The sequence below is a fragment of the Streptomyces sp. NPDC052301 genome (assembly GCF_044593395.1).
GTDB lineage: Bacteria > Actinomycetota > Actinomycetes > Streptomycetales > Streptomycetaceae > Streptomyces.
In genome coordinates this window covers 416,223-526,433 of the sequence record NZ_JBIUBE010000002.1, presented here as the reverse complement: position 1 = coordinate 526,433, position 110,211 = coordinate 416,223, and the positions used below count along the sequence as shown (strand labels likewise).

Annotated in this window: 106 protein-coding genes and 4 pseudogenes (2 of these 110 running past the window's edge); 54 read left to right on the top strand and 56 right to left on the bottom strand. The window is 73.4% G+C overall.

Translation table 11 applies throughout. The features are described from left to right. From ACIHEJ_RS06070 to ACIHEJ_RS06060, 3 genes are all read right to left on the bottom strand, one after another. Positions 1-1,763, bottom strand: the 5' end (the start) of a protein-coding gene (locus ACIHEJ_RS06070; RefSeq protein WP_400132425.1) for a type I polyketide synthase. The gene continues 2,191 nt to the left of window position 1, outside the view; 1,763 of the gene's 3,954 nt are visible here — the first part of the coding sequence; the start codon lies at positions 1,761-1,763; its stop codon lies beyond the left edge, outside the window. A 3-nt stretch (positions 1,764-1,766) separates the two neighbouring features. Continuing rightward, positions 1,767-7,769, bottom strand: a complete 6,003-nt coding sequence (locus ACIHEJ_RS06065) for an SDR family NAD(P)-dependent oxidoreductase (RefSeq protein WP_400132424.1) — start codon at positions 7,767-7,769, stop codon at positions 1,767-1,769. Positions 7,770-7,904: 135 nt separating this feature from the next. Then, complete coding sequence (locus ACIHEJ_RS06060; protein WP_400132423.1) at positions 7,905-8,756, bottom strand: alpha/beta fold hydrolase; 852 nt, start codon at positions 8,754-8,756, stop codon at positions 7,905-7,907. Between the two features lie 402 nt (positions 8,757-9,158). On the opposite strand from ACIHEJ_RS06060, the gene ACIHEJ_RS06055 reads away from it, so the two are divergent. From ACIHEJ_RS06055 to ACIHEJ_RS06035, 5 genes are all read left to right on the top strand, one after another. Continuing rightward, positions 9,159-9,410: an acyl carrier protein gene (locus tag ACIHEJ_RS06055; RefSeq protein ID WP_366012129.1), complete on the top strand. Its 252-nt coding sequence runs from the start codon at positions 9,159-9,161 to the stop codon at positions 9,408-9,410. Next, a complete protein-coding gene (locus ACIHEJ_RS06050; RefSeq protein WP_400132422.1) occupies positions 9,407-10,273 on the top strand; it encodes a class I SAM-dependent methyltransferase in 867 nt (288 codons plus the stop codon). The genes ACIHEJ_RS06055 and ACIHEJ_RS06050 overlap by 4 nt, the downstream gene beginning before the upstream one ends. Positions 10,274-10,312: 39 nt before the next feature. Next, a complete protein-coding gene (locus tag ACIHEJ_RS06045) occupies positions 10,313-11,638 on the top strand; it encodes an NAD(P)/FAD-dependent oxidoreductase (protein WP_400132421.1) in 1,326 nt (441 codons plus the stop codon). Next, a complete protein-coding gene (locus ACIHEJ_RS06040; RefSeq protein WP_400132420.1) occupies positions 11,635-12,663 on the top strand; it encodes an SDR family oxidoreductase in 1,029 nt (342 codons plus the stop codon). The genes ACIHEJ_RS06045 and ACIHEJ_RS06040 overlap by 4 nt, the downstream gene beginning before the upstream one ends. 67 nt (positions 12,664-12,730) lie before the next feature. Beyond that, complete coding sequence (locus ACIHEJ_RS06035; protein ID WP_400132419.1) at positions 12,731-13,645, top strand: SDR family NAD(P)-dependent oxidoreductase; 915 nt, start codon at positions 12,731-12,733, stop codon at positions 13,643-13,645. A 136-nt stretch (positions 13,646-13,781) separates the two neighbouring features. On the opposite strand, the gene ACIHEJ_RS06030 is transcribed toward ACIHEJ_RS06035, so the two are convergent. Both ACIHEJ_RS06030 and ACIHEJ_RS06025 read right to left on the bottom strand, forming a co-directional pair. Then, entirely contained in the window at positions 13,782-14,591 is an 810-nt protein-coding gene (locus ACIHEJ_RS06030; RefSeq protein WP_400132418.1) for a 4'-phosphopantetheinyl transferase family protein, read from the bottom strand. A 7-nt stretch (positions 14,592-14,598) separates the two neighbouring features. Further along, positions 14,599-14,841 (bottom strand): helix-turn-helix transcriptional regulator, encoded by a 243-nt coding sequence (locus ACIHEJ_RS06025; protein ID WP_400132417.1) that lies wholly within the window; start codon positions 14,839-14,841, stop codon positions 14,599-14,601. Between the two features lie 650 nt (positions 14,842-15,491). Between ACIHEJ_RS06025 and ACIHEJ_RS06020 the strand changes: the two genes are divergently transcribed. Further along, positions 15,492-16,430: a beta-ketoacyl-ACP synthase 3 gene (locus ACIHEJ_RS06020; protein WP_400132867.1), complete on the top strand. Its 939-nt coding sequence runs from the start codon at positions 15,492-15,494 to the stop codon at positions 16,428-16,430. Positions 16,431-16,836: 406 nt separating this feature from the next. On the opposite strand, the gene ACIHEJ_RS06015 is transcribed toward ACIHEJ_RS06020, so the two are convergent. Together ACIHEJ_RS06015 and ACIHEJ_RS06010 are read right to left on the bottom strand one after the other, a co-directional pair. Next, complete coding sequence (locus ACIHEJ_RS06015) at positions 16,837-17,130, bottom strand: hypothetical protein (protein WP_400132416.1); 294 nt, start codon at positions 17,128-17,130, stop codon at positions 16,837-16,839. 156 nt (positions 17,131-17,286) lie between these two features. Further along, positions 17,287-17,679, bottom strand: a complete 393-nt coding sequence (locus ACIHEJ_RS06010; RefSeq protein WP_400132415.1) for a DUF5997 family protein — start codon at positions 17,677-17,679, stop codon at positions 17,287-17,289. Positions 17,680-17,737: 58 nt separating this feature from the next. On the opposite strand from ACIHEJ_RS06010, the gene ACIHEJ_RS06005 reads away from it, so the two are divergent. Beyond that, positions 17,738-18,496 carry a LysR family substrate-binding domain-containing protein gene (locus ACIHEJ_RS06005; protein ID WP_400132414.1) on the top strand — a complete coding sequence of 253 codons (759 nt, stop codon included), beginning with the start codon at positions 17,738-17,740 and terminating at the stop codon, positions 18,494-18,496. Positions 18,497-18,577: 81 nt separating this feature from the next. Here the strand turns inward: ACIHEJ_RS06005 and ACIHEJ_RS06000 are convergent, their stop codons facing one another. Together ACIHEJ_RS06000 and ACIHEJ_RS05995 are read right to left on the bottom strand one after the other, a co-directional pair. Further along, positions 18,578-20,077: an MFS transporter gene (locus ACIHEJ_RS06000; protein ID WP_400132413.1), complete on the bottom strand. Its 1,500-nt coding sequence runs from the start codon at positions 20,075-20,077 to the stop codon at positions 18,578-18,580. A gap of 309 nt (positions 20,078-20,386) precedes the next feature. Continuing rightward, complete coding sequence (locus ACIHEJ_RS05995) at positions 20,387-20,863, bottom strand: Lrp/AsnC family transcriptional regulator (protein ID WP_400132412.1); 477 nt, start codon at positions 20,861-20,863, stop codon at positions 20,387-20,389. 230 nt (positions 20,864-21,093) lie between these two features. On the opposite strand from ACIHEJ_RS05995, the gene ACIHEJ_RS05990 reads away from it, so the two are divergent. Both ACIHEJ_RS05990 and ACIHEJ_RS05985 read left to right on the top strand, forming a co-directional pair. Further along, a complete protein-coding gene (locus ACIHEJ_RS05990) occupies positions 21,094-22,584 on the top strand; it encodes an FUSC family protein (RefSeq protein ID WP_400132865.1) in 1,491 nt (496 codons plus the stop codon). 169 nt (positions 22,585-22,753) lie between these two features. Continuing rightward, positions 22,754-23,785, top strand: a complete 1,032-nt coding sequence (locus tag ACIHEJ_RS05985) for a lactonase family protein (RefSeq protein ID WP_400132863.1) — start codon at positions 22,754-22,756, stop codon at positions 23,783-23,785. Positions 23,786-23,902: 117 nt separating this feature from the next. On the opposite strand, the gene ACIHEJ_RS05980 is transcribed toward ACIHEJ_RS05985, so the two are convergent. The 4 genes from ACIHEJ_RS05980 to ACIHEJ_RS05965 form a co-directional block, all read right to left on the bottom strand. After that, positions 23,903-24,829, bottom strand: a complete 927-nt coding sequence (locus ACIHEJ_RS05980) for a sirohydrochlorin chelatase (protein WP_400132411.1) — start codon at positions 24,827-24,829, stop codon at positions 23,903-23,905. A 195-nt stretch (positions 24,830-25,024) separates the two neighbouring features. Continuing rightward, the gene (locus ACIHEJ_RS05975) at positions 25,025-25,999 is read right to left on the bottom strand and encodes an N-acetylglucosamine kinase (RefSeq protein WP_400132410.1); all 975 of its coding nucleotides are present in this window, start codon (positions 25,997-25,999) and stop codon (positions 25,025-25,027) included. Beyond that, entirely contained in the window at positions 25,996-26,673 is a 678-nt protein-coding gene (locus ACIHEJ_RS05970; RefSeq protein WP_400132409.1) for a uracil-DNA glycosylase, read from the bottom strand. The genes ACIHEJ_RS05975 and ACIHEJ_RS05970 overlap by 4 nt, the downstream gene beginning before the upstream one ends. Before the next feature lie 90 nt (positions 26,674-26,763). Next, positions 26,764-27,852: a WD40/YVTN/BNR-like repeat-containing protein gene (locus ACIHEJ_RS05965; RefSeq protein ID WP_400132408.1), complete on the bottom strand. Its 1,089-nt coding sequence runs from the start codon at positions 27,850-27,852 to the stop codon at positions 26,764-26,766. A gap of 272 nt (positions 27,853-28,124) precedes the next feature. On the opposite strand from ACIHEJ_RS05965, the gene ACIHEJ_RS05960 reads away from it, so the two are divergent. Beyond that, positions 28,125-28,712 carry a hypothetical protein gene (locus ACIHEJ_RS05960; protein WP_400132407.1) on the top strand — a complete coding sequence of 196 codons (588 nt, stop codon included), beginning with the start codon at positions 28,125-28,127 and terminating at the stop codon, positions 28,710-28,712. A gap of 212 nt (positions 28,713-28,924) precedes the next feature. Here ACIHEJ_RS05960 and ACIHEJ_RS05955 read toward each other — a convergent pair whose 3' ends face one another. Together ACIHEJ_RS05955 and ACIHEJ_RS05950 are read right to left on the bottom strand one after the other, a co-directional pair. Further along, complete coding sequence (locus tag ACIHEJ_RS05955) at positions 28,925-30,907, bottom strand: HEAT repeat domain-containing protein (protein ID WP_400132406.1); 1,983 nt, start codon at positions 30,905-30,907, stop codon at positions 28,925-28,927. Positions 30,908-31,052: 145 nt separating this feature from the next. Beyond that, positions 31,053-32,708, bottom strand: coding sequence for a DNA alkylation response protein (locus tag ACIHEJ_RS05950; RefSeq protein WP_400132405.1), 1,656 nt, complete (start codon positions 32,706-32,708; stop codon positions 31,053-31,055). Positions 32,709-32,779: 71 nt separating this feature from the next. Here ACIHEJ_RS05950 and ACIHEJ_RS05945 point away from each other — a divergent pair, with 71 nt between their 5' ends. The 3 genes from ACIHEJ_RS05945 (at position 32,780) to ACIHEJ_RS05935 (ending at position 38,566) form a co-directional block, all read left to right on the top strand. Further along, complete coding sequence (locus ACIHEJ_RS05945) at positions 32,780-33,559, top strand: PaaX family transcriptional regulator C-terminal domain-containing protein (protein ID WP_400132404.1); 780 nt, start codon at positions 32,780-32,782, stop codon at positions 33,557-33,559. Positions 33,560-33,791: 232 nt separating this feature from the next. After that, on the top strand, positions 33,792-34,262 hold the full coding sequence (locus tag ACIHEJ_RS05940) for a hypothetical protein (protein WP_400132403.1): 471 nt from the start codon (positions 33,792-33,794) through the stop codon (positions 34,260-34,262). Between the two features lie 8 nt (positions 34,263-34,270). Next, positions 34,271-38,566, top strand: a complete 4,296-nt coding sequence (locus ACIHEJ_RS05935; protein ID WP_400132402.1) for an HAD-IC family P-type ATPase — start codon at positions 34,271-34,273, stop codon at positions 38,564-38,566. Between the two features lie 43 nt (positions 38,567-38,609). Here ACIHEJ_RS05935 and ACIHEJ_RS05930 read toward each other — a convergent pair whose 3' ends face one another. Beyond that, positions 38,610-39,689 (bottom strand): NADH:flavin oxidoreductase/NADH oxidase, encoded by a 1,080-nt coding sequence (locus ACIHEJ_RS05930; protein WP_400132401.1) that lies wholly within the window; start codon positions 39,687-39,689, stop codon positions 38,610-38,612. A gap of 89 nt (positions 39,690-39,778) precedes the next feature. Here ACIHEJ_RS05930 and ACIHEJ_RS05925 point away from each other — a divergent pair, with 89 nt between their 5' ends. Then, the gene (locus tag ACIHEJ_RS05925; RefSeq protein WP_400132400.1) at positions 39,779-40,177 is read left to right on the top strand and encodes an ArsR/SmtB family transcription factor; all 399 of its coding nucleotides are present in this window, start codon (positions 39,779-39,781) and stop codon (positions 40,175-40,177) included. 39 nt (positions 40,178-40,216) lie between these two features. Here the strand turns inward: ACIHEJ_RS05925 and ACIHEJ_RS05920 are convergent, their stop codons facing one another. Then, positions 40,217-41,572, bottom strand: a complete 1,356-nt coding sequence (locus tag ACIHEJ_RS05920) for an FAD-dependent oxidoreductase (RefSeq protein WP_400132399.1) — start codon at positions 41,570-41,572, stop codon at positions 40,217-40,219. Between the two features lie 200 nt (positions 41,573-41,772). Between ACIHEJ_RS05920 and ACIHEJ_RS05915 the strand changes: the two genes are divergently transcribed. Both ACIHEJ_RS05915 and ACIHEJ_RS05910 read left to right on the top strand, forming a co-directional pair. Next, positions 41,773-42,201: a DUF6214 family protein gene (locus tag ACIHEJ_RS05915; RefSeq protein ID WP_400132862.1), complete on the top strand. Its 429-nt coding sequence runs from the start codon at positions 41,773-41,775 to the stop codon at positions 42,199-42,201. Between the two features lie 27 nt (positions 42,202-42,228). Further along, positions 42,229-42,525 (top strand): annotated as a pseudogene (locus ACIHEJ_RS05910) (DUF6214 family protein); the annotation flags it as partial. A 38-nt stretch (positions 42,526-42,563) separates the two neighbouring features. On the opposite strand, the gene ACIHEJ_RS05905 reads toward ACIHEJ_RS05910, so the two are convergent. The 6 genes from ACIHEJ_RS05905 to ACIHEJ_RS05880 all read right to left on the bottom strand — a co-directional run bounded on the left by ACIHEJ_RS05905 (position 42,564) and on the right by ACIHEJ_RS05880 (position 47,595). Further along, a complete protein-coding gene (locus ACIHEJ_RS05905; protein ID WP_400132398.1) occupies positions 42,564-43,232 on the bottom strand; it encodes a TetR/AcrR family transcriptional regulator in 669 nt (222 codons plus the stop codon). Between the two features lie 147 nt (positions 43,233-43,379). Next, positions 43,380-44,432, bottom strand: a complete 1,053-nt coding sequence (locus ACIHEJ_RS05900; RefSeq protein ID WP_400132397.1) for an alpha/beta hydrolase family protein — start codon at positions 44,430-44,432, stop codon at positions 43,380-43,382. An 85-nt stretch (positions 44,433-44,517) separates the two neighbouring features. Further along, on the bottom strand, positions 44,518-45,207 hold the full coding sequence (locus ACIHEJ_RS05895) for an HAD family hydrolase (RefSeq protein ID WP_400132396.1): 690 nt from the start codon (positions 45,205-45,207) through the stop codon (positions 44,518-44,520). Between the two features lie 36 nt (positions 45,208-45,243). Then, the gene (locus tag ACIHEJ_RS05890; RefSeq protein ID WP_400132395.1) at positions 45,244-45,912 is read right to left on the bottom strand and encodes a phosphatase PAP2 family protein; all 669 of its coding nucleotides are present in this window, start codon (positions 45,910-45,912) and stop codon (positions 45,244-45,246) included. 84 nt (positions 45,913-45,996) lie between these two features. Beyond that, a complete protein-coding gene (locus ACIHEJ_RS05885) occupies positions 45,997-46,932 on the bottom strand; it encodes a M56 family metallopeptidase (RefSeq protein ID WP_400132394.1) in 936 nt (311 codons plus the stop codon). 111 nt (positions 46,933-47,043) lie between these two features. Beyond that, complete coding sequence (locus ACIHEJ_RS05880; RefSeq protein WP_400132393.1) at positions 47,044-47,595, bottom strand: DUF5134 domain-containing protein; 552 nt, start codon at positions 47,593-47,595, stop codon at positions 47,044-47,046. A gap of 207 nt (positions 47,596-47,802) precedes the next feature. Between ACIHEJ_RS05880 and ACIHEJ_RS05875 the strand changes: the two genes are divergently transcribed. Next, positions 47,803-49,467 carry an FUSC family protein gene (locus ACIHEJ_RS05875; RefSeq protein WP_400132392.1) on the top strand — a complete coding sequence of 555 codons (1,665 nt, stop codon included), beginning with the start codon at positions 47,803-47,805 and terminating at the stop codon, positions 49,465-49,467. 377 nt (positions 49,468-49,844) lie between these two features. Continuing rightward, positions 49,845-50,450 (top strand): MarR family winged helix-turn-helix transcriptional regulator, encoded by a 606-nt coding sequence (locus ACIHEJ_RS05870; RefSeq protein ID WP_400132860.1) that lies wholly within the window; start codon positions 49,845-49,847, stop codon positions 50,448-50,450. Positions 50,451-50,490: 40 nt separating this feature from the next. On the opposite strand, the gene ACIHEJ_RS05865 is transcribed toward ACIHEJ_RS05870, so the two are convergent. After that, a complete protein-coding gene (locus ACIHEJ_RS05865; RefSeq protein WP_400132391.1) occupies positions 50,491-51,255 on the bottom strand; it encodes a VOC family protein in 765 nt (254 codons plus the stop codon). Positions 51,256-51,409: 154 nt separating this feature from the next. Between ACIHEJ_RS05865 and ACIHEJ_RS05860 the strand changes: the two genes are divergently transcribed. Then, the gene (locus ACIHEJ_RS05860; RefSeq protein ID WP_400132390.1) at positions 51,410-51,613 is read left to right on the top strand and encodes a hypothetical protein; all 204 of its coding nucleotides are present in this window, start codon (positions 51,410-51,412) and stop codon (positions 51,611-51,613) included. A 38-nt stretch (positions 51,614-51,651) separates the two neighbouring features. Further along, positions 51,652-51,900, top strand: a complete 249-nt coding sequence (locus ACIHEJ_RS05855) for a class I SAM-dependent methyltransferase (RefSeq protein ID WP_400132389.1) — start codon at positions 51,652-51,654, stop codon at positions 51,898-51,900. On the opposite strand, the gene ACIHEJ_RS05850 is transcribed toward ACIHEJ_RS05855, so the two are convergent. Further along, positions 51,897-52,289: a VOC family protein gene (locus ACIHEJ_RS05850; RefSeq protein WP_400132388.1), complete on the bottom strand. Its 393-nt coding sequence runs from the start codon at positions 52,287-52,289 to the stop codon at positions 51,897-51,899. The genes ACIHEJ_RS05855 and ACIHEJ_RS05850 overlap by 4 nt on opposite strands. A 71-nt stretch (positions 52,290-52,360) precedes the next feature. On the opposite strand from ACIHEJ_RS05850, the gene ACIHEJ_RS05845 reads away from it, so the two are divergent. Further along, positions 52,361-52,900, top strand: coding sequence for a GNAT family N-acetyltransferase (locus ACIHEJ_RS05845; RefSeq protein WP_400132387.1), 540 nt, complete (start codon positions 52,361-52,363; stop codon positions 52,898-52,900). A 17-nt stretch (positions 52,901-52,917) separates the two neighbouring features. Here ACIHEJ_RS05845 and ACIHEJ_RS05840 read toward each other — a convergent pair whose 3' ends face one another. Beyond that, positions 52,918-53,601 (bottom strand): glycerophosphodiester phosphodiesterase, encoded by a 684-nt coding sequence (locus ACIHEJ_RS05840; RefSeq protein ID WP_400132386.1) that lies wholly within the window; start codon positions 53,599-53,601, stop codon positions 52,918-52,920. A 393-nt stretch (positions 53,602-53,994) separates the two neighbouring features. Here ACIHEJ_RS05840 and ACIHEJ_RS05835 point away from each other — a divergent pair, with 393 nt between their 5' ends. The 6 genes from ACIHEJ_RS05835 (at position 53,995) to ACIHEJ_RS05810 (ending at position 60,179) form a co-directional block, all read left to right on the top strand. Beyond that, positions 53,995-55,392, top strand: coding sequence for a DUF6421 family protein (locus tag ACIHEJ_RS05835; RefSeq protein ID WP_400132385.1), 1,398 nt, complete (start codon positions 53,995-53,997; stop codon positions 55,390-55,392). Positions 55,393-55,430: 38 nt separating this feature from the next. Further along, positions 55,431-56,186 carry an SDR family NAD(P)-dependent oxidoreductase gene (locus ACIHEJ_RS05830; protein ID WP_400132384.1) on the top strand — a complete coding sequence of 252 codons (756 nt, stop codon included), beginning with the start codon at positions 55,431-55,433 and terminating at the stop codon, positions 56,184-56,186. Further along, positions 56,183-57,253: a threonine aldolase family protein gene (locus ACIHEJ_RS05825; RefSeq protein WP_400132383.1), complete on the top strand. Its 1,071-nt coding sequence runs from the start codon at positions 56,183-56,185 to the stop codon at positions 57,251-57,253. The genes ACIHEJ_RS05830 and ACIHEJ_RS05825 overlap by 4 nt, the downstream gene beginning before the upstream one ends. A 101-nt stretch (positions 57,254-57,354) precedes the next feature. After that, a complete protein-coding gene (locus ACIHEJ_RS05820; protein WP_400132382.1) occupies positions 57,355-57,945 on the top strand; it encodes a transglutaminase domain-containing protein in 591 nt (196 codons plus the stop codon). Between the two features lie 10 nt (positions 57,946-57,955). After that, on the top strand, positions 57,956-58,666 hold the full coding sequence (locus tag ACIHEJ_RS05815) for a B3/4 domain-containing protein (RefSeq protein WP_400132381.1): 711 nt from the start codon (positions 57,956-57,958) through the stop codon (positions 58,664-58,666). A gap of 34 nt (positions 58,667-58,700) precedes the next feature. Next, entirely contained in the window at positions 58,701-60,179 is a 1,479-nt protein-coding gene (locus ACIHEJ_RS05810; RefSeq protein ID WP_400132380.1) for a hypothetical protein, read from the top strand. A gap of 63 nt (positions 60,180-60,242) precedes the next feature. Here ACIHEJ_RS05810 and ACIHEJ_RS05805 read toward each other — a convergent pair whose 3' ends face one another. The 3 genes from ACIHEJ_RS05805 to ACIHEJ_RS05795 form a co-directional block, all read right to left on the bottom strand. Beyond that, positions 60,243-61,223: a hypothetical protein gene (locus ACIHEJ_RS05805; RefSeq protein ID WP_400132379.1), complete on the bottom strand. Its 981-nt coding sequence runs from the start codon at positions 61,221-61,223 to the stop codon at positions 60,243-60,245. A 187-nt stretch (positions 61,224-61,410) separates the two neighbouring features. Beyond that, positions 61,411-62,139, bottom strand: coding sequence for a lysophospholipid acyltransferase family protein (locus tag ACIHEJ_RS05800; protein ID WP_400132378.1), 729 nt, complete (start codon positions 62,137-62,139; stop codon positions 61,411-61,413). Positions 62,140-62,328: 189 nt separating this feature from the next. Then, positions 62,329-62,745, bottom strand: coding sequence for a DUF4395 domain-containing protein (locus ACIHEJ_RS05795; protein WP_400132377.1), 417 nt, complete (start codon positions 62,743-62,745; stop codon positions 62,329-62,331). A gap of 75 nt (positions 62,746-62,820) precedes the next feature. Between ACIHEJ_RS05795 and ACIHEJ_RS05790 the strand changes: the two genes are divergently transcribed. From ACIHEJ_RS05790 to ACIHEJ_RS05765, 6 genes are all read left to right on the top strand, one after another. Further along, positions 62,821-63,234, top strand: coding sequence for a TlpA family protein disulfide reductase (locus ACIHEJ_RS05790; protein WP_400132859.1), 414 nt, complete (start codon positions 62,821-62,823; stop codon positions 63,232-63,234). 208 nt (positions 63,235-63,442) lie between these two features. Continuing rightward, entirely contained in the window at positions 63,443-63,952 is a 510-nt protein-coding gene (locus tag ACIHEJ_RS05785; RefSeq protein ID WP_400132376.1) for a flavin reductase family protein, read from the top strand. A gap of 230 nt (positions 63,953-64,182) precedes the next feature. After that, complete coding sequence (locus tag ACIHEJ_RS05780) at positions 64,183-64,968, top strand: electron transfer flavoprotein subunit beta/FixA family protein (protein WP_388790693.1); 786 nt, start codon at positions 64,183-64,185, stop codon at positions 64,966-64,968. A 53-nt stretch (positions 64,969-65,021) separates the two neighbouring features. Next, positions 65,022-65,984 carry an electron transfer flavoprotein subunit alpha/FixB family protein gene (locus ACIHEJ_RS05775; protein ID WP_400132375.1) on the top strand — a complete coding sequence of 321 codons (963 nt, stop codon included), beginning with the start codon at positions 65,022-65,024 and terminating at the stop codon, positions 65,982-65,984. 183 nt (positions 65,985-66,167) lie between these two features. Further along, positions 66,168-67,466: a DUF6986 family protein gene (locus ACIHEJ_RS05770; protein WP_400132374.1), complete on the top strand. Its 1,299-nt coding sequence runs from the start codon at positions 66,168-66,170 to the stop codon at positions 67,464-67,466. Between the two features lie 543 nt (positions 67,467-68,009). Beyond that, positions 68,010-68,186 (top strand): hypothetical protein, encoded by a 177-nt coding sequence (locus ACIHEJ_RS05765; RefSeq protein WP_400132373.1) that lies wholly within the window; start codon positions 68,010-68,012, stop codon positions 68,184-68,186. Between the two features lie 241 nt (positions 68,187-68,427). Here ACIHEJ_RS05765 and ACIHEJ_RS05760 read toward each other — a convergent pair whose 3' ends face one another. Beyond that, complete coding sequence (locus ACIHEJ_RS05760; RefSeq protein WP_400132372.1) at positions 68,428-69,186, bottom strand: hypothetical protein; 759 nt, start codon at positions 69,184-69,186, stop codon at positions 68,428-68,430. Between the two features lie 7 nt (positions 69,187-69,193). Next, positions 69,194-70,291 (bottom strand): LacI family DNA-binding transcriptional regulator, encoded by a 1,098-nt coding sequence (locus ACIHEJ_RS05755; protein WP_400132371.1) that lies wholly within the window; start codon positions 70,289-70,291, stop codon positions 69,194-69,196. 161 nt (positions 70,292-70,452) lie between these two features. Between ACIHEJ_RS05755 and ACIHEJ_RS05750 the strand changes: the two genes are divergently transcribed. Continuing rightward, positions 70,453-71,406 carry an ROK family protein gene (locus ACIHEJ_RS05750; protein WP_400132370.1) on the top strand — a complete coding sequence of 318 codons (954 nt, stop codon included), beginning with the start codon at positions 70,453-70,455 and terminating at the stop codon, positions 71,404-71,406. A 114-nt stretch (positions 71,407-71,520) separates the two neighbouring features. On the opposite strand, the gene ACIHEJ_RS05745 is transcribed toward ACIHEJ_RS05750, so the two are convergent. The 3 genes from ACIHEJ_RS05745 to ACIHEJ_RS05735 form a co-directional block, all read right to left on the bottom strand. After that, the gene (locus ACIHEJ_RS05745) at positions 71,521-73,539 is read right to left on the bottom strand and encodes an NPCBM/NEW2 domain-containing protein (protein WP_400132369.1); all 2,019 of its coding nucleotides are present in this window, start codon (positions 73,537-73,539) and stop codon (positions 71,521-71,523) included. 153 nt (positions 73,540-73,692) lie between these two features. Beyond that, positions 73,693-74,466, bottom strand: a complete 774-nt coding sequence (locus ACIHEJ_RS05740) for a maleylpyruvate isomerase family mycothiol-dependent enzyme (protein ID WP_400132368.1) — start codon at positions 74,464-74,466, stop codon at positions 73,693-73,695. A 50-nt stretch (positions 74,467-74,516) separates the two neighbouring features. Beyond that, positions 74,517-74,870 (bottom strand): hypothetical protein, encoded by a 354-nt coding sequence (locus tag ACIHEJ_RS05735; protein WP_400132367.1) that lies wholly within the window; start codon positions 74,868-74,870, stop codon positions 74,517-74,519. A gap of 190 nt (positions 74,871-75,060) precedes the next feature. Here ACIHEJ_RS05735 and ACIHEJ_RS05730 point away from each other — a divergent pair, with 190 nt between their 5' ends. Further along, entirely contained in the window at positions 75,061-75,261 is a 201-nt protein-coding gene (locus ACIHEJ_RS05730; protein ID WP_400132366.1) for a hypothetical protein, read from the top strand. A gap of 142 nt (positions 75,262-75,403) precedes the next feature. Beyond that, the gene (locus ACIHEJ_RS05725; protein WP_400132365.1) at positions 75,404-76,447 is read left to right on the top strand and encodes an NUDIX domain-containing protein; all 1,044 of its coding nucleotides are present in this window, start codon (positions 75,404-75,406) and stop codon (positions 76,445-76,447) included. Here the strand turns inward: ACIHEJ_RS05725 and ACIHEJ_RS05720 are convergent, their stop codons facing one another. Both ACIHEJ_RS05720 and ACIHEJ_RS05715 read right to left on the bottom strand, forming a co-directional pair. Next, entirely contained in the window at positions 76,448-77,152 is a 705-nt protein-coding gene (locus ACIHEJ_RS05720; RefSeq protein WP_400132364.1) for an MBL fold metallo-hydrolase, read from the bottom strand. 62 nt (positions 77,153-77,214) lie between these two features. Continuing rightward, complete coding sequence (locus ACIHEJ_RS05715) at positions 77,215-78,570, bottom strand: dipeptidase (RefSeq protein ID WP_400132363.1); 1,356 nt, start codon at positions 78,568-78,570, stop codon at positions 77,215-77,217. Between the two features lie 128 nt (positions 78,571-78,698). Between ACIHEJ_RS05715 and ACIHEJ_RS05710 the strand changes: the two genes are divergently transcribed. Further along, on the top strand, positions 78,699-79,940 hold the full coding sequence (locus ACIHEJ_RS05710) for a geranylgeranyl reductase family protein (RefSeq protein ID WP_400132362.1): 1,242 nt from the start codon (positions 78,699-78,701) through the stop codon (positions 79,938-79,940). Between the two features lie 318 nt (positions 79,941-80,258). Here the strand turns inward: ACIHEJ_RS05710 and ACIHEJ_RS05705 are convergent, their stop codons facing one another. Beyond that, complete coding sequence (locus ACIHEJ_RS05705) at positions 80,259-80,708, bottom strand: nitroreductase family deazaflavin-dependent oxidoreductase (RefSeq protein ID WP_400132361.1); 450 nt, start codon at positions 80,706-80,708, stop codon at positions 80,259-80,261. A gap of 126 nt (positions 80,709-80,834) precedes the next feature. On the opposite strand from ACIHEJ_RS05705, the gene ACIHEJ_RS05700 reads away from it, so the two are divergent. From ACIHEJ_RS05700 to ACIHEJ_RS05690, 3 genes are all read left to right on the top strand, one after another. Beyond that, positions 80,835-81,521, top strand: a complete 687-nt coding sequence (locus ACIHEJ_RS05700; RefSeq protein ID WP_400132360.1) for a TetR/AcrR family transcriptional regulator — start codon at positions 80,835-80,837, stop codon at positions 81,519-81,521. A gap of 222 nt (positions 81,522-81,743) precedes the next feature. Further along, positions 81,744-82,958, top strand: a complete 1,215-nt coding sequence (locus tag ACIHEJ_RS05695) for a sensor histidine kinase (RefSeq protein ID WP_400132359.1) — start codon at positions 81,744-81,746, stop codon at positions 82,956-82,958. Continuing rightward, complete coding sequence (locus tag ACIHEJ_RS05690; RefSeq protein WP_400132358.1) at positions 82,955-83,620, top strand: response regulator; 666 nt, start codon at positions 82,955-82,957, stop codon at positions 83,618-83,620. The genes ACIHEJ_RS05695 and ACIHEJ_RS05690 overlap by 4 nt, the downstream gene beginning before the upstream one ends. Here the strand turns inward: ACIHEJ_RS05690 and ACIHEJ_RS05685 are convergent. Then, the gene (locus ACIHEJ_RS05685) at positions 83,581-83,865 is read right to left on the bottom strand and encodes a DUF6332 family protein (RefSeq protein WP_400132357.1); all 285 of its coding nucleotides are present in this window, start codon (positions 83,863-83,865) and stop codon (positions 83,581-83,583) included. The genes ACIHEJ_RS05690 and ACIHEJ_RS05685 overlap by 40 nt on opposite strands. Before the next feature lie 71 nt (positions 83,866-83,936). Then, on the bottom strand, positions 83,937-85,424 hold the full coding sequence (locus ACIHEJ_RS05680) for an MFS transporter (protein ID WP_400132356.1): 1,488 nt from the start codon (positions 85,422-85,424) through the stop codon (positions 83,937-83,939). 85 nt (positions 85,425-85,509) lie between these two features. On the opposite strand from ACIHEJ_RS05680, the gene ACIHEJ_RS05675 reads away from it, so the two are divergent. Then, complete coding sequence (locus ACIHEJ_RS05675) at positions 85,510-85,908, top strand: MarR family winged helix-turn-helix transcriptional regulator (protein WP_400132355.1); 399 nt, start codon at positions 85,510-85,512, stop codon at positions 85,906-85,908. Positions 85,909-85,949: 41 nt separating this feature from the next. Here the strand turns inward: ACIHEJ_RS05675 and ACIHEJ_RS05670 are convergent, their stop codons facing one another. The 5 genes from ACIHEJ_RS05670 to ACIHEJ_RS05650 form a co-directional block, all read right to left on the bottom strand. Next, complete coding sequence (locus ACIHEJ_RS05670; protein ID WP_400132354.1) at positions 85,950-86,690, bottom strand: maleylpyruvate isomerase family mycothiol-dependent enzyme; 741 nt, start codon at positions 86,688-86,690, stop codon at positions 85,950-85,952. Between the two features lie 102 nt (positions 86,691-86,792). Continuing rightward, a complete protein-coding gene (locus ACIHEJ_RS05665; protein WP_400132353.1) occupies positions 86,793-87,965 on the bottom strand; it encodes an MFS transporter in 1,173 nt (390 codons plus the stop codon). A gap of 238 nt (positions 87,966-88,203) precedes the next feature. Beyond that, positions 88,204-89,022 (bottom strand): DUF899 domain-containing protein, encoded by an 819-nt coding sequence (locus ACIHEJ_RS05660; protein ID WP_400132352.1) that lies wholly within the window; start codon positions 89,020-89,022, stop codon positions 88,204-88,206. A gap of 19 nt (positions 89,023-89,041) precedes the next feature. Continuing rightward, positions 89,042-89,776 carry a DUF2182 domain-containing protein gene (locus tag ACIHEJ_RS05655; protein ID WP_400132351.1) on the bottom strand — a complete coding sequence of 245 codons (735 nt, stop codon included), beginning with the start codon at positions 89,774-89,776 and terminating at the stop codon, positions 89,042-89,044. Continuing rightward, positions 89,763-90,491: an SDR family NAD(P)-dependent oxidoreductase gene (locus tag ACIHEJ_RS05650; RefSeq protein ID WP_400132350.1), complete on the bottom strand. Its 729-nt coding sequence runs from the start codon at positions 90,489-90,491 to the stop codon at positions 89,763-89,765. Before ACIHEJ_RS05650 ends, ACIHEJ_RS05655 begins: the two co-directional genes overlap by 14 nt. Positions 90,492-90,872: 381 nt before the next feature. On the opposite strand from ACIHEJ_RS05650, the gene ACIHEJ_RS05645 reads away from it, so the two are divergent. Continuing rightward, positions 90,873-91,268 (top strand): luciferase family protein, encoded by a 396-nt coding sequence (locus ACIHEJ_RS05645; protein WP_400132349.1) that lies wholly within the window; start codon positions 90,873-90,875, stop codon positions 91,266-91,268. 6 nt (positions 91,269-91,274) lie between these two features. On the opposite strand, the gene ACIHEJ_RS05640 is transcribed toward ACIHEJ_RS05645, so the two are convergent. After that, entirely contained in the window at positions 91,275-92,735 is a 1,461-nt protein-coding gene (locus tag ACIHEJ_RS05640) for an amidase (protein ID WP_400132348.1), read from the bottom strand. A gap of 241 nt (positions 92,736-92,976) precedes the next feature. Between ACIHEJ_RS05640 and ACIHEJ_RS05635 the strand changes: the two genes are divergently transcribed. Next, positions 92,977-93,726, top strand: a complete 750-nt coding sequence (locus ACIHEJ_RS05635) for an MBL fold metallo-hydrolase (RefSeq protein WP_400132347.1) — start codon at positions 92,977-92,979, stop codon at positions 93,724-93,726. Between the two features lie 79 nt (positions 93,727-93,805). After that, positions 93,806-94,174: a hypothetical protein gene (locus tag ACIHEJ_RS05630; protein ID WP_400132346.1), complete on the top strand. Its 369-nt coding sequence runs from the start codon at positions 93,806-93,808 to the stop codon at positions 94,172-94,174. 88 nt (positions 94,175-94,262) lie between these two features. Here ACIHEJ_RS05630 and ACIHEJ_RS05625 read toward each other — a convergent pair whose 3' ends face one another. Then, entirely contained in the window at positions 94,263-95,042 is a 780-nt protein-coding gene (locus tag ACIHEJ_RS05625) for a DeoR/GlpR family DNA-binding transcription regulator (RefSeq protein ID WP_400132345.1), read from the bottom strand. Positions 95,043-95,167: 125 nt separating this feature from the next. Between ACIHEJ_RS05625 and ACIHEJ_RS05620 the strand changes: the two genes are divergently transcribed. Further along, positions 95,168-96,049, top strand: coding sequence for an SIS domain-containing protein (locus ACIHEJ_RS05620; RefSeq protein WP_400132344.1), 882 nt, complete (start codon positions 95,168-95,170; stop codon positions 96,047-96,049). Positions 96,050-96,084: 35 nt separating this feature from the next. Beyond that, positions 96,085-96,945, top strand: a complete 861-nt coding sequence (locus tag ACIHEJ_RS05615; protein ID WP_400132343.1) for a ketose-bisphosphate aldolase — start codon at positions 96,085-96,087, stop codon at positions 96,943-96,945. Between the two features lie 784 nt (positions 96,946-97,729). Here the strand turns inward: ACIHEJ_RS05615 and ACIHEJ_RS05610 are convergent. Further along, the gene (locus ACIHEJ_RS05610) at positions 97,730-98,863 is read right to left on the bottom strand and encodes a methyltransferase (protein WP_400132342.1); all 1,134 of its coding nucleotides are present in this window, start codon (positions 98,861-98,863) and stop codon (positions 97,730-97,732) included. A gap of 68 nt (positions 98,864-98,931) precedes the next feature. Between ACIHEJ_RS05610 and ACIHEJ_RS05605 the strand changes: the two genes are divergently transcribed. Next, the gene (locus ACIHEJ_RS05605; RefSeq protein WP_400132341.1) at positions 98,932-99,582 is read left to right on the top strand and encodes an alpha-ketoglutarate-dependent dioxygenase AlkB family protein; all 651 of its coding nucleotides are present in this window, start codon (positions 98,932-98,934) and stop codon (positions 99,580-99,582) included. 47 nt (positions 99,583-99,629) lie between these two features. Then, positions 99,630-100,868 (top strand): ROK family protein, encoded by a 1,239-nt coding sequence (locus ACIHEJ_RS05600; protein ID WP_400132340.1) that lies wholly within the window; start codon positions 99,630-99,632, stop codon positions 100,866-100,868. A 132-nt stretch (positions 100,869-101,000) separates the two neighbouring features. On the opposite strand, the gene ACIHEJ_RS05595 is transcribed toward ACIHEJ_RS05600, so the two are convergent. Continuing rightward, the gene (locus tag ACIHEJ_RS05595) at positions 101,001-101,567 is read right to left on the bottom strand and encodes a TetR family transcriptional regulator (protein WP_400132339.1); all 567 of its coding nucleotides are present in this window, start codon (positions 101,565-101,567) and stop codon (positions 101,001-101,003) included. An 83-nt stretch (positions 101,568-101,650) separates the two neighbouring features. Between ACIHEJ_RS05595 and ACIHEJ_RS05590 the strand changes: the two genes are divergently transcribed. Next, the gene (locus tag ACIHEJ_RS05590; protein WP_400132338.1) at positions 101,651-102,574 is read left to right on the top strand and encodes an SDR family oxidoreductase; all 924 of its coding nucleotides are present in this window, start codon (positions 101,651-101,653) and stop codon (positions 102,572-102,574) included. Positions 102,575-102,640: 66 nt separating this feature from the next. Here ACIHEJ_RS05590 and ACIHEJ_RS05585 read toward each other — a convergent pair whose 3' ends face one another. The 6 genes from ACIHEJ_RS05585 to ACIHEJ_RS05560 form a co-directional block, all read right to left on the bottom strand. Further along, on the bottom strand, positions 102,641-102,865 hold the full coding sequence (locus tag ACIHEJ_RS05585; protein WP_400132337.1) for a hypothetical protein: 225 nt from the start codon (positions 102,863-102,865) through the stop codon (positions 102,641-102,643). 137 nt (positions 102,866-103,002) lie between these two features. After that, on the bottom strand, positions 103,003-103,191 hold the full coding sequence (locus ACIHEJ_RS05580) for a DUF1272 domain-containing protein (protein WP_400132336.1): 189 nt from the start codon (positions 103,189-103,191) through the stop codon (positions 103,003-103,005). Between the two features lie 118 nt (positions 103,192-103,309). Then, a complete protein-coding gene (locus ACIHEJ_RS05575) occupies positions 103,310-104,218 on the bottom strand; it encodes a phosphotriesterase (protein ID WP_400132335.1) in 909 nt (302 codons plus the stop codon). Beyond that, complete coding sequence (locus ACIHEJ_RS05570; RefSeq protein WP_400132334.1) at positions 104,215-104,799, bottom strand: DUF4865 family protein; 585 nt, start codon at positions 104,797-104,799, stop codon at positions 104,215-104,217. The genes ACIHEJ_RS05575 and ACIHEJ_RS05570 overlap by 4 nt, the downstream gene beginning before the upstream one ends. Positions 104,800-104,814: 15 nt before the next feature. Then, positions 104,815-105,204, bottom strand: a complete 390-nt coding sequence (locus ACIHEJ_RS05565) for a cupin domain-containing protein (protein WP_400132333.1) — start codon at positions 105,202-105,204, stop codon at positions 104,815-104,817. Positions 105,205-105,209: 5 nt separating this feature from the next. Then, entirely contained in the window at positions 105,210-105,800 is a 591-nt protein-coding gene (locus ACIHEJ_RS05560) for a TetR/AcrR family transcriptional regulator (RefSeq protein WP_400132332.1), read from the bottom strand. 167 nt (positions 105,801-105,967) lie between these two features. On the opposite strand from ACIHEJ_RS05560, the gene ACIHEJ_RS05555 reads away from it, so the two are divergent. The 4 genes and pseudogenes from ACIHEJ_RS05555 (at position 105,968) to ACIHEJ_RS05540 (ending at position 107,455) form a co-directional block, all read left to right on the top strand. After that, complete coding sequence (locus tag ACIHEJ_RS05555; protein ID WP_400132331.1) at positions 105,968-106,258, top strand: SHOCT domain-containing protein; 291 nt, start codon at positions 105,968-105,970, stop codon at positions 106,256-106,258. Beyond that, positions 106,255-107,002, top strand: a pseudogene (locus tag ACIHEJ_RS05550) (ABC transporter ATP-binding protein). Before ACIHEJ_RS05555 ends, ACIHEJ_RS05550 begins: the two are co-directional and overlap by 4 nt. After that, positions 106,999-107,252, top strand: a pseudogene (locus ACIHEJ_RS05545) (hypothetical protein); the annotation flags it as partial. The pseudogenes ACIHEJ_RS05550 and ACIHEJ_RS05545, both read left to right, overlap by 4 nt. Positions 107,253-107,287: 35 nt before the next feature. After that, positions 107,288-107,455 carry a hypothetical protein gene (locus tag ACIHEJ_RS05540; RefSeq protein ID WP_400132330.1) on the top strand — a complete coding sequence of 56 codons (168 nt, stop codon included), beginning with the start codon at positions 107,288-107,290 and terminating at the stop codon, positions 107,453-107,455. Positions 107,456-108,180: 725 nt separating this feature from the next. On the opposite strand, the pseudogene ACIHEJ_RS05535 reads toward ACIHEJ_RS05540, so the two are convergent. After that, positions 108,181-108,726: pseudogene (locus ACIHEJ_RS05535) on the bottom strand (ATP-binding protein); the annotation flags it as partial. 230 nt (positions 108,727-108,956) lie between these two features. Next, positions 108,957-109,280 carry a hypothetical protein gene (locus tag ACIHEJ_RS05530; protein ID WP_400132329.1) on the bottom strand — a complete coding sequence of 108 codons (324 nt, stop codon included), beginning with the start codon at positions 109,278-109,280 and terminating at the stop codon, positions 108,957-108,959. A 307-nt stretch (positions 109,281-109,587) separates the two neighbouring features. Between ACIHEJ_RS05530 and ACIHEJ_RS05525 the strand changes: the two genes are divergently transcribed. After that, positions 109,588-110,211: the 5' portion of a PLP-dependent cysteine synthase family protein gene (locus ACIHEJ_RS05525; RefSeq protein WP_400132328.1), read on the top strand. The gene runs 507 nt beyond the window's last position; the window shows 624 of its 1,131 coding nt (coding positions 1-624); it begins with the start codon at positions 109,588-109,590; its stop codon lies beyond the right edge, outside the window.

The window sequence follows — 110,211 nt, the reverse complement described above, 5'->3', positions numbered from 1 at the left end:
GCGGCGGCGAGTCCGCTGCCCATGCCGGCCTGCTGGGACCCCTGCCCGGAGAAGAGGAAGGCGGTCTTGCGTGCTCGCGCCACCACCCCCAGTACGGCGTTGCCCGGCAGTTCACCCGCGCCGACCGCCGCGACCGCGTCGAGGAGTTCGGCGCGGGTGGTGCCGGTGAGGGCGGCTCGGTGGTCGAAGTGGGCGCGGGTGTGGGCGAGGGCGGCGCCGACCTGGACGGGGGTGGCGTCCGGGTGGGCGGTGGTGAGGTGGGTGTGCAGGCGGCGGGCCTGGGCGCGCAGGGCGGCCGGCGTCTTGGCGGACAGCACCCACGGCACCACCGGCAGGGCCTCCGGTTCCGGCGCCGCCCCGGCGTCGGGGGACGCGTCGAGCGGCGCCTCCTCCACCACGACGTGCGCGTTGCTGCCGCTGATGCCGAACGAGGACACCCCGGCCCGGCGCACCCGCTCGCCGCGGTGCCACGGGGTGGCCTCGGTCAGCAGGGAGATGCCGCCGCCGGACCAGTCGGCCCTGGGCGTGGGCCGGTCGACGTGCAGGGTCCTGGGCAGTACTTCGTGACGGAGCGCCTGCACCATCTTGATCAGTCCGCCGACGCCTGCCGCGGCCTGGCTGTGCCCGATGTTGGATTTCAGCGAGCCCAGCCACAGCGGGTGCGGGGCGGTCCGTTCGCGGCCGTAGACCGTGGCGAGGGCGTCGATCTCGATGGGGTCGCCGAGCGTGGTGCCGGTGCCGTGCCCCTCGACCGCGTCGATGTCGTCGGGACGCAGCCGCGCCGCGGCGAGAGCCTGCCTGATCACGCGTTGCTGGGAGCCGCCGTTCGGTGCGGTCAGGCCGTTGCTGGCGCCGTCCTGGTTGACCGCCGTGCCCGGGATGAGGGCGAGGACGCGGTGGTCGTTGCGGCGGGCCTCGCTGAGGCGCTCCAGCAGGACGACCCCGACTCCCTCGCCCCAGCCGGTGCCGTCGGCGGCCTCCGCGTACGAACGGCACCTGCCGTCCGGCGAGAGCGCCCGCTGCCTGCTGAACTCGGTGAAGACGCCCGGTGTGGACATCACCGTCACGCCGCCCGCCAGGGCCAGTGAGCACTCGCCGTTGCGCAGGGCCTGCACTGCCAGGTGGACGCTCACCAGCGACGACGAGCAGGCCGTGTCGACGGTGAGGGCCGGCCCCTCGAAGCCGAACGCGTAGGAGACCCGGCCCGACAGGACGCTGCCCGCTGAGCCGATGCCCCAGTAGCCCTCCAGCTCGGCCGGCCCCGACCGTGCCAACTGCGCGTAGTCCTGGCCCGTCGTCCCCACGAACACACCGGTCGGCGTACCGCGCAGGCCGCCCGGGTCGATGCCCGCGTCCTCCAGGGACTCCCAGACGGTCTGCAGGAGCAGCCGCTGCTGCGGGTCCATCGCCAGGGCCTCGGTGCGGCCGATGCCGAAGAACTCGGCGTCGAACTCCGTCGCCCCCTCCAGGAACCCGCCGGCCCTGGCGTACGTCGTTCCGGTGTGGTCCGGGTCGTCGTGGAAGAGCCGGGTCAGGTCCCAGCCCCGGTCCGTGGGGAAGTCCGCGACCACGTCGCGGCCGGTGGCCACCAGGTCCCACAGCTCGTCGGGCGAGGACACGCCGCCCGGATAGCGGCAGGCCATGCCCACCACCGCGACCGGCTCGTGGGCGCGCTGCTCGGCCTGCCTCAACTGCCGGCGCGTGGCCTGCAGTTCGGCCGTGACACGCTTGAGGTACAGCAGTGCCTTGTCGTCGTCCGGCATGGTTCAGCCCACCCCCAAGTCGTTGTCGATCAGGTCGTACAGCTCGTCGGCGGATGCTTCGTCGATGCGCTCCCTGTGCAGGCCGCCACCGTCCTCGCCGCCTCTGTCGTCGAGGGCCGCGAGCAGCGACCGCAGCCTCGTGCGCACCGCCGCCACGTCGGTCTCGGCGACCGACGGGAGCAGCTCGGCGAGGCGGTCCAGATCCGCGTGCACACCGGGCGCCGTCGCCTCGTGGTTCCCGGCGGCGTGCGCGTCGAGCAGGGTGCGCAGGTGCGCGGCGAGCGCCGGAACCGTCGGGTGGCCGAACACCAGGGTGGACGGCAGGCTGAGCCCGGTCACCTGGCTCAGCCGGTTGCGCAGCCGCACCGCGCCCAGCGAGTCCAGGCCCATCTCCTTGAAGGGACGCTCCGGGTCGACCGCGCCCGAGTTCTCGTACCCGAGGACCACGGCGACCTCCGCGGCGACCGCCGCCAGCACCAGCGCGTCCCGCTCCTCGGGCGGAGCGGCCGCGAGGCGCGTGGGCAGCGCCGCGCCCGACCGGCCCGTGAGCCCCTGCGCGGCCGGCACCAAGGCCCGCAGCACGCCGGGCAGTGAACCTTCCCGGGCCTGGGCACGCAGGGCGCCCAGGTCGAGCCGGGCGGGCAGCAGCAGCGCGTCCTGTGCGCCGTGCACCGCGTCGAACAGGTGCAGCGCCTCGTCGGTGGCGAGCGGCGCCAGCCCCGACCTGCCCAGCTGCGCCACCTCGGTGTCCCCGAGGTGGCGGGTCATGTCGCTCGCCTCCTCCCACAGGCCCCAGGCCAGCGAGAGCGCGGGCAGCCCCTGGGCGCGCCGCCACTGGGCGAACGCGTCGAGGAACGTGTTGGCCGCCGCGTAGTTGCCCTGCCCCGGGCCGCCGAAGGTGCCCGCGACCGAGGAGAACAGGACGAACGCGGCGAGCGGCACGGACTCGGTCAGCTCGTGCAGGTGCAGCGCCGCGTCCACCTTGGGGCGCAGCACGTGGTCCAGCCGCTCGGGCGTCAGCGTCTCCAGAAGGCCGTCGTCGAGCGTTCCCGCGGAGTGGACGACGGCGGTCAGCGGATGCGCGGCGTCGACCGACGCGAGGAGCGCCGCCGTCGCCGGCCGGTCCGTGACGTCGCAGGCCGCTACGGTGACCTGGGCGCCGAGGCCGACCAGTTCGGCCGTCAGCTCCGACACGCCCTCGGCGTCCCGGCCGCGACGGCTGGCCAGGAGCAGATGCCGCGCGCCCCGTTCGGCGGCGAGATGCCGGGCCAGCTGAGCGCCGATCCCGCTGGTGCCCCCGGTGATCAGGACCGTGCCGTCCGGGTCGAAGGGGAGCGGCCCGCCGGAGGCGCCGCGGACACGGACGACACGCGGGACGTGGAGCACGCCGTTGCGTACGGCGACCTGAGGTTCCCCGGCGGCCAGCGCGAGGGGCAGGAGGCGTGCAGGATCCTCCGAGGCGTCACCGGCCAGATCGACGAGCGTGAAGCGCCCGGGGTGCTCGGACTGCGCGGTACGCACCAGCCCCCACAGGGGCGCGAGGTCGGGGGCGACGGACGCGCCGGGAGCGGTGGCCACGGCGTTCCGGGTGACCAGCACCAAGCGCGCGTCGGCGAACCGCTCATCGGCCAGCCAGCCGCGCAGCAGTGCGAGGGTGTGGTGGGCGCGGGCCCGGGCCGCCTCCGCCGTGGGCCTGCCGTGGGCCGCAGGCACGAACGCGACGACGGTGTCCGGCACGGGTCCGCCCGCGTCGAGCGCGCCGGCGAGGTCGGAGAGGGCGGGGTAGGTGGGGAAGTGCGCGGCCGCGGAGCCGGTGGGGGCGTCCGAGCCGGCCCCGGCGTCCGAGCCGCTCACGGCACCCGGGCGCGCCACGGTCGTCCCGTCCTCGGCCAGGACCGCCCAGTGTCCGGACACGGGTCCGGGGTCCGGGGCCGGTGCCGCCTGCCAGTCCACACGGAAGAGGGAGTCGGCCGGACCGCGCCCGCCGGCCAGGCGGGAAGGGGCCACCGGGCGGGCCACGACCGAGTCGACAGTGACCACCGGGGCGCCTGCCTCGTCGAACGCGGACATCCGGACGGTGCCCTCGCCGAGTGCGGTGAGGGACACCCGCAGATGTGTGGCGCCGGCCCGGATGACGCGTACCCCGGACCAGGTGAACGGCAGCCACGCCTGCCCGGACCCTCCGCCGTCACCGGCCAGTTCGGTCAGCTGGGCGTGGAACGCGGCGTCGAGCAGGGCCGGGTGCACCTCGTACCCCTCGGTGCCCCCGCTGCCGTCGGCCGTCGCGGCGTCCACCTCGGCGAGGAGCGCACCGTCGCGCCGCCAGGCCGCGCGCAGCCCGCGGAAGACGGGTCCGTAGTCGAAGCCCCGATCGGCGAGCCGGTCGTAGAGGCCGTCGACGTCCAGCGGGTCGGCGCCCGACGGGGGCCAGGAGACGGGGCCGGGGGCGCCGCCACCGTGCGCCGGGGCGGGCGCCAGGAAGCCCGCGGCATGCCGTGTCCAGCCGTCGCCGCCCGCCGCGTCGGCCGGCCGGGAGTGGACCGCCACCGGCCGTCGTCCCCGGCCGTCCGGGGCGCCGACCGACGCCTGGAGGTCGGCGGCGCCCTCGTCGGGGAGTACCAGCGGCTCCTCCAGCGTCAGCTCCTCGACCATGTCGCAGCCGACGTGCGAGGCGGCGAGGACGGCCATGTCCACGAAGGCGGTGCCCGGCAGCAGGACCGTGCCGTAGACGGCGTGATCGTCCAGCCAGCCGTGGGTGTCCCGCGAGACACGCCCGGTGAACACCCACCCGCTGCCGTCGGCCAGTTCGGCTCCGGCGGTCAGGAGCCGGTGCCCGGTGGAATGCAGTCCGGCTGTTCCTACGTCGCCCACGGCGGCCCTGGGCGCCGCCCAGTAACGGGTCGACTCGAAGGCGTACGTGGGGAGTTCGACGTCACGCGCGGCGGCCGGGTCGAACATCGCGTCCCAGCGCACGGGCACCCCGTGGGCATGCGCGGCGGCCAGCGAGGCCGTGAACTGCGCCTGTTCCCGCTCGCGCCGGGCCGAGCCCAGGACGGCCGGGGCGGACCGGCCGGTCCCGTCCTCCCCGCCCCCTGCCCGCTCCACGGTCTGCTCCACCGCGAGGGTGAGGATCGGGTGCGGACTCACCTCGATGAACGTGGTGTGCCCTTGGTCGAGCAGCGCGCGGACGACCTCCTCGAACCGCACGGTCCGGCGCAGGTTCCGGTACCAGTAGTCGGCGTCGAGGCCGCGGGTGTCGAACGCGCCCGCGGTGACCGTGGAGTGGAAGGCCACCTCTCCGGAGCGGGGCGCGATCGGTGCCAGGACCTCGGCCAGACGCTGCTCGAGCGACTCGACCTGGGGGGAGTGCGAGGCGTAGTCGACGGGGATCCGCCGGGCCCAGATGCCCTCGGCCGAGCAGCGGGCGAGAAGCCCGTCCAGGGCGTCGGGGTCCCCCGAGACCGTCATGGACGAGGGACCGTTGACGGCGGCTACGGAGATGAGTCCGTCCCAGTCCTCCAGGAGTGGCAGCAGCCGCTCGGGCGACGCCGTCACCGACGCCATGCCGCCCCGCCCCGCCATGTCCGCGATGGCCTTGCTGCGCAGCGCCACGACGCGGGCGGCGTCCTGGAGCGAGAGGCCCCCGGCGACGTACGCGGCCGCTATCTCGCCCTGCGAGTGCCCGACCACGGCGTCCGGCTGCACGCCATGGTGGCGCCAGAGCGCCGCGAGTGCCGCCATCACCGCGAACAGCGCGGGCTGCACGACGTCCACCCGGTCCAGCGGGGGAGCGCCGGGCGCCCCGTTCAGGACCTCGTCGAGCGAGAAGTCGGTGTAGGGCGCGAGCGCGTCGGCGCAGGCACTGAGCTCGGCGGCGAACACCGGTTCGGCGGCGACGAGTTCACGGGTCATGCCGAGCCACTGGGAGCCCTGGCCGGGGAAGACGAAGACGGTCTTTCCGGTGCGGGCGCGGGCCCGGGTCACCTGATCCGCCTCCTCCCCCCGGGCGACCGCCGCGACCGCGTCGAGGAGTTCGGCGCGGGTGGTGCCGGTGAGGGCGGCTCGGTGGTCGAAGTGGGCGCGGGTGTGGGCGAGGGCGGCGCCGACCTGGACGGGGGTGGCGTCCGGGTGGGCGGTGGTGAGGTGGGTGTGCAGGCGGCGGGCCTGGGCGCGCAGGGCGGCCGGCGTCTTGGCGGACAGCACCCACGGCACCGCGGGGGGCGTCGCGCCGGGGGAGGAGGAGAGTTCGGACCTTGGCGTCCGGGCCTCGGGCGCGAGTGTCCCCGTCTGCACGGCGGGCGCCTCCTCCACGAGGACATGCGCGTTGGTCCCGCCCACGCCGAAGGCCGACACCCCGGCCCGGCGGACCCGCTCGCCGCGCGGCCACGGGGCGGCCTCGGTCAGCAGTGAGACCACGTCACCGGACCAGTCGGCCTTGGGCGTGGGCCGGTCGACGTGCAGGGTCCTGGGCAGCACTTCGTGACGGAGCGCCTGGATCATCTTGATCAGTCCGCCGACGCCTGCCGCGGCCTGGCTGTGCCCGATGTTGGACTTCAGCGAGCCCAGCCGCAGGGGCTGTCCGGCGGGGCGGTCCTGGCCGAACACGGCCGTGAGGGCGTCGATCTCGATGGGGTCGCCGAGCGTGGTGCCGGTGCCGTGCCCCTCGACCGCGTCGATGTCGCGGGGGCGCAGACCGGCGTCGGTGAGCGCCTGGGTGATGACGCGTTGCTGGGAGCCGCCGTTCGGGGCGGTCAGGCCGTTACTGGCGCCGTCCTGGTTGACCGCCGTGCCCGGGATGAGGGCGAGGACGCGGTGGTCGTTGCGGCGGGCCTCGCTGAGGCGTTCCAGGAGGAGGACGCCGATGCCCTCGGCCCAGCCGGTGCCGTCGGCGGCCTCCGCGTACGAGCGGCACCTGCCGTCCGGCGAGAGCGCCCGCTGCCTGCTGAACTCGGTGAAGACCTTCGGCGTGGCCATCACGCAGGCGCCGCCTGCAACGGCCAGCGTGCACTCGCCGTTGCGCAGGGCCTGCACTGCCAGGTGGACGCTCACCAGCGACGACGAGCAGGCCGTGTCGACGGTGAGGGCCGGGCCCTCGAAGCCGAACGCGTAGGCGACCCGGCCCGACAGGACGCTGCCCGCTGAGCCGATGCCCCAGTACCCCTCCAGCTCGCCGGAGCCGGACCGTGCCACGTTCTCGTAGTCCTGGCCGCTGCTGCCCATGTACACGCCGGTCCGCGACTTCCTCAGGCGGCCGGGGTCGATGCCCGCGTTCTCCAGGGACTCCCAGACGGTCTGCAGGAGCAGCCGCTGCTGAGGGTCCATCGCCAGGGCCTCGCGGCGCGCGATGCCGAAGAACTCCGCGTCGAAGTCGGCGACCGCGTCCAGGAATCCGCCGGTACGGGCGTAACTGGTGCCGAGCTGCTCGGGATCGGCGGAGAAGAGGCGGTCGAGGTCCCAGCCCCGGTCACGGGGGAAGTCCGAGACGACGTCGCGCCCGTCGGCCACCACGTCCCACAGGCCGGCGGGGGAGGCCACGCCGCCCGGGTAGCGGCAGGCCATGCCCACCACCGCGATGGTGTCGTCGTCAGGTCCGGGGGCCGCGCCGGCGCCCGTTGCTTCCGCCTCCGGGGCGTCGTCCTCGGGGTGCCCGAAGCCGAGCAGGCCGAGCAGGTGCTCCGCGACGGCGGCCGCCGTCGGGTGGTCGAAGAGCAGGGTGAGCGGCAGTTCGAGGCCGGTGGCCTGGCTCAGCCGACCGGTCAGCTCCACGGCCGCGAGGGACCCGTAGCCGTAGTCGCGGTAGGCCATCTCCGGGTCGATGTCGAGCGGGTCCGTGCCCGCGAGGCCCGCGGTCTCTTCGCGGACCAGGTCGAGCAGGGCCGCCGACCGGCGGTCGGCCGGCATCCCGGCCAGGTGCCTCGCCCAGCCCTCGGCCGACCCGGCCCCCCCGGCCCGTACGTCCTCGGCCGCCCCCGATCGCCGGGTCCGCCCGTCCATCGGCTCAGTCATACCGTCCTCCACGTCGTTTCCCTGCGCCCCCGCGTCCCGCCGCCGCTCCCGCGCACGGGATGCGACCACAGAGTTCCGTCGTCCACCCGGTGGGAGGCCGTCCTCTCGCCGGGAGGCGCTCCTCCGGGGAGCCTCTTACGAGGAGGTGGCCTGACCGGTCAGCAGGAAGGACCGGATGTGGGCGCTGAGCCGGCCCGGCTGGTCCTCGGGGATGAGGGTGTAGCTGTCTTCGATCTCGACGAGCTGACCCTGAGGCAGCAGCTCGGCGAGCCTGCGCCCGTGCTCGGGCGGCATCACCTTGTCCTCGGCGGCCCACACCACGAGCGCGGGCCGGTCGAAGTCGCGCAACTTCTCGGCCCATGCCAGCAGTTCACTCTTCGGCGGCACCCCGAGCACGTACTTGCGCAGGTCGCGGCGGATCTCCTTGGAACTCCAGAGCCCTTCGAACCAGGCGTTCATCACCTCGTGCGGGACCGGCCGCTTGCTCATCCAGCCCCAGGTCATGGGCAGTCGGCGCATCGGCTTCCACTTCAGCGACCTGAAGGCGAAGTTGATGCCGCCCGGCAGTTTCGCCGAGGTGAAGAGGTTGCTTCCGGGCACGCCCGGCGGGAAGTTGTCGAACGCCTCGCACGAGGTGATGACGAGGCGCCCGATCCGCTCGTCCCTGCCTTCGGAGACCAGGGCCTGTGCACCGCCCCAGTCGTTCATCACCAGCGTGACGTCGCGCAGGTCGAGCCGGTCGAGGAACTCCGCGACCAGCCGGGCGACACCCGCGATCGACAGATCCGCGTCCGGCTTCATCGGCCGGCGGTGACCACCCAGCGGCAACGTCGGTACCACGCAGCGGAATTCGGAACGCAGAGGCGCCACCACGTTCCGCCACAGGGAGCCGTCCATCGCGACTCCGTGCAGCAGGACCACGACCGGACCCTCGCCTCCGGTGTCCTGATACTCCACCGTGCCGGCCGAAAGGTCTACCTCAGCCATTTCACATCTCCTCGGAGCGGTACGGGTCGGGGAGGTCACGAAGGGGTGGTCGCACCCGACGCAACACCCGATGCCTAGGTGGGCGGCGTGACAGCCACCGAACGGACGGGCTGGGGTAAGCAAAACACCTCGGACTCATTTTCGCCAGCAACAACCAGACCAAGAACGATCATTGCCCTTAAGGGCAATAGTCGGCCGACTGCCACCTGGGTACCGTGGCAACTCCCGTGCCGGAGCCGTCCGCCGCAAGGTGAAGGACGAGTGCACGGACGAGGTACGCCGTGCGGCTTCAGCCCGCGCCCCGGACGCCATTGCTCCGGAATCACACCCTCGATTTCCTGGCGCGTCGCGGGCTCACAGAACCTCGGTCATCCCATAACCGTGCATCGGAAAGGCTGCCCCGTGATCACTGCTGAAGAAGTATGTGTCCGTATTGCCAAGAAGCTCGGCAGCAAGGCGAATTCATACACCCTGAACGAGGACACCGCTTTCGACTCCGTGGGCCTGTCGAGCCTGCAGATCGCTGACATCGTCTACAGCATCGAGGACGACCTGGAGATCGAGTTCGACGAGAGCAGGGCCGCGAGCGTGAAGACGGTCGGGGACTTGGTGAAGCTCGCCGCGGAGACCGAGCAGGGCAGCGCCGCCGCGTGACGGCCATCGGTTACCAGGGCGCCACCGCGGAGTCCATCAAGCACCATTACGACGTCTCCAACGACTTCTTCGCGCTGTGGCTGGACACGGACCTCACGTACACGTGTGCGCTGTGGGACGAGGGCGACACGCTCGAAAGCGCCCAGAAGCGCAAGCTCGACTACCTCGTCGAGGGCGCGCGGGCGGCCGGCGCGCGCCGCGTCCTCGACGTCGGCTGCGGCTGGGGAAGCCTGCTCCAGCGGCTGGTCCGCACCCACGGCGTGCAGCAGGCCGTCGGCCTCACGCTCAGCGACAGCCAGGCGGAACACCTGCGTGGGCTGGCGCTCGAGCGCACCGAGGTGCGGGTGGAGAACTGGCTCGACCACGAGCCCGCCGAGCCGTACGACGCGATCATCTCCATCGGCGCCTTCGAGCACTTCGCGCGCACCGGCCTGTCACGTGCCGAGCGGGTCGCCGCGTACCGCGAGTTCTTCGAGCGCTGCCGTGCGTGGCTGCCCAAGGGCGGCAGGATCGCGCTCCAGACGAACATCAAGGGAAACAACGTCCGGATGGACAAGCAGACCGTGCGGGACCTGCTTTTCATCATCGACATCATCTTCCCGGAGTCCGAGATCCCGGCCCTCTCCGAGGTTCTCGAATCGAGCGAGAAATGCTTCGACGTCGTCCGTCTGCGGAACGATCCGGATCACTACAGCCGCACCTGCCAGGAGTGGTTCGACCGGTTGCGGGCCAACCGTGATCAGGCCGTGAAGGTGGCCGGCGAGGAGAACGTCGCCAACTACGAGCGCTATCTGAGTTCCACGGTCGGCCACTTCAGGAACCGTCATCTGGGCTTGTCGAGGATCGTCCTCGAAGCCGTGTGACCGGCAGCTTCACCGGCGGATCCTCTTGAGGAGCACTCATTGAACGCGTACAAGCACGTCGTCTATTGGCACGACACCGAGAAGGTCGCCCTCGAGGCCCCTCTCAGGGAACGCGTCGACTGCGACGTCTGTATCGTCGGCGGCGGTTTCACGGGACTCTGGACAGCCTACTTCCTCAAAGAGGCCGAGCCCGCGCTCGATATCCGCATCGTCGAGGCGAACCACTCCGGATACGGCGCCTCGGGCCGCGCCGACGGATTCGTCACGCCCACCATCGGCAAAGACATCCAGGCTCTGGTGCAGGAGTTCGGGCTCCAGCGCGCGCTGGCGGCGTCTCAGGCGGTCGGCCGGTCGATCCTGGAGATCGGCAGGTTCGCCCGCAGGAACCGCGTCGACGCGGAGTACGAGGCGAACGACTACCTGATGGTGGCCACCGACGCCGCCCAGCTCAAGCGGCTGGAGCAGGATCGCGGTCTCGCCGAGCGGATGGGCGCCGCGCGGGTGGAGATCCTCCCGCGCGAGGAGTCCCAGGCCGTCATCGGCTCGCCCGCGGTGCTCGGCAGCATGCGCACCGGCGGTGCCCTCGTGAACCCCTTCAAACTCTCCCGCGGCATCGCCCGCGTGGTGCGCGAGAAGGGCGTGACGATCTACGACAACTCGCCCTGCCTGCGCGTGGAACCGGGGGTGCGGCCGACTGTCGTGACCGCCGGCGGGCAGGTCAAGGCCGACAAGGTCGTCCTGGCCACCAACGTCCACATGGACGCCTTCCCCCCGTTCCGCAGGAAGGTCATCCCGATCTGGACGTACGCGATGGTGAGCGAGCCGCTCACCGACGCGCAGCTGGGACGCGTGAACTGGGAGGGGCGGGAGGGCCTGGTCGAGGCCAAGTCACTGCTGACCTGTGCCCGTTTCACGCACGACAACCGCATCATGTTCGCCGGCGGGCCGGCCCCGTACTACTACGGCAGGGACAAGCGGCAGCGGAACATGAACCGGCCCGAGGTCTACCGGGAGATCCACCGGGAGTTCCTGCGGTTCTTCCCGATGTGGGGCGACGTGGAGTTCAGCTACGCGTACGGCGGGACCGCCGACGTCGTCCGTGACTTCGCCCCGCACTTCGGCCGGCTCGGCGGCGGCAACGTCCTGTACGGGTACGGCTATTGCGGCAACGGCATCGCGGCCACCCACACCGGTGGCAAGGTCCTGCGCGACCTCACGCTCGGCAAGGACACGGACTACTCCCGGCTGCTCTTCGTGGACGACGAGCGGCGCAAGCCGCCCGCCTCCTTCCCACCCGACCCGGTCCTGTTCGCCGGCGCCCGTGCGGTGGCACGGCTGATGGACTGGAAGGACTCCCGCGCATGAGCCGCATCGTGAGCGGCGCGGGCGCTCGTCCCACCGTCCTCCTGACCGGGGCGTCCGGCGTCGTCGGACGATCCCTCCTGCGGGAGCCGGACGGTCCGCGGTTCGTCGTCGCCACCCACAGCACGCCGGTGCCCGAGGCCGGGGCCGCGCGGTCGGTGCGCCTGGAGATGACCGCGGAACGCTTCGGTCTCGACGAGGACAGCTACGCCGCCCTCGCCTCCGAGGTCGACGTCGTCATCCACTCCGCGGGCCTGACCGAGTGGGGCCTGCCCGCCGAGGACTACCGTCCGATCAACATCGAGGGCACCCGGCGGGTCGCGGAGTTCGCCGAACGGGCGGATGCCACCGTCCACTTCATGAGCACGGCGTTCGTCGCCGCGCTCGCGGACACCGCGCCCGTGCCGCTCGGCGCGGACAACGTCTGCCGCAACTACATCAGCTCCAAGCGGCAGGCGGAGCACATCCTGCGCGACAGCGGGGTACGGCACACCGTCTTCCGTCCCACCAACCTCATCGGTGACTCCACCACGGGCTGGACCTCGCAGGGCCAGATCGTGCAGTTGATGTCGGACTGGCTGGGCCGCGGCAGGGCCCCCTTCGTCCCCGCGCACCCGGGCATCCGGATGGATTTCGTCCCGCAGGACCTGCTGTCCAAGGCGGTCCTTCGCGCCATCGAACTCGGCGACGAGGAGGGCGAGTTCTGGGTGACGTACGGTCCGGAGGCCATGGATGTCGAGGCCTGCCTGCGGGTGCTGGTCAAACACGCCGCCGGACGGGGGCGTTCGCTGACGCCGCCACCGGTGGTGAACCCCGACGAGCTCGCCCCGGACGCCATCGAGAACACCGCCGCGCGGACCCGCTCCTACCTGTCCGTCCTGCGTGACGTCAGCGAGGTCACCCGGTGCAGCGGCGGCGTGCTGCCCACGTCCATGCCCGAGCTGCGCGAGCGTTACGGCATTCCGCACGTCGATGACACGACGGCGTATCTGACGAGCTTGGAGTACGCAGCGGCGCACCTCGGCTAGAGCGAACGGCCGGCCCACACGGCCGGAGTGAACGGCCCGAGCGGCCGGACGAACGGAAGGACATGCTGTGAACGAGGACTGGAAATCGCCGGACCTGGGCGGCAAGGTGGCCGTGGTCACCGGCGCCAGCCGTGGTGTGGGCCGCGGCATCGCGCTCGCGCTCGGCGCCGCGGGCGCCACCGTGTACGTCACGGGCCGCAGCACTCGGGACGGCGCGCGCACCGAGGGCCTGCCCGGCACGGTGGAGGACACCGCCGAGGAGGTCACCGAGCGCGGCGGCAAGGGCATCGCCGTGCGCTTGGACCACGGAGCGGCCGCGGACAACGAGGCGCTCGCCGCCCGCGTCCAGGCCGATCACGGCAAGCTGGACCTGCTCGTCAACAACGCCTGGGGAGGCTACGAACGCTCCGCCGAGGTCCGCTTCGACGCGCCCTTCTGGGACCAGCCGATGTGGCGCTACGAGCTGTTCGAGACGTCGCTGCGCGCCCAGTACGACGTCACCCGCAGGCTCGTCCCGCTGATGCTGCCGCAGCAGAGCGGCCTGGTCGTCGGCATCAGCTTCTCCGACGGCGACATCTACCTCGGCCAGGTCGGCTACGACGTCTTCAAGTCGGCCTCCGACCGCATGTGCCGGGGCTTCGCCTCCGACCTGCGCAAGAAGGGCGTCGCGGCGCTCTCCCTGCACCCCGGCTTCGTCCGTACGGAGCGGGTGGAGGCAGCCTGGGAGGCGATGGGCGACGGTCCCGCGTCGGTGGTGCACTCCCCGGAGTACGTGGGGCGGGCGATCACGGCCCTGCTCGCGGACCCCGAGGTGATGGGGCGCACGGGCAAAGTGCTCAGCACCGGCGACCTGGCGGTCGAGTACGGCTTTGCCGACGTGGACGGACGGCAACCGCCACCGTTCCGCCTCGAGGGCCGGATGAGCCTGGCGACCCGGATGCACCGGCTGAACAAGGTGGTCAAGTCGGCGGCGGAGCAGTAGGGTGACCGGCTCGACGGCGCCCCGCCCAGGCACGCCGTTCACCCCGGCCGTCTCGGCCGGGCACCTCGACCAGATCTCCCACGCCGGCCGGTCCTCCGGGCGAGACCCGCGTGTCGCCTCCCCCCGGTCGTTCCGGTCACCCCAGCAGCAGCCGGGAGGTACGCAGGGCGGGGAGCCGTCTCCGTCCCGAGGAGGCCGGGAGACGCAGCGCGACGGCCGCCTGATAGCCGTCGGGCGCGGGCACGTCGAGGAGGGCCCAGCCGTCGGGCACGGGCGGCGCCCAGGGTGGGGCCAGTGCCGTGGCGAGGCCGACGTGGTGGGCGCCGACCCCGCCGGGCAGGCCGGTGCCGATCCCTTTGAGGAAGGCTTCCTTGCGCACCCAGCAACCGAGCAGTGCTTCCTGGCGCACCGTCGCAGGCAGGGCGTCGAGGGCGCGGCGCTCCGCGGGGTGCAGGCGCCGGGCCATCCGTTCGAGGCCGTCGACGGCCAGTTCCAGGGACTCGATGTCGGCCCCGACCGGCGCGCCGGCCAGCGCGTAGAGCGCGATGTCCCCGGCGTGCGAGAGCGAGAAGTGCACCGAGGGGTGCCCGGCGACGGCGGGACGGCCGTGCTGCTTCTCGCAGTGGGGCATCCCGCACCGCTCGCGGACGAGAGCGACGTCCCGGGGTGGGGTGCCGAGACGGGCGCCGAGCAGCACGCGCAGCCCCACGTGGGACGTGACGAAGCGGGTGCGTGCCGCCGGATCCCGGAACCCGGCGGCACGCTCGGTCTCTTCGGCGTCGAGGACCCCGGCGCGCGCGGCGGCCGCCGCGGCGTGATCCGGAATCCACAGCGTCCACAGCTCGACCGCGTCGAGGGGATCGCCCGTGTCGAGCGGCTCGTCTGTGTCGGTGGGGTGGGCTCCGGGCGGCCCGCCCGCCGCCCCCACCGGAAGGGACTCGGTCACGAGGGTGTTACGGCCTGTCGAGGTCCGTCGGACCGGGCCGGAGGTCGTCCGACCACTCCGCCGAGAGGAGGGCGGCCTCCACCCGGGACCGCAGCCCCAGCTTCCTCGTGATGCTGGTCAGATGGGCCTTGACCGTCCGCTCCGCGATGCCGAGCCGGCGGGCGAGTTCCCGGTTCCCCTCACCGTCCGGCAGCACGCTGAACACTTCGAGTTCCCGCGGCGTCAGTACCCGCAGGGCGGATCGTTCCACCGATGCCAGTCGGCCGCCGCCGACCCCTATTCGCCCATCGACTTCTCCGCGGCCCGGAAGCTTGTCCCCGTACATGCTTCTCCAACTCCTTGAGCAAATCGTCACCGCGGGAGGAATCGGATCGAGCTATTAAACACAATCACCATTCCCCCTGCGCCCCGACAGTAAGTAAGACAGCGTCAGAACTGGCCGGCCACCGTTGTGACTTGCGTCACTCGGGCTGCACCCTCACGGTGCGGCGATGGCCGCGACCGCAAGTGATTGAGCGGTCAACTGCTATTGATGTCACGGTGAGTTCACCCTATCAGCCGGTCCGGTCCGGACTCGCGGCGTTGGTCGCAGAGGGCGGGGGCGTGTCTTTCGACCTTCCGCCGGAATTCGACGCGGGCGTGGTGGAAGGCAATGCGCACCGCAATCCTGGCTTTTATTCAACCTTCTTTCGTCTCCGGTTCACGGTCGTGTGTGGAGTCGGATGCGAGTAAGGGAATATTTTCGTCAAGTGGAATTGACGACTCCGTACAAAATGCCGTCCACATTCAAGGTCCCCGTAGGGTCGAATTTTTCAGAGCCCGACGGATCATTCGCCGCCGCAGACAGCTCGAGGTGACCGTATGTCGTCCAATTCATCCGCTCTGGCCGGTATCGACGCGATGGCCGGTTCCCGGATCGCGGCCGTGGCCGGTGTCCGCCCCGAACGGGTCGTCGGCAACGAAGAGTTGAGCAGGGGCCTCGGTGTCACGGCCGAGTGGATCGAGCGGCGGGTGGGTGTCCGCGAGCGGCGGTTCGCCGGAGCGGAGGAGACCGTCGTGGGGATGGCGGCCGGCGCGGCGGCCAAAGCGCTCTCGACGGCCGGTATCGCCGCCGCCGACGTCGATCTGCTGGTCCTGGCCACCTGCTCGATGCCGTCGCCCATGCCGAGCGGCGCGGCGTCCGTCGCGGCGCTCCTCGGTGTCCCGCACATCGCGGCCTTCGACGTCAACGCCGCCTGCGCCGGCTTCTGTTACGCCCTCGGCGTCGCCGACGGCCTCATCCGCTCCCGCACCAGCCGCCGCGCCCTGGTCATCGGGGCCGAGCGGATGACCGATTGGGTGGACCAGGAAGACGTGGACACCGCCACCGTCTTCGCCGACGGAGCCGGTGCGGCGGTCGTCGTCGCCGCGGACCGGGCGGGGATCCACCCGGTGGAGTGGGGCGGCGACGGCGACAAGGCCGGACTGGTCGCCATCCCCGACCGGTACGGCAGGGTGACCATGCAAGGCCAGGCCGTCTACCGCTGGGTGACCTCGGAGTTGGCCGCGGTGGCGGCAGCGGCCTGTGCGCGCGCCGGGGTCGCCCCGGCCGACCTCAAGGGCTTCGTGGCGCACCAGGCGAACCTACGGATGATCGAGCGCTTGGCGACGAGCCTCGGCGCCACGAACGCCGCCGTGGCCCGGGACATCGTGGAGACCGGCAACACCTCGGCGGCGTCTGTGCCGTTGGCCCTGTCACGGCTCATCGACCTCGGCCGGGTTCGGCCCGGGGACCCGATTCTGCTGATGGGCTTCGGTGCGGGCCTCAGCTACGCGGCACAGGTGATCGCCTGCCCCTGACCGGGGGCGTTCCACGTGTTTCGTGACGACGTGCCACGGGGAGTGGGTGGCGGTCCCGGAGTCGATCAGTGGGGGCGGTGGGCCTGCGGTTTGCTGTACGCACGATGTGCGGTGCGAGCGTCACGGGTGATGCCTCGACGCCGGGACGACGCCCGGGACGTACGACTCCTCAGGGTGAACGGGCAGTACCCGTACGGAACATGACCGCCGCCTTCGTTGCGCCGGTCGGTCCCGGCACCGTTCCCCGCGACCCGGTCGTGCCCGCGCCTCACTCCGACCAGGCGGCGGCGCACAGCGCCCGGTCCACCTCCTCGGTGCAGCGGCCGCCGACGTCCGGCACCAGCACGCGCCGGCCGCCCGAGACCGCCTGCTGGACGCGTCGGCGCAGCAGATGGACCGGGGCCTCCTACGGGACGGGCACCGCGCGCCCCGGGGCGGCGGGCAGGTCCGCGTGCTGCAGCCGGTCGCGGCCCAGGTCGCCCCGGGCTCCGGGCAGCGTCGGATGCTCGCCGGCGAGGAGTTGGGCCCGGGGATGCGGGACGGGGGTGAGCCGGGCGGCGACCCGCAGCGAGCTGCCCCGGACGGCGGCCGGCAGACGCAGACCGTCGCGGTGGGGCAACGAGGGACGGGCACGGGCGGCGGTCAGCCGCAGTACGACACCCCCGCACTCGGCGAGCAGACAGTCGCCATCTGCTCGCAACCGCCGGCGCTGTCGGGCTCGGCGTCCGGTGGCCGCGCGCGAGGCGGCCCCGGCGGAACCGGTCACGGCGCGTCGTGCCCGAGCGGGAGGGCGCGCGGACCAGGGTGAGGGGAGCAGTGCCGGGATGTCCGCGCCGAACGCAGGGAGCCGGCGCCCTCAGGCGCCCTTCTGCTCCTTCTCCTTCTTGAGGTTCTTGATCCGCTCGGTCTCCTTGCGGACCTCGGCCTGGGTGGCGCGCTCCTTCTCCAGCCACTCGGGCCGCTCCTCCTTGAGCGCCTCGATCTGCTCGCTGGTCAGCGGCTCGGTGACGCCGCCGCGCGCGAGGCCCGCGATGGACACGCCCAGCTTCGCGGCGACCACCGGACGCGGGTGGGGGCCGTTGCGCCGCAGCTCGCGCAGCCACTCCGGCGGGTTCGCCTGCAGCTCGTTCAGCTCGGCGCGGGAGATCACGCCCTCCTGGAACGAGGCGGGGGTGGCGGGGAGGTACACACCCAGCTTCTTCGCCGCGGTCGCGGGCTTCATCGTCTGGGTGCTCTGCTGCGAACTCATGAGGTCAAGGGTATCGGCCGTGTGGGGGAGCACCGACCACGGCCGGTAACCTGGCCTGGTGACAGGCTCGGAGGAATCACCGTCGTTCCGGCTCGCGTACGTCCCCGGAGTGACGCCCGCCAAATGGGTGCGGATCTGGAACGAGCGGCTGCCGGACATCCCGCTGACCCTCGTCCAGGTACCCGCCGGCGAGGCACCGGACGTTCTCCGCGCGGGGGAGGCGGACGCGGGCTTCGTACGGCTGCCCGTGGACCGTACGTTCTTCAGCGCGATCCCCCTCTACACCGAGACCTCTGTCGTCGTCGTCCCCAAGGACCACCTGATCACGGCGGCGGACGAGGTGACCCTGGCCGACCTGGCCGACGAGGTGCTCTTCCACCCCCTCGACGACGTCTTCGACTGGGACAGCCCGCCCGGCGAGCCGGCCTTCGAGCGCCCCGCGACGACGCCGGACGCCATCGAACTGGTGGCGGCGAACGTCGGCCTGCTGATCGTCCCCCAGTCCCTCGCCCGTCTCCACCATCGCAAGGACCTGACCTACCGCCCGGTGGTGGACGCCCCCCGGTCGAGCATCGCCCTGTCCTGGCCGGAGGAGGCCACCACCGACCTGGTGGAGGACTTCATCGGCATCGTGCGCGGCCGCACGGTCAACAGCACACGGGGCCGTACGGCGGACCAGCCACCGGCGGAACACAAGCGCAAGCGCTCCGAGCAGACCGGCACCCGGCAGAAGCCGGCCCAGGCCAAGTCGGCGGGCCGCACGCCGCGGGGCCGCACGTCAGCCGCCAAGCGGGGCAAGCCGCGCCGCCGGTCGTAGCGGCGACGGGTAGAACAGGGGCAGCAGGAAGGCCGGGGGAGAGCGGGCCCGGGATCGGCGGGGCGGCGCCGGGGCGTGGCCTCAGGTGGTCGGGTCCGGCTCCTGCGGCCGCGAGTGGCCGGCCACCGCCTCCACCGCCTCCGTCGGTTGCGGCTCCGGGTTCTTCTCGCGCGCCCGCAGGTCCGCCACGGCCAAGCCCAGGGCGACGACGATGATCCCCACGGTCGTGAGCAGTCCGAGCTGCAGGGCCCTGCCCGGGCTGCCGTGGTTGGCCAGGTGGGCGAAGTAGACCGCGCCCACCGCGGCGATCCCGGCCGCCGAGCCGATGCGCTGGGCCGTCACCAGCACACCGCCGGCCGCCCCGGCCCGCCGTACGGGGACGCCGGCCAGGGTGAGGGTGGTGTTGGGGGAGACCGTCACACCCGAGCCGAACCCCGCGACGAGCAGGGGCAGCGCCGCCGCCCAGCCCACATCCCGGCCCGGCACCAGCTGCACCGCCGCGATCACCCCCAGCAGGCCCAGCGCCACCCCGCCCAGGCCGGCGATCACCAGCTTGCGGCCGTGCCGGACGACCAGCCGGCCCCCGGTGGTGGCGCCGACGGCCGAGCCGATCGCGAAGGGCAGAGAGGACAGCCCCGCCGCGAGCGCGTGGTAGCCGACACCGTTCTGCAGGAACAGCGTGTACACGAAGAACACCGCGGTGAAGCCCGCGAAGTACACGAGGTTCAGCAGCACGCCCAGCGTGAAGGACCGCAGCGAGAACAGGTCCAGATCGAGCAGGGGCGCCTGTCCGCGCCGGCCCTGCCGCCGCTCCCAGGCCCGGAACACCGCCAGCAGCAGCACGGCCACCGGCAGCAGCGCCCACTTCTCGCGGCCGGTCCACTGCTGCTCCTGCACCAGGGGCAGCATCAGTGCCAGCACGCCCGCGCCCAGGAGCGCGACGCCCGGCAGGTCGAGATGCTCGCGCCTGCCCGTCCTCACCGGGGCCCGGGGCAGCAGCCGCAGCGCCGCGACGAACGCGGCCAGGCCGATCGGCAGGTTGACGTAGAACACCCAGCGCCAGCCGTCGTCGGCGCCGAACAACTGGATCAGCAGGCCGCCCGCCGGCGGTCCGACCGCCGTGGAGAGCCCGGCGACGCCGCCCAGCATGCCGAACGCCTTGGCGCGTTCGGCGCCCTGGAACATCTGCTGGATGAGCCCGGTCGTCTGCGGTGCCACGATGCCCGACGCCGCGCCCTGGAGCAGCCGGAACAGCACCAGCCAGCCGGCACCGGGTGCCAGCCCGCACGCCACCGAGGCCGCCGTGAACAGGGCGAGCCCCACCAGGAAGGCCTCGCGCCGGCCGCGCAGGTCCCCGAGCCGGCCCGCCGGGACCAGGGCGAGCCCGAAGGTCAGGGCGTACCCCGAGACCACCCACGACACGTCGGCCGCGTCGGCTCCCAGCCCGCGCTCCATGGAGGGCAGGGCCACGTTCACGATCGAGCTGTCGAGCAGCGTCATGAAGCCCGCCGTCAGACAGACACCGAGCGCCGTCCACCGCCGCCGGTCACCGGTGGCCGTTCGGGTCTGAGACATGGTCATGGGGCCACGCTAGGCATCCACCAGGCACAACGCACGGAAGGACGATGTCGCGCGCGTCGGGGCCCCGTCGGCGGTTCCGGCCCGCCACCCACGCGTCCACGACCTCTCGCACCTGCCCGCGCAGCGCCCCCTCGTCCCCGGACGGGCGTCCCGGCCCACACCACGTCGAGGAGCGTGCCGCCGTCGGACCGGGCGGGGTCGGCGACGCCGGAGTCGAGCCCGCCGAAGGGCGCTCTCCCTGCCCGTGCCCTCGCAGCAGGTGTGCCCCGCTCGGGCGAGTCGACGCTACGGGCGGGCAAGGGGAGCGGATCAGGCGCGTGCGGCCCGGCCTACCGACTCCACCAGCGGCAGCAGCCGGTGGGGAACGCGCTCCCGCAGCGCCACTTCGGTACGGGTGCGCACCACGCCCGGCAGGCTGATCAGCTTTTGGATCACGTCCTCGAGGTGGGCGTTGTCCCGGCCCACCACCCGGGCGAGCAGGTCTCCGCCACCGGTGATCGAGAAGGCCTCCACGATCTCCGGTACCGCGGCCAGCGCGTCCCCGACATCGTCCAGATGCCCCTGGGTGACCTCGATGTGGACGAACGCCAGCACCGGATGGCCCAGCGCGGCGGGGGACAGGGAGGGGCCCGTGCCGGTGATCACGCCGTCCCGCTCCATGCGGTCCAGTCGGGCCTGGAGCGTGCCACGGGCGACGCCGAGGATGCGGGCGTACTCGCGCACGCTGGTGCGCGGCTGCTCCAGGAGCAGCCGCAGGATGCGGGTGTCGAGTGCGTCCACGGCCATGATCTACGACTGTACCAATGGCTCAGGGGTCGACAACCCCGGTGGACCGCCCGACCTGGTCCGATGGCATTCCTGTGGACGTGCGTACGGCATCCTGTCTGGGCCGATGGTTCAGTGATTCGGGCGACACTTGAGCCAGTGACGTCCAGGATGCTCTCATGGACACGTCGATGGCGCTGCGGATCCCGCGGCGCCTTTTCCGTGCCGACGGTTCCCAGGGGAGGACAGCAGTGCTGAAGAGGATGTTCGTGGCTCCGGACCCGGGGCGGGCGCGGATGCGTTTCGCCGCCCGGGCCGTCCTCGGCATCGGACTGGCGGTCGTCGTCTGCTTCCTCGCCGGACACTCCCTCGTCGGTGCGGTCACCGGCGGCCTCGCCGCGCTGCTCGCCCTGTTCACCGTCACCGACGCCACCGTGCGCGGGCAGGCGGTCACCACCGCGCTGCTGCCCGCGGTGGGTGTGCCTGTGCTCGCCGCCGCGGCCGAGCTGCACGACTTCCCCGTGGCCCGGGACCTCGCCTTCCTCGCCGTCGTCGGCACCGGTGTGTACGCGCGCCGCTGGGGTCCGCGCGGACACAGCCTGGGGGTCTTCGCGTTCATGACCTTCTTCGTGGCCCAGTTCCTGCACGCCACCCCGGACCGGCTGCCCGAGCTGTACGCCGCGGTCCTGCTGTCCGTGCTGAGCGCGGCCGCCGTGCGCTTCGGCGTGTGGTGCTACGAGCGCCGGCTGCCCGCGCCGGTGGTCCCCGCTCCACCCGCCGGGTCCGGGCTCGCCCGGGTCACCACGCGGCAGGCCGTCCAGGCGACCGCGGGCGCCGGCTTCGCGCTCGTCGTGGGCCAGCTGGTGTCCGGACAGCGCTGGTACTGGGCCGTCGGTGCCACCTGGTGGGTCTTCGTCAACACCAGTTCGCGCGGTGAGACGCTGGTGCGCGGCTTCCGCCGGGTCCTCGGCACGCTGATCGGCATCGGGCTGGGCTTCCTGGTCGCCGTCCCCGTGCACGGCGCGCCCGTCCCGACAGCCGTCCTCCTCGCCGTCGCCGTCTTCGGCATCTTCTACACGGCCGCCGTCTCCTACACCTGGATGATGCTCTGGGTGACCGTCCTCGCCGAACTCCTCTACGGCCTCCTCGGCGTCCTCCACCCCGCCCTGCTCGCGCTGCGCCTCGCCGAGACCGGCGTGGGCGCGCTCGGCGCCGCGCTCGCCGTGCTGTTCGTGCTGCCGGTCACCACCCACGCCGTCACGGACGCCTGGATCCAGCGCGCCCTGCGCTGCGTCCACGCCTGCACGGCCGAGGCCGCGGCCCGGCTCGCCGGCTCCGCCACGGCCGACCCGGCGCCCCGCGTGGCCGAGCTGGAGCAGCTGCTCGGCCGGGTCAGGCTCTCCGTGGCCCCTCTGGTGCACCCGCTCAACCCGATGCCGGCCCGCAAGCGGCGTGCCCGCCGGGTGCTCGCGCTGCTCGACGACTGCGCCCGGGAGATCCGGGGGCTGGTCGCGGTCGCAGCCGACCCCGAGGCCTCCCACGACGCCCGCCTGGCCGCGGCCTGCTGGCGGGTGGAGGCCGCCGTCGAGGCCCTGACCGCCGGCCGCCAGGACCCCGTCCACAGCCCTGCCGAGCAGCCGGCCGAGCCCGCCCTGGCTCACCTCCACGGCCTGGAACGCGCCCTCGCCGACCTGGCGGAACCCCTGCGCACGCCGTCGGGCTCGAGGCTCGTGGGCGCCTGAGGGGCTGATGGGGCGGCGCGTGCGAGGCTGCGCCTGCTGAGCACCGGTGCTCGTCGGGGTGGTGGTGGGCGGAGACACCTCCCACGTCACCCACTTGGTCCAGACCGCAGGCGGCCGACTGCTACCGTCGGCCCCGGACTGGCTCGACCGAGAGGGGACAGCGGTGGCAGTGAACGGCAGGCCGGGCAGGCCGCGGGCGTTCATCGGCTCGTTCACGGCGGCGGGCGGGCCCGGACTGGTGACCGCCGAGGTCGCCCCGCTCGGCGGCGCCCTCACCCTCCGTGCCGCCGTGAGAGACGTACCCGACCCCTCCTACCTGGCTCTCTCCCCGGACGGCGGCACCCTCTACTCGGTCAGCGAGACCGCCGAGGGGGCCGTCGCCGCCTACCGCGTCGACGGCGACCGTCCGGAACTCACCGGCCCGCCCGTCCCGGTGGACGGCCGTGGCCCCACCCACCTCAGCCTGCACGCGGGCCACGTGCTGACCGCCAACTACGGCTGCGGCAGCGTCACCGCCGTACCGGTCCACCCGGACGGCAGCCTCGCCGGCACCCCTTCCGGACGGCTCCAGCACACCGGCTCCGGCCCGCACGATCGGCGTCAGCGCGGCCCGCACGCCCACCAGGTGCAACCCGACCCGAGCGGCCGCTGGGCGGTCAGCGTGGACCTCGGCACGGACTCGGTCCGGTTGTGCACCCTCGCGGACGGCACCCCCGTCCTGCATCGGGAGATCGCCCTGCGCCCCGGCTCCGGCCCCCGCCACCTGGCCTTCCACCCGGACGGCGTGCACGCCTACGTCGTCAACGAACTCACCCCGACCGTGACGGTGTGCCGCTGGGACACCGAGGGCGGCTCCCTGAAGCCGCTGGCCGAGGTGCCGGTGCTGCAGGGAGCCCCGGCCGGTGACGCCTACCCGTCGGGCATCGTCGTCTCGCCCGACGGCCGCTTCGTGTGGACCGCGACCCGCGGCGAGGACGTCCTGTCGGCCTTCGCCGTCGAGGCGGACGGCCTCCGGCTCGTCGGCACCGTGCCCTGCGGCGGGCGCTGGCCGCGCGCACTCGCCCACCACGACGGCCACCTCTACGCCGCCAACGAGCGCTCCGGCGACGTGACCTGGTTCGCCGTGGACGAGACGACGGGACTGCCCCGCTACGACGGTTTCGTCCAGGTTCCCGCGGCCTCCTGCGTCGTCTTCGGCTGAGCCCGTCCGGTCGGGTCGGTCCGCTCGAGTCCGCCCCGCGACGGCCGCCTCCGGAAAGGCGAAGGGCCCGCTCCCGGGGTGCGGAGCGGACCCTGTGTCGTACGGATGCCTGGGGTGTCAGCGGACGGGCGCGCCCTGCGGCTGCTGCGGGGAGATGCCCAGCGCCGTCGTGTACTTGGCGAGCGCGAGCTTGCCGATCGCCGGGTAGGCGCCCAGCGCCTCGGCGGTGGAGCAGCCCACCTCTTCGGCGGCCGCGGCCAGCAGCGCCGGGTCGATCTCCGGGCCGACCAGGTACGGCGCCAGGGCCAGCTGCTGCGAGCCGGAGGAACGCAGCTGCTCGGCCACGGAGGAGATGGAGCCCTCCTGGTCCAGGGCCGCCGCCATCACCGGCACGGCGAGGCGCGCGGCGAGCAGCATGCCGGTGATGCCGGCCGCCTGCACGGCCTCCTCGCCGCCGACGGAGGCCAGGATGATGCCGTCCGCCGCGGTGGCCACGGTGAACAGCCGGGCGCGGTCGGCGCGGGCCAGGCCCGCCTCGGACAGTCGTACGTGCAGCGCCTCGGCCAGCAGCGGGTGCGGACCGAGCACATCGGTCAGGTCGGCGGCGACCCGGCTGTCCATCACCGACTGGCGGATCTGGCGGAGCAGGGCGCTGTCCGGACCGGCCAGCAGCGGAACGACGACGGCGACCGGCCCGTCGGGCTCCTTGATTCCCTCGACCCCGGCGGCCACGGCCTGCTCGTAACGGGCCGTGCGCTCCTCGGCGGCGCGCGCCAGCACGGACCGCAGCGTGGGGAATTCGGAATCGTCCCCGTCCAGGTACCCGATCCGGGCGTCCAGGCCGGGGAGCTCGGAGCGGGCGATGCTCACGACTTCCTCGGCGAGGCCGCGCGTGGCGGCGCTGGGCACACCGGGCACCGCGAGGACGAGCGCGGGCGCGCCCTCGGGAGCCACCAGCGGTTCCGGTCGGCGGTGCCGTCCGGGCTGGCGGGGTCGCGGCATTCGTACGGGCAGGCCGGACGCGGGTCCAGTGGGGGAGCTCATGGCGCCGCATGTTATCGGCTTACCGGACTCGCCTGTTCGGGGAGGGTGCAGGTGAGCGGTATCCGTCCGTTTTTGTCTGATGAGTTACGTACGGCTGGCACATGTTCCCGGCACGTGCCGAACCGATGAGTCGACATGGAGACAAGTCCGCTCACCCCGGAGCAGTGCCGGGCCTCTGCGGCACGCTCTGTCGCCTCAGTCTCCCTCCGTGGCGACCACGTGCAGCATCGTCGTGTGACCCGGCAGGGTGAGCCGCCCGGCCGCGAGGTCGGTGGCGATCCGCACCGAGCCGTGCAGCGGATCGCCCTCGGCCGGCACCCGCCGGGCGTGCGGCAGCGTGCGCGCCAGCTCCTCGTCCAGCGGTACGAGGAGCGGGACGCCCATCTTGAACAGGCCACCGGTGAGCGCCACTTCGGGTGCCCCGCCCGCGGGGCACACGGCGGCGGCGGATTCGGCCATGTGCCGGGCCGCCGCCCGCAGAATGTCCCCGGCGACCGGGTCGTGGGCGGCGCATCCGGCCACCTCGGGTGCGAAGGACGCCAGTACGGCGGGCCGGTCGGAGCGCGGGTAGAGCATGCCGGGCAGCCCGGGCATCGGGCCGAACCGCTCCTCGGCGCGGGCCAGCAGCGGCGCCGAGCCGCCGTCCCGGCCGTCGTACGCGCGCAGGGCCGCCTCCAGTCCGGCCCGCCCGATCCAGGCACCGCTGCCGCAGTCGCCCAGCAGATGGCCCCAGCCGTCGGCACGCCGCCAGCCGCGCAGGTCGGTGCCGACCGCGATCAGCCCGGTGCCCGCGGCGAGCACCGCGCCCGGTCGCGGCCCGAGCGCGCCGACGTAGGCGGTGACGGCGTCGGCGGCGAGTGCCACCCTGCGCACGCCCAGCTCCCGCGCGAGGGCGCCGGGCAGCTCGGCCCGCATTGCATCGCCCAGCGTGGCGAAGCCGGCGGCGCCGACGACCGCCGTACCCAGGTGGTCCACCCCGGCCTCGGCGGCCGAGGCACGGGCCAACGGGACGAGTTGCCGCATGAGGTGGGCGGGGTCGATGCCCCGCGCACCCGTGCGGACCGGTTCCCGGGTCTCCCGCGGGGCCGAGGGAGCCCGGCCCGGCCCGCCGACGACGACCCGGAGACCGGAGCCTCCGGAGTCCACTGCGAGATACCCGGCAGCGGTCACGGCAGGCGCCAGTCCACGGGCTGTCCGCCCTGCTGGATCAACAGCTCGTTGGCCCGGCTGAACGGGCGCGAGCCGAAGAACCCGCGGTCGGCCGACATCGGTGAGGGATGCGGGGACTCCACCGCGGGCAGCCTGCCCAGCAGCGGACGCAGGTTGCGGGCGTCCCGGCCCCACAGGATGGACACCAGTGGCTTGCCGCGCGCCGCCAGGGCTCGGATCGCCTGCTCGGTGACCGCTTCCCAGCCCTTGTCGCGATGGGCGCCAGGACGGCGCGGTGCCGTCGTGAGCGCCCTGTTGAGCAGCAGCACGCCCTGCTGCGTCCACGGGGTGAGGTCGCCGTTGGACGGCTGGGGCAGCCCCAGGTCACCGTTCAGTTCACGGAAGATGTTGATCAGACTGGGCGGCAGCGGGCGCACCTCGGGCGCGACGGAGAACGACAGGCCCACCGCGTGTCCCGGGGTCGGGTACGGGTCCTGACCGACGATCAGGACCCGGACCTCGTCGAAGGGCTGCTGGAAGGCCCGGAGGACGTTCGGTCCGGCCGGGAGGTAGGTGCGTCCCGCGGCGATCTCGGTGCGCAGGAAGTCGCCCATGGCGGCGATCTGTCCGGCGACGGGTTCCAGGGCCTGCGCCCAGCCCGGTTCGACGATTTCATGCAAGGGTCGTGGTGCCACGGGCGTCACCCTACTGCCGTACGCCGGTCGCCGGTTCACCGACGGCCGGAGCACGGCCGCAGGGCCCCGCCCGCCCGCGGCCCCGGCGTCTCAGCCGATCACCGCCGCCCGCACGCACAGCACGTCCGGCAGATGCCCGGCCAGCTGCTGCCAGCTGTCGCCGTCGTCGGCCGAGGCGAACACCTCGCCGTTGCGGTTGCCGAAGTACACGCCCGCCGGGTCGGTGTCGTCGGTGCACAGCGCGTCCCGCAGCACCGTGCCGTAGTGGTCCTCGTCCGGCAGCCCCTTGGCCAGCGGCTCCCAGGTGCGCCCCGCGTCCGCCGTGCGGAAGACCCGGCAGCGGTGCTCGGCCGGCACCCGGTCCGCGTCGGCGTTGATAGGGAAGACGTACGCCGTCTCGCCCCGGTGCGGATGGGCGGCCACCGCGAAGCCGAACGTCGACGGCAGGCCCTCGCCGATGTCGGTCCAGTGCGCGCCCGCGTCGTCGCTGCGGTACACGCCCCAGTGGTTCTGCAGGTACAGCCGGTCCGGGTCGTCGGCGTCCCTGGCGACCTTGTGCACGCACTGGCCGAACTCGGGGTCCGGATCCGGCAGGAACACCGCGGACACACCGGAGTTGGACGGCGCCCAGCTCGCGCCGCCGTCGGTGGTGCGGAACACCCCGGCCGTCGACACCGCCACGGTCACCGACTTGGGGTCGCGCGCGTCGGTGAGCACGGTGTGCAGGCCCTCACCGCCGCCGCCCGGCACCCACCGCGACCGGGTCGGGTGCTCCCACAGCGGCCGGACCAGCTCGAAGCTCTCGCCGCGGTCCTCCGAGCGGTACAGCGCGGCCGGCTCCGTGCCCGCGTAGACCACGTCCGGCTCGGCGGCGGCCGGGTGCAGCTGCCAAACGCGCTCCAGCGAAGCGCCGGTGTCCTTCGGGAACTTGACGGCGGGCCGGGCCGGCTCGGTCCACGACCGGCCCAGGTCGTCGGAGTGGAACACGGAGGGCCCCCAGTGCGCGCTGTCGCCGCCCGCCAGCAGCCGCGGCCGGTCGCCCCGGGTGTCGATCGCGACCGAGTACACCGCCTGCGCGTTGAAATACGGGCTCGCGTCGAACTCCCAGCTGCCTCCGCCTCGCCGCCGCCCGATGAACAGGCCTTTGCGGGTGCCCACCGCGAGCAGTACGTCGGCCATGCCGATCACCTCCGGGACGCCTTTGTCCACGTAGTCGTCAGATATCGGCCAGTCTGCACCCGAGCACTGACAATCGGCCCCGGAGCGGACTTTCCCGCAGGTCATGGCTGTGTCGTGGGAGTGTGACGAAGATCGGCCGGTTCCGTTCCTGCATGTGCCTGCGCGAACGGGGTGTCTCGTGCGACCGTCGGAGAGACGGCTCGTCGTGAGCATCGGAGCGGTCTCCCGCGTATGGGAGGGCGGTCCGGCCGGTCGGTGCGCTCGTGAGGAGGATGCCTTTGAAGGCGTTCCGTGGTCCGAAGGTGTGGCTGTGGCGCTGGCGGCGCAACCCGCTCAGACGCAGGGCCGACGTGGTGGAGGCCTGGGTGGTGCTCGGCGCCTGGCTGTTGACCGTCCTGGTCGGAGTGGCGACCGGCCTGGTGGCGGCCCGGTCGGTGGAGGACGGACTGGCCCGTGAGCGCGCCACCTGGCGCCCCGCCGTGGCGCACGTCGTGCAGCGGGCACCGGGCAGGTCCTCCGCGAGTCACGCCTCCGGTGGCGAGCGGGTATGGACGAAGGTGCGCTGGACGGTGACCGACGGCTCGGCCCACACCGGGCGGGTCCGGGTGGAGCCCGGCAGCAGGGCGGGCACCCCGGTGACCGTCTGGACCGACCCGCAAGGTCATCTCGTCAGCCGCCCCACCTCCGCCACCGAGGCCGCCTTCCGGGGCGATCTGATCGGCATCCTGGTGGGCGTGAGCGCCGCGGCCGTCCCTCTCGTCGGCGGGCTGGCCCTGCGCGGCCGACTGGAGCGCCGCCGCATGGCGGCCTGGGACACGGAGTGGGCCCGGCTCGGACCACAGTGGGGGCGGATGGTCTGACCTGCGCCACCCGCCTCCTGTCCGTGTGACCTCCCGGGCGCCATCCCACCCGGGTGCGTGACCTTCGCCGGGGCCTGTTCGGCTACCCGGTCCGCGCGCCCGGCGCGTCCCCGCCCGGTCCGCCCGCGGCCGTCCGCAGCCGTCCGCGGGTCTACCGGCCCCGCCCGGCGGTGCCCGTCCGGGCGGGACCGGCGGTGACGCGACGGCGCCCTCTACAACCCCGCCAGCACCTCCCCGCACGCCCTCGACAGCGCCTCGTCCTCCGGGATGTCACGGCTGCCGTACCCGCCTTCGCGGGCCGTGTGGCGGCGGACGGCGGACCGTTCCCCCGCGACCAGGTCCCGCAGCGGGGCGGCGGCGGAACCCATCGTGGTGAGGCAGCGGGCGACCGGGCCCCGGGTGCGCGGGTCCTCGGTCCAGGCGGCGCGGAACACGGGAAGGACCGGCTCCGGGTCGGCGCCGACGCGCCACAGCGCGCACGCGGCCGACGCCCGCTCGAGCGCCGGTCCCGAGCGTGCCGCCTCGCCCAGTTCCGGCAGGGCGGGGACCGCGGCCGGGCCCAGCCTGCCCAGCTGCCGGCCGGCGAGGCGGCGGCCCGCCGGGTCACCGTGTCTCAACTCCCGCAGCAGCACCGGGAGTACGGCGGCGGTGTCCCCGTCCACCGACCACAGTGCGCCCGCCGCGGCGGCTGCGTGCCGGGTCCGCAGCAGCGCGCGCAGCGGCCGTACCGCGTGCCCGGCCGCGCCACACGCCTCCAGTGTGTCGATCGCCAGGCCCACGATCGCGTCCCGTGCCCCGAGACCGTCGGGGGCGCCGGACAGCAGCCGCAGCACCTCCGGTGCGGCCTCCCGGTCCCCGACGGCTCCGAGCGCCGACAGCAGCGGGGCGGCCTGCCGGGCGGCCGTGGGGGAGTCCAACGGGATCCGGCCGAGCCGGTGTCGTAGCGCGGGGGCGAGCGGGGCCGCGGCCGGGCCCAGGTGCGCGATGTCGAACCCCAGGCCGTCGGGCGCCGCCGGGCCGGCCAGGAGCCGGGCCATGGCCGGAACCGCGCGCGGATCGCCGGTCCTGGCCAGCGCCCTGAGCGGGCCGCCGAGGGTGGGGGAGCCGTGCTCCCAGCGGTGCGTCCACAGGTCGGGGCGGGCGGCCACCAGCGCGTGCAGGTCGTCGGCGGCGGGCGCGGCCAGGGCGAACAGCTCCGACAGGACCGAGAGCGCCGCCTCCCGTAACCAGTCCTGTTCCGCGTGCAGTTGGCGGCCGAGCAGGCCGACCGGGCCGGTGAAGTCGCCGCGCCAGCCGCGGAACAGACCGGCCGACATCCACACCGCGTTGCACCGGTCGACCGGGTCGGGGCTGCTCAACTGCCCGGTGAGCAGGGCGATCCGGTCCTGCACGCGGTCGCCGAGCGCGGTGTGCAGGGTGCGCAGCAGCTGGGAGCCCTCCTCGTCGGAGGGGCGCAGGCGTCGTATCCGCTGCACCAGCGTGTCCGCGCCGGACGGCTCGGGGACGCGCGCCCGGTGCGCGGACCGCTCCCGGAGCAGCCGGACCGCCGTCGGCACGAGGTCGGCTGGGGGCCGGGCGGGCGCGCCGAGCGCGAGCTGCCCCAGCGCGGCGAGCCGCAGCCCGGGCGCGGCCGGCGGCACGCTGTGCTCGGCCAGGAGGGCCACCGCTGCCTCGGCGTGCCCGGGACACCGGCGGGCGAACAGGCCGAGCGCCTCCGTGAGGGCGCGCAGGACGCGGTCGTCCCGTTCGGCCCGCAACCACCGGCGCAGCAGGTCCAGCACTCGCGGCGGCTCGTCCAGGAACCGCACCACGGCTGCGGCCGCCGCCCGCCGCACCGCCGGGTCCGGGTCCCCGGCGAGGGCGACGAAGACCTCGCCACCCGCGCTCACCGCTTCCCAGGCACGCGGGTCCCCGTCCGTGCTCTCCGCTCCGATGCTGACCAGCAGCTCCACGATGCAGGCCCGGTCCGGCACCTGTTCGCGGGCCGCGAGCGACAACAGGAAGGGGACGCAGGCCAGCGTCGCGTCGTACACCCTGCCCTGGTGGTGCACGGCGCCGTACATCCCGTCGAGCGCGGTCGCCCGCTCGGCGGTGTCCGCGGACGCCAGTGCCCGCAGCCATCCCGGCACGTCCTCCGCGGTGCCGTACGCGTGCCGCATCGAGGCCCAGTCGACCTCGTCGATCCCCGTGAACACGTTGTCCTCCCCGGGCGAGTGCCACCTGATCGCGAGTGTGCACCACGGCACTGACAACGGTCCGGAGCCGGGCGCTGACTGTGTGCGATCCGTCGGCTGTCACCGGCCACCGGCGGGCGGCACGCGCACGCGTGCGGGAAGGGGATCAGTTCAGGCCGGGCAGCGACCGCTCCAGGATCGTCTCGAGGTCGGTCCCGGCGGGCAGCGTGCCGAAGGCGTGCCCCCAGTCGCCGCCCAGCCGGGTCGCGCAGAAGGCGTCCGCGACCGGGTGCGGGGCGTGCCGGACCAGCAGCGCGGCCTGGAGGGCGAGCGCCATCCGCTCGACCAGGCGGCGGGCGCCCATCTGATCGGTTCCGGCCAACTGCTCCTTCAGCGCGGACACGGTCGCGTCCAGCCGGGCGTCGGCCCCGCGCGCGAGGGCTAGTTCGGCGAACAGGGCCTCGGCGCTGTCCGGTTCGCGGCCCAGGGCACGCAGCACGTCGAGCGCGTTGACGTTCCCCGACCCCTCCCAGATCGACAGCAGCGGAGCCTCCCGGTAGTGCCGGGGCATGCCGGACTCCTCGACGTAGCCGTTGCCGCCCAGGCACTCCAGGGCCTCCGCGGTGAACGCCGGGCCCCGCTTGGTGACCCAGTACTTGCCGACCGCGGTGGCGATCCGGCGGAACGCCCGCTCCCCGGCATCCCCGCGCACCGCCCGGTCCGCCGCGCCGGCCAGCCGCAGCGTCAGTGTCGTCGCCGCCTCCGACTCCAGCGCGAGATCGGCCAGGACGTTGCGCATCAGCGGCTGGTCGATCAGCCGGGCGCCGAACGCGCTGCGGTGGCGCGCGTGGTGTCCCGCCTCGACGAGTGTCTTGCGCATCAGGGTCGCCGAGGACATCACGCAGTCCAGCCGGGTGCAGTTGACCATCTCGATGATGGTCTTCACACCCCGCCCCTCCGGCCCCACGAGCCAGGCCACGGTTTGGTCGAACTCCGGCTCGGAGGAGGCGTTGGAACGGTTGCCGAGCTTGTCCTTGAGCCGCTGGATGCGGAAGGTGTTGCGGCTGCCGTCGGGCAGGATCCGCGGCACCAGGAAGCACGACAGCCCGCCCGGAGCCTGCGCGAGCACCAGGAAGACGTCGCACATCGGCGCCGACGTGAACCACTTGTGCCCGCGCAGCGTGTACACGCCGGGCTCGCCGGTGGGCGTGGCCGTGGTGGTGTTCGTCCGGACGTCCGAGCCGCCCTGCTTCTCGGTCATGCCCATACCGGCGAGCAGCCCCGGCTTCTCGGTCGGCACGCGCAGGCGTGGGTCGTACTCCCGGCTGGTGAGCAACGGTTCGTAGACCTTGGCGAGGTCCGGCTGGGCGCGCAGCGCGGGAACGGCGGCGTACGTCATCGACGTCGGGCAGCCGTGCCCCGCCTCCGTGTGCCCCCACACCAACCCGCCCGCGGTGCGGGCCACATGGGCGCCCGGCCGCTCGTCCGCCCACGGGGCTCCGGCCAGACCCTCGGCGACCGCGGTGCGCATCAGGTGGTGCCAGCTGGGGTGGAACTCCACCTCGTCGATCCGGTGGCCGTAGCGGTCGTGGGTGCGCAGTTCCGGCTCGTGCCGGTTCGCCTGCTCACCCCACTCCTGTGCCTCCGCGCTGCCGGCCCGCACCCCCAGCCGCCGGATGTCGTCCTCGGCCCAGTCGGCGCCCTCCCGGCGCAGCCCCTCGAGCAGGGCCTGGTCGTCGGAGGCGTCGTAGGGGGCCGGAGGCGGGGGCTGGTTGGTGACGTCGTGAGTGGTGAGCTGCGGCAGTTCCGGTGTCGAGGCCATGCCGTCATGTTGCACTCTTCCTACGACCGTAGCAATACTGCAACACGAGCTTCGACGTACAGTACGTGCCCATGCGGACGAAGGTGACGGTCGAGGCGGGCGAGGCGGGCCTGCGGCCGTTGTCCGCGCGCTCGGTGGTCCTGAGCCTGCTCCTCGGCGCGCATCCGCCCGAGCTGCCGGTGAGGGACCTGGTCGTACTGGTGGAGCCCTTCGGGATCGGCGGCTCCACGCTGCGGGCCGCGCTCAGCCGGATGGTGGCCGCAGGTGACCTCAGGCGCACGGACGCCGTGTACGGCCTCAGTGACCGGCTGCTCGCCCGCCGGCGCCGGCAGGACGAGGCGCTGCACCCGCGCACGCGCGCGTGGGACGGCGACTGGGAGATGGTGGTGATCACGGCGACCGGTCGCGGTCCCGCCGAACGCGCCGACCTGCGCGGCCGGTTGACCGCCCTGCGCCTGGCCGAACTGCGCGAGGGTGTGTGGCTGCGCCCGGCCAACCTCGACCGCACCCTGCCCCACGGTCTCCGTGAGGTGGCCGTCACCTGCGTCGCCCGTCCGGACGAGCCGGCGCACGACCTGGTCGCCCGGCTCTGGCCGCTCGACGCCTGGGCGGCCGGCGCCCGGTCCTTGCTCACCCGTGCGAGTGGGGCACACCACCCGGCCGACCGTCTCACCGTCTACGCGGCCGCCGTACGCCACCTTCTCGCCGACCCCGTCCTGCCCCCGGCCCTCCTGCCCCCCGGCTGGCCCGGGGACACCCTGCGCCGGGCGTACGCCGAGTACCGCCAGGAACTGGCCGCGTCGTCGGGCCTGGATGACGGCCGGGACGGGGGACGGCCGAGCGGGCCGTGAAGCCCTCCGGGGGTAAGCGCTTTCTTGTCAACGCCTCGCGTACGGCTGTTTTCGGACAGGGTGCGCTGGTGTGTGCGGGGCCCGCGTGGTGCGGGTGCGTGGTGCGGGTGGCGCGGACGCGGTCTCCGGCGTTCCCTGGGAAGAGGTGGCATCCCTGGGAAAACGGGGGGATGACCAGCGGGATCGCGGGCACTCGGGGGCCACGGAAGGCGGAACTCACCCGAGGAGAGTCATGGCTGAGCGGAAGTCGTCGTCGGCCCTCACGGCGCCCGTGCGCGGCGCGGCCTCGGTCCTGCGCAAGGTGCCCGGTGCCGGAATGGTGGGCAGGGCCGCGGAGGAAACACTGGACAAGGTCGGCGCGGTGTCGCCGCGCGGCCGGCGCATGGCGGTGTACGCCGGTGCCGGGCTGCTCGGCGCCGCGGGCGTCGTGGAGTGGCCGGTGGCCGTCACCGGCGCGGCCGTGGCCTGGCTCACCCAGCCCAAGCCCGGCCGGAAAGGACACGTCGCGGGGCAGGAGCCCGCGCCCGACCTGGGCACCGCCGCGCTGAGGTCCGGCAGTGGTGAGGCGCCCGGCGTCAGGGGCGCCCACGGTGCCGGGAAGTCGGCGCATGCCGAGGCCGCCGAAGGAGCCGGGGCGGCACCGCCCAGGACGGCCGGCGGGCCGCTCGGCCCCACCGCGCGGCCCGACCGCACGACGCTCTGAGGAGGGCCATGGTGCTCGGTCTGCTGACGGCGCCCGCGGCCACCGCCGCACGCCTGCTGCCCGCGGTCCCGCGGTTGCTCGCCCGGGCGGCGGCACCGGCGGTCGGGGCGGCCGCCGGTGCCGCCGCGGGGACGGCGCGCGCCGGGGTGCGCAGCGCGGACGCCGCCGGACGGGTGGCCCGGGTCGCACGCAACGCGCTGCCCGGCACCGGTGGCCACTGGCGTTCCGGCGCCCGCGTGCACCTGGCCCTGCGCCCGGTGGAGCACGAGCTGGTGCAGCGTGCGGGAGGCACCGCTCATCTGGGGCGACGGGTGGCCGAGGCGCTGGCCGAGCGGCCCGACGTACTGTTCGCGTACTGGGACGAGGGACTCGCGCGTCTGGTGGTGACCGCCACCGAGGAGGAGGCCACCGACCAGGTCGTGGAGCACGCCGCAGACCTGGCCGAGCGGCACGGGCTGGCCCTCTCCGGCGCCGACGTGGAGGAGATCACCCACCCGGCCGACCCGGCCGGGGTGCGGGCCGCGGCGGCCACGCTCGCGGTCGACGTGGTGGGCATCGGCGCCGGGCTCGCCGCGTACACCCTGCGGCTGCCGCCCTCGCCCCGCGTGGTGACCGCGGCGGCGACCCTTCTGCGGGAGAACCCGCGCTTTCGCGCCTGGCTGCGCGAGCGGCTGGGCCGCACCCGGATGGATCTGCTGCTCGCCTCCGCCAACGCCGCCGTCCACGCCGCCGGCCAGACCCCCACCTCCCTCATACTCGACGGCACCCTGCGGGCCTGCCAGGTGTACGAGACCGTGGCCCGCGCCACCGCCTTCGACCGGGTGCACGACCAGCTGTGCGCACCGGGCCGGCTCAGCCTTGCCGGGGAAGGCGCCCCGCGTCCACCGCTGCGGGTCTCCCCGGCGCAGGAGTACGCCGCCCACGCCTCCACCGGCAGTGTGCTGGGCGCGGCGGCCACCCTGCTCGTCAAGCACGACGGTGCCGAGGCGGCGGAGGCGGTGCTCGCCGGCTCGCCCAAGGCCGCCCGCTACGGCCCCGCTGCCTTCCACGCCCTCCTCAGCGGCGCCCTGGCCCGCACCGGCGTGCTGGTGCGCGACCCCGAGCGGCTGCGCGAGCTGGAGATGGCCGGCACGGTCGTCCTGCACCCCAGCGCGCTGCGCACCGACGACGGCGAGGCGGACCCCTGGGCCGAGCCGGTCCTGGACGCCGCCCGCCGGGCCGGGCTGCGCGTGGTCGTCGTGGACGACCCGGCCCTGGAGGACTTCACCGGTCTCGCCGACCAGGTCGTGGACGCCCGCCGGCCGCTGGACGACGTGGTGTGCGAGGCAGGTGGCGACGCGGGTGCGGTGCTCACGGTCGCCCGGGTGTGCGCGGCCGACGAACACGACGTACTGGCCGCGCTGCGCGCCACCGACATCGCCGTCGCCCTCACGGATCGGGACGGCGCGGTCGTCTGGGGCGCGGACATCCTGGCCGTACACGGCCTGCCCGACGTGTGGCGGGTGCTGACCGCCATCCGGGCCGCTCGCGGGGTCGGGCGGCGCGCCCAGACCCTGGCCCGTTCCGGTGCCGCGCTGTCCGGGCTGCTGGTGGCCGTCGGCGAGTCGAAGGGCGGACGCGGGCGGCTCGCCGTGCTGCCGGGTTTCCGGCACGCACCCGTCGACGCCGCCGCCGCCTCCGCCCTGATCTCCGGGGCGCGGGCCGCGTTCCGTGTGGCGACGGCCCGGGCCCCGCACCCGCATCCGCGCGTGCACTGGCACGAGCTGGATCCCGACGAGGCCCGGGACCGGCTGGAGCACCGGCCGGCCGCCGAGCACACCCGGTTCGAGGAGCTGACCGCCCGCGTGCGCGAAGCGGCCAGGGGCGTCACCAAGCACCCGGCCGTCGCCCCGGCGCGCTGGTCCTACCGGCTCGGCCGGGCCGTCCGCGGAGAACTCCACGACCCGCTCACCCCCGTCCTCGTGGTGGGATCGGCGGCCTCGGCCATCCTCGGCTCCGTCGTGGACGCCCTGCTGGTCGTCGGCGCCCTCGATCTCAACGCCCTGGTGGGCGGCATCCAGCGGCTGCGCGCCGAACGGGCGCTGTCCGGGCTGGTCGCGGAGCAGAAGCAGAAGGCGCGGGTCGTGCCACCGCGGGACGAGGCCCCGGCCGGCGGCACCTGCACCGTGGAAGCGGGCAAGCTGGAGCCCGGGGACGTGATCCAGCTGAAGGCCGACGACGTCGTGCCCGCCGACGGCCGCCTGTTGTGGCAGGACGGTCTCGAGGTGGACGAGTCGGCGCTGACCGGTGAGTCGCTGCCCGTGGAGAAGCAGACGGACCCCACCCCGCACGCCGCGGTCGCCGACCGGAGCTGCATGGTCTTCGAGGGCACGACCGTGGTGGCGGGCGAGGCGCGGGCCATCGTGGTGGACACCGGCGAGCACACGGAGGCCGCCCGCGCCGTCCATCTCGCCGCCCGCACGCCCCCGGCCGGCGGGGTTCAGGCCCGGCTGCAGGAACTCACCCGCAAGGCACTGCCGTTGACACTGGCGGGCGGTGCCGCGGTGACCGGTCTCGCGCTGGTGCGCGGCACCCCGATCCGGGAGGCGGTCGGCGGCGGTGTGGCGGTGGCCGTGGCGGCCGTACCCGAGGGCCTGCCGCTGGTGGCGACGGTCGCCCAGCTGGCGGCGGCCCGGCGGCTGAGCCGTGACGGCGTCCTCGTGCGCACCCCGCGCACGCTCGAGGCGCTGGGCCGCATGGACACCATCTGCTTCGACAAGACCGGCACCCTCACCGAGAACCGGCTGCGGCTGGTGCGCACCTCGGACGCCGGGGGAACGGTCCGCGCGGTGGACGACGCCGGGTCCGCCGACACCATCCGGGCCGCCGCGCGCGCCTGCCCGCGGCTGAACGGCGACTCCGACCGGCCGGTGCACGCCACCGACGAGGCCGTGCTGGCCGCGGCGGGCCCCGACCCGGAGTGGACGGAGGTCGCGGACCTGCCCTTCGAAGCCGCACGCGGGTACGCCGCCGCCGTCGGCCGCAGCGGCGACGGACCGGTGGTCCTGGTGGTCAAAGGTGCCCCGGAGACCGTGCTGCCCGCCTGCACCGATCTCCCCGAGCACGCCGCCGAGGCGGCGCACTCGCTCGCCGGGGACGGTCTGCGGGTCCTGGCGGTTGCCGAACGGCGGCTAGGCGCGGGCGAGAAGGAGTCCGACGTGCTCGAACAGCCGCTGGAGGGGCTGGAGTTCACCGGTCTGCTGGCACTGTCCGACGTACCGCGCGAGACCTCCACGGCACTGGTGAACGGCCTGAACCAGGCCGGTGTGCGGCCGGTCATGCTCACCGGCGACCACCCGCAGACCGCGCGGGCCATCGCCGCCGACCTCGGCTGGCCCGAGGACACCGTGGTGGTCACCGGGGACGAGCTGGCGGCGGCCGACCGGGCGGCCCGGGCCCGGATGCTGCGCGACGCGGGCGTGGTGGCCCGTGTGGCGCCCGAGCAGAAACTGCAGGTCGTGGAGGCGCTGCGGGACGCGGGCCGGGTGGTCGGCATGGTCGGCGACGGCGCCAACGACGCCGCGGCCATCCGCGCCGCCGACATCGGCGTCGGCATCAACGCGCGGGGCTCGGCCGCCGCGCGCAACGCCGCCGACATCGTCCTCACCGACGACGACCTGACGGTCCTGATCGACGCGGTCGGCGAGGGCCGCGCGCTGTGGCACAGCGTCGCCGACGCCATCGCCATCCTGATCGGCGGCAACGCCGGCGAGGTCGGCTTCGGCATCCTGGGCACGCTGCTGTCCGGACGGGCGCCGCTGTCCACCCGGCAGATGCTGATGGTGAACCTGTTCACCGACCTGTTCCCGTCGATGGCGGTGGCGGTGACCGAGAAGGAGGGCGAGGCGGACCTCACCAACGTGGAGGAGGCCGCCGGGGTGCTGGGCGAGCCCCTGCTGCGGCAGATCCGGCACCGGGCCCTCACCACCTGCCTCGGCGCGGTGACGGCCTGGCTGATCGGCCGGTTCACGCCGGGCACCGCCCGCCGCTCCAGCACGATGGCCCTGTGCGGCGTGGTCGGGACCCAGCTGGTGCAGACCTTCCTCGACCGGCGCGACAGCCGACTGGTGCAGCTCACCTCGCTGGGCTCCGCCGTCGCGCTGGTCGCCGTCGTCCAGACCCCCGGTGTCAGCCGAGCCTTCGGGTGCACCCCGCTCGGGCCGGTCGCCTGGGCCGGGGTCGTGGCCGCGATCGCGCTGGCGCTGGCGGGACAGCGGACGCTGCCCCGCCTGGAGGAGACGGTCCGGCGACTGCTGCCGGCCTGAGCCCCGGAACCGACCGGTGGCCGGCGGCCGTTCGGCCCGGTCCTCAGACCGACCGGTGGTACTGGTCCGGCACCCGCACCGCGCCGCCCAGTTCCCGGGCCGCCTGCCGCGCCCAGGACGGGCTGCGCAGCAGCTCCCGGCCCAGCAGCACGGCGTCGGCCTCGCCGTTGGCGATGATCTTCTGGGCCTGCTCGGCCTCGGTGATCAGGCCGACGGCGGCGACCGGCAGCGGGGTCCCCGCCTTCACCCGGGCGGCGAACGGGACCTGGTAGCCCGGCCCCGTCGGAATGGTCGCGCCCGAGGCGTTGCCGCCGGTGGAGACGTCGAGCAGGTCGACACCGTGGGCGTGCAGGTCGCCGGCGAAGCGGACGGTGTCGTCCGCGGTCCAGCCGCCGTCCTGGAGCCAGTCGGTGGCCGAGATCCGGAAGAACACCGGCTTGTCCTCGGGCCACACCGCCCGTACGGCGTCGACGACCTCGAGGGCGAACCGGGTCCGGTTCTCGTACGAGCCGCCGTAGTCGTCGGTGCGGTGGTTGGAGTGCGGGGAGAGGAACTCGTTGACCAGGTAGCCGTGGGCGCCGTGGATCTCGGCGACCTCGAAGCCGGCGGCGAGTGCGCGGCGGGCCGCGGCGGCGAACTGACCGACGATCTCGGAGATCCGCTCCACGGTCAGCTCGGTGGGCACCGGGTGACGTTCGTCGAAGGGTACGGCGCTCGGCGCGACCGGCTGCCAGCCGTGCGCCTCCGGGCCGATCGGTGCGCCACCCTTCCACGGCTGGTCGGTCGAGGCCTTGCGTCCGCCGTGCGCGAGCTGGATCCCGGGCACCGTGCCCTGGGAGGAGAGGAAACCGGTGATCCGGCGGAAGGCCTCCACCTGGGTGTCGTTCCACAGGCCGAGGTCGTAGGGGGAGATCCGCCCCTCGGGCGAGACCGCGGTGGCCTCGACGACGATCAGGCCGGTGCCTCCGGCGGCGCGCGCCGCGTAGTGCGCGAAGTGCCAGTCGGCCGGGGCGCCGGCGAGCGGGCCCTCGGGTGCGGCCGAGTACTGGCACATCGGGGCCATCCACACCCGGTTCGGGATGGTCAGTTCACGCAGTGTGATGCTCTCGAAGAGCGCGCTCACGACGGACTCCGTTCGTCAGGGACCGCAGACAGGCTCGTACGATAACCCTCGTATTACGATGGATGTCAAACTACGATGACTCTCGTACAATGCTCGCACCCGAGAGACTCCCCGACGAAGGGCCAGCCGCAGTGACCGACACCCCCACCGCCGGGCGTGCCCTGCCCCACCCGGAGCGGGAGGAGATCCGGCTGGAGGGCGTGCTGCACGCGCTCTCCGACCCGATGCGCCTGCGGATCGTCCGCGAAATGGCCGACGGGGAAGGGGAGTTGTCCTGCTCGTACTTCGACCTGCCGGTGACCAAGTCCACCACCACGCACCACTTCCGGGTGCTGCGCGAGAGCGGGGTCATCCGACAGGTCTACCGGGGCACGGCGAAGATGAACGCCCTGCGCCGGGACGATCTGGACGACCTCTTCCCGGGCCTCCTCGACAGCCTCCTCGCCGCCGTGGACCGGCAGGCCGGCCGACTCGGCGACCACATCTGACGTACGCCCCTCACGCCGACCGCGTCCGGGGTGCGGCCGTCACGCCGAGCGGGCCGCCGCGAGCAGCGCGTCCCAGTCGGCGAGCTTGACCACGCCCCTACCGAGCCTCGCCCCCAGCTCGGCCTCGGCCCGTTCGATCGCCAGCCAGCCGCCCCAGGGCACCGGCTCGATGCCGGCCGCGCGCAGGGCCGGGACCGGATCCGCCGGTACGTCCCTGGTCGTGAGCGCGGGAGCGTCCGCGAGCAGCGAGGTCACCGTCTCCTTGGCGCAGGGCCGGTTGGTGCCGATGACCCCCGTCGGACCGCGCTTGATCCATCCGGCGACGTACTCGCCGGGCGAGGGTGCACCGCCCCGGACGATCCGCCCTTCCGTGTGCGGCACCGTGCCGGCCGCCGCGTCGAACGGCAGCCCGTCCAACGGCACCCCGCGATAGCCCACCGAGCGCAGCACCAGCTGTGCGGACACCTCCTCGTACCGGCCCGTGCCCCGCACACCACCGTGTCCGTCCGGCACCGTACGTTCGAAGCGCACGGCACCCACCCGTCCGCCGCCCGTCGGCGCGGTGTCGTCACCGGCGAGCAGTTCCACCGGGCGCAGGAAGAACCGCAGGCTCACCCGCCGGTCGGCCTTCGCGGAGGGCCGGTCGGCCCAGGCGCGCAGCACCTCGACATTGCGCCGCTGCACGGCGGGCAGCGCGCCGGACTCGATGGCGTCCAGTGCGAGCTCGGCGGGGTCCACGACGACGTCGGTGCCGGGAAGTGCGCCCAGCTCGCGCAGCTCCTTGGTGGTGAAGCGGGCCTGTGCCGGGCCGCGCCGGCCCACCATGTGCACGTCGGCGATACCGCTCGCCGAGAGGGTGTCCAGCGCCGCCTGCGGGATGTCCGTCGGGCGCAGTTCGGCGGCGCCCCGGACGAGCATCCGCGTGACGTCGACCGCCACGTTGCCGACCCCGATCACCACCACCGAGCGCACCCCGCGCAGAAAGCCCGCGTCGGCCGCGTCGGGGTGCGCGCTGTACCAGGACACGAACTCGGTCGCCGACCAGCTGCCCGGCAGATCCTCTCCCGGGATGCCGAGCCGGCGATCGCCGGCGGCGCCCACGCAGTACACGACCGCGTGGTACAGCTCCCGCAGCCGCTCCACCGGCAGCCCGCCCGGCCCGCCCACCAGGATTCCGCCGAGGAACCGCACCCGCTCGTGCTCCAGCACCGTGCGGAGACTGCCCTGGAGCGACTTGATCTTCTCGTGGTCGGGGGCGACGCCGTAGCGCACCAGCCCGTACGGGCACGGCAGCCGGTCCAGGACGTCCACGCACACCCCGGGATCCCGCTGGACCAGGCTCTGCGCGGTGTAACACCCGCTGGGCCCGGATCCGACGACGGCGACACGCAACACAGCGGTACCCCTTGCCCGAGGAGGTGGCGTGCGGACCCTTCCAGCATGGCACCGCCCGGGGCGCGACGGCAGAGGCCGGAGGGGTGAGTCCGGTGCGTGTCCCTCCGTATGGAGGGTGACCGCGCGACTACGTTCCGCGTGTGCTGAAAGCATCGTTTCTCGGACTTTCCGGGCGAATTGCGGAGGACGGCGCGGTGTCCGTGCGGCCCGCGTGGCAGGTGCGGGAGCATGCCGGCGTCACGTCCTGGTACCAGGTGCGGCTGGCCTTCCCCGACGGCGCCCGGGTCGACGCCCTGGCCGTGGTGAGCGGGGGAGGCGTGTCCATCGAGGACGTCCAGGCCCAGCCCGCCCTGTCCCTCGCGGACCTGGCGGCGCTGGCGGACTGGATCCAGGGGCCGCTGTCCGAGGCGTGCGGGGTGCGGACCGAGGGCGCGGGCGAAAGGTGCCCCGGGGGCGGGCGCGAGGGACGCCCCGAGGGCGCGGACGAGAGGTGCTCCGAGGCGAGCGGGCCGGCTCCGGAGGTGGTCGGCGAGGAAGGTCCGTACGCCGGCGCGCGGCCGTGCGGGGCGCGCGCCCCGCCCCCCCGGCCCCGCGGCCCCGCGGGGCGGCCCCCCCGCGCGCCGGCCTAACCGGCCGCCCCCGCGGGGGGCGCCGCCCCCCGGCGCGCGGCGGCGTGGGGCGCGGCGGGGCGGGGGCGGGCGCGGGTGGGGGGGGGCGGGGGGGGGGCGCCCGGGGGGGGGGGGGCGCCGGCCCCCCCCCCCCGGCCCGCCTGGCCGCGCGGCACGGAGGGCCGTCGCCGCGTCGCGCAGGAGTACCGTGCCGCCCAGGAGGGCGGCGCCGACCCGGTGCTCGCCGTGATGCGCGCGACCGGTCACAGCCGCCGCCGCTCTCTCAGGCTGATCGCCCGGGCCCGGGACGCGGGCTACCTGACTCCCCGTCACGCCCGCCGCTGATCGGGGCACTTGACGACCAGGAGTCCGCGGCCGGGACCTCAGGGACTGCTCGGCCGCTCCTCCGTGGCGAAGAACCGGGACAGGTCCTGCTCGCGCGCCCCCGCGCCGGTGCCGCTCTCCGGCGGTACGCCCAGCTCCCAGTCGAGCCCGTACCGCTGGAACAGTTCCGCCCGCAGCGCCGGAACGGGCATCGGCACCCCCGGCACCAGCGCCGAGTACACCGCGCCCATCAGCAACGCCCGCAGCATCGGATAGTCGGCCGAGACGTCGTGGGAGCCGTGCCGGGCGACGGTGTCGCCGAGCAGCTCCGACAGCCGCCGCTGCTCCGGGCACTGCACGAACCCCTCGGCCTGCAGCAGCCCGGCCATGTGCTGACGCATCAGCACGGGCCGGTCGCGCGCCAGTCCCAGGATCGCGTCGATGGCCCGCGCGAGGCGCTCCCGCCCGTCCTCGGTCCGCGGCTCGCTCTCCAGCGCCTCCTCCAGCGTGCGGTGCATCAGCCGGTGCACCGCCGACTGCACCAACTGGCGCTTGCCCGGGAAGTAGTACGACACCAGCCCGCGCGCCGAGCCGGCGCGGTCCGCGATGTCGCCGAGTGTCGTCGCCTCGAAACCGCGCTCGTCGACAAGTTCCACGGCGGCCTGCAGCAGCCGCTCCCGGGAACGCCGCCGCAACTCTTCGTTGACCGAGGCGCTGCGCGGGGACATCCTGAAACTCCTGCGTTGACTGGCTGCCAGCCAACTATACTCAACGCATCAGGCACCGCTGTGCGCGGGCCAGTTCAGGGCTGCCGTCCGTCTGGGGCGACGCGGGGGATCGTCTCAGACGGACGGTGCGGGGAAGCGAACGGCCGGTCAGAGCATCGAGGGGCGCCGCCACTGCCGTCCGAGGACATGGTGGTCGAGGAAGTTCAGGACCGTCTCGTACAGGAGCCGGATGTTGTTCGGCGCCTCGACGGTGTGGCCCTCGTCGGGGAAGTGCAGGAATTTCACCGGCACTCCGCACCGCCGCAGATCGCTGTGCAGGCTCAACGCCTGGCCCACGGCCACCCGGTGGTCCCTGCCGCCGTGCACGATCAGCATCGGCGTCTTCACCTGCTCGGCGTCGAGGTGCGGTGAGTCGGCCTCGTAGCGCTCCCGTTGCGTGCGCGGGTCGCCGAAGATCTTCCGGAAGTACGCGTGCATGTCCGAGGAGGTCTGCAGCGCCTCCAGGTTCCACGTCCCGGCCGCCGAGACGAGCGCCTGGAAGCGGTCGGTGCGGGTCGCCGCCCGGTTGACGAGGTAACCCCCGTAGGACCAGCCGGCGAGGGCCGTGCGGGACGTGTCGAGGTCGTCGCGTGCCAGTGCGGCGTCCGTCAGCGCGATGACGTCACGGTAGGGCTGACCGCCGTACTGCCCCCGGCCGCGCTCCTGCATCCGCTGTCCGTAACCGGTGGACAGGGCCGGGTCCGGGAGCAGCACTCCGTAGCCGCGCGCCACGAACGGCCAGGGGTTCCACGACCCCGTCCAGGCGCTCCAGGATCCCTGAGGGCCGCCGTGCGGAACCACGAGCAAGGGTGCAGGGCGCTCGGGCGAGGCACCCCCGGGCAGAGCGAGCCGGCCGTGCAGCGGGAAGCCGTCGTCCGCCTGGGCGTGCACCTCGGTCAGGCTGCCGGGAAGCGGTTCGAGTCCGCCGGGGGCCTCGAGGAAGGTGGGCTCTTGGTCGGGCGTGGCGGCCTCCAGCCGGACCACGCGGGGCGGGCTGTCGATCGCGCTGACCCGCGCAACGCGCCCGGTTCCCTTCTCGTCGACGGACTGCAAGGCCACGACCAGGCGCGTCCCGTCGGGAGCGAGCGCCAGGGCGGTCGGACGGGGGTGTGCGGCCAACAGGTCATGAAATACGGCGGCACCGTCGGGGTCCTGGCTCACGCCGGTCATCCTGCCTGGCCCGTCCGGTCCACGGGGGGGCCTCACCAGAACTCGATGCACCTGACCGCCGACGGAGTTCGGGCGGTCAGCCCATCAACTCCAGTACCGGCAGCAGTGCGTCGGTGCGCTGGGCCACCGGCAGGTGGTCCACGAAGTGCACCCGGCAGCCGAGCGCGGCGGCGCCGCCGTCCGCCGGTCTGCTGTCGCCGACCATCAGCGCCTGCCGGGGATCGACGTCCAGCGCCTCGCAGGCGGCCGAGAACAGCCTCGGGTCCGGCTTCTGCACACCGTGCTCGTACGACAGCACGTAGGCGTCCACATAGGTGTCGAGCCCGTGCTCGCGGAACACCGGCCGCAGATCCCAGCCGATGTTGCTGACCACACCGACGCCGATCCCGCGCTCGCGCAGCGTGCGCAGCACCTCGGCGGCGTCCGGGTACGGGGACCAGGCGGCCGGTGACTTGTGCCGCTCGTACAGTGCGTCGTGCAGCTCCGGGTCGGGCAGCGGCACCTGTCGCGACAGGCCTGTGTAGGCCGCCCGGTGCAGATCCGCGCTCTCGTCGCGCACCGCCCAGACGGCGGCGAGGTCTTCCGGCACCTGCACCGGCGACGCGCCGCCCGGCAGCGCACCGGCCGCCTCCAACGCCCGCGCCGCCTCCTTGAGTTCGGGCTCGGGCAGGTCCCGTCCGGTCGCCTCCAGCGTGGCACGCAGCCAGGACTCGGTGCTCTCGATGCGGAACAGCGTCCCGGAGAAGTCGAACAACACGGCAGCCATGCGCGCGACTCTACCCGGGCCGGAGCGAGGGACGCTCTACCCGCGGTCCGGGCGCAGCCCCTCGTGCACCACCACGGCAGACGCCACCAGCAGCGCCCCGAACAGCCAGCCGCCCAGCACGTCCGAGGGCCAGTGGACGCCCAGCCACACCCGGGTCACGCCCACGCCCAGCACCGAGACCACCGCCGCCGTCACGGCCGTACGCCACAGGACGCGGCCCGCGCCGAACCGGTGCAGCAGCCACAGCAGCAGGCCGCAGACCACCGTGGCCGTGACGGCGTGACCGGACGGGAAGGCTGCGTAGCGGGCCGAGTCCACCGGGTCGGGCCAGACCGGGCGAGGGCGGCCGACCGCCGCCTTCAGCGACTGCTGCACGGCCCAGGCCACGGCACAGGTGACCGCCAGCCACACCGCCGTCCACCAGGCCGAGTGCCGCCACACCAGCCACACGGCCGTGACCAGGCCCACCAGGCGCATGGTCAGCGGGTCCCACACCCAGTCCGTCAGCACCCGGAAGACATGCGTCAGCTCCGGGTCGCGGAGCGCCCAGCGGTGGGCCGTGCGGGCGATGCCGCCGTCCAGGGCGAGCAGGGGGTGCCAGCGGATCACGACGAGGATCAGCAGCAGCGCGCAACACGCGCCGAGAACGACGGCCATGAGGGCTGCGGTGCGGAGTGCCGGTGGTGCCGTGGGACTACGGTGCATGCCGTGATCCTCGTCGACGGAAGGGCTCTCGGCCACCGTCCGGCCGCCGAGGCCGGATCGGCCGGCCTGTCCCGGCGCAGCGGGTCAGCCCAGCGCGCGCAGCCCGGGGACCAGTGCCACCAGCACCGGGAGCACCGGCACCAGTGCTGCGGCCGCCGTCAGACGCAGCCGGCGCAGTGCGGGGAGCCGGTCCGGGGGAGTGAGCAGCCGGTGCACGCGCTGCGGCACAGCCGCCTGCGGGGTCGGACAGGGGCCGAACACCCCGCGGTCCTCGTTGAGTTCGACCAGGGCCAGCGCGGTCGTCAGACGGCCGAACCGCCGGGAGGCCGTGTCGTCCGCGGCCAGCTCGACCAGCCGGTGCATCTCGTCGCGGAACGCGGCGAACACCGGGATCTGCGGAAAGCCGCCCGCCAGCGCGGCCGAGCAGTGCAGCAGCCAGTCGTGCCGGGCCTGCGCGTGCCCCTGCTCATGGGCGAGCAATGCGTCCAGCTGACGGCCTTTCAGGCGCCGCAGCGCGGCCGTGGTGACGACCAGCCGGGGCACGGCACCGGGCAGCCACCAGGCGTCGGGGCGGTCGTCCTCCAGCACCACCCGCCGCCCGCTCGCCGGCTCCTCGCCCGGCAGCAGCGGGGCGCGCACGAGGAGTTCGGCCCGCCGGGCGCGCCGTCGCGCCCGGGCCCGTACGATCTCGCGCACCAGCATCGCGAGGCTCCACAGCCCGCCGAGGGCGAGCACCACGGCGGTGGGTGCGGCCCACGGACCGGCCGCGCCGAGCGCGTACGCGTCCACGACCGCGCGCGGAGCCGAGGCGAACACATGCCCGCGCACCGCCTGCCAGGCCGCCGCCGCGCTGAGCGTCATCGACAGCGCGCAGCACAGCAGCACGGCCGCCACGACGCACTGCCACGCCCAGAGGGCGACGACCGGTTCACGGTCCGGCCAGTCGGCCCGGGCGAGCAGCCGCGGAGCGACGACGGCGGTCAGGGCGCCGAGCAGCAGCAGGGTCACGGGGACCATCATGGTCAGCACCCTATGAGCGCAGGGCCGCCCACGGGTACGGTCCGCGGCAGCGAAGTGACGCAGACAACGCGTGCGGGCCACGGCCACGTGCGCGATCGGCGGCCCCCGGGCTCACATCGTCAGCAGCATGGCCACCATGCCGATGCCCATGGACAGCCGGCACGCCCGCGCCAGCTCCGGACGGTCGCCCCAGCGCGCGGGCCCGGCCCCGGCCCCCGCGACGGCGGCGGGCACCAGGCGGGCGCCCGACAGGAGCACGTACGCCGTGAAGTACAGCAGCAGGGCGCCGGTCACCAGGGGAACCCCGGAGCCGCCGTGCACGTGGTGCGCGGCGGGCGGCGTGGCGGCCATCGCCACCGACATGTAGACCATTGCGCCCGTGCCCACCAGATGGTGCAGATGGTGCGGGCCGCTGCGCGCCGCCCACAGCGCGCGCAGCGCCGCCGCGGCGAACACGGCCGCGTACACCGGCCACGCCCAGCTCGGCGGCGTGAACACCGCCGCCGGTACGGCCATCACGGCCATGCCGAAGCCCATCAGCGCCTCGCCGCCCGCGGCCCGGCGCTGTTCCTCGACGCCGCTGCGCAGGCGCAGCAGGCAGTAGGCCCCGGTCGCCGCGCACAGCGTGACCAGCAACCAGGCTGCCGACACCGGTCCGTGCACGCGCACCTCCCCGTTCGACGGTCGGTCGAGGAAAGCGATGCCCGCGGCAGACGGAGCGCACGCGAGCGCAAGGGTGTACACGGGGAGCATGCGGCGGAGCACAGTTGGTGCAGCGCACCCGACCGGCGCTCCGGAGGTTCTCCCCGGCGACGCACCGGTTGGCCTTGCAGATATTTCACTGGTAAAACACATGTTAAATTTGGAGGTATGAGCAGTGCGACCCCCCACCGACTTCCCCTCGCCGGAGTGCTCCGCCTCGGCCGGCCCTCCGACATCTGGTTCAAGCCCGCCCTGAGCGTCGTCGCCTCGGTCGCCCCGCCCAACCTGATCCTGGTGGGGCTCGGCCGCCTCGACCTGGCCATGTACACGATGGCGGGCTCCCTGTGCGCGCTCTACGGCCACAACCGGCCCTACGCCGCCCGAGCCCGCGTCCTGGCCCGGGTGGTCCTCGGCATGGTCGGCGGCCTCGCCGTCTCCCTGTTCGCGGCGGCGCTCACCACCGACGCCGTCGTGCTGGTCACCGTCGGTGCCGTCATGGCGGCCGTGCAGAAGGCGGTGTGCGACGCCACCCGGCTGGGGCCGCCCGGCAACGTCGTCCTCACCTTCATCAGCTCCGCCTCGCTGTTCGCACCCCAGACGCTCGGCCAGGTGCCGGCGCACATCGGGCTGGCCCTGGCGGCGGGTGCCTGGGCCTGGCTGGTCGGCATGGCGCCCGGACTGCTCCGCCCGTACGGCCCCGAGCGCCGCGCCACCGCCCAGGCGCTGAACGCCGCCGCCGCGTACGCCGACACCCGCGGCACCGCCGACGGCCACGCGCGGGCCCGCGGCGCGAGCGCCGCCGCCCTCCACGCCGCCTGGCAGTCACTGCTCGCCCCCGGCCTCCGGCCCGACCCCACCCGGCGCGCCCTGGAACAGCTCCTCGTCCGTGCCGAGGTCGCCCTCGCCGCACCGGCCGACACCGACCCGGCACGGCTGCGTGCCTGGGCCCGGGAACTGCGCGGCACCGGCCGGATACCGCGCGTGGAGCCGTCGCGCGAGTCGGCCGACGAACTCCTCGGCGTGGACGCCGAACTCGCGGTCGCGCGGCGGCCGCTCAGGCACCGGCTCGCCCCGCTCGTGCCGCTGGCCGCGCGCACCGCGACGGGCTGCGCCCTCGCCGGTTACGCCGCGCTCGCGCTGGGCGTCGGCCGCCCCTACTGGGCGCTGGTCACCGCCGCCTCCCTCTACCAGGCCAACGTCACCCTCACCTGGAACCGGGGCGTCCAGCGCGTCGTCGGCAACCTCGTCGGGGTGCTGTTCTTCGCCGCCCTCGCCCCGCTCGCCCATCTGCACCCCGTCGCGCTGGTGCTGTGCGCGGTCGCCCTCAACTTCGGCGCGGAGGCCCTGATCGGCCGCAACTACTGGCTGGGCACCGTCTGCGTCACGCCCATGGCCCTGCTCGTCACCGAGTTCGCCCGCAGCCAGGACCCCGGGCAGCTGATCACCGAGCGGGTCGCGGACACCCTCGTCGGCGCGCTGGTCGGCTTCGTCGCCGCGGTCGCCGTCACCAACCGGCGCGCGGGGGACCGCCTCGAGCAGGCCCTGAACACGGCGGAACGCGCCCGCGAGAGCGCCGCCCGGCTGCTGGCCGAGCCGCACCCGGCCCCCGGCGCTCTGGAGTCCGCCCGGCGCACCCTCGCCGCGGCCCTCGTCGACCTGCGCGCCACGGCCGACGCCGCCGCGGGCGAGTGGTGGCAGCGCGCCCTGCCCCAGGAGCGGGTCGTGCTCGCCGAACAGGCAGGACACCGTACGCTCGCGGCGGCGGTACGACGCCAGGGCCTCGTACCGCGGCACCAGGACCCGGGCAGGACGACGGAGGACATACGGCCATGACGCCGACGAACGGCACACCGGCGCCGACGGGCGGGGCGGACGACGCGCGCCGGGGGAGCGGAAGCGGCCGGACGGGCGCGCGGGCCGAGGCCCATGACAACGGGACCGACGCGCACCTGCGGGACGAGGGATCAGGGCGTGGGGCGTCCGCGCCGGGCCCGCGGTCGACGGACGCCGCGGACGGTCCCGACGCCCGCCTGCCGGGCGGTGAACCCGGGGACGGAGTGTCCGGGGCAGTCCTGGGCCCGGGACACGGAACCGACGAACCCGGCGCCCGCCCGAAGGCCGGTTACGGGGTGCCCGACGCCGGCCGCGTCCCGGAAGACGGTGCCGACGAGTCCGGCGCGGTTCCGCAGGGCGGCGGCCCCGTCGGTGGAGTGCCCGAGGCGGGTCCGGAGCGGGGAAACAGCGCCGACGGGCCCGGCTCGCGACGGCGTCACCCCCTCCCGGCGGACCCCGCCGAGGCCGACCGGGGCGACACCGTCGCCGCGGTCGTCCGTCAGTGGCAGGCCGTGCATCCGGAACTGGACACCGGGCCCATGGAGGTCATCGGGCGGATCAACCGCTGCGCCGCCCTGCTCCAGCAGGCCGAGGACGCCCCCCTGCGGCGCGCCGGACTCAGCCGCGCCGAGTTCGACCTGCTCGGCGCGCTGCGCCGCACCGGCCACCCGCTGACCCCGGGGGAACTGGTCCGGGAGACCTTCTCCTCCGGAGCCGCCGTCACCAAGCGGCTCAAGCAGCTGACCGAACGCGGTCTGGTCGAGCGGCGCGGCGACACCCGCGACCGCAGGGTCGCCCACGTCCACCTCACCGACTCGGGCCGTGACCTGGTCGACGGCATCCTCCCCGAGCAGCTCTCCTACGAGACCGCCGTGCTGTCGGTCCTCGCCCCCGAAGGACAGGGCGACCTCGCCGGGCTCCTCGCCGAGCTGCTGAGCCGCCTGGAGGGGCGCATGGGGGCGCTGCGGAACCAGGGGCGCTAGCGCACCGCGCTCACCGAGGTGGGCGCGCCACCAGACGTCCTCAGCCCTCCTCGCCGGCCCGGTGCACCCCGAAGGCCGCTCCCTGCGGATCCCGCAGCAGCGCGATGCGCGGGCCGTCCGGTACCGACACGGGAGCCAGGACGACGGCGCCGCCCGCCCGCGCCGCGGCCTCCGCCGTCGCGTCCACGTCGTCCACCGCGAAGTACGGCAGCCAGTGCGGCGGCACCTCGGGCGGGAACCGTTCGCCCATGTCGGCCATGCCGCCGAAGTCCGCCCCGTCGATGCCCCACTGCGTGTACGACTCCGAGGCGCTGACGCTCCAGCCGAACACCGTGGTGTAGAAGTCCAGGGCGCGCTCGGTGTCCCGGGTGGCCAGCTCCACCCAGCCCAGCGTGCCGGGTGCGTTGAGCAGCCCGGCGCCCGCGAAGGACCGCGCCTGCCACAGCTGGAACACCGCACCCGTCGGGTCCATGGCCACCGCGAACCGGCCCATGTCGAACACGTCCATCGGACCGAGGATCACCGTGCCGCCGGCCTCCTCCACCTGCCGTGCCGCCGCGTCCGCGTCCGGCACCGCGAAGGACACGTTCCACGCGACCGGCTGCGACTCCTGGTACAGCGGGGTGAGCGCGGCCACCGCCGCGTCCCCCAGGTGGGCCACCGTGTATCCGCCCGCTTCCTGCCGCGGATCGGTCTGCGGCAGCCATCCGAACAGCTCGGTGTAGAACCGCTTGGCGGCGTCCAGGTCGTTGGTTCCCAGCTCGGTCCAGCAGGGTCCGCCGGTCACCGGCTCGTCGAACTTCATGGCGGTTCCTTCCGGCCGGGCGGGCAGGCCTGTCGCACGAGGCGTGATCTCCTCACCGCACGCTAGCCGCCGCCCCGGAGCGCGGCCATCGGAGCGGCCCGGCCGCGTGGAAAACGCTTGCTGTCCCGCCGCGGGCTCCGCCAGGGTCTGCGGCGTGGACACCGAGGACGCCACGGCACCCGTGCTCGCCGAGGAGATCGCCGCGTACGACGGCCGGGACGAGGAGGACGGCCGGCTGCGCCCGGGCGCCGGGCGGCTGGAGTTCCGGCGCACCCGGGACGTGCTGCGCAGACTCCTGCCGCCGGCACCGGCGAGGATCCTCGACGTGGGCGGCGGCAGCGGCGTCCACGCGCAGTGACTCGCCGCCGACGGCGACCGGGTGAACTGCTCGACCCGGTGCCCCTGTACGTCGACCGGGCGGCCCGGCCGCCCGGCGTGACCGCACGCCACGGCGACGCCCGCGCGCTCGACGTGCCGGACATGTCCGTGGACGTCGTCCTGCTTTCCGGCCCGCTGTACCACCTGCTCGAGCGCCCGGACCGGGGTGCGCCGCCCTCGCCGAGGCACGCCGAGCGGTGCCCCCGGAGGTCTCCTCTTGATCAACTACCGACGCGAGTCACCAACCTTCAGGCCGAGTACACCTAGATTCCCGGCCGGTGGCGCAGGGGATGGTCCGCCGGGATCTCCACCAGCACGATCGGGACGCCGTCGGGGTCGGCGATCCACATCTCGATCAGGCCCCAGGGCTCCCGCAGAGGCGGCCGGACGATCTCGACGCCCTTCGCCCGCAGCTCCTCGCACGCGGCCGTCGCGTCCGCGACCTGCAGCCACAGTCGCATCGCGTCCGAGGGCGGGGTGTCGGACCGTCCGGAGACCTCGAGGAAACCGCCGCCGAGGAAGTAGACCGTCCCGCGCTCGGGGCCCGTACCGAACTCCCGGTAGACGGACAGGCCCAGTTGCTCGCCGTAGAAGGCGCGGGAGCGTTCGGGGTCGGTGGGCCGCAGGAGTGTCCGGCCGCTGAGTACGTGCACCATGCAGGCGCAGCCTAGTGGCAGGGTTACCCTCGTCCCTGGCTCAGCCACGCCCGAGATCGAAAGGCCACCTCATGGACACCGCCGCCACCGGACTCTCCTTCCGTGACGCCACCGACGCCGACGTCGACGCCCTGGTCGCCCTGGTCGAGTCGGCGTACCGCGGGGACGCCAGCCGGGCCGGGTGGACCACCGAGGCGGACATCCTGGAGGGACAGCGGACCGACCCCGAGGGCGTGCTCCAGGTGATCAAGTCGCCCGACAGCCGGCTGCTGACGGTCGAGCAGGGCGGCCGGATCGTCGCCTGCTGCCAGCTGGAACACCGCGGTGACCACGCCTACTTCGGCATGTTCGCGGTCAGCCCCACCCTGCAGGGCGCCGGCCTCGGCAGGACCGTCATCGCGGAGGCGGAGCGCCGGGCCCTGGAGGCCTGGGGCGTCAGCGAGATGCACATGACGGTGATCTCCGTGCGCAACGACCTGATCGCCTGGTACGAGCGCCGCGGCTACCGCCGTACGGGACGGATGACGCCGTTCCCGTACGGCGACGAGCGCTTCGGCATCCCGCAGCGCGACGACCTTCAGTTCGAGCTGCTGGTCAAGAAGCTCGCCTGAGCGGTCCGGCCCGACCGTTACGCCGTGAACCGGCCCGTGCGCTTGATCTCCGGGAAGTCGGTGGTCGCGCCGTCCAGCCCGAGCGCGCGGACCAGCCGCAGATGGTCCTGGGTGTTGACCACCCAGCCGATGATCCGCAGGTCCTTCCCGCGCGCGTGCTCGACGACCTCCAGCGTGAGCCGGCGGATGTTGAGACAGAGGGTCGCGGCGCCCACGGCGACGGCACGCTCGACGACGTCGGTGCCGTAGCGGCTCGCGATCAGCGCCGTCCGCACGCCCGGCACCAGCCGGGCGATCTCGGAGATCGCCTCGTCGTGGAACGAGGACACCTCCACGCGAGCGACCAGGTCCCGCGCGTGCATCACCTCGGCCAGCGCCCGCGCCGCCGCCACATCCTTGATCTCGGCCTGCAGGGGCGCGTCCACCGCGTCCAGGACCTCCTCGAAGACCGGTACGCGCTCCCCGCGGCCCGCGTCGAGGGCGCGCAGCTCGGAGAGGGTCTTGTCGGCGATCGGCCCGGAGCCGTCGGTCGTGCGGTCCACCTCGGCGTCGTGCATGACGACCAGGGCGCCGTCCTTGCTCAGGTGCAGATCGAGTTCGATCAGATCGAGGCCGGCCTGCTGTGCGGCGGCGAAGGAACGAAGGGTGTTCTCGGGCTCGACACCCATGACCCCGCGGTGACCGATGGTAAGGAAGTTCAAGGTTCGACTCGCTTCCGTCGACGGCGGCTCGGCGCACGCGGAACGGACGGACGCCGTCGTCCACGCGGGCAGGGTGGCAGCCTAATCGCCGGGCGGCGCGAAGGAGCCGTACGTGCGCGTGCGATCGGGGCACATCAGGGGGCGCGAGCTGGCCGGAAACCGCCCCGGCCGTCACCCGGCCGTGGGCGAGTCCCGCGATCTTTGACCGGCCGGACACCACCGCCGCCCTTTCCTCGGCCTCTCGACGGAAAGTGAGCGCCGTCACGGTTTGGCGCAGGAAAAATGTCGGTGACCAAGGTTGCGAGCAGAAAAATTTCCCGAGCTGCCTCTTGATGGCTGAACCGGGTATGCATACGGTGTCCTTACGCGAGCTTCTCCCGTGGAGGATGGGACATGACGGAAATTCTTGTGCAGGCGGGTGCGGAGGAGCAGGTTCCTTCGCAGACCAGGGTCGTGGAGCATCAGGCCTGGCCCGTGCTCAAGGATGCCGTGGAGCAGATCCGGCCATGGCAGTCGAAGGACGGGTCGATCGACTTCGACGCCGAGGGCGCGCCCCGGCGGGCCGATGCCCAGGCGGCCGTACGCCGTGTCGTCGAGGCGGTCGAGCAGCTCTCCCCGCTGCTCCCGCACGACGCCGCCTACCACGAGGCCCTCGTGAAGGACCTGCGCCGCTGGGCCGAGGGGGGCTTCGAGGTGCCGGACTTCCTGGACTCCCTGCTGGCCTTCCAGCCCGCCGCGAACCGTGAGGACGGCCTGCAGCACCTGGTCGTCTTCCCGATGTACACGCAGAACGGCAACCTGGACCGCAACCTGGAGGCGGTCGTGCTGCGCATGGTCTGGCCGGAGTGGCTGGCCGAGCTGGAGCGCACCCGCTACGACAACCCGCTGTTCTGCGGCATCACCTTCGAGGACTTCACCTCGGGTTACGACACCAACTCCGCGGTGCTCTTTCCCGAGACGATCGCCGTCCGTGAGGCGCCGGAACGTTTCTCTTGGGGTGGCATCTTCTGCGACCGCGAGGCTGCCCGCTTCCGCCGGGTCACCGACGCGGCCGTCGACATCCTCGGCCTTCAGCTGCCCGAGGACATCGCCGCGATGGTCCACGACCAGAAGCGCTGCGAGGAGGCCTTCGTGCTGTGGGACATGGTCCACGACCGCACCCACAGCCACGGCGACCTGCCGTTCGACCCGTTCATGATCAAGCAGCGCCAGCCGTTCTGGATGTACGGCCTGGAGGAGCTGCGCTGCGACCTCACCGCCTTCAAGGAGGCCGTGAAGCTCGAGGTGGACGGCGTCCCGCAGGCCCGTGACGTGCAGTACGCCGTGCTCTTCGACCGCATGTTCCGCTTCCCGGTCACCGGCGACCGCAACCGCAACTACGACGGCCTCGGCGGCCAGCTGCTCTTCGCCTACCTGCACAAGCACGACGTCGTCCGCTGGACCGACAACCAGCTCTCCATCGACTGGGAGCGCGCCCCGCAGGTCACCAACCAGCTGTGCGCCGAGATCGAGAAGCTGTACAAGGACGGCATCGACCGCCCGAAGCTGGTGCACTGGTTCGCCGGTTACGAGCTGGTCTCCACCTACCTCGCCCCGCACCCCGGCTCCAAGTGGGCCAAGGGTCCCGACGCCCTGGACCTGACCCAGCCGCCGCGCAAGCTCGTCGACGACGTGCTTCCGGACGAGTTTCCGCTGAGCATGTTCTACGAGGCGCTGTCCAAGAAGCTGAAGAATGTGATCGCCTCCACCAAGGGCATCACGGCGGACAGCGCCGAGCGGGTCGCCGCGTGAGCGACCGCGTCCAGGACACTGCTTCAGAGGGGAAGAACATGGGGAACGGGGCGAACGGGCCTCTCAGCGGTGCGGTGATCGCGGTGGCCGGCGCGGGTGGACCCGCCGGCCGCGCGGCCCTGCTGCGCCTGGCCGAGGCCGGGGCGACCGTCGTAGGGGCGGACAACGACCCGCAGCGGCTTTCCGAGGCCGTGGACGCGGCCCGGTACGCGTCCGGTGGCGCCACCGTCACCGGCGACACGGTGGACCTGCTGGACCTGCAGTCCACCCGGGACTGGGCCGCGCACATCGAGGAGGACTTCGGCCGGGTCGACGGCCTGGTCCACCTGGTCGGCGGCTGGCGGGGCAGCGAGACCTTCACCAAGACCAGTCTCGACGACTGGGACTTCCTGGAGCTGCTGCTGGTCAAGACCGTGCAGCACACCTCCCTGGCGTTCCACGAGGCGCTGCAGCGCAGTGACCGGGGCCGGTACGTCCTGATCAGCGCGGCCGGCGCCTCGAAGCCGACCGCCGGCAACGCGGCGTACTCCGCGGCCAAGGCCGCTGCCGAGGCGTGGACGCTCGCCATGGCCGACTTCTTCCGCAAGGCCGGGGGTGCCGAGGGGCCGACGTCCGCGGCTACGATCCTGGTGGTGAAGGCGCTGGTGCACGACGCGATGCGCGCCGAGCGCCCCAACGCGAAGTTCGCGGGCTTCACCGACGTCTCGGACCTGGCCGAGGCCATCGAGGGCGTCTGGAGCAAGTCCGCCGCCGAAGTGAACGGAAACCGTCTGTGGCTGACCGAGAAGCCGTGAACCCTCCCAAGACCGACGCGCGTCGCCACCATGACCCGGAGGTCCGCGGTTTCGCCAGTGACAACTACGCCGGGGCGCATCCGGAGGTGATGGCCGCCCTGGCCCTGGCCAACGGCGGCCATCAGGTGGCCTACGGCGGGGACGACTACACCGAGAACCTCCAGCGGATCATCCGCAGCCACTTCGGGTCCACCGCGGAGGCCTTCCCGGTCTTCAACGGCACCGGCGCGAACGTCGTCGCGCTCCAGGCGGTCACCGATCGCTGGGGCGCGGTGATCTGTGCCGAGAGCGCGCACATCAACGTCGACGAGGGCGGCGCCCCCGAGCGCATGGGCGGTCTGAAGCTGCTCACCGTGCCCACACCGGACGGCAAGCTCACGCCCGAGCTGATCGACCGGCAGGCCTGGGGCTGGGAGGACGAGCACCGCGCCATGCCGCAGGTCGTGTCGATCACCCAGAGCACCGAGCTGGGCACTCTGTACACGCCCGAGGAGATCCGCGCGATCTGCGAGCACGCCCATGCGCACGGCATGCGGGTGCACCTGGACGGCTCCCGGATGGCCAACGCCGCCGCCTCCCTGAACATGCCCATGCGGGCGTTCACCAACGCGGTCGGCGTCGACATCCTCTCGCTCGGCGGGACGAAGAACGGCGCCCTGTTCGGCGAGGCCGTGGTGGTCCTCAACCAGGACGCGGTGCGGCGGATGAAGCACCTGCGGAAGCTGTCGATGCAGCTCGCCTCCAAGATGCGCTTCGTGTCGGTGCAGCTGGAGGCGCTGCTGGCGAAGGACCTGTGGCTGCGCAACGCCCGGCACGCCAACGAGATGGCCCAGCGGCTCGCCGAGGGTGTCCGTGCGGTGCACGGCGTGGAGATCCTCTACCCGGTGCAGGCGAACGGCGTCTTCGCCAGGCTTCCGCACGACGTGAGCGAGCGGCTGCAGAAGCGGTTCCGGTTCTACTTCTGGGACGAGGCCGCCGGGGTGGTGCGCTGGATGTGCTCCTTCGACACCACCGAGGACGACGTCGACGCCTTCGTCGCGGCCCTCAAGGAGGAGATGGCGCGCTAGCGCACCGGCTCCGGAGCGTATCGACCCTCAAAGTGCATAGATATGCGGTCACCTGAAAAGTCATTGACTGTCGGGTGATCGCATTCCTATGCTCTGCGCTCATGGAGCTGATCCAGAACACTGCCGACCTGTCCGCCTACCTGGCCGCAGACGAGGTCATCGACCATCACCGTCCCGTGGTCCGGGAGGTGGCCGCGCGGTTGGCCGAGAGGGCGGGCGACTCGTATGAATATGCGCGGGCCGCCTATGAATTCGTGCGGGACACCATCCGGCACTCCCGGGACTCCGGCGACCTTCGCGTCACCTGGCGCGCCTCGGACGTGCTGCGTCTGGGCACCGGCATCTGCTACGCCAAGGCTCATGCCCTCGCCGCGCTGCTGCGCGCGGAGGACATCCCGACCGCCCTCTGCTACCAGCGCCTGACCGACGACGCGGGCGGTCACGCCGTCCACGGCCTGATCGCCGTACGGTTCAACGGCGCCTGGCACCGGCAGGACCCGCGCGGCAACAAGCCGGGCGTCGACGCGCAGTTCTCCCTCGACGGTGAACGGCTGGCCTGGATCCCCGACCCGGCGTCCAATGAGATGGACTATCCAGTCCTGTACGCTGAACCCCATCCGGTCGTCCTGCGTGCCCTGAAGTCGGCCCCGGACCGGCCGTACCTGTGCAAGGCGCTCCCCGACGCACTCTGAGGCGAGACTGATGACCTTCACGCTCACCGTGTCCGACGAGGTCCGTGCGCTCGCGCCCGGCTTCACACACGTCGCGATCGAGGCGTACGACCTCGTCAACGGGCCGAGCACCGAGGCGAGTTCGGCCCTGCTGGACGACGCCACCCGCCGCCTCGCCACGCGCCTGGCCGGCCGGGCGCCGCACGAGGACCCGCACATGGCGGCCTGGCGGGAGACGTACACCGCGTTCGGCGCCAAGCCGTCGCGCACCCGCAACTCGGCCGAGGCGCTGGCCAAGCGGGCCCTGTCCGACGCCGGGCTGCCCCGGATCAACCTGCTCGTGGACCTCTACAACGCCGTCAGCGTCGCCCACCTGGTGCCGGTCGGCGGCGAGGACCTCGACCGGATCCAGGGCGGGATGCGGCTGGTGCGCGCCACGGGCGAGGAGGACTTCGTCACCGTCGCGGGTGGCGCGGAGGTCGTCGAACACCCCGAGGCGGGCGAGGTGGTGTGGTGCGACGACGCCGGTGTGACCTGCCGCCGCTGGAACTGGCGCCAGGGCCCGCGCACCCGCCTCACCGAGGAGACGGTCTCCGGTGTCTTCCTGCTGGAGACCCTCGCGCCGATGCCGGTCGCCGAGGCGGAGACCGCGGGCGCCGAACTCGCTGAACTGGTGCAGAAGTTCAGCCCCGGAGCACGCATCGAGGTCTGTTCGCCGGTCTCCGCCCGCACCCCCGCCTGACACCGGTCCCGTCGCACTCGCTAATCTCCCGGCCATGAGCAACGGGGGAGCAGCGGAAGAAGACACGACGACCGGGACCGGGCAGGACGCGGCCCGGGCGCGCAGGGAGGACGCCGCTCACCGGAACCGCGCCGCCGGAGAGCCCACCGGCCAGGAACAGCAGGAGGGTGCCGGTGACCGGGAGGACGGAGCTGCCGGGGAGCAGGAGGCGTCCTCCGGTCCTGTACCGGAAGGGTCCCTTGAGGCGCAGGGTGGGAATTCCGCCGGGCGGGCACGGCTGGAAGTCGCCGGTGACCGGGAAGGCGGGACCGGCGCGGAGCAGGAGGCGTCCTCCGGTGCCGTACCGGGAGAGTCCCTCACGGCGCAGGGCGGGGCGGCCGGTGGGCGGTTCGCTCGGGTGCGGCGGCGCCCGGTGCTCGCCTGCACCGTCGCGGTGGCCCTCGTGGCGGGTGCCGTCGCCGTGCCGCTCGCGCTCGGCGCGGGGGACGGCTCCTGCACGGAACTCCCCGCCGCCACCCGCGCGTCGGCCGGGCGCCCGGCAGCGGCGACCCGCGCCCTCGACCCCCGGGACGACATGTCGCGCTTCGACGCCGTACGCGCGCTCCTGCCGTCCGGCGCCCTGTGCGGCGACGGCGCCCGGGTGCTCGGCCGGGTGGTGGACGCCGCCACCGGTGTCACCGAACCCGGCGCACCGCACACCCTGGCCCAGGCGCGCGTGGTCTATGCCGTCACCGCGGCCTACCACGAGGCCGACGTGCCGCCCGGTGCGGCGCCGGGCCTGGCCCGCATGCTCGCCGGCTACGTCCCCGACGCCACCCTCCTCACCATGGACTCCCCCGATGCCGCCACCCCGGCGGCCTCCGGCTCGGACGCCGCCCCCGACCAGGCGGGCTGGTCCCGCTTCGGCCCCTTTCTCGCCCCCGGCGAGGCGCACCCCGACTTCGCCTTCGACTACACGGGCACGGTGACGGCCGACACCGGAGCGCTCTTCCGTGAACTGGCGACCGACCCGGAGGCGTTCGCGATCCTCTACGACGCCGAACGGGCCTATCTCGCCCACTACCTGGAGCGGCTCACCCGTCTCGGCACCGACCCGGACTACCACCCCGAGAAGGAACCGGGGGAGAAGGACTCGCCGCCCACCCTCGGCGTGGACAACGACCTCGAGGACATCGCCCGCCGCATCGGCACCCTCATGTACGCCCGGACGCAGGGAGCCCGCGCCGGTGACATCGCCGACCTCGACTCCTTCGACACGACCGTGCGCCGCCACACCCGGGGCGCCTACCGCGCCGCGCCCCGGCAGCAGGCCGGTCGGCCGCCGACGGGCAGTATCGCCGGCAGGCCGGTGAGCGGGCCCGTGCAGGGCGAACTCACGGACGGCCGCCGACAGATGGCCCTGACGCTGGACGCCTGGTCCGAGGCCCGGAACGTGCCGACCGGGCGGGCGTCGGCCATCCGGCAGATCCTCGACGACGCGTACCTGCAGGCGTTCCGGTACGGGCCGCTCTGACGGTCCGCACGGTCCGGTGCGGCCGCCGTACCGGACCCGCGGCGCCCCACCGCGGTCAGCCCGTCAGGCGCGCAACCCCGAGCAGCCGCGCCGTTCCACCTGGTCCTCGGCGAAGGCCTTCAGCAGCCTGCGCTGCTCCGCCGTGCCGACACCCGGGATCCCCTTCGACGCGCTCACCGCGAAGTTGGCGGCCTCGCCGTCACAGCGGGCGCTCGCCGTCAGTGCACGGCGCCCGCCGCTGTCGGAGGAGAAGACCAAGCGGTTGCTCCAGTCGCCGTACCAGGCGGCGAACCGCATGCTCCGTCCCGCCCGTCCCCCCGTGGCCAGGTCACAACGCCCGGCCGGCGCCGCGTCGTTCATCAGCGGCTCCACCTGCCACGTGGCCGCCTCGGGAATCCGCGCGCGAGCCACCCAGCCGCACGCGGTGCGGCCCGCCTCGGTGACCGGGAACGCCCGCTCGCCCTTGCCGGGTTCCGTAGGCGCGGCGCCACCCTTCGGCACCGTCAGTGGCTTCGCACCGCATCCCAGGTGCCGCGAGGCGGAGTTGACCAGCGGGACGACCGTCTCGTAGACGGCGTGGCCGGTGCGGGCCGTTGCCATACCGGGGGTGGCGGTCACCAGCATCCGGCGTGGCCGGCCCTCGGCGTCCTTGCCCAGGTCGGGGCAGCGCAGCAGGAACCGGAGGTCGCCCGTCTCGTCGACGAACCCGGGCAGGCCTCGCGGCAACGGACGCAGGTAGGGGAAGCCTTCTTGGGGAAAGACGTACAGGAAGTCGGCGTCCTGATCGTCCCGCTGGGTGTAGGCGGTCATCCGCACCACCAGCGTGCTGTCGCCCTGGCCCTCGAAGCGCAGAGTGCATCCGTAGTCCCCCAGCCGGGGGTGCGCCGATGTGTCGGCCTCCGTGAAGTGGCCGCCACCGGAGGCGAGTTCACGCACCGGGCCGGACGGCAGTGCGCCGTCACAGGCGGTGTGCAGCAGCCACCGGTCCTTCACATAGGGCGCGCAGATCCACCCGGCCAGAGCCAGCACGGCCGCGGCCGCCAACGTAACTTTCCACCAGCGCCGCAAAGTCGAGCCCCCGTACAGCGTTCGGCACACGAGAGCCGCGCGGCTCTCCGTCACGACCGCGAACCCTATCGGCCGGGTCGACGCGTCACGATCCCGGGTGGAGGGCTTCCGGCGCATCGCGGCCGGAGCGCGGGACGCCGGTCGGCCGCCCTGCGGGGCTGCCTCAGTGCACTTCGGCCGTGCGCAGTTGCTCCACCGTCGGTGCCGTACCACCGAGGTGCGCGGGGAGCCACCAGGAGTCCTCCGCGCCCTTGGGGCGGCCCGGGTAGGCGCGCTGGGCGGCGTCGAGGACTTCCTGGACGCGCTCGCGCAGCCGTCGGGTGATGGCGCCGGCGTACTGGTCGCGGGGTGCCTCCACCGGCTCGCCGACCCGGATCGTGACCGGCAGGTGGCTGCGCTTGAAGTTACGGGGGTGGCCCTTGGTCCACAGCCGCTGGGTGCCCCACACCGCCATCGGGACCAGCGGGACGCCGGCCTCCTGGGCGAGGCGCGCCGCGCCCGACTTGAAGCTCTTCAGGGTGAACGACTGGGAGATCGTGGCCTCCGGGAACACCCCGATGACCTCGCCGGAGCGCAGCGAGTCCAGCGCGTGCGCGTAGGCCGCCTCGCCCTGCGTGCGGTCCACCGGGATGTGCTTCATGCCGCGCATCAGCGGCCCGGAGACCCGGTGCCGGAAGACGGACTCCTTCGCCATGAAGCGCACCAGGCGCTTCTGCGGCAGGGCCGCCAGGCCGTTGAAGATGAAGTCCAGGTAACTGATGTGGTTGCTCACCAGCACGGCGCCGCCCGAGCGCGGGATGTTCTCCGACCCCTGGCAGTCGATCTTCAGATCCCAGACCTTGAACAACGTCTTGGCGAAACCGATGACGGGACGGTAGACCAGCTCTGCCATGGGCGGGGTGGACCCTTTCTGCTCTGCTCGGGAAAGGGGGGGCTCCCGGCGGGAAAGTTACGCAGCCGTAGGTTTACGGCGTCTCGCAGATCGTGCCCGAAGAACGGACGGGTAGCCAGTCCTGGTGCCCCGCGGCGGCGAGATCCTCGTCACTTCTGCCGGCACCCGCCTCGCCTCGTCGATCCCTCTTCACTCCGCCCGTACCGTGGCCCTCTTCAGGAGCAGGAACGTCTCGCATCCGAGGCAGTACCCGAACGCCGCGTTCAGGAAGGCGGCGGCGAGCGCGGCGCCGGTCGCGGCCAGGCCCAGCCACTGGGGTCCCACCGTGAACCCGACCAGACCCAGTCCCGCGAAGAGCAGCCCCACCGCCTGCGCGAACCGTGGCGGCTCCGGCGGTTCGAACTCCTTCGGCGGCACGAGCCGCGGCCGTACCGCCGTGCGGAACGCCCAGCCGTACGGCGAACGCTGCACGCCCGCGGCGGCGCCGAGCGCGAACGCCAGCGTCTGCCACCCCAGTAGCCAGGCGTTCTGCGTGATCAAGGACACGGCCAGGACGGCCGTCGTCATGGCCGCCGCGAAGCGCGGCCCTCGTGCATCGATGTCCATGAATCAAGCATTCCGCAAGGGAAACTCTTCCGGGAGCGGGGAATCTTTGCAGTCTCGTGAATGCTTGTGCGGATGATGGCCGGACTGATGGTGTGCGTGGCGGTGCTCGCGGCGGCGAGCATCCACGGTGTGCTGCACAAGCGGCGGAACGGGAGAGTGCGGGTGCGCGGGCGCGACGACGGCAAGCGGCTCGGAGCGGCCGAACTGGGCGGTGAACTCGGCGAGCGGGCCACCCTCGTGCAGTTCTCCAGCGCGTTCTGCGCGCCCTGCCGGGCCACCCGGCGCGTCCTCGGCGAGGTCGCCGGCATGGTCCCCGGCGTGACCCACGTCGAGATCGACGCCGAGGCCCACCTGGACCTCGTACGCGAGTTGCAGATCCTCAAGACACCCACCGTGCTGGTCCTGGACGGTGACGGCCGGGTGGTGCGGCGCGCCACCGGACAGCCCCGCAAGGCCGACGTCATCGCGGCTCTGGGGGAAGCGGTGTGAGGGGGTTTCAGGACGTCGTGGGAGGCCTCCCGAATCCCGGATCGTACTTGACTGTGCGCACCACCTATCGTCAGCCTGACCGTATGCCGACCGAGATCCTTCTCCACGGGCGGGTGCACATCGACCTCGCCCGCACCGCGAGCGCCCGCTGTCCGGGCCGTTGAGCAGCCACGGACCCGCTCGCCCCCTCCCACAGAAGGACACCTCGATGACGGCCACGCCCGACCTCGGCACCTACCAGCTCGCCTCTCCCGATCTGCTGCGCTCCACCTTCCGCCGGCACGCCGCCGGTGTCGCGGTGATCACAGCGCGCGGGGCCGCCGGCCCGGTCGGCTTCACCGCCACCTCCCTCACCTCCGTCTCCGCCGAGCCCCCGCTCGTCTCCTTCGGCATCGGCATCGGCGCCTCCAGCTGGCCGGCGATAGCCGAGACGGACCATGTCGGCATCCACGTCCTCGGCGAGCACCAGGGTGAGCTGGCCGCGACCTTCGCCCGCAGCGGCGCCGACCGCTTCGGCGCGCCCACCGCCTGGCGGGAGGGTCCGGAGGGGGTGCCCGTGCTCGACGACGTGCTCGCCTGGCTCGTGTGCCGCGTCGTCGGGCGCGTCCCGGCCGGCGATCACCGGATCGTGCTCGCCGAAGTCGTCCTCGGCGACCCCTCCGGCTCCGGCCGGCCGCTCCTCTACCACCAGGGCCGCTTCAACGGCCTGCGGGATTGATCACGCGCCCGCTCTCCTGCGAAGCCGTCGAGTTCCGGTTACGCTGCGTTGCGAAGGTCACAGTTCAAAGCGCTTGCTTAGCGGGCATGAACTCGGTGTACTGACGAGTAATATTTCGGTCGGAGCGCGCGGATGAGCGCGCGGACGCCCCGACCGGGATCGGCCGCTTGAGGCGCCTATGCTGCCTCCAAGAGGCAGCCAGGAAATGACGATGCAGTAGGAGAGCCGGCGTGAGCTTGAGGATCGTTGTCACTGTGAAGTACGTGCCCGACGCCACTGGCGACCGGCACTTCGCCGATGACCTGACCGTCGACCGCGACGACGTGGACGGTCTGCTCTCCGAGCTGGACGAGTATGCGGTCGAGCAGGCGCTTCAGATCGCGGAGGACGCGGACGACGCCGAGGTCACCGTCCTGACGATCGGCCCGGAGGACGCCAAGGACGCGCTGCGCAAGGCGCTGTCCATGGGTGCCGACAAGGCCATCCACGTCGAGGACGACGACCTGCACGGCACGGATGCCATCGGCACTTCGCTGGTGCTGGCCAAGGCCATCGAGAAGGCCGGTTACGACCTGGTGATCTCCGGCATGGCCTCCACCGACGGCACCATGGGCGTCGTGCCCGCGCTGGTCGCCGAGCGTCTGGGTGTCCCGCAGGTCACCCTGCTCTCCGAGGTCTCCGTCGAGGACGGCACGGTGAAGGGCCGCCGTGACGGCGACGCCGCCTCCGAGCAGCTCGAGGCGCAGCTCCCGGCGGTCGTGTCGGTCACCGACCAGTCGGGTGAGGCCCGCTACCCGTCGTTCAAGGGCATCATGGCGGCCAAGAAGAAGCCGGTGGAGTCCTGGGACCTGTCGGACCTCGACATCGAGGCCGAGGAGGTCGGTCTGGACGGCGCCTTCACCAAGGTCGAGGCCGCGAACGAGCGTCCGGCCCGCACGGCCGGCACCATCGTCAAGGACGAGGGCGAGGGCGGCAAGCAGCTCGCTGAGTTCCTCGCGGGCCAGAAGTTCATCTAAGGCCCCGCAGTCGCTGACCGCCCCTCAACTTCTTTTCGCAGGAGAGCAATCCCATGGCTGAAGTCCTCGTCTACGTCGACCACGTGGACGGTGCCGTCCGCAAGCCCACTCTGGAGCTGCTGACCCTGGCCCGCCGCATCGGCGAGCCCGTCGCCGTCGCCCTGGGCAACGGTGCCGCCGACACCGCCGCCACCCTCGCCGAGCACGGCGCGGTGAAGGTCCTCACCCACGACGCGTCCGAGTACGCCGAATACCTGGTCGTGCCGAAGGTGGACGCCCTCCAGGCCGCCCACGAGGCCGTCTCCCCGGCTGCCGTGCTGGTGCCGTCCTCCGCCGAGGGCAAGGAGATCGCCGCCCGTCTGGCGCTGCGCATCGGTTCCGGCATCATCACCGACGCCGTCGACCTGGAGGCCGGCGACGAGGGTCCGGTGGCCACCCAGTCGGTGTTCGCCGCGTCCTTCACCACCAAGTCCCGGGTCATCAAGGGCACCCCGGTCATCACCGTCAAGCCGAACAGCGCGGCCGTCGAGGCCGCCCCGGCCGCCGGTGCGGTCGAGGCCCTGTCCGTGTCCTTCTCGGACAAGGCGACCGGCACCAAGGTCACCGGCCGTACGCCGCGTGAGTCGACGGGCCGTCCGGAGCTGACCGAGGCCGCGATCGTGGTCTCCGGCGGCCGTGGTGTCAACGGCGCGGAGAACTTCTCGATCATCGAGGCGCTCGCCGACTCCCTCGGTGCGGCCGTCGGCGCCTCGCGTGCCGCCGTCGACGCCGGCTGGTACCCGCACACCAACCAGGTCGGCCAGACCGGCAAGTCCGTCTCGCCGCAGCTGTACATCGCCAACGGCATCTCCGGTGCGATCCAGCACCGCGCCGGCATGCAGACCTCCAAGACGATCGTGGCCGTCAACAAGGACGCCGAGGCCCCGATCTTCGAGCTGGTCGACTACGGCGTGGTCGGCGACCTCTTCGACGTCGTCCCGCAGCTGACCGAGGAGATCAAGGCCCGCAAGGGCTGACCTTCCTCCTGGCATCCCGAGGCCCCTGTGACCGGCGCGGTCACAGGGGCCTCGGTGCATCCTGGTGACGACCGGCGAGCGGAGGACCACGGTCCGGACGGGGTGTTGACCAGGGGGAACCACGCGGATAACTTCGTTCTACGGATTGTTGATTCCGTAAAGCGGAAAACAGGAGGGTGTGGGATGGGTCAGCAGGAGAAGGTGGCGACGAGCCTCGCGGGCGCGGTCAGCGAGGAGATCAGCGCCTCCCTCGCACCGGTCGACGCGGAGCTGGAGCGCCGCTACCCCGGGGACCCCGGCACCCGGCAGCCCGTCCACACGGTCTACGTCCCCGGTGACGCCTTCGCCGCCGACACCCTGCGCACCTGGGGCGACCAGGCCCTCGCCCTCCTCGACGAGCACGCCCCGGACGCCGCCTCCTTCGCGGCCGTCCTGGGCCTGGCCGACGAGCTCGCCGAGCCGGTCCACTCCCGGGTCCGCGCCAAGCTGGAGCGCGAGCCCGTCGAAGACCTGCGCGTCGACTTCGAGGACGGCTACGGCCCCCGTCCCGACGCCGAGGAGGACGTGGCGGCGGCCCGCGCGGCCCGCCTGATCGCCGAGGCCTACGAGAACGGCACGGCGGCGCCGTACATGGGCATCCGTATGAAGTGCATGGAGGCGGCCGTCCGCGACCGGGGCATCCGCACCCTCGACGTCTTCCTCACCGGCCTCATGGAGGCCGGCGGCCTGCCCGATGGCCTGGTGCTGACCCTCCCGAAGGTCACGTACCCCGAGCAGGTGAGCGCGTTCGTCCGTCTCCTGGAGGCCTTTGAGAAGGCGCACGGCCTCGACGCCGGCCGGCTCGGCTTCGAGATCCAGATCGAGACCAGCCAGTCCATCCTGGCCACCGACGGCACCGCGACCGTCGCCCGCATGATCCAGGCCGCCGAGGGCCGCGCCACCGGTCTGCACTACGGCACCTTCGACTACAGCGCCTGCCTCGGCGTGTCCGCCGCCTACCAGGCCAGCGACCATCCGGCCGCCGACCACGCCAAGGCGATCATGCAGGTCGCCGCCGCGGGCACCGGCGTACGCGTCTCGGACGGTTCCACCAACGTCCTCCCGGTCGGCCCGACCGCCAAGGTCCACGACGCCTGGCGCCTGCACTACGGCCTCACCCGCCGCGCCCTCTCCCGCGCCTACTACCAGGGCTGGGACATGCACCCCGGGCACATCCCCACCCGTTACGCCGCCGTCTTCGCCTTCTACCGGGAGGGCTTCGAGCAGGCGGCCGGCCGCCTCGCCCGCTACGCCAACCGCGCCGGCGGCGACGTGATGGACGAGCCCGCCACCGCCAAGGCCCTCAGCGGCTACCTGCTGCGCGGCCTGGACTGCGGCGCCCTCGACATCGCCGAGGTCGCCCGGCTGACCGGCCTCACCCGCGCCGACCTGGAGGGCTTCGCCGCACCCCGGCGTGGCGACCTGACCGCCTCGGCGAAGTAGCACGCCGTTCCCCCGGCCCCGGCCGGCCGTGCGCCTCGCCCCCGCCGCCCTCCTCGCACGGGCAGCGGGGGCGAGGCGCGTCCCGACGCGGTCCTGGCCCGCGCCGTTGGCGGCTGACCGGATGTACCTCAGGGCGACTTCGCCCCGGCGCGACCGTGTGCGCAGGCACGACGCGCCCGACGCTGATCATGGGACCGATTTCCCCACGGAAAGGATGACGTCCCCGATGCGTCGTTCCCTGCTCGTCGCCGGCACCGTGGCGACCGCTCTCCTCGCCCCCTGCCACTGGCCATGGCCACGCCCGCCGCACACGCCGGGACGGACTCCAAAGAACCCTGGGTGCTGCGCACCGCCGTGCTGCGCACCAACCCCCAAGCAGTACGCCGACCTGTGCAACAAGCAGAAGGACGGGGTGCCGGAGATCCGCACGTTCCCCCTCTTCCGCGGCCGGCGAGGCATCACCGCCGTGCGGGACCACTACCGCAGGGACACGGACGGCACCGTCACTGGGAGGTCCACGACCCGAAGCGGCCCGAGGACGCGGTGTCCCTGTCCATCATCGGGCTCTGCAGGAAGGGGGCGGTCACCCTCGACGGCGTCATCGAGGCCGGCACCAAGGACTACCTGTTCTCGCCCCTGCCCAAGCGGCCCGGCGAGTACCGCCTGCAGGAGATCGACACCACGAAGCTGCCCCCGGCGGGCACCCGGGCGACACCGTGACGCTCCCGCGATCCCAGCGTTCCGAGTCCGGACAGAAGGCGCCGAAGGCCGACCCCTCCCACCGAACGCGTACGAGATCACCGTCAAGCGGAACCCCAGCATCGTCGCGATCTTCCACCCGTCGGTGTGACCGAGGAGCCGTCCCGCCCCTGACGGACGGGCAGCACCGAAACGGCAGTCGGCCGCACCGAACGCGGCCGACAGCCGCCTCCAGGCCGGCGGCGGCGCCCCGCAGCCGGGACTACCGGTCCGCCGACCCGACGGCGTAGGGCTCCAGCCCCGATGCCGTCACCCACTTCTGCTCGGCGAACAGCCGCGTGCCCCGCGCGCACAGTGCGGGGTTCCCACGGGCCCGGGCGCAGAACTCCTCCGGTGTGACACCGAACAGCTCCCGCAACGGGGCGGAGGAAGCGAGGAGTTCGGTCAGCAGGACCTGCTGGCTGCCGGGATGCAGACGCGGCGCGGCGGTGCCGTTGCGCAGCACCCCGTGCCGGTTGACGTACACGTACGCCCCGTCGAGCAGGCAGCCGTCGGGCAGTTCGACCCGCACGTCGGGGGCGGGCAGCCAGGCCCGCCGGAAGTTCCCGCCGGGCAGCGGGACGCCCTCGCTGGCGTCGATCGCGGCCAGTTGCCGCGGGTCCAGCCAGATCACGAACAACTCGCGCACGGAACGCGGCGACCTGACGGGCGAGGCGGAGACATACCCCATGCGGCTGACGTGCGCGGAGACACCGACGTCGAGGCCGGACACCCGGGTGCGCACCATGGGGATCGGGGTGTCGATCCCGCACTCCGTCATCTTGTGCCGCAGCTGGCCGGGGCTGGCGTTGGAACCGACGGCCAGCACCGGCACCCGGTCCGCGTACACCAGACGCTCCAGCGGGAGCATCCGGTCGCGGTCCAGCAGCCCGGAGTCGGCGGGCCAGGCGCCGGGATAGGTCAGCGGGTGGTCGCGGGCCGCCGCGGCGAGCCCGAGTTCCTCCAGCGTGCGTCCGGTCATCCGCGGCTCAGTCCGCCGGCGGCAGCTCGCCGGAGCCGCGCGCGATCAGGCGCGTGGGCAACTCGATGCGCTCAGGTGCGACCAGGGTGCCGTCCAACTGGCGGAAGAGGCGTTCGGCCGCGGTACGGCCGAGGGCAGCCGAGTCCTGGGCGACGACCGTGAGGCCCGGTTGCAGCAGATCGGCGAGCTCGATGTCGTCGAAGCCGACGAGGGCGACCCGCCGGGACTGCTCGGCGAGGACCCGGATCACGGTGACCGTCACCCGGTTGTTGCCCGTGAACACCGCGGTCACGGGGTCAGGTCCGGACAGCATGTCCGCCGCCGCCCGGCGCACCCGCTCCGGGTTCGTCGCCCCGAGGGACATCCAGCGGTCCTCGACCGGTATCCCCGCGTCCTCCATGGCCGCCCGGTAGCCGCGCAGCCGCTCGGCGGCGGTGTGGATGCGGGGCATGTCGCCGATGAAGCCGATCCGGCGGTGGCCGTGCGCGATCAGATGGGCGACGCCGTCCCGCGCACCGCCGAAGTTGTCGGACAGCACCACGTCGGCGTCGATCCGCCCGGCCGGCCGGTCCACGAACACCGTCGCCACGCCCGCCCTGATCTCGGGTTCGAGATAGCGGTGGTCGTCCCCGGCCGGGATCACCACCAGACCGTCCACCCGACGCGCGCACAGAGCCAGCGCCAGCTCCTGCTCGCGGTCCGGGTCCTCCGCGCTGGAGCCGTTGATCAGCAGGGCGCCGTGGGCACGGGCCACCTCCTCCACGGCACGGCTGAGCGGCCCGTAGAAGGGGTCGGCGAGATCCTCCAGCACCAGACCGATGCTGGCCGTGCGGCCCTTGCGCAACACCCGTGCGCTGTCGTTGCGGCGGAAACCGAGGGCCTCGATCGCCTCCTGCACCCGGCGCTCGGTGTCGGGTGTGACGCCCGGCTCGCCGTTGACCACCCGGGAAACGGTCTTCAGCCCGACCCCGGCCCGCGCCGCCACGTCCTTCATCGTCGGGCGGTTGCCGTAGCGGGTTCCGGTGAGGCCGTTTGCGCTGCGGGTGGTCTCGGGCACGATGCGCTGTCCTGTCCTGTCGTCCGTGTCCACGGGGGGGTGCGCCATCCGTGGGCTTGTATGAGGATGTGGCGTCGAGCATAGAGCCTGGACAACGTTGTCAGATGCGCGAGAGACTGTCCACCGCTGTCAGTCGGCCTGCGCCCCCACCGCTTGACCGGCCTGCGTGTTCGATGGTTGTCAAGCTTCGACGGGGAGATCTGACTCTGATGCACACCGACCTCGTGGCGGCCCTGGACATCGGCGGCACCAAGATCGCCGGCGCACTGGTGGACGGCGAAGGCCGGATCCTGGTGCGGGCCCAGCGCGGCACACCTGCCCAGCAGGACGGCGAAACGGTCATGCGGGCCGTGGAGGAGGTGCTCGGCGAGCTCGCCGGGTCGCCTCTGTGGGGACGCGCGGGCTCGATAGGCATCGGCAGCGCCGGCCCGGTGGACGCCTCCGCGGGCACCGTCAGCCCGGTCAACGTGCCCGGCTGGCGGGACTTCCCGCTGGTCGAGCGGGTGCGCCTGGCCGCCGGGGGCCTGCCGGTCGAGCTGATCGGGGACGGTGTCGCGATCACGGCGGCCGAGCACTGGCAGGGCGCCGCCCGGGGCCACGACAACGCGCTGTGCATGGTGGTCTCCACGGGCGTCGGCGGCGGCCTGGTCCTGAACGGCCGGCTGCATCCCGGCCCGACCGGCAACGCCGGGCACATCGGTCACATCAGCGTCGACCTCGACGGCGACCCCTGCCCGTGCGGCGCGCGCGGCTGTGTGGAGCGCATCGCCAGTGGGCCCAACATCGCGCGCCGCGCGCTGGAGCACGGCTGGCGGCCCGGGCCCGAGGGTGACACCTCGGCCGCCGCGGTGGCCGAGGCGGCCCGCGCCGGGGACCCGGTCGCCGTGGCCTCCTTCGAGCGGGCGGCGCAGGCGCTGGCCGCGGGCATCGCGGCCACCGCGACCCTGGTGGAGATCGACATCGCGGTGATCGGCGGGGGAGTCGGCAAGGCGGGTGACATCCTCTTCACCCCCCTGCGCAAGGCGCTCACCGACTACGCCACCCTGTCCTTCGTCCAGCGCCTGACGATCACCCCGGCCCAGATGGGCACCGACGCGGGCCTGGTCGGCGCCGCGGCGGCCGCCCTGAGCCGCAGGCCGGACGCGACGGCGGCGGGGGTCTGACGCGGGGCCGTGTCCGGGCCGGTGCTGCCGGCCGGGACTCCGTGGCGGGGGGCGGGGCTCCGGTGCGGCTGTCGAGCGCCGTGCCGCCGCCGGGAGCCGGCCGGTGCGCAGTGCTCAGCAGGTGAGGCGGGCGTCGGCCCAGTCCGCGTGGTCCGAGTCGATGCCGTCCGCGCCGTCCGTGACGACGAGGCGGACCACCTGGGCGCCGGTGACGTCGGCGGTGAGGGGCTGCGCCGGTATCGCGTTGGTCAGGACACCGGTCGAGGCGGCCTTCGTGCCGTCCGCCCAGATCTCGAAGGCGACCGTGCCGTGCGTGCCCTTCTCGTCGTCGAGGCCCACGTCCGCGGTGACCTTCTCGCAGGCCTTTCCGGAGTAGAAGGAGATGTCGCTCAGGGCGTGGACGCCGAGCCCCTTGGCGTACTGGGTCCCGCCGACGGTGATCGGGTGCCCGTCGCCCGCCGCGCTCTCCCCGTTGCTGCTGTCGCGCTCCACCGGCCCCCAGCCGCTGACCGCCGACAGCCACGGCAGATCACTGAGGTACGACGTCCCGGACGGCGGCGGCGTCACGACGGCCGCGGTCAGCGAGAGTGTGCTGGTCACGTGTTCCCCGGACGGCGAGCGGTAACTCGCCCGCAGCGTGAGGTCGTAGGACCCGGCCGGGGTTCCGGCGGGCGCGGTCACCCGCCACGCGGTGCGCAGGGACCGGCCCGTGGGGAGCGCGTCGGCCGCGGCCGCCGAGGCAGGGCGTACGGTCCAGCCGTCGGGGCCGGTGAGGGACGCGGACACCCGGCGTGCCGGGGTGCGGCCGAGGTCGGTGACGGTGCTGGTCAGCGTGGCCGGGCTGGCGGCCTCGAGCAGCGGGCTGCCGTCCAGGCCGAGGTCGACGGCGGGCGGGTGGGCGGCCCAGTCGGGGTCGGCCGAGACGCGGACGAGGACGGTGCCGTGGGCGGGGACGGTGGCCGCGATGGTGCCCACGGTGTTGTAGTCGCGGTGCTGCCACAGGTCCCGCAGGGTGTAGGCGGGGGCGTCGGGGAGGCCGACCGCGCCCGCGGTGGTGGCGATCCTGCGGGCGGTGCCGGACTCGTTGAAGAGGGCCACCGCGCGGCTGCCGTCCTTCATCTCCTTGGCGATCACCCAGCGCCCGCCCGCGGAGGAGACGACCGTCCCCTGTTTGCCGAGCGGGTCCTGGTCGACGGCGATGACGTCCTTGTCGGCCAGGATGTCGAAGGTCGCCGGCGAGGCCTTGCGCAGATCGGTGCCGATGAGCAGCGGCGCGGCCATGACGGACCAGAGGGAGAAGTGCGAGCGGTACTCGGTGTCGGTCATGCCGCCGTTACCGACCTCGAGCATGTCGGGGTCGTTCCAGTGGCCGGGGCCGGCGTACGGCGCGAGCGGGAGGTTCTTCTTCAGGATCGACAGCATCGAGGACCAGCTGTCGCTGATGTCACCAGTGGTCCGCCACAGGTGGCCCACGTCGGAGGCCCACTCCCAGGGCTTGTTCTCGCCCCACTCGCAGATGCTGTAGACGATGGGCCGCCCGGTGGCCCTGAGCGCGTCGCGCATGGTGGTGTACCGCTGCTCGGCGTCGACGCCCTGGTTGTTGCAGTTGTCGTACTTCAGGTAGTCCACGCCCCAGTCGGCGAACTGCCCGGCGTCGCTGGACTCGTGGCCCAGCGCGCCCGGGAAGCCCGCGCTGTTGCAGGTCTTGGTGCCGGCGCTGGTGTAGATGCCGAGCTTGAGGCCCTTGGCGTGGACGTAGTCGGCGACGGCCTTGATCCCGTGGGGGAATCGGGCCGGGTCGGGCACCAGCTTGCCGTCCGCGTCGCGGTTCGGCAGGGCCCAGCAGTCGTCCAGGTTGACGTACTGGTAGCCCGCGTCCTTCAGGCCCTTCGCCACGAAGAGGTCCGCGATCCCCTCGACCATGGCCTCGTCGAAGTCGGCGCGGCAGTGTGTGGAGTTCCAGTTGTTGAAGCCCATGGGCGGGGTGAGGGCCAGCCCGTCGGCCGACGCGGGGGAAGCGGACGCCTCGTGACCGGCGGCGGCCGCCGGAGCGGCCGCCGCCGTCGTGAGGACCAGTGCGGTGAGCGCGTGGACCACTCTTCGGCGGGTCGTGCCGGTGTGCGGGTGACGCATCGTCGACGTACCTCCGGCTCGCGAGAGGTGGATGACGGCATGCCGCATCGCGGCGACATGTACGTGTCATCGGTGCGCGTTTACGGTAGGACGTGTCGGACTCTGTTGGAAGGCACGCGGCGATGAGCGTTCGGATGTGTTGGCTTCGAGGGCTCAGGGTGTGTCGCCGACCCGTCCCCAGCCGGGCAGTGGGGGCTGGGGCCACGCGGGCGGGCGGGGCAGGAGTGGTGCCGGGTGGCCGGTCGTCAGGGCGTCGGCCGGGATCCTTCCGGTGAGCCAGCCGAGCACCAGATGTCCGGGCCCGGCGACGGAGGGCCCGCCGGGCGCCAGTGACCAGCGCCGACCGAGATCCACAGCCGTCGCCGAGGCCAGGGGAAAGCCCTGGGCGCGCAGGGTGGTGAGGGTGTCGTCCAGCGCCCAGCGGACGTAGCGGTGCGGCCACTGCTCGGTGCCGTGACCGAGGTCGAGGTCCAGGTGGTGGGTCTCCAGTTCCCGCAGGCAGCGCAGCAGGAGGTACCAGGCCGGGTGCCGCCAGCCTGCCAGCGCGGGCACCAGACGGTCCCAGGCCGGGGCGGGCAGCGCCCGGGCCTCGGCCGTGAACCGGTCGAGGCTCTCCCGCAGCCGTGCGGTGAGCCCTGCGGCGGGCAGCTCGGCGTCCTGTGCGACCGAGGCGGCCAGGACCGCCGCGTCGGCGCGCGGTCCCGGTTCGCGGCCGGAGCGTGCGAGCCGCAGCAGCCATACGTAGGCGTCGGCGCTGTGGGCGACATGCGCGAGAACATGGGCACGCGTCCACCCCTCGAGGCCGGAAGGGGCTCGCAGCGCCGCGTCGGACAGGCCGGCCGCGGCCCCCACGAGCCGCTCACCGGACCGTACGACGTCCACGACGACCTCGGCGCGGGCCGCGCCGGACTCGGGGAAACCACTCACTTGTACTCCTGGGCTGTGGGCGCGGCGGGCCGAGACGCGGTGCCCCGGGCTCACCGGAACTCGTGCACGACCTCGATCAGCCCGACGATGTGGGCGTTGAACTCGTCCAACTCCTCGGCGGGAACCCACAGTTCCAGGATCGTCTCACCACCGGCCCGCCGGACCGGATAGCGGCCGAGGAACTGCGTGTCGACCTCGAACCGGGTCACGAAACCCGCGCCGTCATGCCGGACGTTCCAGTCCCGGGCGATCCGGATCGCGTAGTCCTCGTTGAGCACCGGGTAGAAGATCGGCTGCTCCGGCAGCCGGGGCGGCCAGGCCCGCCGCCCGAGCTCGCGGACCAGCTCCAGCTCCTTGGGGCCGGTGGGGCGCCAGAGGGTCGTGGTGGGGCGGGGGCTGGTCATGGTGTCGCTTTCCTGGTCGGAGGCCGGCCGGTGGACCGGGCGGAGGGGCGGAGGCTCCGTACCCTATCGGTGTGATCATCGGGCGGGCCTGCGGATTACGGCCCTGCCCGCCCGGACGCCCACGGCGCACGCGGCCGCCGGGACATCCCGAACTGCGTGACTCCTGGCCGCCAGGGCAGTTGATCAGCGCATGAAGAAGCGCAGCATGCTCGCCATCGCCAGCCTCGCCACCGGATTCGTCGTGGCCGCCGTCACCCCGTCCCACGCCGCTACCCATGCGGACCACCACCCCTCCGGTGACCTGAACGTCTCGGACACCCTGGACTCGGCGAGCGGGCTCGTCAGCCAGGACAGCTTCGCCGTCGACGACGACGCCCTCGGCCTGCGGTAGGCCCGCCCCGCACGGCCTGAGTGCCGGTGTCCCCGCCTCCCCGGGGCGCCGGCACTGCCTGTGGGCACCCTCACCGGGGCGGGGTTTTCGTGGCAGGGTGAAGCGGGCAAGCCTCAGGGGGCCAACAGAAGAGGGGGAGTCCGTGACCGTCGTCTGGATCAACGGCGCGTTCGGTGCGGGGAAGACCACCACCGCACGGGAGCTGATCGAGCTGATCCCGAACAGCACGCTCTTCGACCCCGACGTCATCGGCGGCGCGCTCCCGCATCTGCTGCCGCCCAAGCGCCTCGCCGAGGTCGGCGACCTCCAGGACCTGCCGATCTGGCGCCGGCTCGTGGTAGACACCGCGGCCGCGATGCTCGCCGAGCTGGGCGGGACCCTCGTGGTGCCCATGACCCTGCTCCGCCAGGAGTACCGCGACGAGATCTTCGGTGGGCTGGCCGCTCGCAGGATTGCGGTGCACCATCTCCTCCTCGCCCCGGCCGAAACGATCCTGCGCGAGCGGATAGCCGGGCGGGAGATCCCGCCGGCCCTTCCCGACGGCGAGATACGGCAGCGGCGGTGGGCCTACGACCACATCGAGCCCTACCATGCGGCCCTCGCCTCCTGGCTCACCGCCGACGCCCACCTGGTCGACACCAGCGCCCTCACCCCGTACGAGACCGCCGTCCGCATCGCCGACGCCGTCGGCAGCGGTGCCGTACCCGCCTGTGACATCGTGCAGACCCCCGAGCCCACGGCCGAGACGCTCGCCGCCGGGGTGCTCCTCTTCGACGAGGCCGACCGGGTGCTGCTCGTGGACCCCACCTACAAGCCCGGCTGGGAGTTCCCCGGCGGTGTGGTGGAGCGGGGCGAGGCCCCGGCCCGTGCCGGGATGCGGGAGGTCGCCGAGGAGACCGGGATACGGCTGCGGGAGGTGCCCCGGCTGCTCGTCGTGGACTGGGAGCGGCCGACCCCGCCCGGCTTCGGCGGGCTGCGGCTGCTGTTCGACGGCGGCCGGCTGGAGTCCGACGAGGCGTCCCGGGTGCTGCTGCCGGGACCGGAGCTGCGGGCGTGGCGCTTCGCCACCGAACAGGAGGCCGCCGAGATGCTCCCGCCGGTCCGCTACGAACGTCTGCGCTGGGCCCTGCGCGCCCGCGAACGCGGCAGCGCCCTCTATCTGGAGGCCGGGGTGCCGGTCGGCTGATCAGACGGTGGCTGCCACCCCGCGCAGTGCGGCGGCGGCGCCTCCCACCACCGCGTCACCGTGACCGAAGCACGCCACCTCCGCGTCGAGCTCCGCCAAGCGGCGCACGGAGGCCAGGAGCCGGGGCCGGTCGAGGTTGAACACACCCGGCATCACCGCACCGTCGAGCGGCGAGGCGGCCACCGTGTCGCCGGTGAACAGCACGCCCTCGTCGGGCAGGAACAGCGCGATACTGCCGTCCGTGTGCCCCGGGACGTGGAGGACGCGTGCGCCACCGCCGAAGTCCAGCACATCGCCGTCGGACAGCCCGGTGACCGCGGGCGGAGGCACGGGCGTGCCCGCGGGGAGGTGCTCGGCCGCCGCCGCGTGGATCGGCAGCTCCCACTCCTCGAACCGCGGGGCGGGGCCGGGGAGCTCACCCCGGACGAAGGGTGCGTCCAGGTCGTGCGCCAGCACCTCGGCCCCGCTCAGCGCGGCGAACTCGCCCGCCCCGCCGACGTGGTCCTCATGGAAGTGGGTCAGCACGATCCGCCGTACGTCCTCCGGAGCGCACCCCAGCCTCGTCACCGCCTCGGCGATCACCCGGCCCGAGCCGATCGTGCCCGCGTCGATCAGCGTCAACTCCTCGCCGTCGGACCAGAGATAGGCCTGGCCGACGGGGAAGCGCAGGAGGTGGAGGCGCGGTCGCAGTTCGATGACGTCCATGCGCCGACCGTAGGCGGTGCCCCCGCCCGTGGGCGAGGGCACTCCGCCGTGGGCAGAAGGGTTCAGCCCGCCGCGTAGTTGCGCAGGAAGAGCGCCTCGGCGACCGACAGCCGCTCCAGCTCCTCGGGTGACACGCTCTCGTCGACGGCGTGGATCTGCGCCTCCGGCTCGCTCAGCCCGATCAGCAGGATCTCCGCCTGCGGGTACAGCGCGGCCAGCGTGTTGCACAGCGGGATCGAGCCGCCCTGGCCGGCGTACTGCATGCTCTGGCCCGGGTAGGCCACCGCCATCGCGTCGGCCATCGCCTGGTAGGCCGGACTGGAGGTGTCCGCGCTGAACGCCTGGCCCTGCCCGATCTGCTCGGTGCTGACCCGGGCGCCCCACGGGGTGTGCGCCTCGAGGTGCGCCTGGAGCAGCTTGGTCGCCTCGGCCGCGTCCACGCCCGGCGGCACGCGCAGGCTGATCAGGGCGCGGGCGCCGGCCTGCACCGACGGGGTGGCACCGATGACGGGCGGGCAGTCGATGCCGAGGACGGTGACGGCGGGACGGGTCCAGATGCGGTCGGCGACCGAGCCGTCACCGATCAGCTCGACGCCCTCCAGCACCCTGGCATCCTTGCGGAACTGCTCCTCGGTGTACTCCAGGCCGTCCCAGCCGGCCGTCCCGTCGAGCCCGTCGATCGTCGTGGTGCCGTCCTCGGCGCGCAGCGAGTCCAGGACGCGGATCAGCGCCGCCAGCGCGTCCGGGGCGGCACCGCCGAACTGACCCGAGTGCAGGTTGCCCGCGAGGGTGTCGATGCGGACGCGGACCAGGGTCATCCCGCGCAGGCTGGTGGTGACCGTCGGCAGGCCGACGCGGAAGTTGCCGGCGTCGCCGATCACGATCGTGTCCGCGGCCAGCAGCTCCGGGTGCTGCTCGGCGTACCGCTCCAGACCGCCGGTGCCCTGCTCCTCCGAGCCCTCCACGATCACCTTGACGGTCACCGGGACACCGCCGTTCGCCTTCAGGGCGCGCAGCGCGAGCAGGTGCATGATGAAGCCGCCCTTGCAGTCGGCGGCCCCGCGGCCGTACCAGCGGCCGCCACGCTCGGTCAGCTCGAACGGCGGGGTGGTCCAGCCGGCCTCGTTCAGCGGCGGCTGGACGTCGTAGTGCGCATACAGCAGAACCGTTTTTGCGCCCTCGGGGCCCGGCAGACAGCCGTAGACCGACTGGGTGCCGTCCGGGGTGTCCAGCAGGGCCACGTCGGTGAAGCCCTCCGCGCGGAGCGCCTCGGCGATCCAGTTCGCGGCGGCCTCGCTCTCGCTCCTCGGGAACTGCGTGAAGTCCGCCACCGACTTGAAGGCGACCAGCTCGGCCAGCTCCGCCTTCGCCCGCGGCAACAGCGAGGCGACGGTCTCGGCGACCGGATTCGACGACATGGGCACGCTCCTCGTGGGTGCGACGTTGAACGGGGTGAGACAGATCCTCGCACAGCGGCCTGCGACGACGGCCGCCGTAGGATGCGAGGGACACTACGGCAGCGGCTTGATCGGAGCAGTAGACCATCGTGAGCGGCGAGAACTCTTCGGCGGACGACGTGCAGCGGGTGTGGGACGTCGTCGTGGTGGGCGCGGGACCCGCGGGGGCCTCGGCGGCCTACGCGGCGGCGGTCGCGGGACGCCGCGTGCTGTTGCTGGAGAAGGCCGAGCTGCCCCGCTACAAGACGTGCGGCGGCGGCATCATCGGCCCCTCGCGCGACGCACTGCCGCCCGGCTTCGAGCTCCCCTTCCGGGACCGGGTGCACGCGGTCACCTTCTCGAACAACGGGCGCTTCACCCGCACCCGGCGCTCCAGGCAGATGCTGTTCGGGCTGATCAACCGGCCCGAGTTCGACCAGCAGCTGGTCGAGCACGCCCAGAAGGCGGGCGCCGAGCTGCGGACGGGCGTCACCGTGCAGCGGGTCGAGCAGCACGGCTCGGCGGTGCCCGACCGGCGCACGGTCGCCGTCGTCCTGCAGGGCGGGGAGACGGTGCTGGCCCGCGCGGTCGTCGGTGCCGACGGCAGCGCCAGCCGGATAGGAGCCCACGTCGGCGTGAAGCTGGACCAGGTGGACCTCGGCCTGGAGGTGGAGATCCCGGTCCCGGAGCCGGTCGCCGAGGACTGGCAGGGGCGGGTCCTCATCGACTGGGGCCCCCTGCCCGGCAGTTACGGCTGGGTGTTCCCGAAGGGCGACACGCTGACCGTCGGCGTCATCTCCGCGCGCGGGGAAGGCGCCGCCACCAAGCGCTACCTGGAGGACTTCGTCGCCCGGCTGGGCCTGTCCGGCTTCGAACCGGCCATCTCCTCGGGGCACTTGACCCGCTGCCGTGCCGACGACTCGCCGCTCTCCCGTGGCCGGGTGCTGGTCTGCGGTGACGCCGCCGGGCTGCTCGAGCCGTGGACCCGCGAGGGCATCTCCTTCGCGCTGCGCTCGGGCCGGCTCGCGGGGGAGTGGGCGGTGCGGATCGCGGAGGCGCACGACGCGGTCGACACCCGGCGCCAGGCGCTGAACTACGCGTTCGCGATCAAGGCCGGGCTCGGCGTCGAGATGAGCGTCGGCAAGCGGCTGCTGACCGTGTTCGAGAAGCGCCCGGGCCTGTTCCACGCGGCCCTCACCGGATTCCGCCCCGCGTGGCGGGCGTTCCGGGACATCACCCAGGGCTCGACGTCACTGGGCGAACTCGTCCGCTCCCGCCCGATCGCCCAGCGCGCCCTGAGCGCGATGGACCGGGGCCCGGTGACAGCGGCACAGGACCCGGCCGGCTCGTGACGGCCGGACAGGTTCCGGCGGTGGGGCCGGTTCCGACGGTACGGGCCGGGGCCGATCACTGACCGCCGGCCCGGGGCGGTTCCGGATCGCCGGACCGGCCGGTTCCTGACTGCCGGGGCCGGGGCGGGTCGGGCGCCGTCGACGCGTGTCGGTGCCGGAAGGGTCATTGCCGGGCACTTGCCGGCTCGGCTTCGTGCCGTGCCGGGAGCCGTCGGGGGTGGTCGGCGTGCGCTCGTGCCCGGACGGGGCCGGTGGGGGGCGGCGCCCGGTCCGTGAGCTCGTCGGCAGCGGGGACGGCCGCCCCGCTGCGGGAGCCGCTCAGCTCGTGACCGTGATGTGGAAGACCGGGTGGTCGGGGGCGATGCGGCGCAGCTCCTCGTCCGGGGAGTCGGGGCCGACGCCGTCGAAGAAGACCCCGACCTCGGCCTTCCAGCGCTTGAGGTAGGCCCGCAGCAGCGGCACCTTGTCGTCGTCGGCGACCTCGGTGGCGGAGAAGACGTCCACGTTCTTGCCGAGCCGCAGTTCGCCGCCACCGGCCGCGCGCATGTTGTGGGTCCACTGGACGTGCCCCCGCGGGGCGAGCAGGTACTGCTGCCCGTCGACCGTCAGCAGGTTCACCGGGGTCGTGCGCCACTGTCCGCTCTTGCGTCCGCGCACCGCCAGGACCCGGGAGCCCCAGATGCTGAGGCCGCGCCGGGTGAGCCAGGCGACCAGCCGGTTGAAGACGTTGACGGTGAACCAGCCCGGCTTCTTGACGTGTGTCGACATGGTGACCCCCACGGTTTTGGAGAGCGGTGCTCTCGCTCGACTCCAGTGTGGGGCAGCCCGGCACGCAAAAGCAAGAGCAGTGCTCTGATGTGTGTGCACCGCTCTCGCCCGTGGCACACTGCCGGTATGAGCACCGCACAGGGAGCCCGGGCACGGGCCAGGAGGGAAGTCACCGCCGCCATCAAGGAGGCGGCCCGCAGACAGCTCGCGGCGGAGGGGGCGGCCAAGCTGTCGCTGCGGGCCGTCGCCCGTGAACTGGGCATGGTCTCCTCGGCGCTGTACCGCTACTTCCCCAGCCGCGACGAACTGCTGACCGCCTTGATCATCGACGCCTACGACTCCCTCGGCGAGGCAGCCGAGCAGGCCCGGGACGCCGCTGCCGACGCTCAGCCGATCGCCCGCTGGACGGCCGTGTGCGAGGCGGTGCGCGCCTGGGCGCTCGCCCACCCGCACGAGTACGCGCTGATCTACGGCTCGCCGGTGCCCGGCTACTCCGCCCCCGACACCACCGTCCGTGCCGCGTCCCGGATCGGCCTGGTCCTCATCGGCATCGTCCGTGACGCCCATCAGGGCGCCGGCCTCGCCGACCTGGCCCTGGCCGCCGAGTTGCGCCCCGAGGCCGAGCGGATGGCCGCCGACTTCGCCCCCGAACTGCCACCCGAGGCGGCGCCCTTGCTGGTGGCGGCCTGGGCCCAGCTGTTCGGACTGGTCGGTTTCGAGCTGTTCGGCCAGTTCAACCGGGTGGTGGAGGACCGTGAGACGTTCTTCCGGCACGCGGCGACGAGGCTGGCGCACGGCGTGGGGCTGCGGTAGACACCGGCGTCAGGCGCCGGCGTGCGAGGGAGGTGTCAGAGGCCGGCGAGAGAGGGGACGTACATCCCAGGCGCGAGAGGGGCGCGTACGGCCCGGGCATGCGGCGTGCGGGTGCATGTGGAAGGAGCCGCGCGCGGCCCGTCTCGTACTTCCCCGGGAGTACGCGTGATCACCTCGCCCGGCTGACGCCCTCACCTGCCCGGGGCGTCTAGCGTGGCGGGCATGGAAGAGCAGCAGGCGTCCCGCCACGGGTGGCGATACGGCACCCCGTGGCGGCACGCCCCGGACGACGTGGAGCCGGGCCCCGCCCGGTGGCCGTGGCGGTCCACGGTGCTGCTCACCGCGTTCGTGCTGATCGGCACCCACTTCGCCGCCCAGGGCCAGCACCACCGAGTGCCCCTCGACGGCTACGCGCGCGTGCTGTTGCTCGTCACCTCGGTCCTGTTGCTGTGGCGGCAACGCCACCCGGTGTTCGTCGTGTTCGGCACGGCGACGCCGGCGCTCGGCTACCTAGCCGCCGGCTATCCCTACGGGCCGGTGTTCCTGACGGTCGCGGTCGCCTGCTTCAGTGCGGTCGTCGCCGGGCACCGGCGCGCCGCCTGGGCGGCCGTCGGACTGCTCTGGGCCGGGCACGCCCTGGTCGCGCTCTGGCTCTACCGGTGGCTTCCGCCGGCCGGGGACGGGAGCGCCGGCGTCGCCCAGGAGATGGTCATCGCCACCTGGGTCCTGGCCGTGGTCGCCGTGTCCGAACTGGCGCGGGTGCGGCGGGAGCAGTGGGCGCGGGAACGCACGGACCGTGTCCAGGCGGCACGGCGGCGCGCGGACGAGGAACGGCTCCGGATCGCCCGGGAACTGCACGACGTTCTCGCGCACAGCATCTCCGTCATCAACGTGCAGGCCGGCATGGGGCTCGCGCTCATCGACAGCGACCCCGGGCAGGCGCGGGCCGCGCTCACCACCATCAAGGCCGCCAGCAAGGAGGCGCTCGGCGAGGTCCGTCAGGTCCTCGACGCGCTGCGCGCGCCGGGCGCCGCCCCCCGGGGCCCCGCGCCCGGGCTGGACCGGCTGCCGGAACTGGTGGAGCAGGCGGCGGCGGCCGGGCTGACCGTCGACGTCGAGGGCGAGCCGCCGCCCCTGCCGCCCGGCGGCGACCTCGCGGCCTTCCGCATCGTGCAGGAGGCCCTGACCAACGTCGTACGGCACTCCGGGGCGCGGTACGCGCGCGTGGGCTTCGCCTACGACGGGGGTGCCCTGCGGCTGCAGATCGACGACGACGGGCCCGCGACGGGCGCGGACGCCGGGGGCAGCGGGAACGGGCTGGCCGGAATGCGGGAGCGGGCCGCCGCCCTCGGTGGCACCATCGAGGCGGGCCCGCGCCCCGACGGCGGCTTCCGGGTGCTCGCCGTACTGCCGTCGCCGCTCAGGGAGGACCAGTGATCCGGGTACTGCTCGCCGACGACCAGTCGCTGGTGCGGGCCGGTTTCAGGGCGCTGCTCGACGCGCAGCCCGACATCGAGGTGGCCGGTGAGGCCGCCGACGGCGAGGAGGCCACGCGCCTGGTGCGGGAACTGCGCCCGGATGTCGTCCTGATGGACATCCGCATGCCCGTGCTGGACGGCCTGGCCGCGACCCGGCGGATCACCGGGGACGCGGAGCAGGCGGAGGTGAAGGTGGTCATGCTCACCACCTTCGAACTCGACGAGTACGTCTTCGAGGCGATCCGCGCGGGCGCCTCCGGCTTCCTGGTGAAGGCCACCGAACCGGACGAACTCGTGCGCGCAGTAAGGGCGGTGGTCGCCGGTGACGCGCTGCTGTCACCGGGGGTCACCCGTCGGCTGATCGCCGAGTTCGCGGCCCGCTCCAAGGCGCCCGCGGCGGCCGACGCGCTCACCCGGCTCACCGAGCGGGAGCGGGAGGTGATGGCGCTGGTCGGCATCGGCCTGTCCAACGAGGAGATCGCCCGCCGGCTGGTGGTCAGCCCGCTCACGGCCAAGACCCATGTGAGCCGCACCATGGTGAAGCTGGGCGCCCGGGACCGCGCCCAACTCGTCGTGCTGGCCTACGAGTCGGGGTTGGTCCGGCCGGGCTGGCTGGGCTGATCCGTCTGCCGGAAGCGCATCAGCACGCTGATCACGCGGGCCGCGAACACGACCGGTGCGATCACCGTGCCGAGCCTCAGCAGGACCTTGGACGGCAGGTGCGGCAGATCGAAGAGCAGTGCGGGCCCGGCCAGGGCCCCGAACAGTACCGCCGCCGCGAAAGCGGCGCTCACCAGCGCGTAGCCGATCTCGACTGTGGCCGCGTCCCGTTGGGCCTGGCTGCGGCGTCCCCCGTATGCGTGCATACCCCTAGTTTCACGGACAGGGGCCCGGCGGGGCAATCGCCCCCGCCGGGCCCCTGCCGGGAGGCCTCCCCCTAGTCACGGACCGCCACGCGCTCCGCTCCTGCCTCCACCACGGTGGACCGGGCGACCACGAGGGACGGCTGGGTACGACGGCCGCGCAGGCCCGTGAGGGTGATGAGCAGGCCGGCCGCAGCGATGCCCGTGACGACCAGGAAGCCGGGCCGGTAGCTGTCGAGGACGGCCTCGGGGGTGGCGTGCGCGGGGGCGTGCGCGGTCACCACGGCCGTGACGACCGCGAGGAAGATCGCCCCGCCCACCTGTACCGAGGTGTTGAGCAGCCCGGACACCATGCCCTGCTCGTGGTCCTCGACGCCGTTGGTCGCCTGGATGTTGAGCGAGGGGAAGACCAGCGCGCAGGCCGCGCCGATCAGCAGCATGGACGGCAGGACGACGGCCGCGTACACCGGGTCCAGGTCGACGCGCAGGAACAGCGCGTAGCCGAGGACCATGAACGCGAAGCCGGTCGCGATCAGCCGCGGGGTGCCGAACCGGTCGACGATCGCGCCGACCTTCGTGGAGGACACCGCCACCAGGGCGCCGGCGGGCAGGAAGGCGAGGGCCGTGTGCAGCGCCGACCAGCCCAGCAGTGACTGCATGTAGAGGGTCGTCAGGAACTGGAAGCCGACGTAACTGCCGAAGAAGGCGACCGCGCCGAGCTGGGCGCGGACCTGACTGCCCGAGCGCAGCACGCCCAGCCGGATCAGCGGGCTCGGCGAGCGCCGCTCGACCAGTACGAAGGAGCTCAGCAGCACCGCGACGGCCAGGAAGGACAGCAGGGTGCGCGCCGAGGCCCAGCCGGCCTGGGGCGCCTGGACGACGGTGAAGACCAGCAGCAGCATCGAGGCGGTACCGAGGACGGCGCCGGGGATGTCGTAACCGGCGTGGTTCTCCTCGCGGGCGCTGCGCGGCAGCAGCCTCAGCCCGGCGAGCAGCGCGATCAGGGCGATCGGCGCGGGGAGCAGCATGGTCAGGCGCCAGCTGGCCTCGGTGAGCAGACCGGAGAGCACCAGGCCCATGGAGAAGCCGGTGGCGGCGCAGGTGGTGTAGATGGAGAGGGCGCGGTTGCGCAGCGGGCCCTCCGGGAACGTCGTGGTGATGATCGACAGGCCCGCGGGCGCGGTGAAGGCCGCGCTCAGGCCCTTGACGAAGCGGCTGGCGATCAGCAGCGGGCCCGAGTCCACGAGCCCGCCGAGCAGCGAGGCCAGCGCGAAGACACCGAGCGCCACGAGGAACACCCGGCGCCGGCCGAGCAGGTCCGCGGTGCGTCCGCCGAGGAGGAGCAGCCCGCCGTACCCCAGGATGTAGCCGCTGACGATCCATTGCAGCGTCGACGTGGACAGATGCAGGTCCGAGCCGATGGACGGCAGCGCGACGCCGACCATCGACACGTCCAGTGCGTCCAGGAACATCGCGGCGCACAGCACCAGCAGGGTGCCCCACAGCCGGGGAGTCCAGCGAACCGCCGACGGGGTCGCGGAAGTGGTGAGCGGAGAGGTCATGCCGACGACACTACATGCACATGCATCGAATGCAAACGCATTTAATTACGGTGCAATAATTCCGTTCCTCTGCTACGGTGCGCTCATGGCGGCGAAGAAGGCCGAGCGGGCGCTCGTGGAGGAGTGGCGGGACATCCTGGCCCTGCACGCCCGCACCCAGTGCGAGCTGGACCGGGTCCTGCACGGACACGGTCTGTGCGCCAGTGACTTCGAGGTCCTCGACGTCCTCGCCGAGGGCGGGGCGGCGGACGGCGGCTGCGGTTACCGGGTGCAGGAGATCTCCGACCGGGTCCACCTCAGCCAGAGCGCGCTGTCCCGGCTGATCGGGCGCCTGGAGAAGGACGGCCTGGTCGAGCGGGCGATCTGCCCCGAGGACCGGCGCGGGGTACGCGTGGTGCTCACGGCGAAGGGGCGCGCGCTGCACGGCGACGTACGGCCGGTGCAGCGCGCGGTGCTGGCCCGGATGCTGGACGCAACGGGCTGACAGGGCGTCAGTTCCCCCGCGTCCCGCTACCCGAGGGGGCGTCAGATGCCCGACTTCTCACGCCACAGGGCCGCGAGGGACTGATCACCGGTCGCGCTCGGCAGCGGCACCCGGTTCCACAGCGCCAGGTACAACTGGTCGGCCGCGCCCGACAGTTCGGCCTCGGCCTCCCCGGTCGCCGCTCGCACGGTCACCGGCGGTTCCGCCGTGAGCCGTACGGTCCACACCGCGTCCGCTCCTGCGTCCACCGCGCGTACCCGCAGCACGCGCGTCCCCTCGGTGCGGACCCGGCTCCTGGGCCGGGCGTGGAAGCCGCGCAGCAACTCGTCGATGCCGTCGACCGCGAAGTCCGTCGCGACCGGGGACGGCGAACCGCCCCGCGCGGCCTCGGCGTCGTGCCGGTGCACGGTCGTCTCGTGTGCCTGCCGCCGCGTCCAGAACGCGAGCGGTGACGGGCTGGGCGCCGGAAGGAAGGTCCAGCACTCCACGTCGTCCGGCGCCGCCGCCAGGGTGTCCACGAGCAGACGGTGGCTGTCCCGGTACCAGGTCACCAGTTCGGCGCCGTCGAGGTCGGGCGCCTCGCCGAGGGGGCGCGGCTCGGCGCGGCCGTCGGCGACGAAGGCGGCGGCCCAGCGGTGCACCGCGCCGGTGTGCCGCAGCAGGTCGCGCACCTGCCACTCCGGGCATGTCGGCACCTTGGCGTCGGTCCCCGCCTCGGCGGCGGCCGCCGCGAGCAGGCGCCCCTCGCGGTCGAGGGTCTGAAGGAAGTCGGCAGTCTCCATGAGGGTGAGTCTCCCGGATGAAGTGCCCTCGAAGCGCGGCCATTTCCGGCGCGGGCGCGGATGCGGCACCCGACGGCCCGCCGAGCTTCCGCCGCTGAGGTGTCAGCCGCTCATCGCGCGCCGCGTCGACACCCCGATCACGGTGGCCACGGCGGCGAGCGCGGCCACGCTCGTGAGCGCGGCCGGCAGCGAGAACCAGTCCGCCATGAACCCGATCGCGGGCGGGCCGAGGAGCATGCCGCCGTAGCCCAGCGTGGAGGCGACGGCGACGCCCGAGGGCCCGGCCAGCGCGCCCGCCCGCTCCACGGCGACCGGGAAGAGGTTGGCGAGCCCGAGTCCGGTGACGGCGAAGCCCGTCAGCGCCGCCCACACCGACGGTGCCAGCGAGCCGAGCAGCATGCCCACCGCCGCTACGGAGCCGCCCGCGATCACGGTGCGGGCGCGGCCGAGACGCTCCAGCAGACTCGTGCCGGTCGCCCGGCCCACGGTCATGGCCAGCGCGAAACACGAGTATCCGGCCGCCGCCAGGCCCGACGGGGCCGCCAGATCCTGCTGCAGGTGGAGCGCGCCCCAGTCGGCCATGGCGCCTTCGCCGTAGGCCGTGCACAACGCGACCAGCCCGAAGACGACGACCAGCCCCCGGGTGCGGCCGCCCGGCCGGCGGACCGCGTCGGACGGCTCGGTGGAAGGGCGGTCCGGCGGCACCGGAGGGCCGTGCCGGAGCAGGGTCCGCCCGGCGACGGCGGTGACCAGCAGCCCGATCAGGGCCAGACCGAGGAGATGGCGGGTGGGGGAGAGCACGCCGGCCACCAGTCCGCCGAGGCCCGCGCCGATCATTCCGCCGAGGCTGAACGCGGCGTGGAAACTGGGCATGACCGGCCTGTGCAACGCGGCCACCAGGTCGACGGCCGCGCTGTTGAAGGCGACGTTGATACCGCCGTACGCGGCGCCGAAGAGGAGGAGCACGGCGCCGAGGGCGGCCGCGGAGTGGGTGAGCGGGGGCAGCGTGACGCTGAGGGAGAGCAGGACCGCGCAGACCACGGTGACCGGATGGCTGCCGTACCGGCGGCAGAGGCGGCCGATGAGGGTCATGGTGACGACCGCTCCGGCGGAGACGCCGAGCAGGGCGAGGCCCAGGGCGCCGGCGGAGGCGCCGGTCTGTTGCTTGATGGCGGGGATGCGCACGACCCAGCCGGCGAAGACGAAGCCGTCGAGGGCGAAGAAGGCGGCGAGGGCGATACGGAGTCGGGTGAGGTCGTCACCATGGCCCGGCACGACACTGTGCGAACGGGTTTTGTTTATTAGCGGCACAAAGTCAGGCTAGGCGGGGTCCGGGTCGCCGGGCAAGCCGGTTGCCGGGGCGGGAGGGGGAGCGGGTCGCGTGCGGCGGGGGGAGGGCGGGCGGGCGGCGTCGCGTCGGCGGAGGCGTCGGACAGGTGGCCGACCCGGGCAGCCGCACACGCTCCGAGGCGCCCGAGCCCCCGTCGGTGTCACGGGGCGGCAGCCCGGGCCGTCAGGCGCTCCCGCCGCCCGTGGCCTGAGTTCCGGACGCCGCCCGCGCGGCTGCCGTGCCGTCGTACTCGTCGTGGCGGCGCCACCACAGGCCGGTCTCGTTGCGGCCGAGCGGCGCGCGGTCGAGCCACGGGTACATGCCCCACAGGGCGTCGAGCCCGCGCTCGTACGTCGAGTAGGTGTGGTGCACCACCCCGTCGTCGAGCACGAACGCGCTCATGCCCGGGCCCTCCCGCCGGTAGGTCTCCCAGTCCGTGCCCACACTGGCCGCCATCCGGGTCAGTTCCCCGCCCTCTTCGCCGGGCGGCAGCCGGAAGTCCAGACCGTCACGGTAGTTGTACGAGACGGAACCCGACCGCCACTCCTCCTCGGTGTGGGCCACTCCGAAGTCGTGGTTGAAATCGCTGCCGTACGACGACGCCCAGGGGAAGCTCCAGCCCATCCGCTCCTTGTACGCCCGCAGCTTCGCGAGCGGGGCCCGCGACACCGCGCAGAGAGTGACGTCGTGATGCGCGAGGTGGACGACGAAGCCGTCGAAGCCGTCCGCGATGGCCGAGCAGGGCGGGCACCCGGCCTGGTAGTCGGGGCCGAACATGAAGTGGTAGACGAGAAGTTGCGAGCGGCCGTCGAAGAGGCCGGCGAGGGACGCCGGGCCACGGTCGGTCTCGAAGCGGTACTCCTTGTCCACACGGACCCAGGGCAGCTCCTGCCGTCGCCGGGCCAGTTCGTCGCCCCGCCGGGTCAGGGCCTTCTCCGCCTCGAGCAGATCCAGCCTGGCCGCGAGCCACTCCTCCCGGGTTCCGGTCCTGTGATCGGTCATGGTGGTGTGCCTTTCTTGCTCACATCGACGGTGTGGGGCCCGGTACGGCCCACGGTGCGACGACGATCAGCAGCCCGAGTCCGACGATCGCCAGTGCCACCGGCACGTCGAGCGCGGCCCTCGCAGGCAGCAGCCTCTGCGCGAGGACCACGACGGTGACGAGCGACATCCAGATGGCGCTCATGACCCCGAGGGCCACCGGCACCAGCATCAGCCCGATGCCCGAGCCGACACAGGAGAGCCCGAACGCGAACCCGGAGCGGGCGGCCGCACGGCAGCGCCGGCGGCAGTGCCGCTTGAACGGCGTCACCTCGTAGAGGCCCGCCGCGATCACCACTGCACCGGCGGCGAACGTCCCGTGCGACCGGTACACCGCGTACGCGGCGCCGCCGAGCAGGGCCCATACGACGAGGTACGCCCCGACGAACAGCGGCACCGCACGCCACCGGCGACCGCCGCCGGAGCGGGCCGGCCCCAGGGCCGCCGGTGACGCTCCCGGCAGCATCATCGCCGCGGTCATCGGCACCCACAGGGCGGCGAACGCTCCGAACGGCCCGAGCCCGGTCGCGACACCCATGTCCATCGCGCCGCCCATCCGCCGGACCGTGACGACCCAGGACACAGCGGCGAGCCCGAGCGTCACGGTGAACCCGAGTACCGCCGCGCTCCCGAGCGGTACCGCCGGGAGCCCGGCGGCGCCCGGTATGCCGGCGACGTCGCCGCGGGCCGGATCCGGCAGCTCAGGCCTGGTCATCCCGGGCCACCGACAGCTCCGCATGCCGCCGCTCCAGGGACTTGCCCACCCCGCCGCGCCAGGCCTCGGCCACCGCCCCCGCCAGCGGATCGGGGAAGATGTCCTCCTCGCCCTTCTCCACCCCGTCGAAGACCGCCCGGGCGACGGATTGCGCGGAGGTCTTCGGGACGTGCAGGGCCCGGGTCATGTCGGTGTCCACGGGCCCGGCCAGGACGGCGTGCACACGCACGCCCCGTCCCGCCAGCAGGGCGCGCAGCGACTGGGTCAGGGAGAACGCCGCCGCCTTCGAGACGGAGTAGGCCGGAAGCAGGGGCAGGGCGGCGAGAGCGTTCAGCGACAGATTGTTGACGATCGTTCCCCGCGAGCGGAGCAGCGGCGGCAGGAACGCCTGGATCACGTCGTAGGTGCCGAACAGGTTGACGGCCAGGTGCCGTTCGAGTGCGGAGCGGTCGGCCAGGTCGTCGGCCACCGCGATGCCGGCGTTGTTGACCAGGAGATCGAGGTCGTCCACCTCCTCCGCCGCCCGGCGCAGCCGGTCCGCGTCGGTCACGTCCAGCAACAGCGGCACGACCCGCTCGTCCGCATGACCGAGCGGCGCGCGGGTACCGGCGTAGACCCGTTTCGCGCCCCTCTTCAGGGCCTCCTCCACCAGCGCCCGGCCGATGCCGCGATTGCCTCCGGTGACCAGGACGGCACTGTCCGCGATGTTCGCCATGGTGTCGGTCTCCTCCCTCGTTTCTCATGATTGCGCGGTTGAATTCCCGTCGCTTGTTGAACACGACCGGCGCGAGGAAGTCACCGGTGAGTTTCCGGCCCGGGCGGCATCTCGGCCGTCACCCGCTCCGGTGACAGCGGCCTGCACCCCGGGCCCGGGCCGCCAGCCAGTCCCCGGCGAGCTGCACACATGTGCCCGGATACCGCCCTGACCTGCCGGGACTTGGGGACCCGCCCGGGGCCGCCGAGGTCAACGCCGGGCGACGCCGCCCTCGTTCGGTGGGCATCGGGTGGGCGTGAACGCGTTCCCCGGGCGGATACAGGTCGGTTAATGCTTGCTCACGAGCTGGTTGCAAGCGGGTGAGCGGGCCATGATGGGCCCATGACGTTGGCCTCGCGCGCGCTCGCGCAACTGGCGACCTGGCCGGACCTGCGACAGGCCGTCCCGAGCTGCGGCCTGGGACAGGCCGTGAGTTCGGCCCAGGGCGAGATCGCCCACTTCCACTCCGACCGTGATGTCGATCTGCGGCTCACCGACCGGGCCATCCGGCGGTTCGCCAAGGACCTCAAGGGCTCGGGTGCGATCAGGATCGTGCCCGGTTCGCAGTGGGTGACCCTGCGCCTCGACGCCGCGAGCGACGTCGACCTTCTGCTGACCCTGGTGAGCGTGGCGCTCCAGGCCCAGCAGACCTGGCCCGACCCGGCCGACCGCCCGGTGGTGGGGTGCAACGACCAACGCGGTGCGGGTTTCGTCAGTGCGGACCACAGCGGAACCTGACCCGGGTCACCGGCCGTGCTCCGGTGCCTGGAAGCCGCCGATCTCCCGCTCGAGCAGTTCGGCCAGTCGCAGCGGGGTGCGGTCCTCGAACATCGGACCGATGATCTGCACACCCACCGGCAGACCCTCCGGGGACCTGCCCGCCGGTACGGCGGTGGCGGGCAGGCCGGGCATCGTGGCCAGACCGGCCCAGACGAGCTGGTCGAGATAGGGGTACCCGACGCCGTCGATGTCGATCCGGCGTTCCATCAGGTCGGGGTGGTGGTCGTGCGGGAACGCGGGCGTGGGCGTGACGGGGCACACCACGGCGTCGAACTCGGCGAACAGCTGCCGCCAGCCGTGGCGGTGGAGCTCACGACGGCTGTTCACCTCGATCCAGTCGCGGTGGCTGAGCACCGTGCCGCGCAGCCGCTCCGCGTCCAGACTCCGGTCGTCCGCGCTCAGCTCGGCGGCGCGGGCCCGCAACTGTTCGTACGCCTCGACGGGGAAGCGCGCTGCGGTGCTCGAGAACAGCAACCGCGTGTAGATCACGGCGGCTTCGGCCAGGTCGGGCAGCAGCGGGCTGTGCCGTTCGACGCGGGCACCGCCGTCGACCAGCGCCCCGGCCACCCGTGTCACGCCCGCCCGCACAGCGGCCCCGGTCGGAATGAGCGGATGCTCGTCCAGGACCAGGACCCGAAAGTCGCCGAGCCGCCCGTGGCGCGCCGGCGGCAGCGCCACGTCGTGCGCCACACCGAAGGTCAGCGGGTCCGGTCCGGCCATCACGTCGAGCAGGAGCGCGAGGTCACGGGCAGTGCGGGCCATCGGACCGACGACGGCGAGGTCGAGGTCGGCCGGCAGGGCCGGCGTGGACGGCGGGACCATACCGCGGTGCGCCGCCAGCCCGAGGGTCGGCTTGTGCGCGTAGACACCGCAGAAGTGTGCGGGGGTGCGCAACGAGCCGCCGATGTCCGAGCCGATGGACAGCGCGCCGAACCCGGACGCCAGGGCCGCCGCCGATCCACCGGAGGACCCACCCGGCGTACGACCGTGATCCCACGGGTTGTTGGTGGTGCCGTAGATCTCGTTGAAGCTCTGCACATCCTGCAGCCCCAAGGGCACGTTGGTCTTGCCGAGCACGACCGCGCCCGCGGCCTTCAGCCGCGACACCTGCACCGCGTCCTCGGCCGGCACGTAGTCCCGGTGCGGCGGCATGCCCCAGGTCGTGGGCAGCCCGGCGACGTTGAAGGACTCCTTGACCGTCACCGGAATGCCGAGCAGCGGCCGGTCCTCACCGCGGGCGCGTGCCCGGTCGGCGCCGCGCGCGGCGGCCCGCGCACGGTCGAAGTCCGGCACACAGATCGCGTTGATCGCCTTGTCGTCCCGCTCGACCCGGGCGATCGCCTCGTCGGTCAGTTCCGCCGAAGTCACTTCACCGGCACGCAGGGCAGCCGCGAGTCCCTCGGCAGTCGCACGATTCCACTCCATGGACGCGACCGTAACGACCTCTGCCGACGGCCACGAAATACCTTTTCTCACAAGGGGGTTGCAGGTCTCACGCGCGTCGTCCGGATGCGGCGCGGCGGACCACTCGGAGAAGCGTCCGGCGCGGTCGGCCCCGACGGGAGGAAGCACTTCGCCAGGGTCCCCGGCACCGACCTCTCGCTCGCGCCCCACGCCCGGATAATGCCTGCGCTCGATCACGGCATGACGGCTACTGTGCCTCGGTATGCGACTGACCGTTCTCGGCGGCTGCGGGGCGTGGCCCACCGCAGTCCAGGCATGCAGCGGCTACCTGGTCGAGCACGCGGGCTTCCGCCTCCTCGTCGACCCGGGGTACGCCACGCTGCCACGCCTGCTCGCGCACCACACCGTCGACGCCATCGACGCCGTGCTGATCAGCCACGGGCACCCCGACCACTGTGCCGACCTCAACCCCCTGCTGCGTGCTCGAGGTCTCGGTGACACGCCACCGCCGTCGCTCCCGGTCTACACGCCTCACGGCGCGGCCGATGCCGTTCTGGCACTCGACAGACCGAGCATGCTCGCCGAGGCGTTCCACCTTCACGAGTTCCAGCCCGGCGACCGGTTCGACATCGGCCCGTTCAGAACCGACACGTGGCTCCTGCCGCACTTCGTGCCCAATGCCGGCATCCGGCTGACCACGCCGGATGCCGTGCTCGCCTACACCGGCGACACGGGTCCGAGCCCCGACGTCCTGCGTCTCGCCCAAGGTGCCGACCTGCTGTTGTCGGAAGCCACGTACATCCACGAGGTGCCGGTCGCCGACGCACCGTATCTGCTGACCGCGCGACTGGCCGGCCAGTACGCGAGCCGAGCGGACGTCGGCAGACTCATGCTCACCCACCTGTGGCCGGGGACGGATCCGAGAGCCGCACACGAAGCAGCCGCGCAGGCCTTCCGGCAACCCGTCGACGTCGCCACCCCGGGGCTCGTCATCGGGGTCGCCGGTGCTTGAAGCCGACGTCCAGGGGCAAGACAGGGTGTCCGCTGTGCGATGGGGGGATCGTCCCGCCCGGATCCGGTGCACAGCCGCCGTGTACGTGGTCGGATTCCTGGAAGGGACGGCAGCGCACGCGTACTTCCTGGTGACGGGTGGTCTCAGCGCGTACGACTACGCGCCGACGTTCGTCCAACTGCTCTTCCACTCGCTTCTGTTCGTCGACCCGCTGGTCGCACTGGCGATCATCCGTGGCCGCCCTGGTGGCCCCATGTTCGCTTCCGTGGTCATGCTCGCGGACGTGGCCGGCAACTGGAGCGGCGCGTGGCGCGCGGTCATGAGGCACCCCACCGAGTTTCTCCGTCCGGCAGGGCTGTTGCCGATCACACTCTTCGGCGTCTTCGTCCTGCTCACGGCGCTTCCGCTCCATCGAGCTCTGGCGCAGAGGGAGCAGCCGGGCGGCTGACCGGCTTGCTACAGGAACTGCCCGAGGTCCGCGACGGCATCGAGGAGTGACCGCCCCGGGCGAGCCGGCCCGCGGGTGCGCCCCCGGATCACACCGCGAGGACCCGCACGCCCGCCTCCTCGAAGCGAGCAACCGTTTCCTCGTCCACCGCCGAGTCCGTCACGAGTGTGTCCACCAGTTCCGCTCCGCAGATCCGGGCGAAGGCGCGCTGGCCCAGCTTGCTGGAGTCGGCGGCGACCACCACCCGCTCGGCACGCTCGCACAGCAGCCGGTTGATCGCGGCCTCCGCCTCGTCGTGCGCCGCCGCGCCGTGCGTGACGTCGAAGGCGACCACGCCGAGCACGGCCACGTCGAGCGTGATCTGACCGAGCACCCCGTCCGCGAGCGGGCCGATGAGCTCGTACGACTGCGCACGCGCCACCCCGCCCGTCACCACTATCTTGAACTGGGGCCGCACGGCGAGCTCGTTGGCGATGTTGAGCGCGTTGGTGACGACGGTCAGCGCCGGTGAACCGGTGGACAGATCGCCGCGCACGGCCAGGGCCCGGGCCACCTCCGTGGTGGTCGTACCGCCGGTCAGCCCCACCGCCTCGCCCGGCGCGACGAGGTCGGCCACCGCCTTGGCGATGCGCTGCTTCTCGGAGGCGCGGCGGGCCGTCTTGTAGCGCAGGGGAAGCTCGTACGACACCCCGTGCACCACCGCTCCGCCCCGGGTGCGGACCAGCATCTGCTGCTCGGCGAGCTGGTCGAAGTCCCGGCGGATCGTCGCGGCCGACACAGCCAGTTCGGCCGCCGCCTCCTCGACGTCCAGCCGGCCGCGCTCCACGAGCAGTTCCAGCAGCGCCTTCCAGCGGGCGTCCCGGGACATCCGCAGCCTCCGTTCTGAAGTCCTCCCGGTGACCCTAGCGCACCTCACTGTGCGCCGAGATGCTTGATTGTGCTCGAAAGCTCGCTATATCTTGCAGGAACAATCAGCAGGGAGAGGGTGTGGGCATGACCCATGTCGAGGACGAGCTGAACAGCCAGCCCGAGTGCTGGACCCGCGCCGCCGAGCAGGCCGGACGGCACGCGGCGGCGCTGCCGGCGCCGGGGGAACGGGTCGCGATCGTGGGGTGCGGGACCTCGTACTTCATGGCCCAGGCGGTCGCCGCGCTGCGCGAGGGCGCCGGACAGGGGGAGACCGACGCGTTCGCCGCCTCCGAGTTCCCGTACGGGCGGTCGTACGACCGGGTCGTCGCCCTCACCCGCTCCGGCACCACCACCGAAGTGCTGGACCTGCTCGGGCAGGTGAAGGGACGTACGCACACCACGGCCCTCACCGCCGACCCCGCGACCCCGGTCATGTCGGCCGCCGACGACCTCGTCGTCCTGGACTTCGCCGACGAGTGCTCCGTCGTGCAGACCCGGTTCGCGACCACCGCCCTCACCCTCCTGCGTGCCCACCTCGGGCTGCACACCGACGCCGCCGTCGCCGACGCGCGGACCGCCCTCGCCACTCCCCTTCCCCAGGGGCTGGTCGCCTGCACCCAGTTCACCTTCCTGGGGCGCGGCTGGACCGTCGGACTCGCCAACGAGGCCGGCCTGAAGATGCGCGAGGCCTCCCTGTCCTGGACCGAGGCCTACCCGGCGATGGAGTACCGGCACGGCCCGATCAGTGTCACCACCGACGGCACGGCCACCTGGATGCTCGGCGAGGCGCCCGACGGGCTCGCCGAACAGGTCCGCGCCACCGGCGCGCTGTGGATCGCGGGCGGCCTCGATCCCCTCGCCGAACTCGTCCGCGTCCAGCGGCTCGCCGTCGCCGTGGCCGCCGCCCGGGGACTGGACCCGGACCGGCCGCGCCATCTCACCCGCTCGGTGATCCTCGCCTCCTGAAACCCGCCGTCCCGCGCTCCGGAAGGACACCGCACGTGCCCCTTGCGTCCACCGGCGAGCTGGTCGGACGGGCCCTCACGGCCCGCACCGCCGTCGCCGCCTTCAACATCATCACCCTGGAACACGTCGAGGCCGTCGTCGCCGGCGCGGAGTCGGCCGGTGTGCCCGTCGTCCTCCAGGTCAGCGAGAACGCCGTGAAGTTCCGCTACGGGCGGCTCCTGCCGCTGGCCCGCGCCGCCGCCGCCGTGGCCGAAAGGGCCACCGTGCCCGTCGCGTTGCACCTGGACCACGTGCAGAGCGACGACCTGCTGCGCCAGGCCCCCGGCGCCGGGTTCAGCTCGGTCATGTACGACGCGGCCCGCCTGCCGTACGCCGACAATCTCGCCGCGACCCGGGCCGCCGCCGACTGGGCACACGCCCAGGGGCTCTGGATCGAGGCGGAGCTGGGGCAGATCGGCGGGAAGGACGGCCGGCCCGCGCTGGACGCCCACGCGCCCGGCGCCCGCACCGACCCCGACCAGGCCCGGGACTTCGTCGCGGGGACCGGCGTCGACGCGCTGGCCGTCGCCATCGGCAGCGTGCACGCCATGACCACGCGCACCGCCACCCTCGACCACGGCCTGCTCAAGCGGCTGTCCGCCGCGGTGGCCGTCCCGCTCGTCCTGCACGGCTCCTCCGGCGTGCCGGACGACGGGCTGGTCGCGGCGGTCGCGGGCGGCATCGCCAAGGTCAACGTCGGCACCGCCCTCAACATCGCCATGACCGGCGCCATCCGGGACTTCCTCGCCGCCCACCCCGAGGCCGTCGACTCCCGGAAGTACCTCAGCGTGGGCCGCGAGGCGATGGCCCACGAGGTCGGCCGCATCATCACGGTTCTCACCGCCACACCCACCTGACCGGCAGCCGCCGCCCATCTCACGTCCTTCGGCAGCCGGCCGGCTGTCCACTTCGGATGTCCACTTCGCCCGGCCGCTGGAGGACCTCCTGCCCCGACGACCCGACGACCCGACGACCCGACGACCCGACGACCTGACAACCCGACGACCCGACGACCCGACGAACGGCCCTCCGCTCCGGCTCCCGGCCGACCGGCTGTCCGGTTCCGGCGAGCCGCCGGTCGGCTGTTCGCTTCGGTCCCTGGTCGGCTCGGCCTTCGTCTCGGCCGAGCGTCGAAGGGTCCACCGCGGTCGATGGGCCGCCGAGCGCCCTTTCCGCCTCGGCCGACCGCTCCCGCCCCCGCTGACGGGCGGGCCGACCGCCGGCCGGCCCTCCGCTCCCGCCCCCGCTGACGGGCGCTCCGTCCCGGCGAGCCGCCGTAGGGCTCTGCGCCTCTGACGGCCCTCGGACAGCCTTCCGCTTCATCCCCCGGCCGGCCGGCTCTCCGAGGCCCGGCCGCCGAACGCCCCTTCCGCCCCGATCAGCGGCCGGACGGCTCTCCGCCTCGGCCGGCCGCCGGACGGTCTGCCCCGGACTGCCGCCGGGTGGTCCTCCGCCCCGGACCGCTGTCGGACGGTCCTCCGCCCCGGCGAGCCGCCGGACGCACCCCGCTTCAACCCTCCGCCGGGCGGCTCAGCGCGTAGGTCAGCTGTCGAACAGCCCTTCCGCGCCGGCCCGTCAGCCGGCTCGTCGTTCCGGTGAGCCACCGGACGTGGTCGCCGGAATCGGCCTCGACCGTGCCGGTCAGCGCTTCTTGACGGCCCTCAGCACCACGAACTTCGGGTTACCGGCGACGAGTTCGCTGTTGCCGAACAGGCGCCGCAGCTTCACGTGGTAGCCCAGGTGCCGGTTCCCGATCACCCACAGCTCACCGCCCGGGCGGAGTGCGCGCTCGGCCCCGCTGAACATGCGCCACGCCGTCGCGTCCGTGGTCGCCTGGTGGGAGTGGAACGGCGGGTTGTTCAGCACCAGGTCCACGCTGCCGGGCGCCACCCCGGCCAGCCCGTCCCCGACCCGGAACTCCGCGTGCCCCGGCACCCCGTTGGCCTTGTACGTCGCCTCCGCCGAGGCCACCGCCTGGAACGACTCGTCCACGAACAGCACCTCCGCCGCCGGATCGGCCAGCGCCACCGCCGTACCGACGACGCCGTTGCCGCAGCCGAGGTCCACCACGCGGCCCGCGCCCGGTCCGGGCAGGTGGTGCAGGAAGAAGCGGGTGCCGATGTCGAGGCGGTCGGCGCAGAAGACGCCCGCGTGATTGACGACCGTGCGTCCCGACACCGCGCCGATGCCCTCAGGCAGCGCGTAGCTGTACGGCCACGGATTCGCCGGGCGCTGCAGCGCCGGGTCCGGGGTGCAGAAGATCAGGCGCGCCTTCTGCTGGGCGAGCGAGGTCCGGGTCGGTCCGAGGATCCGCTCGAACAGGTCGAGCGTGGAGGTGTGGATCTCCTTCACCATGCCGGCGCCGACGACCACCGTGCCCGCGTGCACGGCGGGCGCGAGCCGCAGCAGCTGGTCCTCCAGCAGCGCCAGACTCTTCGGCACCCGCACCAGCAGCACGTCCACCCGCTCCGGCGGCGGGTCCTGGGTGGTCAGCAGCTGCACGGCACCCGGTTCGACCCCGGCCCGCGCCAGGTTCGCCCGGGTCGCCTCCTGACTCAGGAAGGAGTCCGTGATCTGCTTCGGCCCGTGTTCCGCCAGCGCCGTGACCAGCGCGCCCCAGCGGTCGCCGACCACCACGACCGTCCCCGTGAGCGGCACCCCCTCCTCGGCCAGATGGCGCAGCAGGTACGCGTCGGACGCGTCCCAGGCACGCAGCCGGTCGCGGGGATCCTCGGGGAAGCGGGCCAGCTCGACCTCGCCCCACGGTGTCGTCATACGGTCGCTCATCGTGCGTCCAGGCTAGCGGAGCCGCAGCTCAGGGACGGTACGGCAGGATGGGGTACATGGACGCGGAGCTGTTTCCCCGGGAGCGCGCCAAGGTCGTGCCGGGCGCCGTGCACGTCCCGGACTGGCTGGACGCCGACCGCCAGCGCCGCCTGCTCACCGCCTGCCGGGAGTGGGCGCTGCCCCCGGCCGGACTGCGCACGGTCCGCACCCCGGGCGGCGGCACGATGACCGCCCGTCAGGTCTGCCTGGGCTGGCACTGGTACCCGTACGCCTACGCGTGCGTGGCCGTCGACGGCGACGGTGCGCCCGTGAAAGCGTTCCCGGACTGGCTCGGGGAGCTGGCCCGCCGCGCGGTGGCCGACGCCCTCGGCCCGGCGGCGGTACCGACCGCGTCGTACGACATCGCGCTGATCAACTTCTACGACGGCGACGCCCGCATGGGTATGCACCGCGACGGCGACGAGCACGCGGACGCACCGGTGGTCTCGCTCAGCCTCGGCGACACCTGCGTGTTCCGCTTCGGCAACACCGAGACCCGGACCAGGCCGTACACCGACGTGGAGCTGCGCAGCGGGGACCTGTTCGTCTTCGGCGGGCCGTCCCGGCTCGCCTTCCACGGCGTGCCGCGCGTGCGACCGGGCACGGCACCGGCCTGGCTGGGCCTGTCCGGACGGCTCAACATCACCCTGCGCGTGAGCGGGCTGTAGCGGCGGCGCAGGCCACGACGGTTCCGGATCATGGGAGACTCGCCCTCATGAGCGGCAAGGCGGACCCCCGGACGGCGGGGGAGAGGACCACCTCGAGGGCGCGGCTGGATCGCGGGCGTGGGGCGCTCGGACCCGCGCTGGAGCTGGTGCACACCGGACGGGCGCCGACCCGGGCCGTGCTCACCGCCGAACTCGGCGTCACCCGGGCGACGGCCGGTGCGGTGGCCGCCGAACTGGAGGCGCTGGGCCTGATCCGGGTGGACGCAAGGCCGAGCGCGCCGGCCGGTGCCCAGGGGCGGCCCTCGCACCGGCTGGAGGTCGCGCAGGACGGTCCGGTGGTCCTGGCGGCACAGGTGCACGCCGACGGCTTCCGGGCCGCGCTGGTCGGGCTCGGCGGGCGGATCGTGGCGACCGCGCCCGGCTGCGAGACCGTCGACGCCGACCCGGCGCAGGTCCTCGGCTCGGTCGTCGAGGCGGGCGCCGAACTCCTGCGCGCCACCGGCCGCCGCTGTGTCGGCGCCGGGCTCGCCGTCCCCTCCGCCGTCGCCGAACCCGACGGCCTCGCCCTCAACCCCCTGCACCTGGCCTGGCCCGTCGGCGCCCCTGTCCGGCGGATCTTCGCGGAGTGCGTGCGCGCCGCCGGTATCACCGGCCCCGCGTTCGCTGCCAACGACGTCAACCTCGCCGCGCTCGCCGAACACCGGCACGGCGCCGGGCGGGGTGCCCGGGACCTGCTGTGCGTGGCCACCGGGCACCGGGGCGTCGGCGGCGCCCTGGTCCTCGACGGCCGTCTGCACACCGGCAGTTCGGGCCTCGCCCTGGAGGTCGGCCACCTCACGGTCAACCCGGAGGGCCGCCCCTGTCACTGCGGCAGCCGGGGCTGTCTGGACGTCGAGGCGGACCCGCTGGCCCTGCTCGTCGAGGCGGGCCGCGAGCCGGGACCCGAGGTGTCCCTGCTCCAGCAGGCCAACGACCTGCTGCGCACCCAGTACGACGACCCCGCCGTCCGCATGGCTGCGCAGGCACTGATCGACCGCCTGGGCCTCGGCCTCGCCGGCCTGGTCAACATCCTCAATCCGGACCGGATCATCCTCGGCGGGCTGCACCGCACGCTGCTGGACGCCGACCCCGGCCGGCTGCGCGCGGTCGTCGCCGACCGCAGCCTGTGGGGCCAGAGCGGCGGCGTCCCGATCCTGCCCTGCACGCTGGACCACAACAGCCTCGTCGGGGCGGCCGAACTGGCCTGGCAGCCGGTGCTGGACGACCCGCTGGGGGCGCTGCGGTGACGGTTCCCCCGACCGGCACGTGACCCTGTCGGTCCAGCTGGTCCGAGACCGTCGGCGAGCCGGTCGAGGTCGTCCGGCCCGAGAGCCTCGATCAACCGGTCACCGAGACCGCCGGCTCCCCGACGGCGGCCCTCAGCGGGCCGCGGTCACCGCCCTGAGCTGCTCCAGTGACTCCCGCATCACCTGCGCCATTGAGCGCTTCTCGGAGTCCGCGATCCAGCGTTCGAAGCCGACCTTGAAGACGGCCATCCCCGCCTCCGCCGTCAGGCTCGCGGCAGGCTCCGTGACCCCGCGCCGGCGCAGGGTGCCGGCGAGCGCGGCCGACATCGAGGCGAGCTTGATCAGCTCGCGCTCCTGGAGCTCCGCGTTCGCCACGATCACCGCCTGACGGGTCCGCGCGTGCTCGCGCCGGTCGACGAAGAACTCCGAGAGCGCGTCGAGGCCCACCGCGACCGCGTCGATCGGCGCCACGGACGCCGGGGCGCCGGCGACCGCCCGCACGAACAGCTCCTCCAGCTCGCTCGCGCCCGCGAACAGCACCTCGCGCTTGTCGGTGTAGTGCCGGAAGAACGTGCGCTCCGTGAGCCCGGCCCGCTTGGCGATCTCCGCCACGGTGGTCTGCTCGAACCCGCGCTCGCTGTACAGCTCCAACGCCGCTTTCGCCAGGCGCTCGCGTGCGTTCGGCTCCCATCTACCCATGCGCCGATCTTACGTGATGACAGAAGCTGACATCAGGTGTAGCGTCGATGACAGTTACTGACATCAACGTCTGGAGTGCTCCCATGCGCATCTTCGTGACCGGCGCGTCCGGCTGGATCGGCTCCGCACTCGTGCCCGAACTGATCGACGCGGGCCACCAGGTCCTCGGGCTCGCCCGCTCGGAGGTCTCCGCCGCCGCGCTCACCGAGGTCGGGGCGGAGGTCGTCCGCGGTACCGTCGACGACCTCGACACCCTGCGGGACGCGGCCACCGCATCGGACGGCGTGGTCCACCTCGCCTTCAAGCACGACATCGCCTTCTCGGGCGACTTCCAGGGCGCCGCGGAGGCCGACCGCCGCGCCGTCGACGCCCTCGGAGAAGCGCTCGACGGCACCGGCCGGCCGTTCGTCATCGCCTCCGGCGTGGCCGGGCTCGCCCCTGGGCGAACGGCGACCGAGCGGGACATGCCCACGATCGACGGGTCTCCCGTCTCGCTGCGCTCGGCCACCGCCCAGGCGGTCCTCGCGTTCGCCTCCCGCGGCGTGCGCTCGTCCGTGGTGCGGCTCTCCCCGACCTGCCACGGTGACGGGGACAACGGTTTCATGGCGACCCTGGTGGCCACCGCCCGCACCAAGGGCGTCTCCGGCTACCTCGGTGACGGCACCAACCACTGGCCGGCCGTCCACCGCCTGGACGCCGCCCGCCTGTTCCGGCTGGCGGTCGAGAACGCCCCCGCGGGATCGGTGCTGCACGGCGTCGCGGAGGACGGCGTCCGCATCCGTGACATCGCGGAGGTGATCGGCCGGCACCTCGACGTCCCGGTGACCTCTGTCGCCCCCGAGGCCGCGGCCGGGCACTTCGGCTTCCTGGCCGGCTTCCTGGGGCTGGACGCGCGGGTGTCGAGCGACCTGACCCGTGAACTCGTCGGCTGGGAGCCGATCCACCCCGGCCTCCTCGCCGACCTGGACAAGGGCCACTACTTCCACACCCCTGCCCCCACCGCCTGACGCGCGCCGCGCACGACCACCGGTCTCAGCGATCTCCGCGCGGACCGCCGTGCACGCCCACCGGTCTCAGCGGTTCCCACCACGGGACCGGCGGGCGTCGCGCTCGGCAGCGGCATGCCACCAGCCGGGCGGGGACGGTCCGGTGACCCTCGCGGCCGGCTGGTCGGGATGGAGCCCCAGCCGGCGCAGTGCGTCGGAGTCGACCTGGACGTCGAACCATCCGTGCCAGTGGCCGTCGGCGCCGACCCCGCAGGCGAGCCCCCAGCGAACCTCGTCCGGGGCGAACGGCATCCGGTCGATGCCCCGGTCGCGCAGTCAAGCGCGCACGGCAGCCATCGGCGGGCGACAGCCCGGCAGGTTCTCGTATGCCGCGACGCAGATCCAGTCGGCCCTCGGTGTCCGCATGGGGTCATGCTGCCGGACTCCGGTCAGGCGGTCCGGGCCGCCCGGCGGGGCCGAGCGACCAGTTCCCCGCCGCAGTTGGGGCAGACCTGCCCCAGCGTCTCGCCGCACGCCTCGCAGAAGGTGCACTCGTACGAGCAGATGCGGGCGGGACCGTCGGCCGGCAAGGGGGCGGCCGTACAGCGCTCGCAGCGGTCGCGCATCTCCAGGGCCATGGCGGTGTCGTCTCCTCGGGGTGGGGCGGGTGGCCGTCGCCTTCCATCCTCCCGTCGGCCGTGGAAGCCGCCAACGACCGCAAGAGCCGGGCAACCGCAGGATCGGGCCACCGCCCGCTCACTTCCAGTCGACCGCGAACGCCTGCCCGGGATGGACCCCGAGGACGCGGTCGACCAGCTGCGCGCCCAGCGCCTGTGTCAGCCGCGGCCGCACCCGGCGCAACAGGTACGGCATCCCGGGGCCGCCGTCGACCGACCGTGCCCCGGCGACCACCGTGTCGCCGCCGAGCAGCAGCCGGTCCGCGAACCCGGCGTCCGCCAGGGCCCGTAGCGCCTCCGGCATCCGCCAGTCCGTGGCGTGATGGGCATGGGACGGCCCGTCGAAGGCCAGCCAGCAGCCGGACTCGGCGGCCTGCCGCTGCACCACCGGGTCGGGGAATCGGTTCAGGTGGCCCAGGACGACCCGGTGCCCAGGCACCCCCAACTCGCCGCACAGCAGGTCGAGTACGTCCAGCGCGCCGGTGCCCAGCTCCAGGTGGACGGCGATGGGCGCGCCGGTGGCGTGGTGGGCCTCGGCCGCCGCCGCCATGGTCCAGCGGGCGTGCGCGTCGAGCGCGTGGAAGCCGCCCGCCACCTTGATCAGACCGGCCCGGACACCGGTGGTCCCGATGCCCTCGGTCAGTTCCGACACGAACACCTCGGCCAGCCGGCCGCGCAGCCCGTCCAGCGTCTGAGCCGCGTAGTGCGCGGCCTGGTGCAGTCCCGTGGCGCAGACCAGCCGTACACCGGTGGCCCGGGACAGCGCCGGCAGGTCCGCCGCCCGCCGCCCCATGCCGTACGGGGTCCACTGCACGACGGCCGCGCCGCCCGCCGCCCGGAAGGCGGTCAGCTCGGCCTGTGCCGCGTCGATGTCGTCCAGTTCCCGGCCGGGCAACTGCGGGCTGCGCAGGAAGAGATGGTCGTGCGCGTCGCACACGCCGAGTTCCCCGGGCCGGACGTCGCCGAGGACGGTACGGACGCGGCTCACCACTGCCGACCGCGGGGGAGCCGGTCCCGGCCGGGGGCGGACAGGTGCAGCACCTGGAAGAGGTCCCCGTCGGCCTCGGGCGTGTCGTGCTCCCAGAGGGAGAAGTGCACGACCTCCCACGCGCGCGTGTCCACGGCCGCGGCCGCCAGCACCGCACCGTCCGCCGCGGCCAGTCGTGTCGTCCCGGCCGCGGCGTCCGCCATGAACGCGGCCAACTCCATGCCGTCCGGCACCACTCGGCGCCGACGCAGGGCGAACGCGGGCAGGGACCCGGCCGCGGCGCCCTCCTCGAACGCCAGGCCCGTCCACTGCCGGACCGCCGGTCGCCCGAAGTCGTCGACAGGCCCCTGGAAGGCGCCTCCCCACAGGAACCTGTTCATGCCCTCCAGGGTGTTCCAGAGGTAGAACGGCCCGTACTGGTTCACCGGGGAGCCGTGCACCCCGCGCTCGCGCAGCAGGTACGTCTTGATGCCGAGGCCCTCCCAGCCGTCCAGCAGATGCCCGACGCGGGCTACGCGCGCGCGGATGACGCCCATGTCGTAGTCCGCGGGCAGGGTGAACTCGTACTGCATGGCGTGCATGTATCGATTCCCTTCTCAGGCGGGGTAGTCGTGCACGTGCTCGTGCCACTCGGTCGTCGTGCCGTCCTCCGCCGCCTCCACGACCGCCAGGTGGCTCATGAAGGTGCGCGGTCCGGCACCGTGCCAGTGCCACTCGCCCGGTTCGATCCACACCGTGTCGCCCGCGCGGATCTCCTCGACGTCACCGCCCTCGCGCCGCACGAGCCCTTCTCCCTCCAGGACGTGCAGCACCTGCCCGTGCGGATGCCGGTGCCAGGCCGTGTGGGCGCCGGGTGCGAAGTGGACGGCGAACATGCGCAGCCGGGACGGGGCGGCGGGCGCGGCGATCTCGTCCAGCCAGACCGTGCCGGTGAAGTTCTCCGCTGGGCCCTGCTGCGTGTCGGGGCGTCGTCTGGTGATGTGCACGTGCCTCAGTTCTCCTGTCCGGAAGTCCGGGGGGCGAGCAGGGAGAGCAGGCCGCGGACCCCGGCGTCGAAGGCCGCGGGGGAGCCGGAGGCGCGGGCGAGGACGTAGCCGCCCTGGACCGTGGCGAGCACGGCCGCGCCGATCTCCTCGCCGTCCAGCTCCGGCGCGAACTGCCCTTGCCGCTTGCCCTCGTCGACGATTTCGGCGATGCGCTCCCGGATGCACGCGATCGTCTCGTCCACCGGCGCCCGAAGCTCGTCGCTGGCGATCACGTCCGGGTCCATGGTCAGCCGGCCGACCGGGCAGCCGCGCAGCACGTCACGCTCGCGCAGCAGGTACGCCTCGATCCGTTCGTACGGCGTGCCCGGCCCGCCCAGGACGCGCTCGGCGGCGGCGCGCAGCTCCTCGGCGGTCCGCCGGATCGCCGCCAGGGCGAGATCCGGCTTGCCCTTGAAGTGGTGGTACATGCTGCCCTGGCCCGCGCCCGCGCGCTCCAGGATCGCCTTGGGGCTGGTGCCCACGTACCCGCGCTCCCACAGCAGCTCACGGGTGGACTCGATCAATCGTTCCGGGGTGCTCATGAACCCACTGTACATACTAGTAGTTACAACTCGCCAGTCCTGCGAGGAGCAGCCGCACCCCGTCCCCGTACTCCCCGGGAGGTACGCGCACTGCCGCCGGCCGCACGACGACCCGTACCCCCTGCCGGAGGGAGTCTCGGGACATCGCCCGAAGACCACGGCCGACGAGGAGTTGACCCGAGATGCAGACCCTGGCGACCTGGGACGGGGGACCCGGACCCTGGATCTTCCTCCCGCTGATCTGGGCGGCCGTCGTGATCGGCGCCGTCACCTTCCTGCGCCGCACCGCATGGCGCGGGCGCGGCGGCGTCCCCTGGCGGCCGCTGGACGCGGCACGCCCGGCGGGCGACTCGCCGCTCGCCGTCCTCGGCCGCCGCTTCGCCTCCGGGGAGATCGACGAGGACGAGTACTGGCGCCGCCTGTCCGTCCTGGAGGAGCAGTTCGGCCGCACCGGCAAGGGCGGTGGGGCATGACGGCGACGGCGCTGCGGGCCGCGGCCCGCGTGGTGGACGCGGTGAAGGTGTACGGCGCCGGGGACACCGCCGTACGCGCCCTGGACGGCGTCGACGTGGCCTTTCCCGCCGGACAGTTCACCGCGATCATGGGCCCGTCGGGCTCGGGCAAGTCCACCCTCATGCACTGCGCGGCCGGGCCTCGACACGCTCACCTCGGGCGCCGTCTGGATCGGCGACACCGAGCTGGGCGCGCTGGACGACCGCCGGCTGACCCTGCTGCGCCGCGCCCGGGTCGGCTTCGTCTTCCAGGCGTTCAACCTGGTGCCGACGCTGACCGTCGCGGAGAACATCACACTGCCGCTGGACCTGGCCGGCCGGAGCGGTGACCGCGAGTGGATCCACGCGCTCGTCGATGTCGTCGGGCTGCGCGACCGGCTGCATCACCGTCCCTCGGAGCTCTCCGGCGGCCAGCAGCAACGCGTGGCCGTGGCGCGGGCGTTCGCGGGCCGGCCCGACGTCGTGTTCGCCGACGAGCCGACCGGCAACCCCGACTCGCGTTCCGGTGCGGAGGTCCTCGGCCTGCTCGGCCGGGCGGTACGGCAGATGGACCGCACGGTCGTCATGGTCACGCACGACCCGGTGGCCGCCGCGCACGCCGACGAGGTGCTCTTCTTCGCCGACGGACGCCCGGTCGACCGGATACAGGCGCCGACCGCCGACAAGGTGCTGGACCGTACGAAGGCCTTCGAGGTGCGGGCATGAACGCATCGCTCCGGCTCGGCCTCACCTCGCTGCGCGCGCACCGGCGTCGGTGCGCCGGTACCTTCGTCGACGCTTCCTGGGCGTCGCCTTCCTGACCGGCACCCTCGTCATGGGCGACACGCTCCGGGCGAGCTTCGACAGCATGTTCGGCGAGGCCACCAGCGGCACCGACGCCGTCGTACGCGGCGCCGACGCCATCACCACGCCCAGCGAGGCGCAGGGCGCCCGGCGGCCCGTGCTCATCTCCCTGGACTCGGCCTCGGCGCCTTCCTCGGCTGGGTGCTGGTGACGGCGTCCGACGGCGCGAGCGACACCGCGTTCGCCTTCGCGCTCCCGCCGACGCGGCTCGCCGTGGTGGCGCTCGTCGGCCTCACGGCCGGCGCCCTCGCGGGCCTGCGCCCGGCCCGACGGGCGGCCCGCCTGGGCGTGTTGCGGGCGATCGCGACGGAGTGAGGGGTGAGGGCGGCCACGCATGGGTCAGGGGTCGGGCCGAGGTCCGGTGGGGCGCCTGACGCACAAGGGGATCGTGTCCCGCGCCACGATCGGGGCGGGTCGCGTCACGCACGACGATCGGGGCGGGTCGTGTCTCGCGCCACGATCGGGGCGGGTCGTGTCTCGCGCCACGATCGGGGCGGGTCGCGTCACGCACGACGATCGGGTCGGTCGCGTCACGCACGACGATCGGGGCGGGTCGTGTCTCGCGCCACGATCGGGGCGGGTCGTGTCTCGCGCCACGATCGGGTCGGTCGCGTCACGCGCGACGATCGGGTCGGTCGCGTCACGCGCGACGATCGGGGCGGGTCGTGTCTCGCGCCACGATCGGGGTGGGTCGTGTCACGCACGACGATCGGGTCGGTCGCGTCACGCGCGACGATCGGGTCGGGTCGTGTCTCGCGCCACGATCGGGGCGGGTCGCGTCACGAACGACGATCGGGTCGGGTCGCGTCACGCACGACGCACGACCGCGGACCGGGCCGCCGCCTGTCGAGCCGGGCGAGGGCACCGCCCGGTCAGCCGGGAACGGCCGACCGGGCGGGAGCCTTCCGTCCCGTCGCTGCGGGGGCGCCGGTCACGGCAGAAGCGGCAGCCGCGGCCGTGACCGGAACACCCGGGGCCACGGTCGCCGGGGTCGCGGCCGGAACTCCCGCGCCCACGCTCGCCGCAGTCGTGACGGGAGTCCCGGCGGCCACGCTCGCCGCGGTCACCAGCGGTGCGCTCGCGGGCGCCACCGCCCTGACGGGGGCGGGCTCCGGAGCCGACGGCACCTCGGCCGTACGGCGCCGGGCGCGGGCCGCGTGGGCGCGCACCGCCGCCGGGGCGGGCAGCGTGAACCACACGACCTTGCCGTTCTCGCCGTCCGGCCGCGCACCCCAGCTCTCGCTCACCGCGGCCACCATCGCCAGCCCCCGCCCACAGGTGGCCAGCGGGGTGGCGTCCGGCGCGTCCGCGCCGTCGGCCAGCACCGGAAGACGCGGATCGTGGTCGCGCACCGAGACCGTGAGCCGCTCCGGCAGCAACTCCAGCTCGACGGTGCACGACTTGTCGGGCCTGGCGTGCCGGTGGACGTTGCTCAACAGCTCCGTCACACCGAGCGCGGCCCGGTCTATCAACGGGTCCATATGCCAGTAGCGCAACTGCGCAGATACGATTCTGCGGACCTGGCCGATCCGCGACGGCAGGGCTTGGAGCTCCACCGTGCAGTGCCTGCTTGGGTGACTGATCACGGCTGCGACTCCCCGGTGTAGAGGTCCGGAAGGGACCGGAAGAACACGGAGAACAACGGATCCAGCAGGATGCCCCCGTCCATGCGGCCGCCTGCTGTCGTGGCCGGCGGGCTGGTTCGCAGCGTTATCGCCGGTAAACCCAGAGTGACGTGAGACCAGCGTGACGCAGCGGATGCCCTCCCGCAACTCGCCGCGCCCGCACGAACACCGTGCGCTGACGCCGGGTCCGGTCAGCCGCCGCGCCCGGCCGCCCGCCGCACGGCCTCGATGAACCGCCGGGCCGCGGGCGGCCCCGGCTCGCCCGGAGCGGGGTCGTCCTCGCCCAGCCGCAGCAGGTACCGGTTGCCGTTCAGATCGGCCAACGCCCGGTCCTCCGGCGCGAACCAGGGCTTGGACGCACGTACCGCCTGCACCGGCGCACTGTCGATCTCGCTGCCGTAGCTGGTGAGCAACTCCAGCCTGCCGTCGTTGATCCGGACCTGCCCGGCCCGGGTGAGCGAACGCATGCGCTTGCCGATCCGCACGCCCGTGGCCGTGAACTCCGGCTCCGCCATCCTTCGCCGCCCCCTTGCGCGTGTTCCCGTGCTCCCGTGTGCGCCCCCGTACGGGACGACCGTCCCGACACGCGTGCAGTCTGCCCCGATGTGGCGTGGAGCACCAGTACGCCCGGGGCGCATGCGACGGACTCCCGGAGCACTCGCGCCAATGCGCCCCCGGCACGCCTCGCACGCCTGTGCCCCAGGGTGTCTTTGGGTGGCTGAAAGATGCGTTTATGCAGGTGGGGAGCGGTGTGAAAGGCGCCTATGCTCGAAGTGCCGGCCGCGCGAGACGTCGTCGGCGCCCAGCCTAAGGAGTCCCGCCGTGAGCACCACCTCCCAGACCCGGACCGGCGCCACCCTCGACGTCGACCGCAGCGACGCCGCCTACCGCGACTGGCTGAAAGAAGCCGTGCGCAAGGTGCAGGCCGACGCGAACCGATCGGCGGACACCCACCTGCTGCGCTTCCCGCTCCCCGAGCCGTGGGGCATCGACCTCTACCTCAAGGACGAGTCGACCCATCCCACCGGCAGCCTCAAGCACCGCCTCGCCCGCTCCCTGTTCCTCTACGGTCTCTGCAATGGCTGGATCCGCCCGGGGCGCCCGGTGATCGAGGCGTCCAGCGGCTCGACGGCCGTGTCCGAGGCCTACTTCGCCAAGCTGATCGGCGTGCCCTTCATCGCGGTGATGCCGCGCACGACGAGCGCGGAGAAGTGCCGTCTGATCGAGTTCCACGGCGGCCGCTGCCACTTCGTGGACGACTCCCGGAAGATGTACGAGGAGTCCGCCCGCCTCGCGGTGGAGACCGGCGGCCACTACATGGACCAGTTCACCTACGCGGAGCGGGCCACCGACTGGCGCGGCAACAACAACATCGCCGAATCCATCTTCCGCCAGCTGGAGTTGGAGCGGTTCCCGGAGCCCACCTGGATCGTCGCCACGGCGGGC

What these genes read in the sequence shown, in the direction of transcription:
- ACIHEJ_RS06065 (WP_400132424.1), bottom strand. Translation starts at nt 7,769, where the DNA reads ATGACTGAGCCGATGGACGGGCGGACCCGGCGATCGGGGGCGGCCGAG.
- ACIHEJ_RS06060 (WP_400132423.1), bottom strand. Translation starts at nt 8,756, where the DNA reads ATGGCTGAGGTAGACCTTTCGGCCGGCACGGTGGAGTATCAGGACACC.
- ACIHEJ_RS06040 (WP_400132420.1), top strand. Translation starts at nt 11,635, where the DNA reads ATGAGCCGCATCGTGAGCGGCGCGGGCGCTCGTCCCACCGTCCTCCTG.
- ACIHEJ_RS06020 (WP_400132867.1), top strand. Translation starts at nt 15,492, where the DNA reads ATGGCCGGTTCCCGGATCGCGGCCGTGGCCGGTGTCCGCCCCGAACGG.
- ACIHEJ_RS06010 (WP_400132415.1), bottom strand. Translation starts at nt 17,679, where the DNA reads ATGAGTTCGCAGCAGAGCACCCAGACGATGAAGCCCGCGACCGCGGCG.
- ACIHEJ_RS06000 (WP_400132413.1), bottom strand. Translation starts at nt 20,077, where the DNA reads ATGACCATGTCTCAGACCCGAACGGCCACCGGTGACCGGCGGCGGTGG.
- ACIHEJ_RS05995 (WP_400132412.1), bottom strand. Translation starts at nt 20,863, where the DNA reads ATGGCCGTGGACGCACTCGACACCCGCATCCTGCGGCTGCTCCTGGAG.
- ACIHEJ_RS05980 (WP_400132411.1), bottom strand. Translation starts at nt 24,829, where the DNA reads ATGAGCTCCCCCACTGGACCCGCGTCCGGCCTGCCCGTACGAATGCCG.
- ACIHEJ_RS05965 (WP_400132408.1), bottom strand. Translation starts at nt 27,852, where the DNA reads ATGGCCGACGTACTGCTCGCGGTGGGCACCCGCAAAGGCCTGTTCATC.
- ACIHEJ_RS05960 (WP_400132407.1), top strand. Translation starts at nt 28,125, where the DNA reads ATGCCTTTGAAGGCGTTCCGTGGTCCGAAGGTGTGGCTGTGGCGCTGG.
- ACIHEJ_RS05950 (WP_400132405.1), bottom strand. Translation starts at nt 32,708, where the DNA reads ATGGCCTCGACACCGGAACTGCCGCAGCTCACCACTCACGACGTCACC.
- ACIHEJ_RS05945 (WP_400132404.1), top strand. Translation starts at nt 32,780, where the DNA reads ATGCGGACGAAGGTGACGGTCGAGGCGGGCGAGGCGGGCCTGCGGCCG.
- ACIHEJ_RS05940 (WP_400132403.1), top strand. Translation starts at nt 33,792, where the DNA reads ATGGCTGAGCGGAAGTCGTCGTCGGCCCTCACGGCGCCCGTGCGCGGC.
- ACIHEJ_RS05935 (WP_400132402.1), top strand. Translation starts at nt 34,271, where the DNA reads ATGGTGCTCGGTCTGCTGACGGCGCCCGCGGCCACCGCCGCACGCCTG.
- ACIHEJ_RS05925 (WP_400132400.1), top strand. Translation starts at nt 39,779, where the DNA reads ATGCTCGCACCCGAGAGACTCCCCGACGAAGGGCCAGCCGCAGTGACC.
- ACIHEJ_RS05905 (WP_400132398.1), bottom strand. Translation starts at nt 43,232, where the DNA reads ATGTCCCCGCGCAGCGCCTCGGTCAACGAAGAGTTGCGGCGGCGTTCC.
- ACIHEJ_RS05895 (WP_400132396.1), bottom strand. Translation starts at nt 45,207, where the DNA reads ATGGCTGCCGTGTTGTTCGACTTCTCCGGGACGCTGTTCCGCATCGAG.
- ACIHEJ_RS05890 (WP_400132395.1), bottom strand. Translation starts at nt 45,912, where the DNA reads ATGCACCGTAGTCCCACGGCACCACCGGCACTCCGCACCGCAGCCCTC.
- ACIHEJ_RS05885 (WP_400132394.1), bottom strand. Translation starts at nt 46,932, where the DNA reads ATGATGGTCCCCGTGACCCTGCTGCTGCTCGGCGCCCTGACCGCCGTC.
- ACIHEJ_RS05875 (WP_400132392.1), top strand. Translation starts at nt 47,803, where the DNA reads ATGAGCAGTGCGACCCCCCACCGACTTCCCCTCGCCGGAGTGCTCCGC.
- ACIHEJ_RS05865 (WP_400132391.1), bottom strand. Translation starts at nt 51,255, where the DNA reads ATGAAGTTCGACGAGCCGGTGACCGGCGGACCCTGCTGGACCGAGCTG.
- ACIHEJ_RS05850 (WP_400132388.1), bottom strand. Translation starts at nt 52,289, where the DNA reads ATGGTGCACGTACTCAGCGGCCGGACACTCCTGCGGCCCACCGACCCC.
- ACIHEJ_RS05845 (WP_400132387.1), top strand. Translation starts at nt 52,361, where the DNA reads ATGGACACCGCCGCCACCGGACTCTCCTTCCGTGACGCCACCGACGCC.
- ACIHEJ_RS05835 (WP_400132385.1), top strand. Translation starts at nt 53,995, where the DNA reads ATGACGGAAATTCTTGTGCAGGCGGGTGCGGAGGAGCAGGTTCCTTCG.
- ACIHEJ_RS05830 (WP_400132384.1), top strand. Translation starts at nt 55,431, where the DNA reads ATGGGGAACGGGGCGAACGGGCCTCTCAGCGGTGCGGTGATCGCGGTG.
- ACIHEJ_RS05820 (WP_400132382.1), top strand. Translation starts at nt 57,355, where the DNA reads ATGGAGCTGATCCAGAACACTGCCGACCTGTCCGCCTACCTGGCCGCA.
- ACIHEJ_RS05815 (WP_400132381.1), top strand. Translation starts at nt 57,956, where the DNA reads ATGACCTTCACGCTCACCGTGTCCGACGAGGTCCGTGCGCTCGCGCCC.
- ACIHEJ_RS05810 (WP_400132380.1), top strand. Translation starts at nt 58,701, where the DNA reads ATGAGCAACGGGGGAGCAGCGGAAGAAGACACGACGACCGGGACCGGG.
- ACIHEJ_RS05800 (WP_400132378.1), bottom strand. Translation starts at nt 62,139, where the DNA reads ATGGCAGAGCTGGTCTACCGTCCCGTCATCGGTTTCGCCAAGACGTTG.
- ACIHEJ_RS05795 (WP_400132377.1), bottom strand. Translation starts at nt 62,745, where the DNA reads ATGGACATCGATGCACGAGGGCCGCGCTTCGCGGCGGCCATGACGACG.
- ACIHEJ_RS05790 (WP_400132859.1), top strand. Translation starts at nt 62,821, where the DNA reads ATGGCCGGACTGATGGTGTGCGTGGCGGTGCTCGCGGCGGCGAGCATC.
- ACIHEJ_RS05785 (WP_400132376.1), top strand. Translation starts at nt 63,443, where the DNA reads ATGACGGCCACGCCCGACCTCGGCACCTACCAGCTCGCCTCTCCCGAT.
- ACIHEJ_RS05775 (WP_400132375.1), top strand. Translation starts at nt 65,022, where the DNA reads ATGGCTGAAGTCCTCGTCTACGTCGACCACGTGGACGGTGCCGTCCGC.
- ACIHEJ_RS05770 (WP_400132374.1), top strand. Translation starts at nt 66,168, where the DNA reads ATGGGTCAGCAGGAGAAGGTGGCGACGAGCCTCGCGGGCGCGGTCAGC.
- ACIHEJ_RS05760 (WP_400132372.1), bottom strand. Translation starts at nt 69,186, where the DNA reads ATGACCGGACGCACGCTGGAGGAACTCGGGCTCGCCGCGGCGGCCCGC.
- ACIHEJ_RS05755 (WP_400132371.1), bottom strand. Translation starts at nt 70,291, where the DNA reads ATGGCGCACCCCCCCGTGGACACGGACGACAGGACAGGACAGCGCATC.
- ACIHEJ_RS05750 (WP_400132370.1), top strand. Translation starts at nt 70,453, where the DNA reads ATGCACACCGACCTCGTGGCGGCCCTGGACATCGGCGGCACCAAGATC.
- ACIHEJ_RS05745 (WP_400132369.1), bottom strand. Translation starts at nt 73,539, where the DNA reads ATGCGTCACCCGCACACCGGCACGACCCGCCGAAGAGTGGTCCACGCG.
- ACIHEJ_RS05735 (WP_400132367.1), bottom strand. Translation starts at nt 74,870, where the DNA reads ATGACCAGCCCCCGCCCCACCACGACCCTCTGGCGCCCCACCGGCCCC.
- ACIHEJ_RS05730 (WP_400132366.1), top strand. Translation starts at nt 75,061, where the DNA reads ATGAAGAAGCGCAGCATGCTCGCCATCGCCAGCCTCGCCACCGGATTC.
- ACIHEJ_RS05720 (WP_400132364.1), bottom strand. Translation starts at nt 77,152, where the DNA reads ATGGACGTCATCGAACTGCGACCGCGCCTCCACCTCCTGCGCTTCCCC.
- ACIHEJ_RS05715 (WP_400132363.1), bottom strand. Translation starts at nt 78,570, where the DNA reads ATGTCGTCGAATCCGGTCGCCGAGACCGTCGCCTCGCTGTTGCCGCGG.
- ACIHEJ_RS05705 (WP_400132361.1), bottom strand. Translation starts at nt 80,708, where the DNA reads ATGTCGACACACGTCAAGAAGCCGGGCTGGTTCACCGTCAACGTCTTC.
- ACIHEJ_RS05700 (WP_400132360.1), top strand. Translation starts at nt 80,835, where the DNA reads ATGAGCACCGCACAGGGAGCCCGGGCACGGGCCAGGAGGGAAGTCACC.
- ACIHEJ_RS05695 (WP_400132359.1), top strand. Translation starts at nt 81,744, where the DNA reads ATGGAAGAGCAGCAGGCGTCCCGCCACGGGTGGCGATACGGCACCCCG.
- ACIHEJ_RS05685 (WP_400132357.1), bottom strand. Translation starts at nt 83,865, where the DNA reads ATGCACGCATACGGGGGACGCCGCAGCCAGGCCCAACGGGACGCGGCC.
- ACIHEJ_RS05680 (WP_400132356.1), bottom strand. Translation starts at nt 85,424, where the DNA reads ATGACCTCTCCGCTCACCACTTCCGCGACCCCGTCGGCGGTTCGCTGG.
- ACIHEJ_RS05675 (WP_400132355.1), top strand. Translation starts at nt 85,510, where the DNA reads ATGGCGGCGAAGAAGGCCGAGCGGGCGCTCGTGGAGGAGTGGCGGGAC.
- ACIHEJ_RS05670 (WP_400132354.1), bottom strand. Translation starts at nt 86,690, where the DNA reads ATGGAGACTGCCGACTTCCTTCAGACCCTCGACCGCGAGGGGCGCCTG.
- ACIHEJ_RS05660 (WP_400132352.1), bottom strand. Translation starts at nt 89,022, where the DNA reads ATGACCGATCACAGGACCGGAACCCGGGAGGAGTGGCTCGCGGCCAGG.
- ACIHEJ_RS05655 (WP_400132351.1), bottom strand. Translation starts at nt 89,776, where the DNA reads ATGACCAGGCCTGAGCTGCCGGATCCGGCCCGCGGCGACGTCGCCGGC.
- ACIHEJ_RS05650 (WP_400132350.1), bottom strand. Translation starts at nt 90,491, where the DNA reads ATGGCGAACATCGCGGACAGTGCCGTCCTGGTCACCGGAGGCAATCGC.
- ACIHEJ_RS05645 (WP_400132349.1), top strand. Translation starts at nt 90,873, where the DNA reads ATGACGTTGGCCTCGCGCGCGCTCGCGCAACTGGCGACCTGGCCGGAC.
- ACIHEJ_RS05640 (WP_400132348.1), bottom strand. Translation starts at nt 92,735, where the DNA reads ATGGAGTGGAATCGTGCGACTGCCGAGGGACTCGCGGCTGCCCTGCGT.
- ACIHEJ_RS05635 (WP_400132347.1), top strand. Translation starts at nt 92,977, where the DNA reads ATGCGACTGACCGTTCTCGGCGGCTGCGGGGCGTGGCCCACCGCAGTC.
- ACIHEJ_RS05625 (WP_400132345.1), bottom strand. Translation starts at nt 95,042, where the DNA reads ATGTCCCGGGACGCCCGCTGGAAGGCGCTGCTGGAACTGCTCGTGGAG.
- ACIHEJ_RS05620 (WP_400132344.1), top strand. Translation starts at nt 95,168, where the DNA reads ATGACCCATGTCGAGGACGAGCTGAACAGCCAGCCCGAGTGCTGGACC.
- ACIHEJ_RS05610 (WP_400132342.1), bottom strand. Translation starts at nt 98,863, where the DNA reads ATGACGACACCGTGGGGCGAGGTCGAGCTGGCCCGCTTCCCCGAGGAT.
- ACIHEJ_RS05605 (WP_400132341.1), top strand. Translation starts at nt 98,932, where the DNA reads ATGGACGCGGAGCTGTTTCCCCGGGAGCGCGCCAAGGTCGTGCCGGGC.
- ACIHEJ_RS05600 (WP_400132340.1), top strand. Translation starts at nt 99,630, where the DNA reads ATGAGCGGCAAGGCGGACCCCCGGACGGCGGGGGAGAGGACCACCTCG.
- ACIHEJ_RS05595 (WP_400132339.1), bottom strand. Translation starts at nt 101,567, where the DNA reads ATGGGTAGATGGGAGCCGAACGCACGCGAGCGCCTGGCGAAAGCGGCG.
- ACIHEJ_RS05590 (WP_400132338.1), top strand. Translation starts at nt 101,651, where the DNA reads ATGCGCATCTTCGTGACCGGCGCGTCCGGCTGGATCGGCTCCGCACTC.
- ACIHEJ_RS05585 (WP_400132337.1), bottom strand. Translation starts at nt 102,865, where the DNA reads ATGCCGTTCGCCCCGGACGAGGTTCGCTGGGGGCTCGCCTGCGGGGTC.
- ACIHEJ_RS05580 (WP_400132336.1), bottom strand. Translation starts at nt 103,191, where the DNA reads ATGGCCCTGGAGATGCGCGACCGCTGCGAGCGCTGTACGGCCGCCCCC.
- ACIHEJ_RS05570 (WP_400132334.1), bottom strand. Translation starts at nt 104,799, where the DNA reads ATGCACGCCATGCAGTACGAGTTCACCCTGCCCGCGGACTACGACATG.
- ACIHEJ_RS05560 (WP_400132332.1), bottom strand. Translation starts at nt 105,800, where the DNA reads ATGTACAGTGGGTTCATGAGCACCCCGGAACGATTGATCGAGTCCACC.
- ACIHEJ_RS05555 (WP_400132331.1), top strand. Translation starts at nt 105,968, where the DNA reads ATGCAGACCCTGGCGACCTGGGACGGGGGACCCGGACCCTGGATCTTC.
- ACIHEJ_RS05530 (WP_400132329.1), bottom strand. Translation starts at nt 109,280, where the DNA reads ATGGCGGAGCCGGAGTTCACGGCCACGGGCGTGCGGATCGGCAAGCGC.